Origin of the sequence: Pseudomonas segetis (genome assembly GCF_900188155.1) — a bacterium.
Classification (GTDB): domain Bacteria; phylum Pseudomonadota; class Gammaproteobacteria; order Pseudomonadales; family Pseudomonadaceae; genus Aquipseudomonas; species Aquipseudomonas segetis.
In genome coordinates this window covers 115,344-230,686 of record NZ_FZOG01000003.1, presented here as the reverse complement: position 1 = coordinate 230,686, position 115,343 = coordinate 115,344, and the positions used below count along the sequence as shown (strand labels likewise).

Here is a 115,343-nt window from a genome sequence, read left to right as displayed (position 1 = left end):
TTCGCAATCACCGCAAGATTGTAGTGATCGATGGCGAGCATGGCTTTATTGGCGGGCACAATGTCGGCGACGAATACCTTGGCAAACGACCACCGCTTTCGCCCTGGCGCGATACCCATATTGAGATCAGCGGACCGGTAGTCGCCTGCCTGCAGGAGTCCTTTGCCGAGGACTGGTTCTGGTCAACCCGGCAATTGCCACGATTGCTGCTTGCCGACGTATTCAGCAGTGACGGCGTGACGTGCAAGCTGATTACCAGCGGCCCGGCTGACGCCCAAGAAACCTGCTCGCTGATGTTTGTCGAGGCGGTGCAAGCGGCGAATGAACGCATCTGGATCACCTCGCCCTACTTTGTGCCGGACGAATCACTGGTTGCTGCGCTGCGCCTGGCCGTTATTCGCGGCGTTGATGTACGCATCCTGATTCCCTCGCGACCGGATCATCGCACCGTGTTCGCCGCCAGCAACCTCTATGCCTTCGACGCGGTTCGCGCTGGCGTCCGGGTGTTTCGCTATCAGCCCGGGTTTATTCATCAAAAAGTCATGCTGATTGACGATTTTGCCAGCGCAGTGGGCAGTGCCAACCTAGATAACCGCTCGTTCCGCCTGAATTTTGAAATCACCCTGCTGACAATCGATAAAGCCTTTGCAGCAGAAGTCGAGAAAATGCTGCTCGAAGACTTCAGCCAGAGCATCGAGATACACAACGCAGACCGCAGGCGCGTGCATCGGCTGCGGAAACTCGGCATGCGTATCGCACGCCTGCTGTCACCGATCCTGTAGCACTCGAACTCAAAGCATCCAGTCGATCGGTAATAACGACAAAAAGCCAACGGCCATGCGCACCCAGATGCTGCTTCCCGGCTCAGTGTCGTAGCTGATGTGCCCGGAAGCACTTTGCTCGACCCACTTCAGATCGCCGTTTTCAGCCAGCATGACCCGATAAGCACTCAGTGGCAGGTCCTGATCGAACGCCAACTCAATCCTCTTCGCCAGCAATGGGCTGTCGATTACAAACCCCAGCTCGGTATTGAGCTTGGCCGAGCGCGGATCAAAGTTGAACGAACCGACAAATACGCGCTGACCATCCACGGCAAAGGTCTTGGCATGCAGGCTGGAGCCACTGCTGCCGAATACTTTGTGTTTGTCCGCCTTATCGCTTACAGCGGACTGGCGGCGCATTTCGTACAGCTCAATACCTGCCTGGAGCAGGTCCTTGCGTGCCTTGGCATAGCCTGCATGCACGGCGACGACATCTGTGGACTCAAGTGCATTGGTCAGGATGCGTACCTTGACCCCGCGCCTGCTCATTTCGCTAAATGCCTCAACCCCGGCGGGCGTCGGCACGAAGTACGGCGATACCAATTCAACATGGCTGTTCGGGCGAGCAATGATTGCCCCGACCTGATAGGTCAAAAGCTGTTCGGGCGCGACCTTGCCCAGGCCTTTTGCCGGATCATCACTGACCATCCGGGTATTGGCCCAAATCAACTCGAGCTGCCCATGGAGCAACTGATTGATAAACTGCAATTTCTTGAGCGCTGCGACATATTCAGTCGCCTTGGGGCTTTGCCTTAGCCTGTTCGCCGTCGCCGCAACCTCTGCGCGTTCAGAGACGCTGGCAGCAGGCATCAAGCGATTAACCGGGTAGGCCGAACCGCTGCCCCAGTAACGATCGAAATCATCGGAGACCTGCCTGACCACAGGCCCCACTGAAAGCACATCCAGGTCGGCAAACAGCACGCCATCCGTGGCAGCAAAGTATTCATCACCGATGTTCCGCCCGCCAACAATACTGGCCATGTTGTCGGCGGTGAACGACTTGTTGTGCATCCGGCGATTGGCGCGGGAGAAGTCGGTCAGAAACCCCAGCCACTTAGCGCTACGCGAAGGGAACGGATTGAACAGGCGTACTTCAACCTTGGGGTGGCTGTCTAGCGCAGCAATCTGTGGGTCGATGCCCGATGTGCCGTTGTCATCAAGCAGCAAGCGCACCCTGACACCACGGTCAGCAGCCTCCAGCAGGGCCTGCAAAAGCAAGGTGCCGGTGGTGTCGCCACGCCAAATATAATATTGCACATCCAGGGTCTGTTGCGCCGCCTGGGCGAGCAGCGCCCGTGCGGCAAAGGCATCTCTCGGGCTGGCCAGTGGGTAAATCCCGGATATGCCCGGATTTGACTGCGTCAACGGCGTTATCGCCCTGCCCAAGCGCGTCTCTTTCGCTTCGCCAAGGGGCAATGCACTGGACAGGCTTCGCCCCTCAAGCGAGGGCAAGGCGCCACAACCGGCGAGCAGTGAAGCACAGAGGGAAAGACTCATAAGGCTTACTCGGCGTCTTGGGTTTGGGCTCATGGACTGCTTTATCGACAAAAATGAATTAATTCGGCGAGCACTGAAGCCTCTACAGTCGTTGTTGGCGCTTCACTAAATAAAAGGCCCGCCAGAGGCGAGCCTGAATACTACAACTTGAAGTGACCTAGTTGGCTTGCTGTGGTTTCAGACCACCGCAATCAGCACCGACCCAACGTGCATTGGTTTGCATGGTGCCGTGCTGTTGCTTGCCCTGATGGTTAAAGGTGCTGGTGACCGTGCTGGTAAATTGCTTGTCGTTGATGAAGCGCGTCTCTCCCTGCCCTTTAGCCTGCGGGCAGTCAAAGGTGAACGCCCAGAGCTTGTCGGAGCGATCGGTAACTGTCTGCTTACAGCCCGACTGCTCTTGCAGCGGCAACTCATCAGAGTTGACCAATGCCTCGCTCAGGCAGACCTGGACACCGCTATCGCCCAGTTGCACGCCTTGTTTGGCCAGCATTTGCTCCATCATCTGGCGTTGCTCGGACGGCAGGGTTTTGAGTTTTTCGATCATCACGTCCATCGCGGGCATCTGTTGGCCATCAACCGCCATGTTGCTGGTACTGATTTCCCACAGACCCGGCAAAATAGGTGCAGCACTGGCCAGCATCGGGGCGACGCCAAGGCCAAGTACCAGGGTTTTGATCAATCGCATGCACATAGTCTGCTCCAGAAATCAGTCGATAGTGATTCAACCAGTCTAGCCGGAGTCGATCAATTAGCCGACTCAGTTGTAACCTGCTCTCGATAAACCTCAAGCCCACGCGCTTTATAGTTGCTCAGCGCACTGGGGTGATCGAGGGTACAGGTATGCACCCACACCCGCTTAACACCTGGCCAGGACCAGGCAGACGCTAATGCGTGGCTGAGCAAGGGGCCACCAAAACCTTGGCCGAAAAAGTCCTGAGCCAAACCAAAATACAGGATTTCCACATCACCTTCGGCACTCATTTGCAGCTCGTAGTAACCGGCGATTGCACCTTTGGAGTATGCCACCCAGGTGCGGTGCTGATCGCTGTTGATCAATGCCTGCCATTGCTCATCGGTCCAGACCAGTTTATCTGTCCACAACCAGGGTTCGCCCACCAACTGGTAGAGAAAACGGTTGAGCTGAAACTGCTTGTGCTGGCACTCGATGACACTTAACTCAGCAGGCAATGGCTTGGCACGCAATTGCCCAGGGCTGAGCATCTGCAGGTAATAAGTGGTGTAGGTCAGGTCACTCACAATCAAACTCTCTACAGACTGGATTAATAAGGGTGCAGACGAACAAAACCCCCACTGGCAAAACCAAATGGGGGTTCTCTCCATCATACAACCAGTGCTTGTGGCACTGGGAGCAGGTTAACTGATTAACCCTTGCCCGCACCTTTCGAGGCGGGGGAGTCGAGCTCACAACTCCAAAGTTCCAACGCGGGCTGGGACGCTTTTGGCGGGCCGAGCCATTCACTCGCAGAGTGGCAACGCTGGTTGAAACACAGTTGGTAATCCCCAGCCTCGGGGGTTCGCCCCAAGCGCAGAGGTTGCAGGGGCGCTAGCTGGCGATGGTAGTGCCAGCTGCCCTCACGCAGTACGGCGTCATCCGGTATTTCCATACCGGCGCCAGTACCCTTTACACGCGCCTCACCAAGGACCAGGCCCTCGGCAGTGACACGATAATCCTCTTCCCAGCGGATGTGCTCGATGGTGTGTTTCCAGGCCAGGGTGAAGTCGCTGACAGGCAACTGCGCCCACACCGCTCCAGCCAGGCCCATGCACAGACCAATCAAAGCGCAGCCACCGGCTTGTTGCGCGCACGCCACAGGTGTTGGCCAAGGAAGACTGCGGCCAGTGCAAAACCAATCTCATCGCTGGCAGGGGTCGCCAGGATCAGGCTCGCACCAGCGGCAAAACCCAGTAGGCGCTCCCACCAGGACAGCTTGAAGTTGAGGAAGCCGGTAAACACCACGCCCCACAAACCAATGGCCACAGCCGCTTTGAACAAAGCATAAATAATCGCCAGCCAGTTATCGCTCTGCATCATCAGGGCTGGGTCATAGACCGCCATAAACGGCACAATGAAACCGGCGATGGCAATGCGGATCGCCCACAGGCTGATCTTCAGGCCCTTCTCTTTGGCAATTGGCGCAGCGGCAAAGCAGGCCAAGGCAACTGGTGGCGTCAGGTCCGCCATGATCCCGAAGTAGAAAACGAACATGTGCGAAACCACCAGCGGCACGCCCAGTTCGAGCAGTGCAGGCGCGGCAATCGAGCTGGTGATGATGTAGTTGGGAATGGTCGGAATCCCCATGCCCAACACCAGGCAGGTCAGCATGGTCAACAGCAGCGACAGGAACAGGTTGTCCTGACCGATCGCCAGGATGTAGCCGGCGAATGTCGAAGCCACACCGGTCAGGGAAACCACACCAATGATCACCCCAACCAATGCACAGGCAATACCCACCGGCACTGCATGACGCGCACCTTCAACCAGTGCATGCAAGCACACGGTCAAGGTTTCGCGACCACCCTTGATAAACCAGCACGTCGCAACGAGCAGTGCGACAACGCCAAATACCACGGCAATACCCATCTGGAAGAAGCCGGCGCAAAGCAGGCCCAACGCCACCCAGAAAGCGATACGCATGCCGGTTGATGACACCCGCATGATGATCGCCGAACCGAGAATCACAATCGCCGTCAGTGCCAGGCCAACCATGCCCGAATACAGCGGTGTGCGTCCGGAGAACAGCAGGTAGACCAGGATGAACAGCGGAATCAGCAAGTACCAACGCTCTTTAACCGCAGCCCAGGGGTTTGGGCATTGGTCTTTCGGCAAACCATGCAGGTTGGCACGACGAGCCTCGAGGTGAACCATCCAGAACACCGAGCCGAAATACAGGATTGCCGGAATCAACGCGGCTTTGGCCACCTCAAAGAAAGGTACGTTGATGGTCTCGGCCATGATGAATGCAACCGCACCCATCACCGGCGGCATGATCTGGCTGCCCATGCTCGACGTCGCCTCGACGCCGCCAGCAAATGCCGAGCGGTAACCGAAACGCTTCATCAGCGGAATGGTGAACTGGCCCGTAGTTACCACGTTGGCCACACCCGAGCCGGTGATGGTGCCCATCAGCGCAGACGACACCACGGATACTTTCGCCGGGCCGCCAACCTTGTGGCCAAACAGGCCCATGGCGAAATCGGTGAACAGCTTGATCATCCCTGCTTGCTCAAGGAAGGCACCAAACAGGATGAACAGGAAAATATAGGTCGCCGAGACATAGGTCGGCGTGCCGTACAGGCCTTCGGTGCCATACGCCAGTTGGTTGACCAGTTGATCCAGGTCGTAGCCGCGGTGCATCAGGTCGCCCGGCAAGTACTGGCCCAGCAGGCCATAAGCCAGAAACAGCGCACAGATAATCGGCAAGGCAATGCCCATGACGCGGCGGGCAGCCTCGAATACCAGGGCAATCAGGACCAGGCCGACCACCATGTCCATTTGCGTCAGGTCGCCGGAGCGATAGATCAGGTCAGCTTCAAACACCCACTGGTAAATCGCCGTGCCCATGCCGGCCAGACCCAGAATCCAGGCAGCAGGTTGCCATGGACGACCTTTGCCATTGATGGAGAAGCTCAGAAATACGGTAAGCAGCAGGAAGCCGACGTGAACAGCACGCAGCACCTGGCTCGACACGGGGTGAAAGGCCGCCGTGGTGATTTGAAAAATGGAAAACAGCAGCGCAACAAAAAACAGCGCTTTTGGCCACTCACCAGGATTTGCTGAAAGGCCTTGGTTGTTCTCACTCATGGCGATGACGCCCTCATTACGAAACGGTTGCGCAGAACCGCTAACAAAACCTACCGTTCCCTCGGAACACTGGTTTTATTAGCACCTCTGGTGCGCGAATATCAGAACCAATATTGATCGGGGCGCAAGCTTGTGCGCCCCGATTCACGAGGATTACAGCGCGCCGACTTCTTTGTAGTAGCGCTCCGCGCCTGGATGCAGCGGAATTGGCAGGTTCTTGGCAGCGGTTTCCAGCTTGATGTCCTTGGCCGCAGAGTGGGCATTGCCCAAGCGCTTGAGGTTCTCGAACATCAACTTGGTCATTTGATAGGCGGTTTCTTCAGAAACACCTTCATGGCTCACCAAAATGTTCGTGATGGCAACCGTTGGAACGTCAGCGTCCTGGCCATCGTAGGTACCGGCCGGGATATTGGCTGGCTGGTAGGCATCGTTACCGATTTTGGCAACCACATCAGCCGGGACCGATACAAAGTTGATTGGTAACGTGGCCGCCAGGTCACGAATAGCCGCCATGCCCAGGCCCGAGGACTGCAAGGTGGCGTCCAGCTGGCGGTTCTTGATCAGCTCAACCGACTCGGCATAAGGCAGGAATTCAACTTTGCCCATGTCTTCGTAGCTCAGGCCAGCAGCCTTGAGGATTGCCCGAGCGTTCAACTCGGTACCCGACTTTGGCGCGCCAACCGAGATGCTTTTGCCTTTCAGGTCAGCCAGGGTTTTGATGCCCGACTCTTTGTTGGCAACGATCTGGATGTAGTTCGGGTAAGTGCCGGCAATCGCCCGCAGCTTTTTCAGCGGTGCTTTAAAGCCAGCTTCTTCAACGCCGTTCCAGGCATCGGCAACAGAGTCACCCAGGGCCAGCGCCAATTCACCGCGACCGGCTTGCAGCAGGTTGAGGTTCTCAACCGACGCCTTGGTCGCCTGAACTGAGGTTTTCGAGCCTTCAATGCCGTTGCTGTAGATCTGCGACAGGCCAACACCAATCGGGTAGTACACACCGCTGGTGCCGCCCGTGAGGATGTTGATAAAGGTTGGGGCCGCCAGAACCGCAGTGCTTGCAGTCAGGGTTGCGGCAGCTGCGAACAGGCTTAAACGCTTGGTCAATCGCATGGATGAATCTCCGTCGTTGTTATGGCTTTATGCAGAGTTTTTCACTGTAGACGATGCCCGCCGGGGAGCGGCTAGCATGCGTCGGATTTTATCGGTGCGTGAAAGAAGCTTTCGCTTACACAAGACGTATAGCCCGGTGTACTGGAGGGAGTGCGCGACTGACTCGCGATCAGGGCAAGATGGCTCATGGCATACCTCTAGTCTTTCTTATTGGATTACCCGTAAGTAAACGGGTTAACAACAACCGTAGCAGATGCCGTGCCAATGCGTGAAAGCGCCGTGCCAGAAGGGTTTAGATAAACTAAAAGTCGATTATCGGCAAAAAACCGCCTAGATATAAACAGCAATAGGCGGTATTCCGCCTATTCATCATCCTGACTGCCCGCCGGACGATAACTGCCTCGCTGCAAACCATGACGCTGCATTTTTTCGTTGAGGGTGCGCCGTGGTAACTGCAGCAACTCCATCACCTGGGCAATATTGCCCTGACAGTGCAACAAGGCGTTATGCAAGCATTGTGCTTCGAAGCTTTCCATCTGCTGTGCCAGTGACTGGCTGGCAAAAGCCTCGACCGGCGCACTCAAGCCCAGTGCATGACGCTCCGCGGCGTTGATCAGCTCACGCACATTGCCTGGCCAGTCATGCCCGAGCAAGCGCGCCAACTCGGTCGCAGGCAAGGGTGACACCTCGCGACCATGGCGCTGTGCTGCCTCCTGGGCAAAGTGTTCAAACAGCAGAGGAATATCCTCGCGGCGATCACACAAAGCCGGTATCTGCAGGGTTGCAACATTGAGCCGGTAATACAAATCCTCGCGGAAGCGACCTTTGCGAACCTCATCCAGCAAATCCGGCTTAACCGCGCTGATCACCCGCAAATCCACTTGAATGCTGCGGTTTGAACCCAGGCGTTCAAGCGTTTTCTCCTGCAACACGCGCAACAACTTGACTTGCTGCGCCAACGGCAGGCTCTCGATTTCATCAAGGAACAGAGTGCCGCCGTCAGCATGCTCGATACGGCCAATACGCTTACCCTGCGCACCTGTGAATGCACCGCTTTCATGGCCGAACAGCTCGCTCTCGAACAGATTTTCTGGAATGGCAGCACAGTTGAGCGCCACAAAGGGCTTGCCCGCCCTGGCGCTGAAATCATGCAGGCAACGCGCAACCCGCTCCTTGCCACTGCCAGTCTCACCACGAATCAGGATATTCACCGAAGTACCCGCCAGTTCGAGAATCTGCCGACGCAGGTTTTCCATCGGCCGCGAGACACCCAGCAATTGGCTTTCTATCCGGTCCTTGTTGGCAAACTGTTGGCGCAATTCGCGGTTTTCACAGACCAGACGGCGTTTTTCCAATGCGCGGCGCACGCTGTCGAGCAAGCGCTCAGGAGTGAAGGGTTTCTCTATGAAGTCATAGGCGCCCCGATGCAGGGCCTGCACCGCCATGGGCACATCGCCATGGCCGGTCACCATGATCACCGGCAGATCGCGATCAAGCTCGATCAACTTTTCCAGTAGCTGCAGGCCGTCAGTGCCGGGCATACGCACATCGCTGATGATGACACCGGGAAAATCCCGATCGACCAAAGCCAGCGCCTGGGCAGCACTTGAGCAGGTTTGCACACTGAAACCGGAAAGCTCCAGCCACTGCTGCACGGCTTCACGAATAGCCACTTCATCATCAACAACCAACACCTGACTGCTCATACGACCTCCAACTAGAACGCGCGCAGTGTATCGCCATGAGCCTGACTTGGTAGTCTCGATTTGAACATTGCGGCAAAACTGTGAGCAGCGTCCTCCCCACTCCCTAGCCTTGAGGCTCAGGTGCAATTGGCAATTTCATGGTAAACACCGCACCAATCGAACTGTTAGCCGCCTCTAGCGTACCGCCCAGTTCGCGCACTATGCCGTATGACACCGCCAGTCCCAACCCCAGGCCCTGACCGACAGGCTTGGTGGTGAAGAACGGATCGAACACATGCTTTAAGTTAGCTGCGTCAATCCCTCCCCCATTGTCGGCAATTTTGAGCACGCATTGGCTCGCACAAGATTGGATAACCACATCCAGCTGCGGCGTTTCGGATCCCGTCATGGCGTCCAAAGCATTATTGAGCAAGTTGAGGAGCACTTGCTCAAGGCGAATCGCATCCCCTAAAACATGCACGTTATAATCAACTTGGCTACACAGTTGCACATTTTCGCCACGCATTCTCGGCGCTAGCAGCTGTAGCGCCTGGTCCAGAACCTCGCCCAGCGACAAACGTTCACTGAGCCCGGCCGGGCTTTTACGGGCAAAGGTTTTCAAATGGCTGGTCAGTGATGCCATACGCTCAAGCAAGCCATCAATACGCTGCAATCCCGCGTAGGCATCGGCCTGGCGACCGCTATCCAACAGCAGGCGCAAACTCCCCAGCTGCATGCGCATCGCGGTCAGCGGCTGGTTGACTTCATGGGCCATGGCCGCTGACATTTGGCCCAGGGCTGCCATCTTCGCCGCATGCACCAAACCATCCTGAGCCTCACGTAATTCTGCGGTGCGCAAACTCACTTCCTGCTCAAGGCGCTCGCGAATATTGGCTTGCAAGCGATGGTTCTTGCGCCGCTGCAGCAAAAACAGCAATAAGAACGCCAGGGTCATCCATACACCAGCGCCAGCCAAGCGATAGCTGCGCACACTGTCGACCACGCTTTGCGGCTCGATCAGCAGAAACAGGTTCCAACCTTCATCCGGCAGCTGTTGGCTTTGCCAGAGATAATCCTGTGTACCGTCCGGGCCATCCACAGTGCGCCACTGCGACTCCGGGTTAATTTGCAGTCGCAACTTGCTTGGCAGTGGCTTTAGCGCTTGTTCGGCATATTTTCGCACCTCGATCAGCTCATTTCGCGCCTTATCACTCAACTCGCTCAATGTCCTGAACCGCCATGCCGGGCGATTGCTCAAAATCACCACGTTATAGGTGTCAGCCACCAGCAAGATGCCCGATTGCTCGACCCATTCGCGTTGCAGCTCCTCAAGCTCAAGCTTGACCACCAAAACACCCAGCACTTGATCATGGTCATCGAGCACCACATGGGAGAGAAAATAACCGGGGATTCCAGTGGTAACCCCTACCGCAAAATAACGCCCGGATGATTGCTTCAAGGCATCGCGAAAATAAGGGCGGAATGCATAGTTGTTACCGACAAAACTGCTCCACTCCCGCCAGTTGCTGGCCGCCAGCGTGTCGCCCTGCGCGTTTAGCAAATAGAGCACATTGGAACCGGCGGCCCGATTAAGTTGCTCCAGGCGATGATTGAGTCCTGCGCGCAACAGCAGGTCATCCGGTGAGCTGAGCACCGCCTTGATATCGCTGTCGAGTGAAAGCACCTCGGGCACCGAACTGAATCGCTCGACCAAGGTGTGTATGGATTGGGCATACAACTGCAGTTGCCCGCGCGCTTCAACGCTACGCTCCTGCCAGACACGTTGCTGTGCATAACGCCCCGCCAGCCACATGCTTGCAAGCAGGCCGATGGCAATCAGCAGGACGGTAAACCCCACACGGTATCGAAGAAAAAGGGCAGGCATGCAGCGATCATCTCAACAAGGTTGCCCCATGTTAAGACAAACTCGCTGCTGACGCTGTATTAGCGCCAGCAGCAATTACCGCAATGAGATGATATTCAAGCGTAGATGTCAGTGCGCGACCAGGGCAGATTATGGCCGCCATCAGGCAGAGGCTTAACGGCGAGTATCTGGTGCAGGTTCATCCAGCCCTGGGCAAAACCATAGGCGCAGCCGGCCAGGTATAGGCGCCAGATACGCAGCGCTTGCTCCGGAACCATTGACGCCGCCTTGTCCAACTGCGACTCAAGTCTTTCACTCCAGAAGGTCAAGGTACGCGCGTAATGCAGGCGCAGGCTTTCAACATCAACCACTTCCAGCCCGGCATCGCTCAGTACGCCAGTCATGGTAGAGAGATGGGGCAGCTCGCCATGGGGGAAAACATACTTGCCGATAAAATCGCCAGCGCCATAGCCAACCGCACGGCCATCGGTGTGGCGAGCGGTAATACCATGGTTCATCACCAGGCCGCCCGGTTTAACAGCCCCGAATAAGCATTGACAGTACTGCGCCAGGTTGGCGTAGCCAACATGTTCAAACATACCGACACTGACTACTTTGTCGAACCGGCCATCCTGCGGCAGATCCCGGTAATCCATCAACTGCAACTCAACCTGTTGCGCCAAGCCTTGCTCGGCAACGCGCTCACGGGCCAGCTTCAGTTGCTCCGCACTCAGGGTGATGCCGTAGACCTGGGCACCAAACTCGCGAGCCGCCAGCCGTGCAAGGCCACCCCAGCCACAGCCGACATCAAGCAGCTTGTCGCCTGGTTCTAGGCGCAGCTTGCGGCACAACAGGCGTAGCTTGGCCAATTGCGCCTGCTCCAGGGACTCATCGCCTGTTGGAAAATATCCACAGGAATAGACCATCTCCGGATCTAGCCATAGCGCGTAGAACTCATTGGACAGGTCGTAGTGATAGCTTATCGCAGCAGCATCGGTCGCCTTATCATGCAGTTCATGCTCAACCGCTGCCGAGCTGTCGTCAGGTATCAGCGCTTCACTGAGCCCGACCCCGACCTTGATGATATCGCTCATCTGGCCTTCCAGCTCGACGCGGCCTTCAACATAGGCCCCGCCCAGAATGTCCAGTCGCGGCTCAGACAATTGAGTGATCAGGCTTGGGTCTTTGATCACCAGCGTAACCCGTGGCTGAGGGCCAAGATCAAGCTCTTTGCCGTCCCACAACTTCAAGCGCAGCGGCAATTGCAGGCTACGTAATACTGGCGGTATGGACTGAATCATATGAACCTCCGCTTTTTGCTGACAACAAAAAGCGTAGCTCAGCTTATTGCGAAGTGATGCTATCGACCTGATAGATAACCGGCTCGCCCATGTAACGCTGCAAAGTGCCATCAGCCAGCCATTGGCGAATCCAGGTGATGGCCTGGGCCATGGCGTTATCACCCAGGGGTACCAGGTCGGTACAGAGCTCAGCAAAACTACCGCCTTGCACTGCCATTTTGTAAAGCGCGCTGGCTTCATCAGGCCCTAGGGTGCGGTAGCGGCTGATCAGCCCAGCGCGCCAGATCAAACAGACAGACTCCTGCTCCAGCCTATGGCTGCCGGGAAACTCGGTGTCTTCCTTGATCGCGCGCCACAAGGCCATGGTGTTGTAGCGCAGGGTTTGCCATTGCACGCTTGGCAAAAACCGCGCCTGCAGATTTGGCCACTCATCAGCCTGCAAGCTGGCCAATACAGCCTCGGTCAACGGTTCGCCATCTGGCGCATCGAATGACAGGGTGAAAGCCCATTCAAAACGCGCAAGCTCAGCCAGCGGCTCAGCCTGCTCAGGTATAAGGTGAGCCTCGATAAACTCGGCAAACCGGGCACCTAGCCAGCGCAGGCTGAAGTGATCGGGCGGATAGGCATTGATATAGGCCAGCGCCAGCGCATCGAACTCTTCATCGCCCATCCAGCCATGCACCGCCTGGTAATCGCCTCGCAGGGTCTCGATCAGCCGTGCGCGATAGGCATTGTGGTAAATCGCCAAGCCCAGGTCGACATCAAGGTTCGGGCTGCCCACCAGGCTGGCTCGCAATTCGTCATTGGCGAGCGAGTCGGCGCCCAGCAAATAGGCTTCAATTTCTTGCTGCCACTGGTTCAGCCGCATAAAGGCTCCGTCTGGAGGGCTCTGGCGCCTAATTCGCGAGCTTTTTGCAGCTCGGCCATCAATTCGGAAAATGGCGGATAGTGGTCATCACGCTCAATCATTGTCGCAACCGGCCCCAGGTGCCCGATGGTGCGCTCGTACAGTTGCCAAACCGGATCACACACCGGGTGGTCGTGGGTGTCGATCACGTAGTTGCCGTAATCAGTATGTCCGGCCAAATGCAACTGACGAACTTTATCCACAGGCAGGCTGCTGATGTAGGTCCATGGGTCAAACCCATGGTTGCGCGCACTGACGTAAACATTGTTCACATCCAGCAGTAGATCGCAGCCGGTGATCTCTGTCAGGGCCGAGAGAAACGCCCACTCAGTGTATTGATCTCCGGCGCTGCGGATATAAGTCGAGGCATTCTCAAGCACCAGCGGGCGCTCGATTACATCCTGCACCTGTTGGACTCGCGCCGCTACGTACTGCAGGCTTTCATCGGTGAAAGGTAGTGGCAGCAAATCGTGCAGGTGATGGGCGTTACCGCGGCTCCAGCACAGGTGGTCGGAAATCCACTGCGGCTTGACCCGCTGTGCCAGTTGCTTGAGACGCGCGAGGTAATCGCGATCCAGTTCGTGTGGACCGCCAATAGACAGCGAGACACCATGCATCACTATTGGATAGTGCTCGGCGACCGCGTCCAGGTGATAAAGGGCTTTGCCGCCCTCGACCATGAAATTCTCAGAAATCACCTCGAACCAATCGACATCAGGTCGTTGCTCGAGAATTTCTTGATAATAGGGAATTCGCAATCCCAGGCCGTAGCCAAGACAGGCTGACTTAGCTGACATGCCAAGCTCCTTGGTTAGATCTGGTGTAATTGAACCTGTGCAATAAAATTGAAGTCGCCATCAACCGATGGCGACATTCAATTGCAAGGTGCTTATTCCTCGCCAACGCGGCCTTTGGCAGCATTGCAATCAGCCAACGACATGGCTTTGAAGCCATGACCTTTGCAGATGCCCTGGCCTTTACAGGCGTTTTCAGCGGTTTTGCAGTCATTCTGGCCTTTGCAGGCGTTAACGCCAAAGCATTGAACAGGCGAATCTTCTGCGACAGCTACAGTGCTGGCCATGGTTGCAAACATGGTTGCAGCAGTGAACGCGATAGCAGCACCGGTAGCAGCAAGTGTGGTTTTGTTAGTCATGTGCACATCCTCGGATTATGTGTAATACGCCAGTCGCACAACATTTGTTAGACGCGACGTATCACTAGAGAGAGATAGACCATATTCGTTACAACGTCATTTAAAAAAACGTCGCAAAAACCATTCCCACCTTAAGTTAGGAATCATCTGACCCGTTACAGCTTTGGGCCAGCAGCCTTGCGGTCTCCCGATTCAACCCTTGCGCCAGGACAAGGCCGCGCCGAACTTAATCGGCTAACTGAGTTCTACATAACAGGTTCAGCGCGTTGCTAAACAGATCTGTATCAAGAATGAAACACACCAAATAGATGGCGCCCACTGTTTACGCTGCTTTACGGTTTTCACCGCCTACCTGTTTCATCCGTGCAACACCTGGCGAAGCCTGAGCCAGGCTTGGCTAGGCACGGATAACCCCAATAACGCTGGCCGATGCTGTCTCATTGATGAAACACCCGGCTCCGCCCTGCCTGCCACAAACAAATCCAACTCTCTGATATTTCAGCACAAATCAATTCCGGCACGACTCCTGCGAACAGTTCGGCACAACCAACCGAAGAGTTGTCACTGCCAAGAGCTGTATAAGGAATTGATGTCATGGAACCTAGTTCAAGGTCATTCCAATCCTCACTACTGGCCATCACGCTAGTGATGCTTTCAAGCGTCTACGTTGCACCTACGTTCGCCCAAGACGGCATTATCGTATTGGGTCGCCAGGTTCAGCCGCGCCTTGCAACGCACCCCACTGATATTCCCGACCCCAATCCAACGGTGGTCAATACCAATATTTCTCGGCAAGTCGTCACCACGGTCAATGGCAGCCTGAACAACACCCAAATGGGCATGGGTGGCGAACTGGCAGACTCAGACTTCGCCAACATCACCACCGGCGCCAGCATCAATTCCATGATCATGCCCAACGGCAGCCTTCCTGGTTTCAACGCACTCGGTACAGACCAGGTCAACCATCAAGGAGCCACCAACACCGGCTCAGCCGGGCATTCAGGTGGCAATGCCGGCAGTGGCTTGGGCGGCACCATCAACAGCACCGTTCAACGCGGGCTGGCCCCACTGAATATGCTGACCGGGGGCAAGTGAGATGAAGAACCTGCCCTTGTTAATCGCACTCGCTGTTTCCAGCGCTGCACTTTCCGGCATGACGCTGGCCGAAACGCCCAACCAGGCCAATATCGCCAACAGCGCCAGTCACTACCAAGGCGTTGTTTCGGTCAACCAAGCGGCGGGAAAGTCGCAACAGCAAAGTAATGCAAGAGCCCTGGCAATTGGCAACGGCGCCAGCGCTTCGACCCAACAAATCCAACAGCTGAATATTAATAACGTCGACAGCTCTCAAGCCGCAGGCGTGGCCATTGAAGCGGGCGCATTCAGCTCTGGTAACGGTGTCCTCGGAATCAACCAATCCGCGGGGGCAGGCACACAACAGGCCAATGCAATGAGCATCAGCGTGAGTTCGGGGCCAACCAGCCTGGATGACTCGGTGCTGTCACAAAGCGTGGCCATTACCCAAATCTCGGGAACAGTTGCACCTTCCACAGGGGAGCGACGCGTAGCAACCGATGACACTGCGTTTGTCGGGAGCCGTGGAGTAGTGCAATTGAACCAGAGCGCTGGGGTCGGGAACCGCATGGGGAACAACCTCAGTATCAGGGTTAGTGATTAACCCTGAGCGCAACACAAGTGAGTAAGTCCTAAGTCCAACACAGCAAGGCAAGGAGATACACCATGAAAACTAAAATGGTAGTAATGACGCCGCTGGCACTCGCTTTGGCAGTCGCCATGGCAGCGACAACAGTACAAGCCGACCAGAAAAAATCCTGGATTCCTGAAACAGGCGCATCTGCAACTGTCGACGATACCCAGATCATCAAAGGTAACGGCGTACTGAACGAAGGCACTGAAAACGCAGCGGGCGTTGACGACGTTGGGGCGAACGCCTCGGGTAACGTCGGTATCAACGTTGTTGCAGGTACCAATAACCAACAAGCCAACGCCGCAGCACTTGCCAGTGCCGATGCAAGCTTTGTGTTCGGTACCGCCGAAGCGTCAACCACTGTGAACCAGAAGTTGACCAACAACGGCGTGATGAACTATTCCAACCCAAGCACTGCAGCGCTTACCAACTCGCTTAACGGCGCCAGTGGTAACGTCGGTGCCAACGTTGCAGCTGGTACTTATAACCAACAGAAAAACGACATGGCTGCTGCCGTGTCTGCCGGCGCGTTCTCAACCGCCAGCAGCACAGCCACTCAGTCTATTTCTGGCAACACCACCAACAATAAAGCCACCCTTGAGTATGGCTCTGCAAAAGTCACCCTGGGCATGGCCGCTGTTGGTGGCTACAAAGGCAAGTCTGACCAGATCGGCGATGTCTATCTCGACTCGTGGGAAGGCGAAGGTCACCCAGGTGGCTCCAACACTGGCCACGTAGACCTGGATAGCGATGCACAAGGCGCTCAAGACCTCAACAAAGACGGCGGCGCACTGGCCTTCAACGAAGAAGGTGTAATCGGCCTGCTCGGTGTAGTGACTGGCAATATCCCAGTTGTAGCTGGCTTCAACGCTCCAGTGGTCAACACTGCAGTGCTCAGCGGCTCACTGAACTACGTCTCGGGTAACGTCGGTGTCAACGTGGCGGCGGGTGCTGGTAACCAGCAAAGCAACTCCCTGTCGATTGCTGCTGGCTGCACCTCGTGCCCAGCTGGTGGTACCGGCGGCGGCGAATCGCTTCGCTACTAAGCTAGTCCTGGGGGCTCCGGAGGTTTCGGAGTCCCTTTCTTTTACAAGGACTGACTTATGCGCGCCCTTCTCGTTGTCCTGATGATGCTGATTTGCCCTGCATCCTACTCCGCCCAACTGGGCTTTCCGGTGCTACCGGGTGGTGCCTTGGCATTCAAGAAAGTCGAAAGCTTTCGCGAGCGGCGTTTCAGCAATCTGATCGAACAAAAGACCGATTTCAGCTGCGGTGCTGCTTCCCTGGCTACCATCCTGTATCAGGGTTATCGCTTCGATATCGACGAGCAGACTGTCATTGAAGGCATGCTGCAGCAAGCAGACCTCGACCTGGTCCGCAGCCAGGGTTTCTCCATGCTCGACATGAAGCGTTATGTCGAAGCCATTGGCTTGCGTGCCCGCGGTTACCGCATTCCTGCCGAGCAACTTGAACAAGTCAAAGTACCGGTGGTGGTGCTGCTGGATGTACGCGGCTACAAACATTTCGTGGTGCTGCAGAAAACCGAAGGCAATTGGGCCTATATCGGCGACCCGGTATTGGGTCACAAGCGCTACAAGCTCGACGAGTTTAAAGAGGGCTGGAACGGTATTGTTTTCGCAGTGATTGGCGCCGGCTATGACCGCAACAACCCACTCACTGAACCGCCACAACCCCTTACGGCACGCAACCGCCTGGATCGTTTCAGGCCGGTAAATGATGCCGAGTTGATGGAGTTCGGCTTTATACAAAGTGACTTCTTTTAATGGAGCACGACATGAAGACTCAATTGTGTGTGGCAACCATCTGCCTGGCTGCCAGCCTGCCACTCCACGCCACAGGGCTCTTTGTACCTGCTGAGCTGAGTGATCAGGAATTATCGCAACTACGGGGCCGCTATGTGCTGCCTGGAAGAATCGTTAATTTTGGTGTGACCATGGCCAGCACTTGGCAAAACGCAAGTGGCCAGGTGCTCGGTGCCAAGGTCAACATGCAAATCCAGCAGAACATGCCCAAGCCTGTGTTCAATATCACCACTTTCAATGAGGACAACAGTAATGCGGCGGCTGCAACCATTGCCGCCGGCGTGGCCAACTCACCTGCTACACCAACGACGGCGCCAACACCTGGAACGGGCCAGCTAAGCGGTGGCAACAGCCTGAACAATGTTCAGGGCGTGGTGCAAACCACGCGCTCAGCGGGTGATTTGAACACCAGCTACAACAACCTCAACATTGATGTAAGCCACGGTAATAAAGCGCCTGCGGTCATGTCCGGCTCGCAGATTGTCAACCGCGTGCAAACCAGCGATGCCGGTACGGTCAGGGTCAGTCCAATGGGCGGCGGCTTGCAACTGGCAATTGATGCCAATGGCCAGGGCGCCAGCCTGCAACAACTTGGTGCTGGCGGTGCCGTGCAACGTACCGACATATACGGCTCACGCAACACAGTCACCAATTTCGCTGCGCTCAACGTATTGCTCAAAGAAAACATGCCGACGGCGAACGGTTTGAATTGTAATTGGAACCAACTTAACAATTTGCGTCCAACAGGGCTGTAAATATCGTCTAGGCTGGATTTGTGACTGATCTGAAACGGAAGTCTTACCATGCCGAAGCACCTGTCTCTCTGCTTGGTTATGTGTGCGGCTAGCGCTGCTGCAGCCCCCAGCTTGATGGCTGCAACTGATGCCGAAGTAGACGCATTAAAACAACAACTAGAACAACTCAAACAACACTACGATGCGCAACAGAAAGCCCTGATGGTGCTTGAACAACGGCTCAAACAAGTTGAGTCGCAACCGGTTCAAAAACCATTGCTACGCCCGATTCCTCCAACCGGGCGTAGTGAGACGGTGGCCAAATCAGGGGAAGCCGGTTACGGCACCAGCCTGCAAGATGATGCCGCGCCAGCACGCAGCGTTGAGAATATCTACAACGAGGCCAGCGGCTTTTTCGGCACAGGTACCTTCAGCTTCGAAACGGGCCTGACCTACAGTCACTACGACAGTAGGCAACTGTTTCTTAACGGCTTCCTGGCCCTCGACACCATCTTTCTCGGCAACATCGGCGTCGACCAAATCAACTCTGACACCTTAACCCTCGACCTGACAGGACGCTATAACTGGCGTGACCGTTGGCAGTTCGACCTCAACGTGCCCGTGGTGTATCGCGAGACTACATTTGAGTCGGCTGGTGCAGGAGGCGCGAGCACATCGATTTCTGAAGAAACCGTCACCCGTAACCCTGAAATAGGTGATATCAGTGCCGGTATCGCCTACAAGTTCATGACGGAGACTGAAAGCCGCCCCGATGCGGTGGTGAGCCTGCGGGTCAAGGCGCCTACAGGTAAAGACCCGTACGGCATCAAGCTGCAACAGGTGCCAGGCAACGACAACCTGACCGTTCCTGAAGAACTGCCTACTGGTAATGGCGTGTGGTCAATCACCCCAGGTATATCCCTGGTCAAAACCGTTGACCCAGCCGTGCTCTTCGGCAACCTGTCCTACACCTACAACCTGGAGGAAGACTACAGCGACATCAGCTCCACCCGTGGGGTCAAACAACCCGGAACGGTGCAGCTGGGTAACTGGTTCCAATTCGGCCTGGGCATGGCCTTTGCGCTTAACGAGCGCATGAGCCTGTCGATGTCCTATTCGCAACTGCTTTCGCAAAAAAGCAAAGTCAAGGCTGAGGGTCAGAGCTTCACGTCAGTACCAAGCAGTGACGCCAATGCGGCGTACTACAACATCGGCATGACCTATGCGGTCGATGAAAACCTGAGCATCGTACCCAACCTGTCAATTGGCCTGACACCCGATGCCCCGGACTTCACCTTCAGCATCAGGTTTCCCTACTACTTCTAAACCCCTGTCGCAGACCTGAGCGGAATTTATTTCGCTCAGGTCTGCGTGCGCCTACCATTCGGTCAAACAGGCTGGATTGAGGTGGTTGTGGATATTCAGGCAATACTCTGGGGCTTACTATTTGGATCGATCGGCCTGGGCTTTTTTATCTACGGGCGCAAACACAACAGGACGATACCTTTCGTTTGCGGGCTGGGATTAATGATCTTTCCCTACTTCGTCAGCAACACCTTGCTGCTGATTGCAACGGGCTGCGTACTTATGGTCACGCCCTATTTTTTCAGGGGTTGAGCATCAGCGAATCTGATGCTTATGCAGCAAGCGGTAAAATGTCGGCCGCGAAATACCCAAGCCACGTGCCGCCTGGCTGCAATTTTCCGGGTACTTTGCCATTGCATCGCTGAGCGCCTGGATCTCGGCTCTGCGCTTATAGTCTTCCAGGGTCCCAAGCCGCTCAATCAGCACGCTGCTTTGTTCAAGGCCAAGATCCTTGGCTTCAATCTGGCGTCCCTCTGCCAATACCAAACCACGCCTCACGCGGTTCGCCAGCTCACGCACATTACCGGGCCATTTATGCTCGGTTAACTGCCTCAAGGCATCTTCACTGAAGCGCTTTGCCCGTCGACCTGTTTCGGCGCTGTACAAACTGGCGAAATAATTCGCCAGCATCGGTATGTCCGCCACCCGTTCATGCAGGGCGGCGGTATGCACCTGCAGCACATTGAGGCGGTAATACAGGTCTTCACGGAAGCTGCCATTCTTGATCGCGGCCTCCAGATCAATATGGGTGGCGGCCAGGACTCGCACATCAACCGATATCGGCTGGCTCCCGCCCACACGCTCTATCTGTTTCTCTTGCAAGAAACGCAGCAGGTTTGCTTGCAGCTCAAGGGGTAGATCGCCAATCTCATCAAGGAACAAGGTGCCACCGTCTGCCGACTCGATCCGGCCGATTTTGCGCTGGTGCGCACCGGTGAATGCCCCTTTCTCGTGGCCAAACAGCTCCGACTGGATAAGGTGTTCGGGAATTGCCCCGCAATTGATCGCTATAAACGGCTTACCTGCTCGACTCGAGCGCCGATGCAGGGTTCTTGCGACGAGCTCTTTACCTGTGCCGCTTTCACCACGAATCAGCACCGGAGAATGCGTCGGCGCCAACTTGGCCAATAGCTTGCGCAAATCACGGATGGGCGCACTCTGCCCAAGCAACTCATTTTCATGATCGTCAATAACGCCGCTTTTGCGACCACGCAACCTTGCCATGCCGTAGGCCCGACCCAAGGTCACATGCACCCGAGACACATCAAACGGCAGGGTGTGGTAGTCAAAAAACCACTCGCCGACAAACTCACCCAACGCATTAGCCGACGACAACAAATCAGGACTGAGCACAGCAATCCACTCGGTGCCGCTACGGCTTAGCAACTGCTTGATTGCGGCTGGGCGACGCAAGTGCATTTCATTGAGCCGGATCAAACCGACATCGCAGTCGCGCTCCTCCGCATGCTCAAGCATGCAGCCTTCCACGGTCCATCCTGCTTCTCGCAGACCCGGTAACAGCGAGCGACAATCATCACATGGGTCTACTACCAGGAGGCGCCGCAATGTACTCGTATCATTAAGCATACCTTTCCTTGGCGCCAAATAATTAACGTTTTTAATCAAAGGCTTAGGCGCGATTACAGTTACCCTAGCAATACTTTAGATAACGACTTGGAACAATTCATACTAAGGCGCTAACGCTAAATAACTAGCCGTTCAAAACAAGCGGATCTGGAGATTAACCGGGCGAAATAACTGCATTTTTTGTGACGCAGTTCCGCAACCGGTGAACCATATGCACACCTCGTCTAACGCAGGCAAAAGGTTCACTATGTGACATTGCCTAAAGCATCTATTGAGCAGCTGTCACTTCAGAGGCTGAAACCCTGTCAAAACAGCCGGTCCTCTACACAACAGGCTGTTGTACTTAGGCCAGCAGCGCCCTCGCTAGGTTTGTAGATGATCCGGAATGCGGCGACAGATAGTCCCACTTATAGGCGCTTGGACTAGGCGCATGTACTCTTGGGCCCAAGCCTTTAAGATAGCTCACATAATTCTTATGTCGGACCCACGAGCCGAGCAGCACTCAGAGCACAGACAATGTTGGAATCGGAACTAAAAGCCTTCTACATGGTTGCCCAATTGGGCAGCGTCACGCTTGCAGCCAAGCGGCTGGGCTTGAGCCAGCCGACAGTCACCAACCAGATCCGCCAACTCGAAAGCCATTTTGCTGTCGAGCTTTTTTATCGCGGCGGCCGGCGTCTGACTCTGAGTGAAACAGGAACACGTTTACTACCGCTGATCAAACCGATGATCAGCCATAGTTTGAACGTCGAGTTTTTCCTGAGTAACGCCGGCAGCAATGCGGGGCGTCTACGCATTGGAGCCACAGCGCCGTATTACATCCTAGACCTGCTCAAGGCATACCGCGAAACCCACAGTGGTCACATCAGCCTGGAATTGGGCAACTCGCAGCAAATGATGGATGCGCTTGATGAATACCGGGTTGATCTGGTGACCTCATCTCAGCAATTGACCGACTCGCGGCTTTTTTGCATGCGCCTGGGCCAAGATCCGCTGGTGCTGATTGTGCATCGCCGGCATCCCCTAGCTAACCAGGGTCGTATTCCACTGAGTGCAATTGAAGGTCATTGCGTGTTGATGCGTGAGCATGGCTCGCACACCCGCCAGCTGACCGAGGACATGCTCACTCGCGCCCAAATCAAACTTGAGAATGTGATAGAAATTGGCAGCCGTGAGGCCATTCGCGAAGCCGTATTGCGTAATATCGGCGTGAGTATTATTGCTAGGCACGAAGTGCCGGACAGTCAGGAACTTCGCATAGTGACTATCCAGCAATCAACGCTCCTTGATGAGTTCATCTATTGCCTCAAGGAGCGGCGCGGCGCACGACTCATCGACAACTTCCTGCAGGTTGCACAAACCCATTTCGGTTAAGCGGCCAACTTGATCAGTACAATACCGACAGTCACCGTTATTGCCGCAATCAACCTACGTTTGCCGAACGGCTCTTTGAACAACAGCGTGGCAATCACCGCGCCAATGATCACGCTGCTTTCTCGCAGTGCGGCGATCTTTGCCACGTTATCCAATGTCATAGCCCATAAAACCAATGCGTAAGCAGCGCTGTATGTCAGCCCGCCAAATATTGATATTGGCCAATATTCACGGAGGTGTTTGCGCAACGCCGAGCGCCGGGACACCGCGGCAAACAGAGGAATAGGCACGCTCAGCAGTAGCGTGAAGTACACCAAATAAGACAGAACGCCCGTTGCGCTACGCACGCCGTAAGCATCAATCACCGTATACAAGGCCACACAAACACCTGCGGCCAAGGCATAGCAAGGCGCACGCCATTGGCGAGTCACATGCAGGAGGCTGAGCACCCCCAGCGACAGAATCACAACCCCCAATATTCCCAATGCAGGTAATGACTCACCCAGCCACAATGCTGCAAAAATCACCACCAGCAAAGGTGGTAAACCGCGAGTCAGCGGATACACCTGGCCGAAATCCCCAAAGTGATATGCATTGATCAGGAAGTAGCGATAGAACAGATTGACCGTAACGGACAACCCGATCAGCCCCCATACAGATAGCGATGGCACCGCAACAAAGGGAGCGGCGATAAGGGCAACAACAAAGGCCACAACATCGACCATCGCCATCGCTGACAATCGATCGTTGCTGGACTTGACCACCGCATTCCAACTGGCGTGCATAAATGCCGAAATCAGCACAAGAAGTGTGGCCAAGTTGATATCGGACATAGATGAGCTCTCTATAAGAAGAGCCCAAGCTTGCCAATCACTAAGCTATCAGTCCAATCGGTTATAAAGCAGCGCCCTATCAATCTGACTGATTGTTGAAGCGGCGGCCTGAATTGACCTCGGCTGGCTGGCGAACGGCGTTTTCATTGCCATTAGGTCAATATTCCTATGGAGTCATAGTCATTTTTGCCCAGCACTCCTTAACCTCAAAAGCTACACAAATCGATCCTATCTACTTGTTTTAAATAGAACTTATTAATGACGCAAGCAAATGCAACCCCTGCATTATGGTCATGATGTTGGTTCTTTTTTAGTTTTGTGTTTGTCAGTTCAACTCGTCGTGATACACCAGATCCAAGCGACTGCAACTGCGTAAGACGCCGCCAGAGTATCTACGCCCGCTCTATTCCTATCTGCCAAAACCGATTTTCATTAGTCGTTTACAGCGATTTCACCGATTAGTTTCGGTAGCTGGCACTGCATAGGGATACATCATGGCCTCATCGTTCAGTCAGATTTCGACCATACCGCTCTCTATCCATAACATCGGCAAGTCCTTTGGTAAACAAAGTGTGCTTAGCGATGTTTCACTCGATGTTAATGCCGGCGAACTGGTATGCCTGCTCGGTCCTTCCGGATGTGGGAAAACCACCCTGCTGCGCATAATTGCGGGCCTGGAGAAACAAGACAGCGGTCGTCTGATGATGGGCCCACGTGATATCTCACGCGCTCATCCACAAGATCGCGACTACGGCATTTTGTTTCAGTCTTATGCCTTGTTTCCCAACCTGACCGTTGCCCAAAATATCAGCTATGGCCTGAGCACACGCAACCTGTTGCGCTCTGAAATGCGCGAGCGGACCGAGCAAATGCTCGAGCTGGTTGGGCTCAGCGCAATCGCCAACAAATACCCAGGCCAACTATCCGGAGGACAACAGCAGCGCGTGGGCCTGGCACGCGCGCTAGCACCCTCGCCGTCATTGCTCTTGCTTGACGAGCCAATGTCCGCACTGGATGCCAAAGTCCGTGAGCACTTGCGTCACGAATTGCGCAGTCTGCAAAAGAATCTGGGAATCACAACCGTAATGGTCACCCATGACCAAGATGAGGCAATGGTCATGGCCGACAGAATTGCCTTAATGAACCAGGGACGGATTGAACAATTCGATACCCCGGAAAATATATATCGCAATCCGGCCACCCCCTTTGTCGCCAACTTTATCGGCCAAGCCAATTGGCTCGACTATCAGAGTACGAGTCAGGGCAAAGCCCATCTTGGACCACTTTCACTGAGCCTGGACAATATCCCTGATGGTGGCCCGGGCCGACTCTTTTGCAGACCCGAAGCGTTGCGCGTCGACAATCTTCCACAGGCCAGCAACAGCATCGCCGCGCAAATTGTTGACAAGCTGTTTCTAGGCAATCGCTATCGCCTGACAGTCGCACTGGAACAACTCGAGGACCAGCACCTTGTTGCAGAAATAAGCACAGATCTGACCGCCATGCCCCTTAATACCGGCCGCATATGGCTAACGCTGCCATCTCACAGCTTACAAGCTTTTCCGGGAGCAGCGGCATGACCAGTGTGCAGCACATTCAAGCTGAGCCGGCACAGCGCAAAGCACTATTGAAAACGGCCAGCGCACAACAACTCGACTTCTTGTTTACCCGTGGCGTGAAGGCGCTAATGGTCTCATTTGTGGTGATCGGCCTCGCATTACCGCTGATCGCCATGCTGGGCAAAGTTTTCGATGTGGAGGGCGGCCTGAACGGGGTATGGCAAATGCTCACCAGTTCGCGCTTTATGTGGCTGGTTGGTAATAGCGTCAAGGTTTCACTCAGCACCGTTGCCTTGGTGGTCCCCACTGCCTACGTGTTTGCCTACGCCCTGCAACGTAGCTGGATACCAGGTAAAAGCCTGCTACGAGGTATTGCCTTACTACCGCTGATGGCGCCCTCCATGTTGTCGGCAATCGCCTTGATCTACCTCTTTGGCAATCAAGGCTTGCTGAAAGCCTGGTTCCCAGATGGAATCTACGGGTTTTCGGGCATTGTGTTGGGTCAGGTATTTTACAACTTCCCTATGGCCTTGATGATTCTGATCTCCGCATTGGGTATGGCCGATGCCCGCCTTTATGACGCCTCGGTCAGCATGGGTGCCAATCACTGGAAAACCTTCCTCAATGTGACATGGCCTGGCACGCGTTACGCAGTCTTTGCTTCCAGCTGCCTGGTCTTTACCCAAACCATCACCAACTTTGGCATTCCCGTTGTGATCGGCGGCGACTATCAGGTCCTCGCGATGGAAGCTTACAAGTCGGTGGTCGGCCAGCAAAAATTCTCCGAGGGCGCTCTGATTGGCAGCATTCTGTTAGTCCCTGCCTTGATCAGTTTTGCAGTTGATCTGTGGATGCGGAAATTACGCGGCAGCCAAGTCAGCAGCCAGGCACCCACCTATGTGGCGCCCAGCAATCGTCTACGTGACAGCATCTTGTTGTTGGCTGCTGCAGCGGTTGCCATCGCACTTCTGAGTCTGGTCGTCATGGCCGTTGCAGCCTCGCTGATCAACTTCTGGCCGTATGATTTGTCATTCTCGCTGCGTCACTACGACTTTGAATCTTCTGGTGGTGTTGGCTGGCTGGCTTATCGCAACAGCTTATTGCTGGCGAGCCTGACCGCTGTGGTCGGCACGCCGGTGATTTTCACCTGCGCCTACCTGATGGAGAAAACCAGCAGCGGTTGGCTCGACGGTCTTTTGCGCTTGCTGTGCATGTTGCCTATGGCTGTACCCGGACTGGTCATGGGCCTGGGTTACGTGTTTTTCTTCAACAGCCCCAGCAACCCTCTAAATGGCATGTATGGCGGCATAGGATTGATGGTCGTCTGTTGCATCATGCGCTTCCTCACCCCGGCACAAATGACTGCCACCACGGCGTTGCGCCAGCTGAATGAAGAGATTGAGGCCGCTTCACTTTCTTTGAAAGTACCACTGCTCACCACTTACCGGCGCGTCACTCTGCCTATCTGCCTACCGGCATTGCTTGAAGTATTCCGCTATCTGTTCGTCTCATCCATGACGTCAGTATCCGCACTTATTTTCCTCTATAGCCCGGATACGATTCTAGCCGCGGTGGCCGTGCTCAATCTCGATGACTCAGGAAACATCGGCGCTAGTGCCGCCCTGTCTTCCCTGATTCTTCTGACCTCAGCAGCAATCTCGCTGATGCTTTATGGGCTCTCACGCGGCCTGCTCAGGCATACCCAGCTCTGGCGTGCTTGAACCACCTTTTTCCTGATATCACTCACCCACTGTAAGAGGCTTACCATGATTAAAACTTGGAATACACTCACGGCTGCAGTTCTTGGTTTAGGCATTACAAGTAGCGCCTTTGCCACCGAGCTGACCGTCTATACCGCCATGGAAAATGAACAGCTTGCAGGTTACAAAAAAGCCTTTGAAACTCAAAACCCGGACATTGAGATCAAATGGGTGCGCGACTCTACTGGGATTATCACGGCCAAACTCCTCGCCGAAAAAGATAACCCGCGAGCAGATGTCATCTGGGGGTTGTATGCCTCAAGCGTAGCCTTGCTTGGCAAGGAAGGAATGCTCGAAGCTTATGCCCCCAAGGGCGTTGAAAAGCTAGATGCCAAATTCCGTGATCCACAAAATCCACCGTTATGGGTGGGCAATGGTGTTGAGGCCACTGCGGTCTGTGTAAATACCGTGGAAGCCAAGAAGCAGAACCTGCCGATCCCTACCAGCTGGGAAGACCTGACCAATCCGGTTTATCAAGGCAAAATCGTAATGCCCAACCCTGCCTCGTCCGGCACTGGCTATTCAGCCGTCAATGCCTGGCTGCAAATCATGGGTGAGAACAAAGCTTGGACATTCATGGACAAGCTTCACACCAACATCGGCCAATACACCCACTCAGGTTCAAAACCCTGCACACAGGCTGCAATGGGTGAATACCCTATAGGTATCTCACTGGATTTTCGTGCTATTACACTTAAACGGCAAGGCGCCCCGCTGGACATCGTGCTGCCGAAGGAAGGCCTGGGGCTGGATATCAACTCAGTTGCACTGATCAAGGGCAGTAAAAAACTCGAAGCAGCAAAAAAGCTCGAAGACTTTGCCATCAGCGAAAAAGCATTTCTGCTCTATCAACCTAACGCGGCGGCATTGGCGCGGCCTGAGTTCAATGTCAAATTGGCAGAGATGCCAGACGCCTATTACGATCGTTTGATCTCTGTGGACTTCAACAAAGCCGGTAGCCAGCGTGCCAAAGTACTGGAGAAGTGGCGTGAGCGTTATGACGGTAAGTCAGAGCCAAAAAACTAACGGTCATCAGGTTGCAAGCGGCAGTTCATGGTGCACCGCCGCTTGCATTCAAGCCCCCTGTTTAGTGTTGGCCAACTCCATAAAAGCCTCAACCAGTCGCGATTGACTACGCCGCTCCAGGCAGCCGATCATGTGCTGATTGGTCAAACCATCGCCAACAATTGTCACCACCCCTAAACGCGGATCATGGCTGTACTCGGCCGACGAAACGATGCCTATGCCCAAATCTTCCGCTACCGCCTCAGATACTGCTTCGCGGCTGTCCAACTCCAGCAAAACCCGCGGCTTAACGCCTGAATGCTCACATGCCCGATTAAATGTACGCCGGGTAACTGAATCCGGCTCACGCAGTACCATGATCTGTTGATCCAGCTGTTCAATGCCAATTCGCTTCCCTACCCACTGGTGCGCGATAGGGACGAGCGCGCATATCTGTGAAACGCACATGGCTTGCAGGCGCAGTTCTTTGCGCGGTTCAACATCGGTCATCACAGCAACATCGACGTGTTCACAGAGCAATGCCGCAAGTGTTTCCTGCGCGTTGCCCAAGCGCAAATTAACCACTACACCTGGATAAAGTGCGCGCAAACTTGCAATCAGCGGCATAACCAAGTGTGGCCCATCGGCAGCTACCTCTAGTCGTCCTGTGAGTAGCTGCTGGTTCGCTTCAAGCAGGTTTTGCGCTTCTTCCACCAAACTGAACATTGCCCGGGTAATGGTTGCCAGTTGACCGCCCTCATGGGTCAACTCGACACGCTTCGCCGTGCGCCTCAATAACTTGATCTGGTAATGCTCCTCGAGCATTTTGATATGGCCAGTGACAGCTGGTTGACTTATATGCAGCCGTATCGCAGCGCGGGTAAAACTGCCCTCTCGAGCGACAGCATCAAAAGCGCGGAGTTGAAACAGGTTCATGGTTATCGCTCTGCCTTATACATAGACCCAAAATTGAAATTTAGGTGATGCTATGTTGAAGGCAAAAACTATACCTCACTAAACAACTGCTAATGCTCAGAGTGGTGCGGCCAACCTTTTATTCACCTGTTACGGAGTTTGCGAGCCGTGGTGTCAAATGAACCACTCAGAGATTTCAACTGTTTAAGCCGTTAACGCCATCTGCCCCGGCAACCATGGCTGCCGGGGCTAGAGGTTAGAAGAACCCGAGCGGGTTTATGTCATAGCTGATCAGCAGGTTCTTTGTCTGCTGGTAGTGGTCGAGCATCATCTTGTGGGTCTCACGGCCGACGCCCGACTTCTTGTAGCCACCGAAGGCAGCGTGCGCCGGATACAGGTGATAACAGTTGGTCCACACCCGCCCCGCCTTGATCCCACGGCCCATTCGGTATGCGCGGTTTATATCCCGGGTCCAGACACCTGCTCCCAGGCCAAACTCGGTATCGTTAGCGATCGCCAAGGCTTCGGCTTCGTCCTTGAAGGTAGTCACACCCACTACAGGTCCGAATATTTCCTCTTGGAATACACGCATCGAGTTACTGCCTTTGAGCAAGGTCGGCTGAATGTAATAGCCGCTAGCCAGGTCGCCATCAAGGCATTCAACCGCGCCGCCGGTCAGCAACTCGGCGCCCTCCTGCTGAGCAATCTCCAAATAGCTGAGAATCTTGTCGTATTGCTGCTCCGAAGCCTGCGCACCGACCATGGTGTCAGTGTCCAGCGGATTGCCGCGCTTGATCTGTTTGATCTTCTTCATGACTTCGGCCATGAACGCCGGGTAGATCGATTCCTGCACCAGCGCCCGCGAAGGGCATGTACAGACTTCGCCCTGGTTGAAGAACGCCAGCACCAGCCCTTCGGCAGCCTTTTCGATAAAGGCGGGCTCAGCATTCATAATGTCTTCAAAGAAGATATTCGGCGACTTGCCGCCCAGCTCCACAGTCGAGGGAATAATGTTTTCTGCGGCGCATTTAAGGATGTGCGAACCCACCGGGGTAGAACCCGTGAATGCAACCTTGGCGATGCGCTTGCTGGTGGCCAGCGCCTCTCCGGCTTCGCGACCAAAGCCCTGCACAATATTCAGCACGCCAGCCGGCAGCAGGTCGCCAATCAGCTCAGCGAAAAGGGTAATGGAAAGCGGCGTCTGCTCGGCGGGCTTGAGTACCACGCAGTTACCCGCGGCCAGGGCCGGCGCAAGCTTCCAGGCCGCCATAAGTAGCGGGAAGTTCCATGGGATGATCTGCCCAACCACACCCAAGGGTTCGTGGAAATGATACGCCGCCGTATGCTCATCTATCTCAGCGGCACTGCCTTCTTGGGCGCGAATGCAACCAGCGTAGTAACGAAAATGATCGGCGGCTAACGGCACGTCGGCGTTTAATGTTTCGCGCACGGCTTTGCCGTTGTCCCACGTCTCGGCCACGGCCAATTGTTCCAGATTGGCTTCGATGCGGTCGGCAATTTTAAGCAGAATCAACGAGCGCGCCTGAACCGAAGTCTTGCCCCAGGCATCGGCAGCCCCATGGGCCGCATCGAGGGCCCGCTCGATATCTGCGATGGCGGAACGGGGAAACTCACCGATCACCGAGGCATCGACCGGGCTGGTGTTGGTGAAGTAGGTGCCGTTGATTGGGGCGACAAACTCGCCACCAATAAAATTGCCATAACGTGGTTTAAGATTAATAACAGCACCTGGCGTACCGGGTTTGGCGTAAATCATGGGCATGGCCTCTCATATCGATAGAGCGCTGGACAGAGCAACAAAACAGGCTGCCAGAGCGCTCGATCAGCCGCTCTGGCCTGGTTCAGGATCAAGAGCCCTGAGGGGTTTCACCGCGCTTGAGGCGAGCGTTTATCTCCTCGATCACCGCCGGCAGATCATTGATGGTGTCGATCATGTAGTGCGGACGCGAACCTTCGAACATCGAGGCGATACGCGCGCGTTCCTGCTTGAGCTTTGCTTCTGGCAGGTTCTTGAACTCGTCGTACGTCAGGCCCAAAGCATTGCCCGAGCAGGTCAGCGCGACGGTCCACATCCCTGCGCTGCGGCCTTCGAGAATGCCCGGCCAGGTGTCGTCAACCTTTACGCAGGCTGCGACATCACTGATGCCCAAGGCGATGACATTGGCCAGCGACTGTGCTGGATAAGGTCGGCCATTTGGCACTTCATCGGTGGCAACCACATGGTCGGCAACATAGCCATTACGCTCGGCCAGCTGCACGACCTTCTCCATGACCACTTCAGGATATCCAGAGCAGGAACCGATCTTCAAACCCTTATTGCGCAGGCCAGTAATGGTCTCCAATGCGCCAGGAATCAGCGCCGAGTGCACGGCGATTTTTTCGATCTGCAGCGGCATGAAGCGCTCGTAAATGGCGGTGACATCATCGTCCGTTGGCGTACGGCCAAACGCAGCACAGTAGCGCTCGGCGATTTGCGGTTCATTGCAAAGGGTACGGATGTGATCCCACTTGCCCATACCCATCGGTCCGCGAGCTTCAGCGAGGGAAACCTCCACGCCGAACTCGGCAAAGGCTTCAACGAAGATCTGCGTGGGGGCGAAGGAACCAAAGTCGACAACTGTGCCGGCCCAGTCGAGGATGATGGCTTGCAATTGGCTAGGGTTTTCATAGTTCATGTGGATGACTCCAGTAATGGCCTACAAAAGGCCAGTGAATAATTGGCTATTAAGGTTCAGGCCTTGACAGGGGTACTGCTGATGTCGCGATTTGGAATAAATGGATCGGGGCTCACTCTGCCCTGCGGACGGCTGTTCCAGAACGGCAGCATGATTAGGACTGCGAACACGGCAGAGCCACTGAAGCAGAGGAACACGGTCTCGGTATCGAAGTAGCCAGGCAGTAGCCCGCCGAGCACTGCGCCTACCGAACCACAACCGTTGACGAAACCTGCAGCAGTTCCAGCAGTTTCCTTACCGAAATCAATCGCAGCAGCGCCACTGATCATTGAGTCCGGTCCGTACAAAGTCAGGCCCATCATGAACAGCAGTGCAACCACCACCAATACGCTACCAGTGGCCATGGCTGGCACGAACAGAATCAAACAGGCCGTCAGCGCTATCAGGCTGATAACACAAGCAGGAAAGCGGCGAGCACCAAAGAACTTGTCAGAAAGCAGGCCAATCAGAATAGGCCCTGCCAGACCGGCGACCTCGAAGGCGCTCGGTACAATAGCCGAGGCAACTTTGCCGATCTCGGGCATGCGCTCGTATACCATCACTGGCCCCCACAAGAGAATGGCGTACCGCGCGGGCTTGAGCATGAAATAAGCCAGGCCAAGCACCAGCACGGTGCGGTTCTTGATGATGGTTTTCAGGCAGGAAACAAAGCTGGGATGGGCCTGTACTGCAGCCTCATCGGTTTCACCCAGAGGCTCGGCGGGAGGTAGGCCGACGTCTTGCGGCCTGTTGCGTTGAAAGATGAAAAACAGCAAGGCGACAATCGCAACCACTGCGGCAGTGGAAATAAATGCGGCGCGCCAGTTACCGTAGACTTCATACGCCATCCAGCCGGCAAAGGGCGAAGCCACCAGGCCGCCAAAGGCGTAACAGGTACACCACCATCCAAGCACACGACCGCGCTCTTGGGTGGAGAAGAAACTACCAATATTCTTACAGAGGCCGGACCAACCAGTGGACTGCGCCAAACCCTGAACAAGCATGCAGGTGGCGAAAATGGGGAGCGTGGCGAAGGTGCCCATGATGGCTGCGGCCAAGGCGGAGATGATCAGTCCACCCAGTACAACCACGCGTGGCCCGAAGCGGTCTGCAAGGATACCCCAGGTAAACTGGCCAACAGCATAGGCTCCCAAGTAGAGAGCATCGAGGTTAGCCATAACCGCTTTTTCCATCAGCAAATCTGGATCATCACCGATACCCAATTTGGCTACAGAAAAGGCCTTGCGAGTAAAATAGAATGCAGCATAAGCAAGCCAGGTAATGGCGAAAATCTGTAAACGCCAGCGACGCCGACTGGAGGGATTGCCACTCGCTGATGCATAAGGTGAAGTGTTCATGCGGTATTCCTCTGGAAGATGCTAGCAGTCAAATTGGCTGCCGTTTTTTGTTGTTTTAAGTGCACTTCTTGTCCGTTACGATGAACGGATTTCAGATGAATCGAGCCCACACTCTTACCGTTCGGCGCCATTAGCTCTTGGAGCAAACGACGCTTTACAGATGGAGATGAACTCTTACAGCGCGCCCCTGGAGACGCTTGTTACTCAGGCAAACATCATCATGTGTTAGACGACTGATCTACACCCATGACATCCAATGCATCAGCGATTGCACGTAGCAACTGCAGGACAATGCGCTCGTCGATCTGGCCGATGCAGCCGATGCGAAAACTCTCGGCAATCGTCAGTTTTCCGGGGTAGATCACGAACTGACGGGCTTTGAGTTCATCGTAAAAACGCTTGAACTCGAAATTCGGGTGCTCAGGGCTGAAGAATGTAATGATGATTGGGGACAACCATTGATCTTCGAGCAGCGTTTTAAATCCTAGCGCACGCATTCCCGCAACCAAGGTGTTGCGATTATTCGTATAGCGCGCCTCACGACCCGCAACCCCGCCCTCTTGTTGGTGCTGTTCAAGCGCTTTACGAAATGCAACTACGCTGTGGGTTGGGGGAGTGAAGCGCCATTGTCCGGTGCGCTCCATGTACTGCCATTGCTCAAACAGATCGAGGCTCAGTGAGTGAGCCCGACCCTTTGATTGCTCCAGTAGGGTGCGGCGGATGATGACGAAACCAAAGCCGGGAATACCTTCGATACACTTGTTAGCGGAGGAAACCATGACATCAAATGGGATCTGATCGACCGTCAAAGGCACCGCACCAAATGAGCTCATTGCATCGACAATCAACCCCTTGCCGCGCGACTTGATCACTTCGGCAAGTTCTTTGAGAGGGTTGAGAATTCCGGAACTGGTTTCGCAATGCACCAGAAATACGTCTGTAATCTCTGGATCAGCGTCGAGCATCTCGGCCACTTTTTCCGGCTCTGGAGGCAAATAGTCGCCCATATCTAGATCAACATGCGCACGCCCCAGGTAGTCGAGTATCTGTCCGGCGCGCTTTCCATAAGCACCGTTCATCAACACCAATGCCTTACCATCTCGTGCAATAGCGGTGGCCATTGCGGCCTCCACCGCAAATGTCCCGCTGCCTTGCAAGGGGACACAGCAATAACTGTCATCGCTGATACCGGCCATAACCAGCAAGCCTTGGCGAATTTCGGCAGTCACCTGATTGAAATCACCATCCCAGGAGCCCCAGTCTCGCAACATGGCTTGCTTGGTCGCCAACGAAGTGGTCAACGGGCCTGGCGTGAGCAGAAAAGGCTCGCCCAGTGCCGGGGCGGTAATTGCAGGTCGGTTTGGGAGGAACTCTGCTTTGCTCATAATCGTCTCCAGCGTTTCGGTTTGCGACGTTCTGCCGCGATGGAGAGATAAAAACAATTTGCCATGAATAAATAAAATCGATTAATAATATTTTAGAAATATCTAAAACTTATAACTGGTGAATCACTATGGCTGTCTCCAATGCTCAGTTGCGTGCATTTCATGCGGTTGCCTTGACCGGAAGTTTTACCCGGGCAGCACAAAAGCTGTTTCTCAGCCAGCCGGCAGTGTCTGATCAGGTACGCAAGCTTGAAGAGCATTTTGAGATATTGCTATTTCATCGAAACAAACGCTCGGTGCACCTGACCGAATTGGGTGAACAGCTGTTGGGCATCACGCAACGCCTATATACCGTGGCTGATGAAGCTCAGGAGTTACTGTCTAACTCAAGTGTTCTGCAAACGGGAAGTCTCACGCTCGCCGTCGACTCACCGGTACATGGACTGCCATTTATTGCTCGATTCAATCAGCGTTATCCAGGTATTCGCGTGCGTCTGGTAACGGGTAATACCGATGAAGTGCTGAGTCGTTTGTTCGCCTACAAGGCGGATGTCGGAATCGTCGGGCGCCCCGTAGAAGATGAGCGTTTATTACGCGTGGAGTTAAGTACTGCGCCCTTGGTGGCATTTGTTGCACCAGACCATCCATGGAGCAGTCGCCAGTGCATCCACTTGGAAGACCTGCATGAAGTGCCAATGGTTTTGCGTGAACAAGGCTCCATGACTCGGCAATACATAGCAGACGAGATGCGCAGTGCGGGTCACACGCTACGCACTGCAATTGAGGTAGAGGGCCGGGAAGCAGTATTTGAAACCGTCGCCGCAGGTTTGGGTGTAGGAATAGTCTCTGCGGCAGAACTTGGTTCAAGTCGAAGCCTGCATGTTTTGCCGATTGTAGACAGCCAGCAATACATGACAGAAACCCTTGTGTGCCTCAAGGAACAGGGCTCGCGACGAATAATCGAAACCTTCCTGAATATCGTACGAGAGTCCTCAGCAAAGGACACGAGCGGGGTCTAGCGGTGCTTGATGCGCTTTGGCAAGCCTATTTCAAAACCAGCAAGTCTCAAGACGCAAGTACAGCAATTGGCAACACATGAAGGCGAGTTTATCTATTGGCTAACCCTGGAGCGAACAAGCCAGGGATTGTGGACAACTCAAGTTATCCACAATCCCTAGTTAAGATGGAAAAGCTCTGAGAGCTTCAATCTTTTCCAACCACAGCCGTCACTCGACAGTGACGGACTTGGCCAGGTTGCGGGGCTGGTCTACATCTGTGCCCTTGAGCACGGCGACGTAGTACGACAGCAGTTGCAGCGGGATGGTGTAGAGAATCGGCGCAAGTGCGTCGTGGATATGCGGCATGTTGACCACGTGGGTGCCTTCGCCATTGCTCATACCGGCTTTTTCATCGGCAAATACAATCAACTCGCCACCGCGCGCGCGCACTTCCTGCAGGTTGGACTTTAGCTTTTCCAACAGCTCGTTATTCGGTGCGACCGTGACCACAGGCATATCCGCGTCAACCAAGGCCAATGGACCGTGCTTGAGCTCGCCTGCAGGGTAGGCTTCGGCGTGGATGTATGAAATCTCCTTGAGTTTCAAGGCGCCTTCCATCGCGACCGGATACTGCGCGCCGCGGCCCAGGAACAGGGTGTGGTGCTTCTCGGAAAAGTGCTCGGAAACCTTTTCAACCACGGCGTCCATTGCCAATGCCTCACCCAGGCGGGTTGGCAGGCGACGCAGCTCGGCAACCAATTCTGCCTCAAGCTGTGGATCAAGCGTGCCTCGCACACGGCCCATGGCCAGGGTCAGTAACATCAGCGCGACCAACTGCGTGGTGAAGGCCTTGGTTGAAGCCACACCAATTTCCGGGCCGGCCAGGGTCAACAAGGTCAGGTCGGACTCACGAACCAGCGAGCTGATACCGACGTTACAAATCGCCAGGCTGGCCAGGTAGCCGCCTTGCTCAGGAGTGAGATCCTTGGCATTGCGCAGCGCCGCCAGGGTGTCGGCGGTTTCACCAGACTGCGAAATACTGACAAACAAGGTGTCTGGCTGGACCACAACCTTGCGGTAGCGGAACTCGCTGGCCACTTCGATCTGGCACGGAATACCGGCCAGTTCTTCGAGCCAGTAACGTGCAACCATACCCGCGTGATAGCTGGTGCCACAGGCAACAATCTGGATATTTTTAACCTTGGCGAAAATATCCGCTGCTTGTGGGCCAAACGCCTGCACCAGGACGTGATCATCGGCCAAGCGGCCTTCCAGGGTGCGTTGAACCACGGATGGCTGTTCGTGGATTTCCTTGAGCATAAAGTGGCGGTATTCACCTTTGTCAGCCGCTTCCGCACCTTCGTGGTATTGCACCTGTTCGCGCTTCACCGCCTTGCCGTCAATATCCCAGATCTGCACTTCATCACGGCAAATCTGCGCAATATCACCTTCTTCCAGGTACATGAAACGGTCAGTCACCTGACGCAGGGCCAGTTGGTCGGATGCCAGGAAGTTCTCGCCAAGTCCCAGGCCAATCACCAACGGGCTGCCACTACGGGCCGCGACAATACGGTCAGGCTGCTTGGCGCTGATGACCGCCAGGCCATAAGCACCGTGCAGTTGCTTGACCGCCACTTTCAGCGCGGCGGTGAGGTCTGGTTCACTCTTCAGGGTGTGGTCGAGCAGGTGGACTATCACTTCTGTATCGGTGTCGGAGCTGAAGCTGTAGCCCAAGCTCTTGAGCTGATCACGTAGCGCATCGTGGTTTTCAATGATGCCGTTGTGCACAACCGCCAGTTGATGCCCGGAGAAGTGAGGGTGCGCATTGCGCTCACTCGGTGCACCATGGGTTGCCCAGCGCGTGTGAGCGATACCCACCCGTCCTGGAAGCGGCTCGGCCTTGAGCGCGGCTTCGAGTTCGCTGACCTTGCCAACCCGGCGACGGCGATCCAGCTCGCCCGCCTCGTTGAGCAGGGCGACACCGGCGCTGTCGTACCCGCGATATTCAAGGCGCTTGAGGCCCTCGACCAGTACAGCGGTGATATTGCGTTCAGCTACCGCTCCGACGATTCCACACATAATTGGCTCCTTAAGACTCTATGCTTGCGCAGATCAACTTGACTCCGCGCGACTGCAATTGGGTTCGAGCGTCTTGGTCCAGGCGCTCATCGGTTATCAGGGTATGTACACGTGCCCAAGGCAATTCGAGATTGGGGATCTTGCGACCGATCTTGTCGCTCTCAACCATCACAATCACTTCACGGGCAACTTCGGCCATGACTTGGCTCAAGCCCAGCAATTCATTGAATGTTGTCGTGCCTCGCGCCAAATCAATACCGTCCGCGCCAATAAACAGCTGGTCGAAATCGTATGAACGCAGCACCTGTTCGGCAACCTGGCCCTGGAAAGACTCCGAATGCGGGTCCCAGGTGCCGCCCGTCATCAACAGCACAGGTTCGTCTTCCAACTCGCGCAGGGCATTGGCAACGTTGAGCGAATTGGTCATGACCACCAAGCCGGGCTTGCGCCCCAGTTCAGGGATCATCGCCGCAGTGGTGGTGCCGCTGTCGATGATGATCCGCGCATGCTCGCGAATGCAGCTGACCCCAGCACGGGCAATGGCCAGCTTATAGCTCGATATGGGTTGGCTGACGTCGACCATCAGCTCTTGCGGCAATTGCACCGCTCCGCCATAGCGCCGCAGCAGCAGGCCGTTTTTCTCAAGCGCGGCCAGGTCCTTGCGGATGGTGACTTCAGAGGTCGAAAAGCGCTTCGCCAGCTCGTCCACACTGACTTCGCCCTGCTCGGTAAGCAAGGCAAGTATTGAATGGCGACGTTGGGGGGTGTTGCGTTTCGACATGCTTTAAGTTTCGATTCGAAAGTTAATTGCGCAAATCAAAACCTAACGAAGCTTTAAGGTCAAGTAAAACAGTAAAAAGGCCGCCAAATGGCAGCCTTTTCAAAGTTATCAACAGCTCAAACGAAAGATAGCCGTTAACAGCACTATTTCTTGGTTGGACGCTTCCAGCCTTCGATGTTGCGCTGTTTACCACGTCCCACAGCCAGGTTATCCACAGGCACGTCGCTGGTGACAACCGAGCCGGCTCCTGTGGTAACCCGGTCGCCCAGGTTCAGTGGCGCAACCAGTGAGGTGTTCGAGCCGACAAATACATCTTCACCCATGACAGTGCGATGTTTGTTCACGCCGTCATAGTTGCAAGTGATGGTGCCAGCACCAATGTTAGTCCGCGCACCGATTTCAGCGTCGCCCAGGTAGCTCAAATGGCCAGCCTTGGCGCCTTCGCCGAGCACAGCATTCTTCAGCTCTACAAAGTTACCCACATGCGCCTTGGCGCCCAGTACAGCACCTGGACGCAAACGTGCGAACGGTCCGCAATCGGCTCCCTCACCCACTTCAGCGCCTTCAAGATGGCTGTTGGCTTTGACTATTGCGCCTTTGCGCAGCGTGCTGTTCTTGATGATGCAATTGGCACCAATCTCGACGTTGTCTTCAATCAGCACTTTGCCTTCGAGTATGACGTTTATGTCGATCATCACATCACGACCAACAGTGACTTCACCGCGCTGGTCAAAGCGGGCCGGGTCACGCAGAGTCACGCCTTGCGCCATCAACGCACGCGCCGCACGCAGTTGGTAGTGACGCTCAAGTTCGGCCAGTTGACGGCGGTCATTGGCGCCCTGCACTTCCATGGCATCCAACGGCTGTTCGGTCGCAACCACCAGACCGTCCGCTACAGCCATGGCTATCACGTCAGTCAGGTAATATTCGCCCTGGGCGTTGCTGTTCGACAGGCGCCCCAGCCAGTCACCGAGCTTGGTCGCTGGCACCGCAAGAATGCCGGTGTTGCCTTCGTTGATCAGGCGCTGCGCTTCGCTGGCATCCTTATGCTCGACTATGGCTTCGACCTGTCCTGCGGCGGTACGCACGATCCGGCCATAGCCGGTCGGGTCATCCAGGGTGACAGTCAGCAAACCGAGCTGCTGGTCGTTAACCTTTTGCAGCAGGCGCTCAAGTGTGCTTTTTTCGATCAGCGGGACATCGCCATATAGAATCAACACCCGATCGCTGGTCAACGCAGACAATGCCTGGGCAACTGCGTGACCTGTTCCCAGTTGCTCGGCTTGCATCACGAAATTCAGATCATCGGCAGCCAGGCGTTCGCGCACGGCATCGGCACCATGGCCAATCACCACATGGATGCCTTGTGGCTTGAGTTCGCGAGCGATGTCGATGACATGACCGAGCATCGACTTGCCGGCAACCGGGTGCAGCACCTTGGGCAAGGCTGAACGCATGCGTGTGCCCTGACCTGCTGCAAGAATGACGATATCAAGTGACATAACGAAAGCTACCATTGGTTAAAGACGGAATTCCTTTCCATACACTGCATTGCGCAGTTTTTTGGCGCAGCAAAGAAAAAGGGTAGCCTAGGCTACCCTTTTACTTAGCTGCAAAAAAGTCTGACTGCCGTGATTAGCCGCCGAACTTCTTACGCAATTGCTGGACGGTACGCAGCTGAGCTGCAGCCTCGGCCAGTCGAGCAGCAGCAGAGCCGTAATCGAACTCGGCGCCTTGCTCGTTCAACGCTTTCTCAGCAGCCTTGACGGCTTCCTGAGCAGACGCTTCGTCAAGATCGGCAGCACGTTGCACGGTGTCGGCCAGGACCTTCACCATGTTTGGCTGCACTTCAAGGAAGCCACCAGAGATGTAGAACACCTCGGTTTCGCCGCCTTGCTTGATCAAACGGATTGGACCCGGCTTCAGGTCAGTCAGCAAAGGCGCGTGGCCTGGAGTGATACCGATATCACCCAAGTTACCGTGCGCAATTACCATCTCGACCAGTCCGGAAAACATCTCCGCTTCTGCGCTGACGATATCGCAATGGACTGTCATAGCCATAACCTTGCCTCAGATCACAAGCTGTGGATAAGTATTATCCACAGCCTGATGCGCCTGTTGCCAGGCGCATAGGGTGATTACAGTTTCTTCGCTTTCTCGACCGCTTCTTCAATGCTGCCGACCATGTAGAACGCTTGCTCTGGCAAGTGATCGTAGTCGCCCTTGAGGATGCCGCCAAAGCCTGCAATGGTGTCTTTCAGGGAAACGTATTTGCCTGGAGAACCGGTGAAGACCTCGGCCACGAAGAATGGCTGAGACAGGAAACGCTGAATCTTACGAGCACGGGATACCAACTGCTTATCGGCTTCGGACAATTCGTCCATACCCAGAATGGCAATGATGTCCTTCAGCTCTTTGTAACGCTGCAGTACGTACTGAACGCCACGTGCGGTGTCGTAGTGCTCCTGACCAATCACCTGCGGATCGAGCTGGCGAGAGGTGGAGTCCAACGGATCCACAGCTGGGTAGATACCCAGGGAAGCGATGTCACGGGACAATACGACAGTTGCGTCCAAGTGGGCGAAGGTGGTCGCCGGGGACGGGTCGGTCAAGTCATCCGCAGGTACGTATACGGCCTGGATCGAAGTAATCGAACCGGTCTTGGTCGAAGTAATACGCTCTTGCAGAACGCCCATCTCTTCGGCCAGGGTCGGCTGATAACCTACTGCCGACGGCATACGGCCGAGCAGTGCGGATACTTCAGTACCGGCCAGGGTGTAACGGTAGATGTTGTCCACGAAGAACAGAACATCACGGCCTTCATCACGGAACTTCTCAGCCATGGTCAGACCGGTCAACGCTACGCGCAGACGGTTACCTGGTGGCTCGTTCATCTGACCGTAGACCAGGGCTACCTTGTCGAGAACGTTGGAATCCTTCATCTCGTGGTAGAAGTCGTTACCCTCACGAGTACGCTCACCCACACCGGCGAACACGGAATAACCGCTGTGCTCGATGGCGATGTTACGGATCAGTTCCATCATGTTTACGGTTTTACCTACACCGGCACCACCGAACAGACCAACCTTACCGCCTTTGGCAAACGGGCAGATCAGGTCGATAACCTTGATGCCTGTTTCCAGCAGTTCGTTGCTGCCCGCTTGTTCAGCGTAAGTTGGCGCAGGACGGTGAATGCCCCAACGCTCTTCTTCGCCAATCGGGCCAGCTTCGTCGATTGGGTTGCCCAATACGTCCATGATACGGCCAAGGGTCTTAACCCCAACCGGTACCTGGATGTTGGTGCCTGTGCTGTCGACGTCCAGGCCACGTTTCAGGCCTTCGGTCGAACCCATTGCAATTGTACGAACCACGCCGTCGCCCAGCTGCTGCTGAACTTCGAGGGTGGTTTCAGCGCCGACTACTTTCAACGCTTCATAAACACTCGGCACATGATCACGCGGGAATTCCACGTCGATAACGGCGCCGATGATTTGAACGATACGTCCGCTACTCATCTTTGGTTCCTCTGAATATTTGAACCGTTCTTAAACCGCGGCAGCGCCGCCGACGATTTCCGAAATCTCTTGGGTAATTGCTGCCTGACGCGCCTTGTTATAGATCAGCTGTAGATCGCCAATCAAATCACCGGCGTTGTCGGTGGCGTTCTTCATTGCAATCATCCGTGCAGCTTGTTCAGCCGCGTTGTTCTCAACCACTGCCTGGTACACCTGCGACTCCACGTAACGCACCATCAAGCCTTCGAGAAGCTCTTTGGCGTCGGGTTCGTACAGGTAGTCCCAGTGATGCTTGAGCTCTTGATCCGGAGTCGCCACCAATGGAATCAACTGCTCCACTGTCGGCTGTTGCGTCATGGTGTTGATGAACTTGTTCGAGACCACGGACAAACGATCGATACGACCTTCGAGGTACGCATCGAGCATTACCTTGACGCTACCAATCAGATCATTGATCGATGGTTCTTCGCCCAGGTGGCTGATCGCAGCAACAACATTGCCACCAAAGTTACGGAAAAACGCCGCACCTTTGCTACCAATGACGCAAAGATCAATCTCTACGCCTTGCTCGCGATTGCTCGCCATGTCTTTGACCAGAGCCTTGAACAGGTTGGTGTTCAGACCACCACACAGACCACGGTCACTGCTTACCACTACATAACCTACACGCTTTGTTTCGCGCTCGATCATGAACGGGTGGCGGTATTCCGGGTTGGCGTTGGCCAGATGACCAATTACCTGGCGGATACGCTCCGCGTAGGGACGGCTAGACGCCATGCGCATTTGTGCTCTGCGCATTTTGCTTACCGCCACCTTCTCCATGGCGCTGGTGATCTTCTGCGTGCTTTTGATGCTCGCAATCTTGCTGCGAATCTCTTTTGCGCCTGCCATTTGACACCTATCAGGTTAGCAAGCGAGGGCCGTAAAGCCCTCGCTGCGGCTTACCAGGTTTGGGTGGCTTTGAACTTCTCGATACCGGCTTTGAAGCCAGCGTCGATTTCGTCGTTGAAGTCACCCTTCACGTTAATCTTCGCCAACAAGTCAGCGTGATCACGGTTGAAGTAAGCAATCAGGGCTTGCTCGAATGCGCCAATCTTGGCCACTTCGACATCCCGCAGGAAACCACGCTCAGCTGCGTACAGCGACAGCGCCATGTCTGCGATAGACATTGGTGCATATTGCTTCTGCTTCATCAGCTCAGTAACGCGCTCACCATGCTCGAGTTGCTTACGAGTAGCCTCGTCCAGGTCAGATGCGAACTGGGCGAATGCCGCCAATTCACGGTACTGAGCCAGAGCGGTACGGATACCACCGGAAAGCTTCTTGATGATCTTGGTTTGAGCCGCGCCACCTACACGGGATACCGAGATACCAGCGTTGACCGCTGGACGGATACCGGAGTTGAACATCGAGGTCTCAAGGAAGATCTGACCGTCAGTGATCGAAATCACGTTGGTTGGTACGAACGCAGAAACGTCGCCAGCCTGGGTTTCAATGATTGGCAGCGCGGTCAAGGAACCGGTTTTGCCAGTCACAGCACCATTGGTGAACTTCTCGACGTACTCTTCGGATACGCGCGATGCACGCTCCAGCAGACGGCTGTGGAGATAGAACACGTCGCCTGGGTATGCTTCACGGCCTGGTGGACGGCGCAGCAACAGGGAAATCTGACGATAAGCCACTGCTTGCTTGGACAGATCGTCATAAACGATCAGCGCGTCTTCACCACGGTCACGGAAGTATTCACCCATGGTGCAACCGGAGTAGGCAGAAATGTACTGCAGCGCTGGGGATTCAGAAGCCGAAGCCGCCACCACGATGGTGTTGGCCAGGGCGCCGTTTTCTTCCAGCTTGCGCACCACGTTGGCGATGGTCGATTGCTTCTGACCGATTGCCACGTATACACACTTAATGCCGCTGTCTTTCTGGTTGATGATGGCGTCGACTGCCAAAGCAGTCTTACCGATCTGACGGTCACCAATGATCAGCTCACGCTGGCCACGGCCTACCGGGATCATGGCATCGACTGACTTGTAGCCAGTCTGTACCGGCTGATCAACCGACTTACGCCAGATCACGCCCGGTGCAACCTTTTCAACAGCGTCGGTAGCGACGTTGTTCAGCGGGCCTTTACCGTCGATTGGATTACCCAATGCGTCAACAACACGACCCAGCAGCTCCGGACCAACCGGAACTTCGAGGATACGGCCGGTGCACTTCGCGCTCATGCCTTCTGCGAGCGTGGTGTATGCACCCAGTACGACTGCACCTACGGAGTCTTGCTCCAGGTTCAGTGCCATACCGTAGACGCCACCCGGGAACTCGATCATTTCGCCGTACATAGCATCGGCGAGACCGTGAATACGCACGATACCGTCGGATACGCTGACGATAGTGCCTTCGTTACGGGCTTGGGAAGAGACGTCGAGTTTCTCGATACGTCCCTTGATGATTTCACTTATTTCGGAAGGATTGAGTTGCTGCATAGCTCTGCTGCCCCTTCAAACTCAAGATTTCAATGCTTCGGCCAGCTTCGCGATTTTGCCGCGAACTGAGCCATCGATAACCAGGTCGCCGGCGCGAATGATGACACCACCTATAAGGTTGGCATCCTCCGCGGCGTGCAGACGCACTTCTCGACCGAGCCGTGCACTGAGAACCTTGGCGAGTTTGTCTTGCTGTTCATCGTTCAACGCAAAAGCACTGGTGACATCAACGTCAATCGACTTTTCCTGCTCTGCTTTATACAGCTCGAACAGGGCAACGATTTCCGGCAACAAAGCCAGGCGATCGTTTTCAGCCAATACGTGGATGAAATTGCCTACTTGGGCGTCAAACTTGTCACCACACACTTCAATAAAAGTGGTGGCCTTGTCTTTACTCGTCAAACGCGGGGCCTTGAGCACGCGCTGGATGGTATCGTCTTCAGATACCGCAGCAGCCAGGCCGAGCATGGCTGACCAATTGGCCAGTTGCTGATGAGCCTGGGCGTACTCGAAGGCAGCCTTAGCGTAAGGTCGGGCCAACGTGGTCAATTCTGCCATGATCGCGCCCTCGCTTAAATTTCCGCTGCCAGTTTAGAAACCAGCTCCGCGTGCGCGTTTTGGTCGATTGAAACGCCCAAGATCTTCTCGGCACCGCCGACAGCCAGAGCACCCACTTGGGCACGCAGCGCGTCTTTGACACTGTTGATTTCTTGTTCGATCTCAGCCTGAGCCTGAGCCTTCACACGGTCAGCTTCAACGCGAGCCTGTTCACGGGCCTCGTCGACAATCTGGGTACCGCGTTTCTTGGCTTGCTCAATAATTTCTGCTGCCTGTGTTTTAGCTTCGCGCAGTTGCTGACCCGCTTTTTCTTGGGCCAACTCCAAATCACGAGCTGCACGGTTGGCAGCGTCCAGACCTTCTGCGATCTTCTTTTGACGTTCTTGCAGAGCAGTGATGACCGGAGGCCATACGTACTTCATGCAGAACATCACGAAGATGAAGAAGGCAACGGCCTGGCCAATCAGGGTTGCATTAATGTTCACGCCAACACCTCGCTCGTTCGTTGTCTATCACACCGTATCACTCGAATAAACGAGTGATTAGCCTGCGATTTGACCAACGAAAGGGTTCGCGAAGGTGAAGAACAGTGCGATACCAACACCGATCATGGTCACGGCGTCGAGAAGACCGGCGACGATGAACATTTTCACTTGCAGCATAGGAACCATTTCTGGTTGACGCGCAGCGCCTTCCAGGAACTTGCCGCCCAGCAGGCCGAAACCAATGGCAGTACCAAGGGCGCCCAGGCCGATTAGCAGAGCAACAGCGATCGCAGTTAAACCAACTACAGTTTCCATTTTTCCTCCCGACTTTTATGTCGTATTGGTTAAGTGTTTCTAAGGTTAAGCGGTAAAGCTAAATCGTTTGTCCAGCATGCCCTCACGGGCGTCCACCGACAGCGTTGCGCCCCGCTTTCAAACGGAGCGCATAGCTATTAGTGGTTGTCTTCGTGAGCCATCGACAGGTAGACGATGGTCAGCATCATGAAGATGAACGCTTGCAACGTGATGATCAGAATGTGGAACACGGCCCACGCCCAGCTCAGGGCTACGCCCAGGGTGCTAAGCAAGAACATGCCACTGCCGAACATCACGGCAATCAGGATAAAGATCAGTTCGCCGGCATACATGTTACCGAACAGACGCAGTGCCAGAGAGATTGGCTTGGCGACAAGGGTCACGAACTCAAGCAGGAAGTTCACCGGAATCAACAGCGCCTGAACCAGGATGTTCTTGCTGCCGAATGGGTGCAGGGTCAGTTCGCCAATGAAGCCGCCGATACCCTTGACCTTGATGCTGTAGAAAATGATCAATGCAAACACCGACAGGGCCATGCCCAGTGTCGCGTTTGGATCGGTGGTAGGTACCACACGGAAGAACATGTGCTCGTCACCCGCGATTTTCTGCGCCAGAACAGGCAGGAAATCCACAGGAACCAAGTCCATCAGGTTCATCAGGAAGATCCAGACGAAGATGGTCAAGGCCAAAGGTGCGATCAGCATGTTGCGGCCATGGAAGGTGTCTTTGACACTGCTGTCGACGAACTCGATCAGTACTTCAACGAAGTTCTGCAAGCCGCTAGGCTGGCCGCTGGTAGCACGCTTTGCTGCCATGCGGAAAATTAGAATGAAAACCAGACCAAGAACCACGGACCAACCCAGGGTATCCACGTGGAATGCCCAGAAGCCCATTTCTTTAGCTTGTTCTGCTGTGTGAGCGAAACCCCAGTCACCAGAAGGCAGTTTCCCGAAAGTCAGGTTCTGCAAGTGGTGCTGGATATAGCCCGAAGCGGTTTGTTCTGCCATGTTTGCCTCAAACGCCCTAAGGTCTCAAAAATCTTGTTCTCGTAAGCAGGGGTGCAAACCAGTTGACCAGTTGGGTCAGAAGGAAAACGCCGAAGACCGCCAGCGCATCCAATGGCTTCACACCTGCAAACGTCAGTGCAAACAGCACTGCCGTTAGAATTAATTTGCCCGCTTCACCGGCATAAAAAGACCGGACTATGGCTTGAGCAGCCCTGGCACCGGAAAACCGGAACGCCTTATGGGCAAAATACACATTCGGCAGCCATGCAATCAGGCCGCCGCACAATCCGGAATACCCGGAGACGCTACCCCGCCACTGCCAAAGAACCGCAGCCGCGATCAATACAACGATCAGTTGGACTACAAGCACCGGGAATACCGGTAGGCGATGGAATGGCAGGCGATTCGGCGTGCGAACTTCCATCATTGCTTTCCTGAAATCTGACGTTTTTCGTCAACCGCCAATCCAATAGAACTTGGCATAGTTTGTGCCGTCGAAATGCGCGCAGAGTATAGGGGCGCATGCGCCCCCATTCAACTGTCAGGTAGTGATTTCCGACTAGTGCTACATGTTCAATTGTTTCAGCGAATGTGAGCGAGCACACCTTGCAGCTCATCGAGCGAGCTGTAACGGATCACCAATTGGCCTTTGCCCTTCTGGCCATGCTTGATTTGCACCGGAGAGCCTAGACGCTCAGCGAGGCGCTGTTCAAGGCGACTGATATCAGGATCAACCTTGGCTACCGCTTTAGGCTCTTCTTTGTGGCTTAACCACTGGCGAACCAGGGCTTCGGTCTGACGTACGGTCAGGCCACGTGCGACAACATGTCGCGCCCCTTCAACCTGTTGCTCGGCCGGTAAACCCAGCAATGCACGGGCATGGCCCATCTCCAGGTCGCCATGGGAAAGCAATGTCTTGATCTCTTCAGGCAAGGCAATCAAGCGCAGCAAGTTGGTAATGGTCACCCGTGACTTACCCACAGCCTCGGCCACTTGTTGCTGGGTCAGTTGGAACTCTTGCTGCAAGCGCTGCAGAGCCATGGCCTCCTCAATCGGATTGAGGTCTTCACGCTGGATGTTCTCGATCAACGCCATGGCGATGGCAGCTTCATCGGCCAGTTCACGGACCATTGCCGGAATGGTATCGAGACCTGCTTGCTGGCTGGCGCGCCAGCGACGCTCACCAGCCACGATTTCAAAACGCCCCTGGTCGACCGGACGCACCACGATAGGTTGCATGACCCCGTGCGACTTGATCGATTGAGCAAGTTCTTCAAGGGCCGCAGGATCCATATCGCGCCGTGGCTGGTATTTGCCACGCTGGACCAGGTCAAGCGGCAGGTATTGCAGTTCGCTGCTATCAACCTTTGCTGCTTCTTCCTGCAATGCGTCGACGCTGGTGCCACCCAGCAACGCATCCAAGCCTCGTCCTAGCCCTCGTTTCTTGGCGGCCATGCAGAAATTCCTTATGCAGTAACAGTTCGGGCGCGTGAGCGCTGGCGGCGAACCAATTCACCGGCCAGTGCCAAATAAGCGATGGCACCCCGCGATTGCTTGTCATAGACCAACGCAGGCATGCCGTAGCTAGGTGCTTCGGCTAAACGCACATTGCGCGGGATTACAGTTTGGTAAAGCAGGTCGCCAAAATGTTCCTTGAGTTGCGCGGAAACATCGTTGGTCAGGCTGATGCGCGGGTCATACATGGTGCGCAGCAGGCCTTCTATTTTCAGTGAAGGATTGAGTAGCTTGGCGATGCGCTGAATGCTGTTAACCAGATCACTCAGGCCCTCGAGCGCATAGTACTCGCACTGCATCGGAATGATCACGCCATCGGAGGCGACCAAAGCGTTGACCGTAAGCATCGACAGCGACGGCGGGCAATCAATCAGGATGTAATCGTAATTTTCGCGGATCGGCGCCAATGCGTTGAGCAGGCGACTTTCCTTCATTTGCATTTCCAGCAAGCCAACTTCAGCCGCCGTCAGGTCACGGTTGGCCGGCAGCAGTTGATAACCGCCATGCTCCGAGAACTGCATGGCCTGGCCCAGATCGCTTTCGCCGATCAATACATCGTAGATCGAGTGTTCCAGCGCATGCTTGTCGACGCCGCTACCCATGGTTGCGTTGCCCTGCGGGTCCAGGTCGATCAACAGCACACGGCGCTTGGTTGCGACCAGTGAGGCAGCCAGGTTGACGCAGGTGGTGGTCTTGCCCACGCCGCCTTTCTGGTTAGCTATTGCGAATACTTTTGCCATGCTGCGTTCCCCTTAGACCGAGCGACGCAGTATCAACAGATGTCGCTGGCCTTGGCAACCGGGAACCTTGAGAACCTGCGTTTTGACCAGCGTAAAATCGTCCGGCAATTCCTGCAGCTCATCATCTGGATGCACGCCTTTCATGGCCAGCCATTGGGTGTCGCCATCGCCGAGGTGACGGGTCCAGTTGGAAAAGTCCTTGAGCGAGCTAAATGCCCGCGAACTGATTCCACTGAACGGTTGATCGGGGGTAAACCCTTCTACCCGACTGTGGATAACTTGCAGGTTGGCCAGCTTGAGCTCCAGTTTTACCTGGGTCAAAAAGCGGGTTTTCTTGCCGTTGGAGTCCAGCAGGGTAAATTGCTTGCCGGGAAACAGGATAGCCAGTGGTATACCGGGCATGCCGCCGCCACTGCCAACATCCAGCCAGTTATCCCCAGCATCGTTGACGTAGGGCGCAACGCTCAGGCTATCAAGCAGGTGGCGCGAAACCATTTCATCAGGATTGCGCACAGCGGTCAGGTTGTAGGCTTTATTCCACTTGACCAGCAACGCCATGTACGCCATGAGCTGCGCTTGCTGCTCGGGGGATATCTCTACACCTAGCTCAATGGCACCTTGAGCCAAATCTGCGGCGTGACTTTCAGTCACCAAGGAGGTTCCCATCAAGCGCTCTGCTCCAACTGCTTACCCGCTCCACGTTTTTTGAGATGAATCATCAACAGCGAAATCGCAGCTGGCGTAACCCCAGGAATGCGCGACGCCTGGCCAAGGGTTTCAGGCCGCGAGTCGCCCAGCTTGTGCTGAATCTCTTTTGACAGGCCCGAAATGGTCGAATAGTCGATATCCACAGGCAGCTTGATGTCTTCGCTGGCACGCAGGCGGGCGATTTCATCTTGCTGGCGGTCAATGTAGCCGGCGTACTTGGTCTTGATTTCGACCTGCTCCGCTACTTGTGGATCCAGCACAGCGCCGCCCGTGGCCTCGATCAACCCGAGGTAATCGATCTCAGGCCGCGATAACAGGTTGAGCAGGTTGTATTCATGGGCCAGCGGCGTGCCGAAACGCTGGGAAATGGCATCGCCATCAGCAGTGTTTGGTCGAACCCAGGTGCTTTTCAAGCGCTGTTCTTCCTGGGCGATGGCCTCGCGCTTGGTTTCAAATGCCGCCCAGCGCTGGTCATCGACCAGCCCGAGTTCGCGGCCTTTTTCAGTCAGGCGCAAGTCGGCGTTGTCTTCACGCAGGATCAGGCGGTACTCGGCCCGCGAAGTGAACATGCGGTAAGGCTCTTGGGTACCAAGGGTGATCAGGTCGTCGACCAATACGCCGATATAGGCTTCATCACGACGCGGACACCAGGCGTCTTTGCCCTGGGCACGCAGCGCAGCATTGGCACCGGCGAGCAGGCCCTGGGTGCCGGCTTCTTCATAACCGGTGGTGCCATTGATCTGGCCGGCAAAGAACAAACCACCAATCACCTTGGTTTCCAGGCTGTACTTCAAATCACGCGGGTCGAAATAATCGTACTCGATGGCATAACCAGGACGCACGATGTGCGCGTTTTCCATGCCGACAATCGAGCGGACGATCTGGATTTGCACGTCGAACGGCAAAGAGGTGGATATACCGTTGGGATAGAGCTCATGGGTGTTCAGGCCTTCGGGCTCGATAAACACCTGGTGGCTTTGCTTGTCGGCAAAGCGGTGAATCTTGTCTTCGATAGACGGGCAATAGCGCGGACCAACCCCTTCGATCACCCCGGAATACATCGGCGAGCGATCAAGGTTGGCGGCAATGATTTCGTGAGTTCGAGCATTGGTATGGGTAATCCAGCAGCTCACTTGCTGCGGATGCTGCTCTTTTGAACCGAGGAACGACATCACTGGAATCGGTGTATCGCCCGGTTGCTCGGTCATCATCGAAAAATCTACCGAGCGACCGTCAATTCGTGGCGGTGTGCCAGTTTTCAAGCGTCCCACGCGCAATGGTAACTCGCGCAGACGATGAGCCAGGGCAATCGAAGGTGGATCACCGGCACGGCCACCCGAGTAATTTTGCAGACCTATGTGGATAAGTCCGCCCAGGAAGGTTCCGGTGGTCAGTACCACCGAGTCTGCGAGAAAGCGCAAACCCATCTGGGTAACAACCCCTTTGACTTCATCATTCTCGACGATCAGGTCATCGGCGGCTTGCTGGAATAACCATAGATTGTCCTGGTTTTCCAGGGTTTCGCGAATAGCTGCCTTGTACAGCACGCGATCGGCTTGTGCGCGGGTGGCGCGTACTGCCGGGCCTTTACGGCTGTTCAGAACACGAAACTGGATACCTGCCTTGTCAGTGGCGGTCGCCATGGCGCCGCCGAGTGCGTCGATTTCCTTGACCAAATGGCTTTTACCAATCCCACCAATTGCTGGGTTGCAGCTCATTTGACCGAGGGTTTCCACGTTATGGGTCAGCAGCAGGGTTTTGACACCCATGCGTGCAGCTGCCAACGCAGCTTCGGTTCCGGCATGACCGCCGCCGATAACGATCACCTGAAAACGGGAAGGGAAATCCACCACGCACCTCGTGTTTGTTCTGAAATGGGGGGCTTTTGATACGAGCACTGACACTGCGTCAGGCACAGAAAAGCTAGCTAGCCGATAAGTATAGGCAGTTAGCTGTGGCTAAAGAAGCCTTTTGCACAAAAAACAGCCAATTGGTCAGTGCTTTTGCTTGAGGTCCAGGGCTGTACAAGTCGAGCGGTCAATAAAAATTAAAAAGAAAGAATTTTTAAAGATCTTTATTTTTATGTTTATAAAGTAGCACGCTGCTTTCTGTGGATAGATTGATACAGCCCAATAAATACCTACTGTACAGCGATGTATGGTTCTGTGTGGAGCCTGCACTGAAACTGTCAGATAACCGTCATCAAGCTGTGGATTAAACAGGTGGTTATCCACAGACCGGTTTATCCTCACTTTTATCACCGGGTTATGGACTGGGCTCAGGTGGGGTTTTCCACAGGGTTTATGCACAGCGTGTTTTTCTGTGGATCGAAGCCCGAAAGCCGCACCAGGCAAGATTTCTACTGCGGAATAAGCCAACTGTTGAGGTAAAAACCGCCGCAGATCAACAACACAAATAAGCAGGCTGCCAATAACATGGGCTTGAACCCTGCTTGCTTGATGACGCGCCACTGGGTTTGACTACCCAGCGCTGCCATCGCCATTGCCAGGGTCAACTGGCTAAGCAGTTGCAAGCTGTGAATAACTTGGACGGGTAATGCTGCCCAGCTATTGATGCAGGCTGCAGCGATAAAACCCAGGACAAACCAGGGGACGGTAATTTTTGCTTTGCTTTGGCCGGGATTTGCCTCATCCCTAAATACCAATGTGCTCAGGATCAGAATGAAAGGAGCCAGCAGCATTACCCTGATCAGCTTGACCACAACCGCCGATTGCAACGCCTCACCGCCCACAGAATCCCCTGCTGCAACGGCTTGAGCGACTTCATGTATGGTGCTGCCGATGTAGATACCGAAGTTGTGCTCGGTCATGCCGCTGATATGAAAGACCAGTGGATAAATAAACATGGCCAGGGTGCCGAACAGCACCACGGTCGCCACTGCAATGGTCACGTATTGCTGTTTGGCCTTGAGTACCGGCTCACTGGCCAGCACGGCTGCGGCGCCACATATGGCACTGCCTGCCGAGATCAGCACAGCCAGGTCCCGGGGCAAGCCAAAAAGCCTTATCCCCAACCAGGTACCGAGGATCAAGATGCTGCTGGTAACGGTGATATCCAGTACCACTGCTTGCCAGCCAACCTGCACTATCTGTTGAAAACTCAGGCTGATGCCAAACAGGATGATGCCAGTGCGCAGCAAACGTTGTTGGCAGAACCTTGTGAATAACTTTTCACGCGCGCTCGGTTCAGCCAGGTTGAAATGTCCATAAATGGCGCCGAGCACGATCGCCAGCGGCAATGCGCTCAAGCCCAATTGACTGATTGCGGGGATTTGCGCGAGCAGCAGTGCGCTTATTGCGATAACTGGCAGTGCGATCAGAGTGCGCATGGGATTCACATTTATCCATAACAATTGCTATGGACGACATACTCAGGCATGGGTAATGTTAATAAAAACGCATTATTCTTATCCTGTGCATAAGTAAAACCGAACAATGAGCGTCAGCCTGAGACAACTTAAGATCTTTGAAGCCACTGCCCGCCTGGGGCGATTGACGGCTGCCGCCGATGATCAAGCCATAAGCCAGTCGGCTGCCAGCCAAGCGCTGCGAGAGCTTGAGTCCGGGCTTGGTTACCCGCTGTTTCACCGCGTGGGCCGTGAACTGCTGATAACCGATGCCGGTCGTGCGGCATTGCCTAAAGTCGGCTTGATATTGCAGACCCTGGATAATCTTATTCACAGCCCTGGCGATGCAATCAGTGGCACCTTGCGTATCGCCGCCAGCCTGACCATCGCCAGTTATCTGCTGCCCAAGCTGCTCAGCAGCTTTATCCACAACCACGAGCAGGTTGATCCTGATGTACGCATCAGTAATACCGAGGAGGTGATAAGCGCTGTTGAAAAAGGCCAGGTACATTTGGGCTTGATCGAAGGTCCGGCACTGCACAGCCAGCTGTGTATAACACCATGGTGCGAAGACCAATTGCAGGTGTTTTGCCGTCCGGACCACCCATTGGCGGCTGTGGGTAAGTTGACGGCGGAACAGATTTGCGAGCAACGCTGGGTGTTACGCGAGCCGGGTTCAGGCACCCGCGCGGTATTCGATGCTGCGGTCCAGCAGGTCTCCGGCCAGGTAAAGCTGGCCCTGGCGTTGAATCGTCAGGAGGCGATCAAGCAATCGGTCAAGGCCGGGCTGGGTATTGGCTGTTTGTCGGGTTTGTCGATTGCCGAGCAAGTGGCGGCCGGCGACTTGGTTATCCTGCAAACCCCGCTAGAACTGCGTCGGCGCTTCTCATTGATCACCCAACCACTGCATGAGAGCAATGCCTTGGCCCAGGCATTTATCGCTCATCTGCAGAAAGCCCCGCTTGCTGTGGATAACTAATCTGCAAAGGTCACTTACCGATACAAAAGCTTGAAAAGATCCGCCCGAGCAGGTCATCGGAACTAAACGCTCCGGTAATTTCCCCCAGGGCCTGTTGGGCATGGCGCAAATCTTCTGCAAGCAGCTCACCTGCGCCTGCGAGCGTCAGCTGTGCATAACCATGATCGAGATGGGCCTGGGCCTGATGAAGTGCGTCCAGGTGCCTGCGCCGGGCGCTGAAGCTGCTTTCGGAGGTCTGTTGATAACCCATGCAGGCTTTCAGGTGCTCGCGCAGTAAATCCAGACCCTCTGTGGATTTTGCCGACAAGCTTATCGTCACATGGCCGTCGTCACTGACCTCAAGGGATACCGAATCCTTGCTCAGGTCCGCCTTGTTACGAATCAGGGTCACTTTTGCCGGATCCGGACGCAGATCGAGAAACTCCGGCCACAGCATGAAGGGATCTGCGGCTTCTGGCGCAGTCGAATCAACCACCAGCAATATGCGGTCGGCTTCAGAAATAGCTTTTAACGCTCGTTCAACGCCGATCTTTTCCACATGGTCTTCGGTATCACGCAGGCCGGCGGTATCCACCACGTGCAGTGGCATGCCGTCGATGTGGATATGTTCACGCAGCACGTCACGCGTGGTGCCGGCAATCTCGGTGACAATTGCCGCCTCACGCCCGGCCAGGGCATTGAGCAAACTGGATTTGCCCGCATTGGGCCGTCCGGCAATTACAACCGTCATGCCATCGCGCAGCAGTGCGCCCTGACCCGCTTCACGCAGCACGTTGAGTAATTCTGCGCGCACCTCCTCAAGCAGGCTCAATACATGGCCGTCGGCAAGGAAATCGATTTCCTCTTCCGGAAAGTCGATAGCTGCTTCAACGTAGATACGCAGGCTGATCAGGCGTTCGGTCAAACTGTGTACGCGCCGTGAGAACTCGCCCTGCAGCGAGCGCAATGCATTGCGCGCAGCTTGTTCGGAGCTGGCTTCAATCAAGTCGGCGATAGCTTCGGCCTGGGCCAGGTCGAGTTTGTCATTGAGGAACGCACGCTCGCTGAACTCACCAGGTCGCGCCAGGCGCGCGCCAAGTTGTACACAGCGACGCAGCAACAGATCGAGAACCACCGGACCGCCATGCCCTTGTAGTTCCAGCACATCTTCCCCGGTGAAGGAATTGGGCCCGGGGAAATACAAGGCCAGGCCTTCGTCGAGCACGGTATCGGCTTCGCTGTAGAAAGGCCCGTAGTGCGCGTATCGGGGTTTCAATTCACGCTGGCAAAATGCATGCGCCATCGCTCCCGCCAGGGGGCCGGACACCCGAACAATGCCGACGCCGCCGCGCCCCTGTGCGGTGGCGACTGCTGCGATGGTTTCACCCGCTACTTGCATGCTTCTCTCCGAAATCTTATCCACAGGCGACATAGCAAAACGCCCCTAAAGAGGGGCGTTTTGTTTACAGCTTAGCCAATTGCGCGTGGCTATTTGGCTTCAGCTGCTTTGGTTGCGGCTTCAATCTTGCGTGTAATGTACCACTGCTGTGCGATCGACAAGCAGTTGTTCACAACCCAGTACATGACCAGACCAGCAGGGAACCACAAGAAGAAGAAGGTGAAGATGATTGGCATCATTTTCATTACCTTGGCTTGCATCGGGTCCGGCGGTGTTGGGTTCAGCTGCTGCTGGATGAACATCGAAGCGCCCATGATGATCGGCAGAATAAAGAACGGGTCTTTAATCGACAGGTCAGTGATCCAGAACATCCAAGGGGCCTGGCGCATTTCCACGCTTTCCAGAAGTACCCAGTAGAGCGCCAGGAACACCGGCATCTGTACCAGAATAGGCAAGCAACCACCCAAGGGGTTGATCTTCTCTTTCTTGTACAGCTCCATCATGCCCTGAGACATTTTCTGGCGATCGTCACCAAACTGTTCTTTCAGAGCGGCCATTTTCGGTGCCACTGCACGCATGCGTGCCATCGACTTGTAGCTGGCAGCCGACAGAGGGAAGAAAATCAGCTTGATGATGCAGGTCAGGACAATAATCGACCAGCCCCAGTTGCCCAGGATGCTGTGGATATGTTGCAGCAACCAGAAGATGGGTTGAGCGATAAACCACAGAATGCCGTAGTCGACAGTCAGTTCCAGACCTGGCGAGAGGCTGCCGAGGTACTTCTGGATTTTCGGGCCCGCATACAGGGTGGCACCGATTTCACCTGTGCTGCCGGCAGCAACGCTAACAGCTGGGCTGGTGTAACCGATGATGTAGTTGCCTTGGCTGTCCTTGCGCGTCTGAATAACGTTGTTTTCGTTCTGATCAGGCACCCATGCAGTTACGAAATAGTGCTGCAGCCAGGCAATCCAGCCACCGTTGACGGTTTCCTTGACGGGCTTCTTGTCGATGTCCTTCATCGACACTTTCTGATAAGTCGAATCAGGCGTCGACATCGCAGCACCCAGATAGGTGGCAGTGCTGGTCGCAGTGGTCTTCGATGGGTCGTCGCTGTTGTCGCGCTTGAGCTGGGCAAACATGTTGCCGCTCCAGGCTGCACCGCTCTGGTTGTCGATCAGGTATTTGACATCGACCTTATAGGACGACGGATCGATACAACCTGGCTTCTTGAGCATTTGCTCCTTGGCTGAACACTCAGGGTTCAAGCCACGCTTGAAGGTGTAGCGCTTGATGTAATTGACTCCGCCCTCGCTGAGGGTCAGGTCAACCACCAACTGGTCCTGGCCATCGGCCAGTTCGTAGCTCTTCTGCGCACTGCTCCACAATGCACGACCGCTGGATTTATCCGGAGCGTTGCTGCCAATCAGGCCACTTTGCGCAAGATAAGTACGCTCGTTGCCATTGTCGAACAGCTGGAAAGGCACGTCTGGACGATCCTGGCGACGTGGATACTGAGGCAAGGTCAGTTGCACAACATCACCGCCACGAGGATCGATCGCCAGATTAAGCACATCAGTCTTGACCCGAATCAGATCATTGCTCTTGGCAATCTGAGTGGTGTCAGGCTTGAGTTGCTCGGTATTGGCGACAGCCGGGATATCACCGGCGCTGCTGTTTTCAGCAACAGGCGTATCGGGCAGGTCGGCGGAGCTGTTGGAAGTTACTGTCGTATTCTGAGTCGGGTAGTCAGCTTGGCCGTAGTCCTGGTTCCACTGAAGAACCATCATATAGGACACGACTGCCAGGGCGACGATCAGGATCGAGCGTTTGATATCCATGATTATTCGGCCATCGAAGAGGTACGGGATTTATTCGCAGGGGGAACCGGATCGTAGCCGCCGGGATTCCATGGGTGGCAGCGACCTAACCGACGCAGGGTCAGCCAGCCGCCACGTATGACGCCATGACTTTCAATGGCTTCATACGCGTAGCAAGAGCAGCTTGGATAAAAGCGACAATGACTCGCCATCAGTGGGCTGATGGCGTAACGGTAAAACTGGATTGGAGCTAGAGCCAGCTTACGCATTCGGTTTGTCACTCACCCCAGAAGGGACGGCTACTTCAGGGCTGGTTTTGCTGCGGGCAAGACGTTTCCAGAGTTTGTTGAATTGCTGGGCAAGTTCAACATTCTCTAAATCGCCCAGGCCTTTACGCGCCACAATCACGATATCCCAACCGGTCAGGTTGTCCTGACTCTGGCGGAAGGTTTCGCGAATCTGGCGTTTAAGGCGATTGCGTTCAACTGAGAGCTTTACGCTCTTTTTGCCGATCACCAGGCCCAAGCGGGGATGATCTAGGTCGTTGTTGCGCGCAAGCAGCAGGACATTTCTACCCGGAACTTTACCGCTAGGGGAGTCGAAGACTGCCTTGAATTGCCGGGGAGTTAGCAAACGCTTATCCCGGCTGAAGCCTCGACTCACCACAAGACAGAAAAATTAAACGGCGAGACGAGCACGGCCCTTGGCGCGGCGACGCGACAGGACAGCACGGCCGTTCTTGGTAGCCATGCGAGCACGGAAGCCATGGGTGCGAGCGCGTTTGATGGTGCTTGGTTGGAAAGTGCGTTTCATGGTGTGTTACCTGGTTGATCGACAACGGGCCGGAATGGCCCCCGTTTTAAGAGACCGGCGATTGTAGAGAAACCCGAGGGATAGGTCAATTTCCAACCAGCATGTCTTTCACATCTATTTGCCTGAATATAAATAGAGAGAAGAGATTATTTAAAGATCTTTAGATGTGTTTGTAACAACTATGTCCCCTAATCGCTGTGTATAAGTGGCTGGGGGCCTTTGCTGGCGAAGCTTTCAGCGGATCACAACGTTGTCCACAAGCCGTGCTGCAACTGTGTGGATGCCGCGAATAAGCTGAGGATGAAAGCGGGTTTTATCCACAGGACGGGTTGTCGATAGTTTCTGCCCAGGCTTATCCCAAGAGCTGGATCTAGGTTATCCACAGGGTTTTTCCGTTCTGGCCTGAAGCCCATTTTTTTCATTAAGACATTGATTTTATATAGCCACTGGCATTTTTACGTGTGGATAACTCAGCGCCTCAAGGCTACAATAGCGGCTGATTTTGCCTCACCGCCTTTCGATCTTAGGGGATGTCAGTGTCTGTGGAACTTTGGCAGCAGTGCGTAGAACTTCTACGTGATGAACTGCCTGCTCAGCAATTCAACACCTGGATTCGTCCATTGCAGGTCGAAGCCGAAGGCGACGAACTTCGTGTGTACGCGCCTAACCGTTTTGTACTCGACTGGGTCAACGACAAATACGTGACTCGCCTGCTTGAATTGCTTTCTGAGCGTTCCGAGGGGCTGGTGCCTGCGCTTTCCTTATTAATAGGCAGCAAGCGTAGCTCCAAGCCGCGGGCGGTCACCGTGCCCACACCTTCGCCTGCCTCCGTGGCTCCGGTGGCGGCCGAGACTCCTGTCCAGGTGGTGGAAGAACCGCAGCCGGCGCCGCAGGTTAATCCTGAGCGCTCGCGTTTCGATGGTTCAGCCAATACAGCGCCGGCCGCACAACCGCCCCGCACCGAGCGTGCTGTACAGGTCGAGGGCGCGCTCAAGCACACCAGTTACCTGAACCGCACATTCACCTTCGATAATTTCGTTGAAGGTAAATCCAACCAGCTTGCGCGCGCTGCCGCTTGGCAAGTGGCCGATAACCCCAAGCATGGCTATAACCCGCTGTTTTTGTATGGCGGCGTTGGCCTGGGTAAAACCCACCTTATGCATGCTGTGGGTAACCACCTGTTGCAAAAGAATCCCAATGCCAAGGTTGTGTACCTGCATTCCGAGCGTTTTGTCGCTGACATGGTCAAGGCCCTGCAGCTCAATGCAATCAACGAATTCAAGCGTTTCTACCGTTCGGTTGATGCGTTGTTGATCGACGACATTCAGTTTTTTGCCAAGAAAGAGCGCTCTCAAGAAGAATTCTTCCATACTTTCAATGCCTTACTGGAAGGTGGCCAGCAGGTCATCCTAACCAGTGACCGCTATCCGAAAGAAATCGAGGGTCTGGAAGAGCGTTTGAAATCACGCTTCGGCTGGGGCCTGACGGTGGCTGTCGAGCCGCCGGAGCTGGAAACCCGTGTTGCGATCTTGATGAAAAAGGCCGATCAGGCCAAAGTAGATTTGCCCCACGATGCGGCCTTCTTTATTGCCCAGCGTATTCGCTCCAACGTGCGCGAGCTTGAGGGTGCGCTCAAGCGTGTAATAGCCCACTCGCACTTTATGGGCCGTGACATTACGATTGAGCTTATTCGTGAGTCGTTGAAAGACCTGCTTGCCCTGCAAGACAAGCTGGTCAGTATTGATAATATTCAGCGTACGGCTGCCGAGTACTACAAGATCAAAATTTCTGATCTGTTGTCCAAGCGTCGTTCACGCTCGATTGCGCGACCAAGGCAGGTGGCCATGGCTTTGTCGAAGGAGCTGACCAACCACAGCCTGCCGGAAATCGGTGACGCCTTTGGCGGTCGCGATCACACCACGGTGTTGCACGCATGCCGTAAGATTGCTGAACTTAGGGAATCCGACGCGGATATCCGCGAGGACTACAAAAACCTGTTGCGCACACTGACAACTTAATACGCAACTCCACAAGGCAAGGGACTAGACCATGCATTTCACAATTCAACGCGAAGCCCTGTTGAAACCTCTGCAACTGGTCGCAGGCGTCGTGGAACGACGCCAGACCTTGCCGGTTCTGTCGAACGTGCTGTTAGTAGTTGAAGGCCAACAGCTGTCGCTGACCGGTACAGATCTCGAAGTTGAGCTGGTTGGCCGGGTAACACTTGAAGATGCTGCCGAGCCCGGTGAAATCACCGTGCCAGCGCGTAAGTTGATGGATATTTGCAAAAGCTTACCGAGCGATGCCTTGATCGACATTCGTGTTGATGAGCAAAAGCTTCTGGTCAAGGCCGGGCGCAGCCGTTTCAGCCTGTCTACATTGCCAGCAAACGATTTCCCTACCGTCGAAGAAGGTCCAGGCTCCCTGACTTTCGACCTGGTTCAAAGCAAGTTGCGCCGCCTGATCGAGCGCACCAGCTTTGCCATGGCGCAGCAGGACGTTCGTTACTACCTCAATGGCATGTTGCTTGAGGTGCAAACCGGCATTTTGCGCGCTGTCGCAACTGATGGTCACCGTCTGGCCATGTGCTCGATGCAGGCTCAAATCGACAACGTTGAACGTCACCAGGTGATTGTTCCGCGCAAAGGTATTCTCGAGCTGGCACGACTACTGACTGAGCAGGACGGCACTGTTGCCATCGTTCTGGGTCAACACCATATTCGTGCGACCACTGGTGAGTTCACCTTTACCTCGAAGCTGGTTGACGGCAAGTTCCCTGACTACGAGCGCGTATTGCCTCGTGGGGGCGACAAGGTTGTTGTTGCTGATCGTCAGGGTCTGCGCGAAGCCTTCAGCCGCACCGCTATTTTGTCCAATGAGAAGTACCGTGGCATTCGCCTGCAACTGGCTGCTGGTTTGCTGAAAATCCAGGCAAACAACCCTGAGCAGGAAGAAGCTGAAGAAGAAACCGCAGTTGATTACGACGGCAGTGCATTGGAAATTGGCTTTAACGTCAGTTACCTGCTCGATGTGTTGGGCGTGATGACAACCGATCAGGTACGCCTGATCCTGTCTGATTCCAACAGCAGCGCACTGGTCCAAGAGGCCGACAACGACGACTCTGCCTACGTCGTTATGCCGATGCGCTTGTAATTCATTAATGTCCCTAAGCCGCGTCAATGTCACCGCGGTGCGCAATCTGCACCCGGTGACACTTTCCCCCTCCCCGCGTATCAATATTCTCCACGGCGCCAATGGCAGCGGTAAAACCAGCCTGCTAGAAGCTATTCATCTGCTGGGCCTGGCTCGATCTTTTCGTAGCACACGTTTACTTCCTGTCATTCAATACGATCAACCCACCTGCACTGTTTTCGGACAGGTTCAGTTGGCCGATGGCCGCCAAACAAACCTGGGGGTTTCACGTCAGCGCCAGGGTGACTTCAAGATTCGTATCGATGGAGAGAATGCGCGCAGCGCCGCTCAACTTGCAGATGCACTGCCCTTGCAGTTGATTAATCCAGATAGTTTTCGTTTGCTTGAAGGTGCTCCAAAAATACGCCGGCAGTTTCTGGATTGGGGAGTGTTCCACGTGGAACCTCGTTTTCTGCCTGCTTGGCAGCGCCTGCAGAAGGCGTTAAGGCAGCGGAACTCATGGCTGCGACATGGTACACTTGACGCCGCGTCACAAGCGGCCTGGGACCGTGAACTGTGCCTGGCGAGTGATGAAATTGATGGCTACAGACGTGCCTACATACAGGCGCTCAAACCTGTGTTTGAACAGACGCTGAGTGAATTGGTTGAGCTTGAAGGTTTGGCGCTCAGTTATTACCGCGGATGGGATAAAGACCGGCCGCTGGTAGATGTATTGGCATCTACCCTGCTCCGTGATCAACAAATCGGTCACACACAAGCAGGGCCGCAACGTGCTGATTTGCGCTTGCGATTAAATGGACACAATGCTGCCGATATTCTTTCACGGGGGCAGCAGAAACTAGTTGTTTGTGCTTTGCGTATTGCGCAGGGCCATTTGGTTGATCAAGCAAAGCGTGGTCAGTGTATCTATCTGGTGGATGACTTACCGTCAGAACTGGATGAGCATCACCGACGTGCACTTTGTAAGTTATTAGATGATTTGAACTGCCAGGTTTTTATTACCTGTGTAGACCATGAATTGTTGCGGGAAGGCTGGCGCACGGATACGCCAGTTGCCATGTTCCACGTGGAACATGGCAGTATCACCCAGACCCACGACCACCAGGAGTGAAGGCATGAGCGAAAACCAAACGTACGACTCCAATAACATCAAGGTTTTGAAAGGCCTGGATGCCGTGCGCAAACGACCTGGTATGTACATCGGTGATACCGACGATGGCAGCGGCTTGCACCACATGGTGTTCGAGGTGGTCGATAACTCGATCGACGAAGCATTGGCAGGTCATTGCAGCGAAATCACCATCATTATTCACCCTGATGAATCCATCACCGTGCGTGACAACGGCCGTGGTATCCCGGTCGATATTCACAAGGAAGAAGGTGTTTCGGCTGCTGAAGTCATCATGACCGTGTTGCACGCCGGCGGTAAGTTCGACGACAACAGCTACAAGGTTTCCGGTGGTTTGCACGGTGTAGGTGTTTCGGTTGTGAATGCGTTGTCCAAAGAATTGGTCATGACCATTCGCCGTGCGGGCAAGGTATGGGAACAAACCTATGTTCATGGTGTGCCGCAGGCTCCGATTGCGGCTGTAGGTGATACCGATACAAGCGGCACCCAGATTCACTTCAAGCCATCTGAAGAGACCTTTGCCAATATTCACTTTAGCTGGGACATCCTGGCCAAGCGTCTTCGCGAGCTGTCATTCCTGAACTCGGGCGTTGGCATCATGCTCAAGGACGAACGCACCGCCAAGGAAGAACTGTTCAAGTATGAAGGTGGCTTGCGTGCCTTCGTTGAATACCTGAACCACAATAAAACCGCGGTCAACCAGGTTTTCCACTTCACCGTACAGCGTGATGACGGTGTAGGCGTTGAAGTTGCCCTGCAGTGGAACGATAGCTTCAACGAGAACCTGCTGTGCTTCACCAACAATATTCCACAGCGCGACGGTGGTACTCACCTCGCGGGCTTCCGCTCTGCCCTGACCCGCAACCTCAATGCCTATATTGAGCAGGAAGGCCTGGCCAAGAAGCACAAGATCTCAACCACTGGCGATGATGCCCGTGAAGGCCTGACGGCGATTATTTCGGTCAAGGTACCTGATCCTAAATTCAGTTCGCAGACCAAAGACAAATTGGTTTCTTCTGAGGTCAAGACCGCAGTTGAGCAAGAGATGGGTAAATACTTCTCTGACTTCCTGCTGGAAAACCCGAATGAAGCCAAGGCTGTAGTCGGCAAGATGATCGATGCCGCCCGTGCCCGTGAAGCCGCACGCAAAGCCCGTGAAATGACGCGCCGCAAAGGTGCCCTGGACATTGCAGGCTTGCCTGGAAAACTGGCCGACTGCCAAGAGAAAGATCCAGCACTTTCCGAACTGTACATAGTGGAAGGGGACTCCGCGGGCGGTTCTGCCAAGCAGGGCCGTAACCGCAAGACCCAGGCGATCCTGCCGCTCAAAGGTAAGATCCTCAACGTCGAAAAAGCACGTTTCGACAAGATGATTTCTTCCCAGGAAGTCGGCACGCTGATCACCGCCCTCGGCTGTGGTATTGGTCGTGAGGAATACAACATCGACAAGCTGCGCTACCACAACATCATCATCATGACCGATGCTGACGTCGACGGTTCGCACATCCGCACCCTGCTCCTGACCTTCTTCTTCCGCCAACTGCCGGAACTGGTCGAACGCGGCTACATCTACATTGCCCAGCCGCCGCTGTACAAGGTCAAGAAAGGCAAGCAAGAGCAGTACATCAAGGACGACGAGGCCATGGAAGAGTACATGACCCAGTCGGCCCTTGAAGATGCCAGTTTGCACGTTAACGAGAACGCCCCAGGCCTCTCTGGAGAGTCGCTGGAGCGCTTGGTCAACGATTACCGCCTGGTGATGAAGACCCTGAAGCGTTTGTCGCGCCTGTACCCTCAGGAGCTGACTGAGCACTTTGTCTACCTGCCGGGCGTCAGCCTTGAGCAGCTGGCAAACAAAGCCTTGATGGAGAACTGGCTGGCCTTGTTCGAGGCGCGTTTGAAGGTCACCGAAAAATCCGGCCTGGTCTACAAAACACGCTTGCACGAAGACACCGAGCGTCATCTGTGGGTGCCAGAAGTTGAACTGATCTCGCACGGTAATTCGAGCTATATCATCTTCAACCGCGACTTCTTCGGCAGTAACGATTACAAGACCGTTACCAGCCTGGGCGATCAACTCAACAGCCTGTTGGAAGAAGGTGCCTACGTACAGCGTGGTGAGCGTAAGAAGCCGGTAGCGACTTTCAAGGAAGCGCTTAACTGGTTGATGACCGAAAGCACCAAGCGCCATAGCGTCCAGCGCTACAAAGGTCTCGGTGAAATGAACCCGGACCAACTCTGGGAAACCACCATGGACCCAGAAGTACGCCGCATGCTTAAAGTGCGTATCGAAGACGCCATCGCCGCCGATCAGATCTTCAACACCCTGATGGGTGACGAAGTAGAACCGCGCCGTGACTTCATCGAAACAAACGCCTTGGCGGTGTCTAACCTGGACGTTTGATGGTTGACGCAAGGGAGCGATTAGTCGTTATCTAATAAAAACCCCGGCCTAGTGCCGGGGTTTTTCTTTGTATATCAGGCTATTAGCTAGCGAAAGAAGCCCAATACAGGGTTGGTATGTAGTGAAGCTACAGACGAAAGCCGAAATAATCTCGTTTAGGCTGTGTCTGGATCTGGGAGATTCTGAGAGTTGGACAGAGCAATGCAATTCACACCGATCAAGATAGCATCGTCCATCGCAGGACGATGGGACTCGCTTGCGGCTTTTTTAAAACATAGTGCATGCCGATGTGCCTTGTAGTGGTCAACTAATTACGGACACCTCGATAGATGCATTTCCTCCTATCGAGGTGTCCGGGAAAATAGACCACAACACTTGCATACTCAGGGAAGGGTTTTAAATCGAAGGGTGTGCTTCTGCCATGAGAAGGCCAGCTTCATGCCCACCAATAACGTACAAAGTGAAAGAATACCGGAGCCGCGAAGCAGACCGAGTCAAGCCGGTCCAGCATGCCGCCGTGCCCCTCGATCATGTGGCCCCAGTCTTTTATCCCCCGATCCCGCTTGATCGCGGACATCACCACGCCACCAGCAAAGCCGAGCAGGCAGACAAGTAACGCCATCAAGGCAGCCTGCCAGTAGAGAAACGGCGTGATCCAGCTCAAGCAAGTACCTACAAGCGTTGCCAACGCCACGCCGCCAACAAAGCCCTCGATTGTTTTCGATGGTGACAGGTTTGGCGCGATCTTGTGTTTACCAAACAACTTGCCGCAAACGTACTGCAGAACATCCGACATTTGCACCACGATGACCAGCCAGGCGATAAGCAACAAGTTGCGTCCTGCGTACCCGGGAATGTCCAGGGTCAGTAGCGCGGGTACGCTGGAGATGCAATAAACCGCCAGGGTCAGGCCCCATTGCACCTTGGTTGTGCGTTCGAGAAAGCGAGTGCTATCGCCGCCCAGGGACGACAGGATGGGCAGCAGCAAAAATAGGTAAACCGGGATGAAAATACTGAACAGCTCGTACCAGCCAATCGCGATCAACAGGTATTGCATGGGCAGTGCGAAATAGAAGGCTGCCACCAATGCCGGGTAGTCACTCCGCCGGGTGGGCGTGAGGGTGATGAACTCCCGCAAGGCGCAGAATGAGACCAAATAGAACAAAACGATGACCCCGATATTGCCAAACATAAAGGCAATACCTATCACCACGACCATTACCCACCAGGCATTGATACGTGCATTTAGGTTGTCGATTACAGGGCTCGGCTGGTTGCCAGAGCGCCACTTGAGCAACCAGCCTATGCAACTGGCAACCAGTAGAACAATGCCGATACCTGCAAAGACCAAATAGGTGTTGTTATCCATCTCAAGCCTCCTTTGGCGCGAGGGCGAGCAAGGCATCACTTGAGCGTTGCAGGAAATGTTGTTTCGTCTCAGCCTCCATGACTTCGAGTGGTGCGCCAAAACTCAAGGTACAGAGCAGCGGTAGTGGCAATACCCTGCCTTTGGGCATCACCCGGTTGAGATTGCTAATCCAGACCGGAACCAGCTCGATCTCTGGATGGGCTTTGTGCAGATGAAACAGGCCGCTTTTGAAAGGCAGCAGGCCCTCTTCCAGGTTGCGTGTACCTTCTGGAAAGAAGATTAGCGAGTCACCTTGCGCCAAGGCCTGGTCGATGGCCTGTAGTGGGTCGTCCTGTCGGCCCGCTTGCCGATCCACCAATACTCCATTGAATATATTTTTAATCACATAGCGGCGCACTTTGCTGCTGAGCCAATAGTCGGCGCCGGCAACCGGTCGCGTGCGCTTGCGCAGGTGCGCTGGCAGGGATGCCCACAACAATACAAAGTCACCGTGGCTGCTGTGGTTGGCAAAGTACAGGCGCTGCACAGGCTGGGCTGTTGTACCCAGCCATAGGGCACGTGCCCCGGTGAGAATTCGGGCTGCGGAGGTGATGCAAAAGGCGAGTGCGCGGGCAAGCATTAGAAGTCCTTTTCAGCCGAGATGATCAATGCGTGAGCAGCCAGGGCAAGCTGACGATAGTCAGTAACGCTAGTGCGCATTGCCCGATTAGGCAAAGCCCCTGGTTGCGTAACAGCCGCAACGCACCTTTGCTGCGGTCCGTCCAAGTGCGTGGAATAGTGGCGGATTGTTGCAAGCCCAGCTCTTCAAGTGCTTGATCTAGCTCAGCAGTGCGTTCGGTTAACTGCCCAATCTGTTGGCTCATGTGGCTAAACAGTTCGGCGTCGACTTCGACTCGCGCAGCCCAGTATTTTTCAAGCAGTCCCAGCGTAATGAGCGCGGCACAGAGCATCGCTTGAGCAACACTGGTTGGAAATCCGAGTAGAGGCGCCAGGCCCAGCAGCAATGCAACCAGGCTCAATGCTGTGGATAAGCGGTCAAGCAGGCGGCCTCGGCGCAACAGTACTGCGCACAGGTACAGCGAGCCGCTAGTAGGCATTGTCGAGACCTCGGTTGCCGGCTGTTTCAGGTAGTTGCAGCATCATTTCAATGGCAAGCAATTGCGGTTGTTGCAGCACAACTTGAGGGCGTGCCTGGCGGATCAGGGCCAATGCCGCATCTGTGCTGCTGCAGCGCTTGCTGTAGAGCAACCAAGCCGCTAGTGCTGTGGCACTGCGTGAATAACCCAATGCGCAGCAAACCAGAACCTTATCTGGGTAAGTCTTTCGCAGTGACTCGATTGCTTTGGCCGCTTGCAGACAAGTGCTGGCATCGGGAGCGGTTAAATCCAGTACCGGTAGCGCACGATACCCTGGTGTCTTGACGCTTATGGGCAGCTCGGCACATAAATCAACAATTGCGCTGAAGCCAGCCTGCTGTTGCTGGCTTGGGATTCGCCCGAGGTAAACCCCGTCAATCACCTCATCGGCTTGTGGGTGCTTGCGGGTCCAGGCCCGCGAGTTTAGCCAGGCGCCCAACAGATAAGGCCCGTACAGCCAGGATACTGCCCAGCTCAGTTGCCCGTTAGCCTGCTTTTGAAAACCCTGCGCGCCGAAAGCCGCATAGTTGAGTGCGACCAATGCCAGTGATAATGCTGGCCAGAGTAGCCACAACCAGGCGCCACCGAGCTTGGTTGCAAGCGCCAGCAGCATAAGGCTGGCGAGCAAGTATTTGAGTGCCAGGCTCCAGCGCTTGGGCTCTGTTGTCAGGCGCCATAGCCGCAAGGGGCCAGGCCCGTTTTCAGGCCACAACCAGACACACAGCCAACCCGCCAGGACGCCAGTAGGCAGGTCGATAAAGTGATGTTGCCAAGTGGTCAAAACCGATAGGCCGATCAATGCAAACCAGCCATGCAGCAACCAGCGCCAAGCGCCAGTCGTATGTCTGGCGAAGCATACCCAGAGCACGATCAGCAAGGTGATGTGCAGGGATGGAGCCTGGTTATAGGGTTTGTCGAAGCCCATCAGTATGTCGAACAGGGTGCCGAAAGTACCAGACAACTCGGGGCGGGTGACGGTGAATTGCAACGGCCAGACCAGAAAGCCAAGGATACAAATGAACTGCGCGCTGAGCAGGCGCAGGCCATGCCGATCCATCTCTGCACGGTCACGGGGCAACAGAAACGATAAGCCATACAGCAGGTCGATCGACCAGTAGGGCACAATGCTCCAAGGCCAGAGCGGGATATGTTTCTCCCAGGCAAAGACCATGGTGCCGATGTCGTCACGCTGCGCAGTGTAGTTATTGGCGAAGTTGTAGCTGATGAAAAACAGCGGTGCCAAAAGCAGTAGCCACATCACCCCGCGCTTCCAGAGTATGCCACCCTGCTTTGCTGGCGCGGCGCCCATCAGTCAATACGCTGAGCGATGGATACGGTAAAAATGCCCCACTCATCGATACGTTGGCTGACTTTGCGAAACCCTGCAGCAGCCACCAGTTGATCCATTTCCGCCTGGCTGCGGCGGCGCATGACCCAAGCCTGCCCATTGCGATGGCTGGTCAGCGCGCGGGCGATAAGCTCCAGCTGTGGATGCCAGGGTTGGCCGGTATAGATCAAATAACCGCCCTGCTCCACCGCCGCGGCCAGGCCAGCCAGGGAATCGGCGATCATGCTGTTGCTGCCGAACAGTTCATACAGGCCAGAGACCACGGCAAGCGTTGGCCTTGGGCTCAAGCTGGCCAAGTCATCACGATCAAAGGCATCACCCTTTACGAACTGGGCGATGTGCTCAAGACCTTTTTGCTTGATCAGCGCAGAACCGTCTCGCACGTTAATGTCGCTGTAGTCGCGCAACAGGATCGATTCAGGCTTGTCCGTCGCGTGCTCTATGGCTTCGAGGATATAGCGGCCATGCCCGGCGGCAATATCGACAATACGCACTTCGCTCGATTGCTCGCGAAGTTTTTTGATCGCCAGGTTCAGCAGCTCTTCGACATGCACTTTGCGTTGCCGAATGCCGCGCCAGCCTATGGAGTTGAGGTAATGCTTGTCGATCATTCGGCCGATAGCCGAGGTGCCGGCCGGGGTATTTCGATACACGTAATCAAGCGTGCTGCCTGAGTCGAACCCGGTTTCAAAGCCCAGTTTGACCCCGTTCGACATGCGGCTGCCCAGCTTCATGCTGGCACGGGTCGCACGCCAGTAACGGCCAGCCAGTGAGTTCTGTGGCAGTGGCGCCGCCAGGGTTTCCGACTCGGCGCAACTTGCACCGATAAGGTCTGCCGCCAGCAATGACGGGCGACTCATGGGCTGGCTGAAGGTTTGCCGGATAAAGCGGCGGATGCGTCCTAGCGCCTGTTCACGGTCTTTTTCCCCCAGGGTGTCGTGAAAGAATCCGGGCAGGATGTGCTGTTCTTTTTGCACGCTGCCAAGGCGCTCATAAAACTGCTGTTGCGGCTTGCGATGCACCACAAAATCAGCGCCGGAAATCAGCACCTGGGTTGGAATCTGGATCGCCTGGGCATCAGCCACTACCCGCTCGGCGGCTTCATACAGGCCAAGCAGCATGTTTACTGAAATGGCGCGGGTGATCAGTGGGTCGCTGTCGAACGATTCAATACGCTGTGGGTCGTGGCTGAGGTACTTGGCCTTGACGTAGCTATTGACGAAGAAGTTGCCACGCAGCGCTTTGATCAACTTCAGGCCGGGCCGGGCAAAAGGTACATAGAGTTTGACCTTGAACGCTGGAGACGCCAGCACAAGCGAGCGAATGTTTGGGGCATAGTCGTGGGCCCAGGTCGCGACGACGACGGCCCCGACACTTTGCGCTATAACGCTGATGTCCTGCTCAGCGATGGCATGGGTGGCTGTGATGTGCTCGATGAAGCTTTGCACGTCGCGCACACTGCAGCCGAAGCTTGGGCTATCGCCACGAGCACCCGGTGAAAGACCGTGGCCGCGCGCATCCCAGGCAAAGAAGTCAAACTCCTCCAGGCCTAGTTCGTCCACCAGGTGAGCCATGCGCCCACCGTGCTCGTGGCCGCGATGGAACAACACGATCGCCTGCCTTGGCTGGCTGCTGCCTGTCCGGTTAGCGGCCCAGTGGCGGTAGAACAACTCAACCCCGTCATGGGTTTTGAAACGACCTTCCTTGAGTTCATGCATCGCTACTTCCCTGCCGTTGTGCTGGCTTCATCGCCAGTGATTGGGGCAACTTCAGCAAGCCCTCGACGTACTCGATTGTAGGTGGTGTAGACCAGCAGTCCAGTGATCAGTATCAACAACAGATTGATCCACACAGCCGAGAGCAGTCCGCAGGCGACACCTGTAGCCATAACGCCAAATGCAAAGGCTCTGTCACTCTTGCCCATAGGACCGTCGTAGCGGCGTGAGGCGCCGACCATTGGGCCCATTACGCCCGCGAACTCGCTGATCACCGCAAGCAACACCACTGCTATTACCAGCGCGCTATTGACCCCGGCCAGCAAGGCAAAAGGCAAGAACAGGGTGCTGTCCGCAATCAGGTCGCAGAGCTCGTTGAGATAGGCACCGAGCCGTGATTTTTGGTTGAACTCGCGGGCGAGCATGCCATCGATGGCATTGAGCGCCATGCGCACGATCATCCACAGCGCCAGCAAGATAAACAGCCAGTTGTGTTCAACACAGAGTGCCAGCAATGCACCCAGCAGCAGGGAAACAACCCCAGCGGCAAGCGTGACTTGATTGGCCGTGACACCGCGCTGGTACAGCCGCGTAACCAGCGGGCGCAATAGCGCTTGAAAGCGGGGTTTAAGCTGATAGATCGATATCATGGGGCACAAGTCCTTCCTGGTCTTGGGTAAATCATTAAAGGCGCTTCTGGAAAACCACTGCGTCCGCTACGGCAGCCCATGTTTGAGACTGTTGCTCCCGTTGCTCGTTGCGCCTTGTTCTATCGCCGTTTGTTACCTTTTCCAGAGAAGCATGCATCCTTGCCGGGCAGGGCTTACCGGGCTTGCTCTAGCGGGCTGGCCGAGGGTTCATCCTTCAGGCAACCAATATCACGTTGCGCCTGGCTGACCCATGCAAAGGCACGGTCGTTTAGTTCGGCGATGGCGCGCGGGCCCGTGCCTTCAGCATGCATTGGCGCACCAATGATTACCTGGATGGTGCCCGGCTTCTTGCCCCAGCCCTCTTTTGGCCAGTATTTGCCGGCATCGTGGGCGATCGGCAGTACCGGCAAGTTGGCATTGACCGCAAGGGATGCGCCGCCGCGTGAGAACTTGCCTATTTGCCCGGTAGGCATGCGTGTGCCTTCGGGAAATACCAGCACCCAGCAGCCGAGCTCCAGGCGCTCGTGCCCCTGTTTTGCAAGCTGCTTGAGCGCCGCCTTGGGATTGCTGCGATCAATGGCGATGGGCTTGAGCATGGCCATTGCCCAGCCGAAAAAGGGTACATACAACAGCTCGCGCTTGAGCACTTGGCTCAGGGGTTCAAACAGGGCTGAAAGAAAGAAGGTTTCCCAGGTGCTTTGGTGTTTGGAAAGAATCACACAAGGCGTATCCGGGATGTTCTCCAGGCCTTTGACTTCATATTTGATGCCAACCATGGTGCTGGTCAGCCATACGGCAAAGCGGCACCAGTTCTGGTTGACGAAGCGGTAGCGTGCGCGAAACGACAAAAACGGCACGATAAAAAAACTCAGGGTGCACCAGAGAAACGAGCTGGTCGCCAGCAGGATGTAGAAGAAGAAAATGTTGATAGCCCGCAGTTTCGACATAAGTGCATGTACCGTCGCGGGCAAGCCGCGCTTTATTGATTAAGTAAGTATCCAGCAACTGCTGCCAGATCATCGAATATCAAGGTATTGGCTGGCAATCCTTTGGCCAGTGTGCGCTCGCCTTTGCCGGTTTTTACCAAAACTGGCTGACATTCGACGGTTGTGGCCGCCTGCAGGTCACCACTGCTGTCCCCCACAAACCATACACCCTTCAGGTCTACCCCATAATGCGCGGCGATGCTGTGGAGCATGCCTGGTTTTGGCTTGCGGCAAGCGCAGCCTTCATCCGGGCCATGTGGACAATACATGATCAAGCCGATTTCACCGCCCTGCTCGGCCACCAGCTGGCGCATGCGCTGGTGCATGGCTTCGAGTTCGGCCAGGCCGTAGTAGCCGCGACCGATGCCGGATTGATTGGTGGCGATGGCGATGGTCCAGCCGGCCTTGGACAAGTCGGCAATCGCCGTGATCGAACTGGGGATGGGAATCCATTCTTCAACGGATTTGATGTAGGCGTCGGAGTCGTGATTAATCACCCCGTCGCGGTCGAGAATCAGTAGCTTCATGGCGCATCTCAAAAGTCAGTAAAGCTTAACCGCGCGGGCTGCCAGGCAGCAGCGCCGCACGGTTAACCTGCGTCAGCTCAGGACCGAGATGTCCGCAACACCGAGGAACAAGCCACGCAGCTTCGCCAGCAAGGCATAGCGGTTGGCGCGCACATTCGGGTCTTCAGCGTTGACCAGTACGGTCTCGAAAAAGCTGTCGACCGGTGTGCGCAGCGAGGCCAGCTTGGCTAGCGCTTCGTTGTACATCCGTGCTTGCGCCAGGGGTTGTACCGCTTGCTCTGCCTGTTGGATCGCGGCGTTGAGGGCGAACTCGCTTGGGGTATCAAAGTAATGCGCAGCGATGCTGGTGGCGATCTTGCCATCAGCCTTGCCGAGCAGGTTCGAAACCCGCTTGTTGGCCGCCGCCAGCGCTTCGGCTTCAGGCAGTTTGCGGAATGCCTGCACTGCTTGTACGCGCTGGTCGAAGTCGAGCGGCGAGACCGGGTTTACTGCGCGAACAGCCTGGTAAACCGCTACGTCGACGCCTTGGTCCTCGTAGCGCGCACGCAGGCGGTCGAAGATGAACTCCTGCACTTGCGCGGTGAGACCGGCTGCCTTGATTTTGCTGCCGAATTGCTTGATGGCAAACTCAACCGCATCGGTCACGTCCAGCTCAAGCCCTTTCTCGATCAGGATGCGCAGCACGCCCAATGCCGCACGGCGCAGCGCATAGGGATCCTTGCTGCCGGTTGGCAGCATGCCGATACCAAAGATACCGACCAGGGTGTCGAGCTTGTCAGCCAGGGCAACAGCAGCGCCTGTCAGGGTGCTTGGCAGTTCAGCGCCAGCGCCGCGGGGCATGTACTGTTCGTTCAGCGCCAGGGCAACGTCTTCGGGCTCGCCGTCATGCATGGCGTAGTAATAGCCAGCGATGCCCTGCATTTCCGGGAATTCGCCCACCATTTCACTGGCCAGGTCGCATTTCGAGAGTAAGCCCGCACGGCCAGCGCGGGTGGCATCGCCGCCAATCTTCTCGGCGATATAAGCCGCCAGTGCCGACACGCGCTGGGCTTTGTCGTAGACCGAGCCCAACTGTGCCTGGAACACCACGTTGGCCAAACGCTGGTTGAAGGTTTCGAGTTTTTGCTTCTTGTCCTGCTTGAAGAAGAACTCGGCATCGGTCAGGCGCGGACGAACAACCTTCTCGTTGCCCGAGATGATTTGCGCCGGATCTTTGCTCTCAACGTTGGCCACGGTGATAAAGCGCGGCAGCAACTTGCCTTCGGCGTCGAGCAGGCAGAAGTACTTCTGGTTGTCCTGCATGGTCGTGATCAGCGCTTCTTGCGGCACCTCGAGGAAGCGCTCTTCAAAGGAGCACACCAGCGGTACTGGCCACTCAACCAGCGCACTGACCTCATCAAGCAATGCAGGAGGCACTATTGCCGTACCCTGTTGCTCAGTCGCCAGTTGTTCAATGCGCTTGCTGATTTGTTCGCGACGCTCGGCAAAGTCAGCAATGACATAGGCCTTGCGCAGGTCTTCGGCATAGTTGGCCGGTGCAGTGATGGTCACTTCAGTGTTGTGGTGGAAGCGATGGCCACGGGAGACTCGACCGGCGGTCTGGGCGAGTATCTCGCAATCAAGCACCGTGTCGCCAAACAGCATCACCAGCCACTGGCTTGGCCGCACGAATTCGGTACGACGCGCGCCCCAGCGCATGCGCTTGGGAATCGGCAGGTCGTTGAGCGCGGTTTCGACCATCTCTGGTAATAGTTGTGCGGCCTTTTTGCCGACGATGGTCTGGCTGAAACGCAGCTTTGGACCACTGGCGTCGATTTCGGACAGGTCCACGCAGCACTTGTTGGCGAAACCCAGAGCCGCCTGGGTCGGGTTGCCATCAGCGTCGAACGCCGCTTTGACCGGTGGGCCGTCGAGGTTCATCACTCGATCGGGCTGCTCGGTGTCGAGCTGCTCGACCAGCACCGCCAGGCGACGTGGCGCGGCGTAGTAACGGGCCTTGGCGTAGTTGAGTCCAGCGGCCTTGAGGCCTTTTTCAATCCCGGACAAGAACGACTCACCCAGGGTTTTCAGGGCTTTTGGCGGCAGTTCTTCAGTGCCCAGTTCTACCAGAAAGTCTTGTGCACTCATTCTGCAGCCTCCAGCTTAGCCAATACTTCATCACGCAGTTCAGGGGTGGCGAGCGGGAAGCCGAGCTTGGCCCGAGCTTGCAGGTAGCTTTGCGCAACGTTGCGAGCCAGGGTACGCACACGCAGGATGTATTGCTGGCGCGCGGTAACCGAGATCGCTCGGCGCGCATCCAGCAAGTTGAAGGTGTGCGAAGCCTTGAGCACCATTTCATAGGTTGGCAGCGGCAACTCTAGTTCGATCAGGCGATTGGCTTCAGACTCATAGAAGTCGAACAGCTCAAACAGCTTGTCGACGTTGGCATGCTCGAAGTTGTAGGTCGATTGCTCGACTTCGTTCTGGTGGAACACATCGCCATAGGTGACCTTGCCGAACGGGCCGTCGGCCCACACCAGGTCATACACCGAGTCAACGCCCTGGATGTACATGGCCAGGCGCTCAAGGCCGTAGGTGATTTCGCCCGTCACCGGGTAGCACTCGATGCCACCGACTTGCTGGAAGTAGGTGAACTGGGTGACTTCCATGCCGTTGAGCCAGATTTCCCAACCCAGGCCCCAGGCGCCAAGCGTCGGCGATTCCCAGTTGTCCTCAACGAAGCGAATATCGTGCACCAGTGGGTCGATACCTATGGCTTGCAGCGACCCCAGGTACAACTCCTGGAAGTTTTCCGGGTTTGGCTTCAGCACGACCTGGAACTGGTAGTAATGTTGCAGGCGGTTGGGGTTCTCGCCGTAGCGGCCATCAGCCGGACGACGGCTGGGCTGCACATAGGCCGCGTTCCAGGTCTCTGGACCGATGGAGCGCAAGAATGTAGCGGTGTGGAAAGTGCCAGCACCGACTTCCATATCATAGGGCTGCAGCACAACACAGCCTTGCTCAGCCCAGTATTTTTGCAGGGCGAGAATCAAATCTTGGAAGGTGCGCACGGCAGGCGTAGTCTGGCTCACGAAAAATTCACCTGTTTTGGCTGCGACAGAAAGAGCGGGAGTATACCGCAAACCGCGTGGCCTAGACCTGCTAGGGATTGCCTTATGACTCGTTGTTTCTGGTGTTCTGAAGATCCGCTGTACATGGCTTACCACGATGAAGAATGGGGTGTGCCCCTAACTGACCCCGATAAACTCTTCGAGTTGCTGTTGCTTGAGGGTTTTCAGGCGGGTTTGTCGTGGATCACAGTGCTCAAGAAGCGCGAACGCTATCGCCAGGTGCTGCACGGCTTTGATGTAAGGCGCCTGGCCAGGCTGAGCGATGATGAAATCGAAGCGCTGATGCAGGACCCGGGCATTGTGCGCAACCGTCTCAAGCTCAAGGCGGTTCGGCAAAATGCCCTCGCCTGGCTCAAGCTTGATGACCCGGTCAAATACTTGTGGTCCTTTGTCGATGGTCAGCCTGTGATCAACCATTTCAGCGAGCGCGCCCAGGTTCCGGCCATCACGCCGCAAGCCGAGGCCATGAGCAAAGCCCTGAAAAAAGCCGGTTTCAACTTTGTTGGGCCAACCATCTGCTACGCCTTTATGCAGGCCAGCGGCATGGTGATGGATCACACCACGGACTGCTTTCGTTACGCGCAGCTTGCCAAAGCGTGAGCGGCAAGTAAGCGTGCGCGGGCGCAGAGCGGTACAATAGGCTTTTTGATCCTGGGGGAGTGGCCTGTGGAGAAGTTCAAAGGTGCACTGGTTGTAGGCTTTCTGCGCCTGTTTGCGCTGCTGCCGTGGCGCGCAGTGCAGGCAACCGGTGCCGCTATCGGCTGGTTGATGTACAAGCTGCCCAATGGCTCGCGTGAGGTTGCCAGCACCAACCTGAGGAAGTGTTTCCCGGAGCTTGATGAGGCCGGGCATCAGAAGTTACTGGCCCAAACCCTGCGGGGCATCAGTCAAACCCTGACCGAAAGTGCCTGCGCATGGATCTGGCCAGCGCAGAAGTCGCTCGGTTTGATCCGTGAAGTCGAAGGCCTTGAGGTCCTAGAACAGGCCCTCGCCTCGGGCAAGGGCGTGGTGGGCATCACCAGCCACCTGGGTAACTGGGAAGTGCTCAACCACTTCTATTGCTCGCAGTGCAAGCCGATCATTTTCTACCGTCCGCCCAAGCTCAAGGCAGTGGACGACCTGCTGCAGAAGCAGCGCGTGCAAATGGGTAACCGGGTCGCCGCCTCGACCAAAGAAGGCATCCTCAGTGTGATCAAAGAGGTGCGCAAGGGCGGTTCGGTGGGAATTCCTGCAGACCCCGAGCCCAGTCTTTCCAGCGGTGTATTCGTACCCTTTCTAGGCACTGTGGCGCTGACCAGCAAGTTTGTGCCCAGCATGCTCACTGGCGGCAAGGCGGTTGGTGTTTTCCTGCATGCGTTGCGCCTGGAAGACGGCAGCGGCTATAAGGTCATTCTCGAAGCCGCACCGGAAGCCATGTACAGCGAGGATATTGCCGAGGGTGTAGCCGCCATGAGCGAAGTCATTGGTCGTTATGTCCGCGCCTACCCAAGCCAGTACATGTGGACCATGAAACGTTTCAAGAAGCGCCCAGAGGGCGAAGCCAAGTGGTACTGATGTAGTTACGCCTGAGGCTGTCTTCAGGCTATCGAGTCGTTAATCAGAGGATCGCCGTAGCCATGTCGAACAACCGCCAGCACCCGCGAACAACGATGAAGTGCATGATCAAGATCAGCCACCCGGACTTTGCTGATGTTATCGCCCAGACCCGAGACCTGTCCGACGGTGGCGTCTATGTGAAGCATGAAGCGCTGCGCTCGCTGAAACTGGGTGATGTGGTGACAGGCCAGGTGCAGGGCATGCCAATCGAAGCGCCAATCTTGCAGATGGTGGTAACCCGTGTCGACGCCGAGGGTGTGGGTTTGCGTTTCGTCACTGAATGACCAATTGTCAGTAAAGTGCTTAAAACCTATCTTGTGAGTCAGGTATTCGCTAAAGTGCCGCGCGTCGCATAGGCGCGGCATTATCGAAATGGGTTCCCTCACCCCATAAAACTTAAAAAGGCTCACATGCAAAGCACTCTGACAACGATCCGCCGACCCGCTTTGGTGGCGCTGATCGCGTTTCATATCCTGATTATCATCGCCAGCAACTACCTGGTGCAGTTGCCTATTACCCTTTTCGGCTGGCACACCACCTGGGGCGCGTTTAGCTTTCCGTTTATCTTCCTGGCCACTGACCTGACCGTGCGTTTGCTGGGCAAGGCTCCGGCGCGGAAGGTCATTGCGCGGGTGATGTTGCCAGCGTTGCTGGCTTCCTATGTGGTCTCGGTGCTGTATCAGGACGGTGTGTTTTCAGGCTTTGCGGCGCTGCAGGAGTTCAACCTATTCGTTGGCCGCATCGCGCTGGCGAGTTTTTGCGCCTATGTGCTGGGTCAGTTACTGGATATCCAGGTGTTCGACCGCATGCGCCGTCTGCGTCAGTGGTGGGTTGCACCGACAGCCTCGACCATCCTGGGCAATCTGCTCGATACCTTTGTGTTCTTCTCCATCGCCTTCTGGCAAAGCAGCGATCCGTTCATGGCCGAGCATTGGGTCGAGATCGCCAGCGTCGACTACGCCATCAAGCTGACCGTGAGCCTGGTCTTGTTTGTACCGCTATACGGTGTATTGCTCGGTGCAATTGCGCGCCTGCTCCAAGGGCGGGCAGTTCCTGCGGCTTAAACCCGGCAAATAAAAAGTCCCGGTTCGAGCTAGGGCTCGCCGGGCCTTTTTATTGCGCATTGGCCGATAACGCCAACTGTTGGGGTTCAGGCTTGACTGTTGAGCTTATCCAGCTTGCGTAGAAAAACGGTCATTTCCTTCTCCGCTTGTTTGTCGCCATGGGCCTGGGCTGCGGCTATGCCCTGCTCCCACGCCTTGCGTGCCGCGCCTGGCTGAGCATCGTCGAGCAGCGCCTTGCCAAGCAGTTTCCAGGCGGCTGAATACTTGGGATCGAGCTCGACGCAGCGTTGCAAGTGCTCGGCCGCGAGCGCCGGGTTACCAGCATCAAGATAAGCCTTGCCCAGGCCAAAGCGCAGCAATGAGTTATCCACACCCTTGGCCAGCATTTTTTCCAGTGACTCAAGCATCAGCCTGCTCTCTAAAAGAAGGTCAAGCCGACCTGGAACAGGCTCTCGGCATCACGGATGTATTTCTTGTCGACCAAAAACAGAATTACATGGTCGCCACTCTGGATCATGGTGTTGTCATGGGCGATCAGCACTTCCTCATCGCGAATAACCGCGCCAATCGTGGTGCCCGGCGGCAGGCTGATTTTGCCGATCTCGCGCCCGACCACCTTGCTCGACTTGGCATCGCCGTGGGCAATCATCTCGATCGCCTCGGCCGCGCCCCGGCGCAGCGAGTGCACGCTTTCGATATCGCCCCGGCGCACGTGGGTGAGCAAGGTGCCGATGGTTGCCAACTGCGGGCTGATGGCGATATCGATATCCCCGCCCTGGACCAAGTCGACATAGGCCGGGTTGTTGATGATGGTCATCACCTTGCGCGCGCCCATGCGCTTGGCCAGCAAGGACGACATGATGTTGGCTTCGTCGTCGTTGGTCAGGGCGAGGAAGATGTCTGCATCGTTGATGTTTTCTTCGACCAGCAAATCACGGTCCGAGGCGCTGCCCTGCAACACTATGGTGCTGTCCAGGGTTTCCGAGAGGTAGCGGCAGCGCGCCGGGTTCATCTCGATGATCTTCACCTGGTAGCGACTTTCGATGGCTTCCGCCAGGCGCTCGCCAATATGGCCACCACCGGCAATGACAATCTTCTTGTAGCTGTCTTCCAGGCGGCGCATCTCGCTCATTACCGCACGGATATGCGCCTTGGCGGCGATGAAGAATACTTCGTCGTCAGCCTCGATGACCGTATCGCCCTTGGGCATGATCGGCCGGTTACGGCGGAAGATGGCGGCAACGCGGGTATCGACATTGGGCATATGTTCGCGCAGTTGGCGTAGCTGCTGGCCCACCAGCGGGCCGCCGTAATAGGCTTTGACCGCAACCAGCTGGGCCTTGCCTTCGGCGAAGTCGATAACCTGCAGTGCGCCCGGATACTCGATCAGGCGCTTGATGTAGTTGGTCACGACCTGTTCGGGGCTGATGAGCACGTCGACCGGAATGGCTTCGTTGTCGAACAGGCCGCTGCGGGTCAGGTAGGCCGCTTCGCGCACGCGAGCGATCTTGGTCGGCGTATGGAACAGGGTGTAGGCGACCTGGCAGGCGATCATGTTGATCTCGTCGCTGTTGGTCACGGCAACCAGCATGTCGGCATCGTCGGCGCCAGCCTGGCGCAAGACGGTTGGGAACGAGCCGCGACCCTGTACGGTGCGGATATCCAGGCGGTCGCCTAGATCACGCAAGCGGTCGCCGTCGGTGTCGACCACGGTGATGTCATTGGCTTCGCTGGCCAGGTGTTCGGCCAGCGTGCCGCCAACTTGCCCGGCACCAAGAATGATGATTTTCATCCGATTCCTTCCTCAGCCGCGGGGTGTCGCGGCGATCTTGATCAGCTTGGCATAGTAAAAACCGTCATGACCATCTTCTTGTGCAAGCAATTGGCGGCCATGGGGCTGGTGCAGGCCAAAAGGCCCGGCAATGTCGAGTTCACGTGCGCCTGGGGTGCGGGCCAGAAACGCTTCTATCACTTGGCTATTTTCTGTCGGCAAGGTCGAGCATGTGGCGTATAGCATGATGCCGCCAACGGCCAGCGTTGGCCACAAGGCATCGAGCAACTCGCCCTGTAATTGTGCCAAGGCCGGAATATCCTCGGCCTGGCGGGCAATCTTGATATCGGGGTGGCGGCGAATCACGCCGGTCGCCGAACAGGGTGCATCGAGCAGGATCCGCTGGAAGGGCTGGCCATCCCACCAGTTATCCACAGCCCGGCCATCAGCGGCAATCAATTCGGCATCCAGCTTCAGACGCGCCAGGTTCTCGCGCACCCGCACCAGCCGCTTGGGTTCCAGGTCGATGGCCACCACGCCTGCCAGCCCAGGTTCGACTTCGAGGATGTGGCAGGTTTTGCCGCCTGGTGCGCAGCAGGCGTCGAGTACGCGCTGGCCCGGGGCTAGTTCAAGCAGGTCTGCGGCCAGTTGCGCGGCTTCATCCTGCACGCTCACCCGGCCTTCGGCGAAGCCGGGCAGCGTGGTCACGTCGCAGGCTTGGGCCAGGCGGATGCCATCGGGGCTGAAGGCGCATGCCATGCACTCGATGCCGGCGGCTTGCAGCTCTTGCAAGTAGGCATCTCGGCTGCCGTGGCGACGATTAACTCGCAAAATCAACGGTGGATGGGCGTTATTGGCGGCGCAGATGGCTTCCCAATGCTCGGGCCAGAAAGCCTTGAGGGATTTTTGCAGCCAGCGCGGATGGGCGGTGCGCACCATGGGGTCGCGCTCCATCTCGGCCAGCAGTGGTTCGGCCTCGCGCTGGGCGCGGCGCAATACGGCGTTGAGCAGGCCCTTGGCCCAGGGTTTCTTCAGTTTTTCAGCGCAGCCGACGGTCTCGCCCAATGCGGCGTGCGGCGGAATCCGGGTGTAGAGCAGTTGATACAGGCCGACCAGGAGCAAGGCTTCGACGTCTCTGTCCGCCGCCTTGAACGGCTTTTGCAGAAGCTTTTCGGCCAGTGCCGACAACCTTGGCTGCCAGCGAGCGGTGCCGAAGGCCAGATCCTGGGTGAGGCCACGATCCCGGGGCTCGACTTTATCCAGTTGCGGCGGCAGGCTGCTGGCCAATGAAGCCTTGCCAGACAGTACTGCGCTTAAGGCCTTGGCGGCGGCGAGGCGTGGGTTCATCAAACCAGTACCGCGCCGACGGTGAAGTATTCACGACGGCTGTTGTAGAGGTCGGCGAAGTTGAGTGCCTTGCCGCCCGGCAGTTGCAGGCGAGTGAGTAGCAGCGCACCGCTGCCACAAGCGACGCTCAGGCCATGCTTGCTTGCGTCGAGAATCATCCCAGGCGCGCCTTGTCCTGCGCAACATTCGGCGCCGAGCACCTTTATTGGCGCCTCATTGAGCGTGCTGTGGCAGATCGGCGTCGGGTTGAATGCGCGAATCAGGCGTTGCAGCTCATCAGCCGGGCGCGTCCAGTCGATACGTGCCTGCTCCTTATTGAGCTTGTGGGCGTAGGTGGCCAGGCTGTCATCTTGAATCTCGCCAACCAGCGAACCCGCAGCCAGACCATCAACGGCTTCAATGACCGCGTCGGCGCCTAGGCGCGCCAGGCGGTCATGCAGGCTGCCGCCGGTGTCTTCGGCGCTAATCGGGGTGCTGACCTTGAGCAGCATGGGGCCGGTATCGAGCCCTGCTTCCATTTGCATCACGGTGACGCCGGACTCGGCATCGCCCGCCTCGATCGCCCGTTGGATCGGAGCCGCGCCGCGCCAGCGCGGCAGCAAGGAGGCATGGCTGTTGATACAGCCCAGGCGGGGGGTGTCGAGTACTGCTTGTGGCAGGATCAGGCCGTAGGCCACCACCACCATCAGATCGGCGTTGAGTGCTGCCAGTTGGGCTTGGGCGTCGCTGTCGCGCAGAGTTTGCGGCTGATAAACCGGTATTTCATGTTGCAGGGCGAGTTGCTTTACCGGGCTCGGCATCAGCTTTTGTCCACGGCCGGAAGGTCGATCCGGCTGGGTGTAGACCGCGATAACCTGGTGGTTGGTGCCAAGCAGGGCCTTTAGGTGCTCGGCGGCGAATTCCGGGGTGCCGGCAAAAATGATGCGTAAAGAATCGGTCATGGGGTCTCGCTAAACTCAGGTACAGGGCTTGCCGCCCTCGCCTGCTGCAAATAAAAAGGCTTGCCGCAGCAAGCCTTTGTAAGCCATCGATCAAGCTTGCTGACGGTGTTGCTTTTCAAGCTTCTTTTTAATCCGGTCACGTTTGAGCGTAGACAGGTAATCGACAAACAGCTTGCCATTGAGGTGATCGCACTCGTGCTGGATGCATACGGCGAGCAGGCCTTCGGCGATTAGCTCGTAGGGTTTGCCGTCGCGATCAAGTGCTTTGACCTTAACTTTCTGTGGGCGATCGATGTTTTCGTAAAAACCGGGAACAGACAGGCAACCTTCCTGATACTGGTCCATTTCTTCGGTCAGCGACTCGAACTCCGGATTGATGAAAACCCGGGGTTCAGAGCGATCTTCAGACAGGTCCATAACCACCAAACGCTTATGGACATTGACCTGCGTGGCAGCAAGCCCGATGCCCGGCGCTTCGTACATGGTTTCGAACATGTCGTCGATCAGTTGACGCAAATCGTCATCGACCACATCCACTGGCTTAGCAATGGTGCGTAAACGTGGATCGGGAAATTCGAGGATGTTTAAAATCGCCATATGCGTTGTGTGATGCACTTGTGGAATAAAGTCAAAATCCGCTGCTAAGATGATGCGCAGCTTGGAAAAGCAGCTTCACGCCGCATTTCTATTGGGGTTACGTTGTGGCGCTAGGGCGCTTCACAGAAGACACATAATAAAGGGATTCACCGCATGAGGAAATCACTACTCGCTTTGCTGCTACTTGCAGCTGGCGGTTTGGCCCAGGCAGATGTGCAACTTAAGGACGGTCATCCGGATCGTTACACAGTGGTCAAGGGCGATACTCTATGGGATATCTCCGGTAGATTCCTGCGTGAACCCTGGAAGTGGCCAGAGATCTGGCACGCCAACCCACAGGTTGAAAACCCGCACCTGATCTACCCTGGCGATACGCTGAGCCTGGTGTATGTCGATGGCCAGCCACGCCTGGTGCTGAATCGCGGCGCGTCGCGTGGCACCATCAAGCTGTCGCCAAAAGTGCGCAGCACGCCGATGGCAGAGGCCATCCCGACTATTCCGCTCGAGGCGATCAACAGTTTCTTGCTGTACAACCGCATTGTCGATGATCCAAAGGATTTCGAGCGTGCCCCCTATATCGTCGCCGGTGACGCCGAGCGGGTTGTCAGCGGTGCGGGCGATCGCATCTACGCCCGTGGCAAGTTCAGCACCACGACCCCGAACTATGGGATTTTCCGTCAGGGCAAGAGCTACTTCGACCCCGAAACCAAAGAGTTCCTGGGTATCAATGCCGACGACATCGGTGGCGGTGAGATTGTTGCCGAGGAAGGTGATATCGGTACCATGGAGCTGCGTCGCAGCACCCAGGAAGTGCGCAACGGCGACCGTCTGTTCGTCAACGAAGAGCGTGCGATCAACTCGACATTCATGCCCAGCGAGCCTGCGGGTGAAGTCAAGGGCCTGATCATCGACGTGCCGCGCGGTGTCAACCAGATTGGCCAGTTTGATGTGGTGACCATCAACAAGGGCGCGCGCGACGGACTGGTTGTCGGCAACGTGCTGGCGGTATACAAGACGGGTGAAACCGTACGCGACCGCATTACCGGAGAGTCGGTGAAGATCCCGGACGAGCGCGCAGGCCTGATGATGGTGTTCCGCACCTATAACAAGCTCAGCTATGGCTTGATCCTGCATGCCAGCCGCAACCTGGCGGTGCTCGACAAAGTGCGTAACCCCTAACCTCTAAAAGCCCAGCAAATGCTGGGCTTTTAGCCATAGGCTGCACTGCAACGGGCCTATGGCGCGACCGATCAAGGATGATCAGCATGTCGCAATATTCCAGCAAAACCGCTGCACCTTCCCCTGCCGAGATAGAAGCTCGGATCCGTTTGCATTGCCTGCCTGAACTCGGGCCAAGGCGATTTAAAAAGCTCATCGACGCCTTCGATTCGGCCTCCTCTGCGCTCAGTGCGCCCGCTTCTGCCTGGCGCTCGCTCGGGTTGCCCACTGCCTGTAGCGACGCCCGGCGCAGCCACGAGGTGCGCGAGCAAGCCAATGGGACCCTGCGTTGGCTGGAAGCGCCTGAGAATCAAGTGTTGATGTGGGATTCGCACGACTATCCGGCGCTGCTGGCTGAACTTGGCGATGCACCGCCGTTGTTGTTTATCCGTGGTGATGCCACTTTGCTTGAGCGACCGCAGCTGGCCATGGTCGGCAGTCGGCGTGCTTCAAAGCCGGGCCTTGATACTGCGCACAACTTTGCCAAGCATCTGGCGGCGGGTGGCTTTGTGATCACCAGCGGCCTGGCCCTCGGCATTGATGGCGCGGCGCATCAAGGGGCCCTGGACGTCCAGGGCAAGACGGTTGCGGTGCTCGGGACAGGTTTACAACACATGTACCCCGCCCGGCATCGTCCACTGGCGGCAGATATCATCGCCAAGGGGGGCGCCCTGGTTTCCGAACTGCCCTTGAGCAGCCCGCCGCATGCGAGCAACTTCCCCAGGCGAAACCGGATCATCAGTGGCTTGTCGCTGGGCGTGCTGGTGGTCGAGGCCAGTCCTTCGAGTGGCTCGCTTATTACCGCGCGGCTGGCCGCTGAGCAAGGCCGTGAAGTCTATGCGATTCCTGGTTCGATTCATCATCCGGGCGCACGGGGCTGTCATCAGTTGATTCGCGAGGGTGCGACACTGGTCGAGAGCATCGAGCATATTCTCGAAGCGTTGCGCGGCTGGCAACATGGCCCGGCAACTGTTGAGCCCCCTACCCCAGCCAGTCATCCCTTGTTCGAGCTGTTGTTGGCTGCGCCGCAAAGCAGCGAGGCGTTGGCGCTTAGCAGCGGTTTGCCCTTGAGTGAAGTGTTGGCGGCATTGACCGAGCTTGAGCTGGATGGTCGGGTTAGCTGCGAAGCCGGACGCTGGTATGCCTGCCCGCGCTCTTAGCCGTTTCTGAAAAAACCTTGGAAAATTGAGGGCTTGCTTGGTCAATTGTTATTCGGCTTAGATACACTGCGCAGCAGGGTTCAACGGAGCACGAATGATGGTCAATAGCTGGCAAGTACGGCAAGCCGCGCGGGTGGTGATGCAAGGGGGCGTGATTGCCTATCCGACCGAAGCAGTCTGGGGACTGGGTTGCGACCCCTGGGATGAGTTGGCGGTCGAGCGCTTGCTGGCGCTGAAAAACCGGCCGATGAACAAAGGCCTGATTCTGGTTGCGGACACTATTCGCCAGTTTGATTTTCTGATTGAAGACCTGCCGGACATCTGGCAAGACCGCCTGGCCAGCATGTGGCCGGGGCCTACAACCTGGCTGGTTCCGCATCAGGACCGTTTGCCGCAGTGGATCACAGGCCAGCACAACAGCGTTGCCCTGCGGGTCAGCGATCATCCGCTGGTGCGTGAGCTATGCGCCCTCACCGGCCCGTTGGTATCGACTTCCGCCAACCCCGCGGGTCGTCCTGCGGCGCGCAGTCGCTTGCGGATCGAGCAGTACTTTCCGGGCCAGCTCGACAAGGTCTTGAACGGTGCCTTGGGTGGCCGCAAGAACCCAAGCCTGATTCGCGACCTGATCAGTGGCGACGTGGTGCGGCCTTCATGACTGGACGCCACTCACCTCGGTAAGTGAGTGGCACCCGGCTTATGGCAACAGAATCGTCGAGCCAGTGGTCTGGCGAGCGCTCAGAGCAATTTGCGCCTGGGCCGCTTCAGCCAGCGGGTAGCGCTGGTTGATCTCGACATCCAGCTTGCCGCTGCTGATCATGCCGAACAGTTCGTCGGCCATGGCCTGCAGGCGCTCAGGGGTGTCGGCGTAGCTGGCCAGGGTTGGTCGGGTGACGTACAGGGCGCCTTTTTGCGCCAGAATTCCCAGGTTCACGCCGCTGACCGCCCCAGAGGCGTTGCCAAAGCTGACCAGCAGGCCACGCGGCGCTACGCAGTCCAGCGACGTTGCCCAGGTGTCCTTGCCGACCCCGTCGTACACCACCGGGCATTTTTTACCATCAGTCAGTTCAAGCACGCGTTCGGCAACATTTTCATGGCTGTAGTTGATGGTTGCCCAGGCACCCTGCTGCATGGCGCGCTCGGCTTTTTCAGCGGTGCTAACCGTACCGATAAGCTTGACGCCGAGGGCTTTGGCCCACTGGCAGGCGAATGAGCCAACACCGCCCGCAGCGGCATGAAAGAGCACGGTTTCGCCGCCTTTCAATTCAAAGGTCTGGCGCAGCAGGTATTGCACGGTGAGGCCCTTGAGCATGACGGCTGCGGCTTGTTCGAAGCTGATGCTGTCTGGCAGCTTCACCAGTTTGCTGGCGGGCAATACATGCAACTGGCTGTACGCACCCAGTGGGCCGGTGGCGTATGCGACGCGGTCGCCTACCTGGAATTGAGTGACGCCAGCCCCCACGGCTTCAACAACGCCAGCGCCTTCAGTGCCCAAGCTCGACGGCAATGCAGGTGGCTGATACAGGCCGCTGCGAAAGTAAGTGTCGATAAAGTTAAGGCCAATGGCTTGGTTCTGCACACGAACTTCACCGGCTCCAGGCGCTGCGGGCTGGTGGTCAACGAACTCAAGTACTTCAGGGCCGCCGTGGCTGCTAAATTGGATTCGCTTGGACATTGCAGGCTCCATCTCAGGATAAGTTAGTTGCCTAATGATGCACGCAGCAGCCTGTTTTGGCACCCATTGCCGGGCATCTATCGTCGAATTGACTCGTGTCGACTGCGATCACCGGGGTGCAAATGGTATGCTGTGCGCCGATTTCGTCGCATAACTCAAGCCGTGCGGCTTAACCTGCTTTCCAAGGTGGTAGCGTGAGTGATCGTACTGAGGCTGTAAAAGCCTATTTGCTGGACCTGCAAGACCGTATTTGTGCAGCCTTGCAGGCCGAAGATGGTAGCAGTCAATTCATCGAAGACGCCTGGCAGCGACCTGCTGGTGGCGGTGGTCGCACGCGGGTCATCGAGAACGGCGGGCTGATCGAGAAAGGCGGGGTCAATTTTTCTCACGTATTCGGCACTGGTCTACCACCTTCTGCCAGTGCGCATCGGCCTGAGCTGGCCGGTCGCGGTTTCGAGGCCATGGGCGTGTCGCTGGTGATTCATCCAACCAACCCTCATGTGCCGACTTCACACGCGAACGTACGGTTTTTCATCGCCGAGAAAGAGGGTGAAGAAGCCGTCTGGTGGTTTGGCGGCGGCTTTGACCTGACCCCTTATTACGCCAATGAAGAAGACTGTGTGCATTGGCATCGTGTTGCGCAAAAAGCGTGCGAGCCATTCGGCGCCGACGTCTATCCACGCTACAAAGAGTGGTGCGATCGCTACTTCCACATCAAGCACCGCAATGAGCCGCGCGGGATTGGCGGCCTGTTCTTCGATGACTTGAACGAATGGGACTTCGACACCAGCTTTGCTTTTTTGCGCGCCATTGGCGATGCCTATCTCGAGGCTTACCTGCCCATCGTCCAGCGCCGCAAGGCCATGGCGTACACCGAGCAACAGCGCGAATTCCAGGCTTTCCGTCGCGGACGCTATGTGGAGTTCAACCTGGTTTATGACCGAGGCACCCTGTTCGGCTTGCAGTCGGGCGGGCGCACCGAGTCGATCCTGATGTCACTGCCGCCCCATGTGCGTTGGGGCTATGACTGGAAAGCCGAGCCGGGCACTGAAGAGGCGCGGTTGACCGAGTACTACCTGACGGACCGAGACTGGCTGGCCAAGGTTTGAATATTATCGCTCGGGGACCTATTGCCGGGTTGTTGGCAGCGCTAGCGTTGCTGACCGGGTGCTCGACGGCACCCCCAAAAGACCAGAGCAACCTGTGCAATATCTACCGTGAGTACCCGGACTGGTACGAAGACTCACTGGACATGCAAAACGCCTACGGCACGCCGATGAACGTGGCGATGGCGATCATCAAGCAAGAAAGCAGCTTCGTCGAAGACGCCTTGCCGCCTCGGGCTTATTTGCTGTGGGTCATTCCCTGGGGCCGGGTCAGCTCGGCATATGGTTATGCACAGGCCCAGGACCCGGTTTGGGGCGAGTACAAAGACCAGACCGGCATCGGCGGCTCGCGAGATGATTTTGAAGATGCAATCATGTTTGTCGGCTGGTATACCAACGGCACGCAGCGCACCCTGGGTGTGTCCAAGTGGGATGCATACAATCAGTACCTGGCTTATCACGAAGGGCGCGGCGGCTACAGCCGGGGGACCTATCGCAGTAAACCCTGGCTGATGCAGGTTGCTCGCAAGGTCGAGCAGCAAGCGAAGAACTATGGCTGGCAACTGAAGCAGTGCCGGAACGAATTGGAGAGCAACCGCAGCTGGTGGTAAGGCCTGCTGCGTCATTGCCAGAAGTTAACAGCGGGGACCCCAACATGGACCGTTACGGCGTATTCGGTAATCCAATCGGCCACAGCAAGTCGCCCTTGATCCACCGCTTATTTGCTGAGCAAACCAATCAACAGCTGAGCTATGAAGCCCTGCTGACGCCGCTTGATGGCTTCAGTGACTTCGCTCGGGACTTCTTCACCGAAGGCAAGGGTGCCAATGTTACCGTGCCCTTCAAGGAGCAGGCCTTCGCCCTGGCGGACAGCTTGTCTGCACGAGCGCAGCGGGCAGGTGCGGTCAATACCTTGAAAAAGCTCCTGGACGGCACGCTGGTCGGTGACAACACCGATGGTGCAGGGCTGGTGCGCGATCTCCAGATCAATGCCGGGTTCTTTCTACGCGGCAAGCGCATTTTGATATTGGGGGCGGGCGGCGCTGTCAGAGGCATCATCGAGCCCTTTATGGCCGAGCAGCCAGGCAGCGTGGTGATTGCCAACCGTACGGTTGAAAAGGCCGAGCAACTGGCCCGGCAATTCGCAGATCTGGGCCCTATCGCAGCCTCCGGCTTTGACTGGATTGATGCGCCGGTAGACCTGATTGTCAACGGTACTTCGGCAAGCCTGGCTGGCGATGTCCCGCCGATTGCCAGCAGCTTGATCAAGCTTGGGCACACCCTGTGCTACGACATGATGTACAGCAATGAACCCACGGCGTTTAATCGTTGGGCGGCCGAGCAAGGCGCTGCGCGCACCATTGATGGCCTGGGCATGCTGGTTGAGCAGGCCGCCGAGGCGTTCTTCATCTGGCGTGGCGTGCGTCCGGCAACGGCAGCGGTGCTGGCTGAGCTACGGCGCTTGCTGGCCACATAGAGGCCTGGTCAATCCTCGAAAATAACAGGGCATTGCTCCGCGCCCTGTAGCTTCTGGATTTCCTCGATCACCTGTGGCCGCGCCCGGCGCAGGATCAAGCTGCGCTTTTGCCCGCGCAGGCGCCGTGCTTCTTGATGAAGCATCTCAATTCCGGCGTAATCAATGAAGTTGACGTGGTGCGCGTCGATAATCACCCGTTCGCCACGGCTGCGCTGGATGATCTGCTGCAAGTAGTGGCAGGCACCAAAAAATATCGAGCCTTCGACCCGCAACAACTCTTCATCGCCGTCCTGCCAAAACTTCACTCGCGGTTGCGAGGTGCGTTTGAGGTAGAAGAACAGCGAAGCCAGGACACCGGCGTAGATTGCCGTTTGCAACTCCATTACCAGTGTCGCGGTCAGGGTTAGCAGCATCACCAGGAATTCCGAACGGCTCACCCGGTACAGTGCCTTGACCCCGGCAATGTCCAGTAATCCCCAGCAGATCAGCAGGATGCCCGCCGCCATGCACGGCAGTGGGATGTGCTCGATCAACTGGGCGCCGAACAAGGCAAACAGTGCCACCAGAATGGCCGAGAAAACCCCAGCCAGTGGCGAGCGTGCGCCCGCTTGAAGGTTGAGTGCAGAGCGGGTGAACGAGCCGGCCGACAGCGAGCCGGAAAACCATGGACCGATGATGTTGGATAAGCCCTGGGCGCGAACCTCCTGGTTGGCATCGAGGAACTGTTGCGACTTGGTCGCCAGCGAACGGGCGATCGACAGACTGGTCACAAGTCCGAGCATGCCGCACGCAATGGCGGCCGGCAGCAATTGCAGTACGTTTTCCAGATCGAAATCGAGCCATACCAGTGGCGGTAGCTTGCCCTCGAATGGGCTGACCAGTGTGACATGACCGAGCAGCTGCGGCAGGGCGGCTACCGCCAGGCTGCCCGCCACCAGGCTGATCAACAAGGCTGGAGAACGTGGCCAGAGCTGCTTGCACAGCAAGCTGACGGCCAGAGTAAATGTCGCCAGCCCTATGGAGCGCCAGTCGCTCTCGCCCAGGTGCTGGCTGATATTGACCACTGTGCTCAGTGCGGTTTTCTGACTGGGGATATCGATGCCGAGCAAGTTTGGCAGTTGTCCCAAGGCAATCACTACGGCCGCGCCAAGGGTAAAACCCAGCACCACCGAGTGTGAGACGAAGTTGACCAGGGCTCCAAAGCGCATCAGCCCCAGCAGCCACTGGAACAGCCCGGCGATAAAACTGAGAAGCAGGATAAGTGCAACAAAGTCATCGCTGCCGGGCTTGGCCAACGGGCTGACGCTGGTGAACAAAACAATGGAAATGGCTGCTGTTGGCCCGCAGATCAGGTGCCAGGAAGAGCCCCAGAGCGAGGCAATGATCACCGGCACGATCGCCGCGTACAGGCCGTACTCGGGTGGCAGCCCGGCGATCAGCGCGTAGGCGATCGATTGTGGCAATGCCAGGATTGCTCCGGTCAAGCCGACCAGTGCGTCGTTGCCCAGGGTCTTGCGGCTGGTGGTCGGTAGCCAGCGCAGGAATGGCAACAGGCTTTGTAGGCTAGGTCGACGCATTAGCGAAGGGTAACGTTTGAGTTGCGATGCATGGGATGCAGAGCCCTAAACAACTTAACAATAGGCATCAGTATGGCGTATTCCGCCTCGGCTATTTCAATGAGTGCCAGGTTGTGTGGATAAATCTACTGCTGGTATCTGAATTCATTCGCCGCCAGCTGGTGGGCTCTGACCAAGCCCGCCAGCCCGCGATGGGTTTATAGCTTGGCTTGAACCGCTTCAAGACCGTCGCCGCCGTCGAGGGTCTTGACCCCTTCAAGCCAGCCTTTGACCACCTCTGGATTGGCGCTCATCCAGGCCTTGACGGCTTCGCTGTTGCTCGCCTGCTTGCTCAGCACCTTATCCATCACCGAGTTTTCCATCTCCTGGGTGAAGCTGAGGTTGCTCAGCAGTTTGCCCACATTCGGGCACTGTTGTGCATACCCTTTGCGGGCGAGGGTGTTCACACTGCCGGTTTCACCAAAGTAGGCTTCGCCGCCCTTGAGGTACTTCATGTCGTACTGCACATTCATCGGATGTGGTGTCCAGCCGAGGAATACCACGAACTGGTCGCGCTTTATTGCCCGGCCGACCTGAACCAGCATGGCTTGTTCGCTGGACTCAACCAGCTTCCAGTCCTTGAGGTTGAAGTCGTTTGTTTCAATCATCTTGCGGATCGACTCATTTCCCGGTGAGCCGGAGGCGATGCCGTAGAGCTTATGGTCGAACTTGTCGGCAAACTTGTTCAGGTCGGCAAAGGTCTTGACCCCAGCCTCGTAGGCATAGGTCGGTACTGCGAGGGTGTATTCAGTGCCGGTCAGGTTTTGCTTGAGATTGTCGACCTTGCCGCTGGCGACAAACTTGTCGTAGTTGCTTTGCTGGGCCGGCATCCAGTTGCCCATGAACACATCGACCTGTCCTTTTTGCAAGCCGGCGAAAATGATTGGCACCGCCAGCGTCTGGGTTTGGCTTTGGTAGCCCAGGCTGTCGAGGATGAAACTGGTGACGCCATTGGTAACGGCAATGTCACTCCAGCCTGGATCACCTAGCTTGACCGTACCGCAGCTTGCGTCTTCGGCCTGGGCACCTATGCTGGCAGCCAGTAACAGGCTACCTGCAACGAGGGGTGTGAGTGTGTTCATGCCTTCTCCTTATTTGTAGTTTTCCTGCCTCGGCATTTAGCTGACGGCAGTCAGTGATGGCAGTTCAATTTGATTGATAAAAATCCTCGGGTTATCAAGCGTCCACCTGAGGATAGCGTGCACGCCGCTCAAGGTCGTCGAGGTCGATGTGGTTGCGCATGTACTGCTGGCTGGCATCGACCATTGGCTGGTGATCCCAGCTCTTGAGTGTGCCTTGGCCAAGGGCCTGGGCTACGAAGCGGCGACGGCGTTGGCTGGCCAGTGTCGCCTTGTGGATCGCGGGAATATCCCATTGGTCCCAGGCTTGCTGGAGCAAGCTGGCGAGTACGGTTTGGTGATCGGCCGAGTTGGCGAGATTCTCGCGTTCTTGGGGATCATTGCGCACATCGAACAGCATCAGTGGGTCGACCTCCGAGAAGATCAGCTTGTAGTCGCCGCGGCGAACCATCATCAGTGGGCTGTTGCTGCCTTCAGCCATGTATTCGCCCAATACCTGGTCGTGACCTGAGCCGGTTTCCAGATGCGGGAGCAGGGAACGCCCATCAAGCGCCAGGTCTGGATCAACCTTGCCGCCTGCAAGTTCAACGAAGGTCGGCAGCAAATCCATGGTCGATACCGATTGGCTGATGCGCCTCGCCGCAAAACGCTTGGGCGCATGTACCAGCATGGGTACGCGGGCAGACATTTCATACCACTGCATCTTGTACCAGAGGCCGCGCTCGCCAAGCATATCGCCATGATCACCTGAGAAAACGATGATGGTGTCATCGTCCAGGCCACAGTCCTTCAGGGTTTTCAGCAGCTTGCCAATGTTGTTGTCGATATAGCTGCATGCGCCGTAATAGGCGCGGCGGGCATCCTTGATCTTGTCTTCGGGCATCGGCTTATCCCACAGGTCGATGACTTTCATCACTCGCTTGGCGTGTGGGTCTTGCTGGTCTTGCTCGATGAAGTGTTCGGGCAAGTCGATATCGACACCTTCATACATATCCCAAAACTCCCGGGTGATGGTGTAGGGGTCGTGGGGATGGGTCATGGATACGGTCAGGCAGAACGGTTGGTCAGCGCCCGTACGTACATGGTCATAAAGGTACTGCTGGGCCTTGAACACCACTTCTTCATCGAAGTCCAGCTGGTTGCTGCGCACGCATGGCCCGGCTTGCAGTACCGAAGACATGTTGTGGTACCAACTCAAGCGCTCTTCGGGCGCATCCCAGTTGACTGCCCAGCCGTAGTCCGCTGGGTAAATGTCGCTGGTCAGGCGCTGCTCATAGCCATGCAGCTGGTCCGGGCCACAGAAGTGCATCTTGCCCGACAAGGCCGTGTGATAGCCGAGCAAACGCAAGTAGTGCGCGTAGGTTGGTACATCCGCGGGCAAGTCTGCGGCGTTATCGTAGGCGCCGATTTTGCTCGGTAACTGGCCGCTGACCAAGGTGAAGCGCGATGGCGCGCACAGCGGGCTGTTGCAATAGGCGGAATCGAAAACCACGGCTGATTCGGCCAGGCGCATCAGGTTTGGCATCTTGATCTGCGACTTGCCATTGTGCAGCGGCAAGATAGGTGCGGCCATCTGGTCGGCCATGATGAAGAGGATGTTGGGTCGTTTCATGGCAGGCCTGTATTCCATATAAAAAATTTATGCGACAGTGCGGTATCTATAATCAAGTCAACGAAAACTGGGGTAAACCCATATCAAACACATAGCTTGGATAACTTCAGCTTATGTATGGACACTTCAATGACCTGTCCCTTGATGTGCTGCGAGTCTTTGAGTCCGCCGCTCGCCAACTGAGTTTCACCGCCGCCGCCTTTGAACTGGGCACAAGCCAGCCAGCGATCAGCCAGCAGATCAAGCGTCTTGAGCAACGTCTTCATACCCGGCTTTTTGACCGGGTTTATCGGGGCATCGTTTTGACCGAGGCGGGCGAGCAGCTGCTGAGCTATGTCCAGGACGGCCTGGGCACGCTCGATGCAGGGTTGCGAGCGGTCACCGCGCAGCAACAACACGAGGTGCTCCAGGTGGCGACTGATTTTGCCTTCGCGGCGTATTGGTTGATGCCTCGGCTCAAGCGCTTCAACCAGCTGTACCCCGAGGTGGATGTCAGCCTGCTGACTGGCGAGCGGGATCTTGGAGCCCTATCGGCTGAAATTGATGTGGCGATTGCCTTTGGTGATGGTCGGGTCAAGAACGGCCAGTCGCAGCTGCTGTTCGCCGAAGAGGTCTACCCGGTATGCAGCGCGCAGTTACTCAAGGACCATGCGCAGCCTGTGGCGCCGGCGCTGTTGGCACAACTGCCATTGTTGCATTTACGCCCAGAAAGTCGTGCCAGCTGGTATGACTGGCAAGGCTTGTTCAACGCGCTAGGTATTGCCGAGGCGCCGAGCCCAGGCAGTTTGCGTTTCGACAATTACACCTTGTTGATCCAGGCTGCGATAGCCGGCCAGGGTGTGGCAATCGGCTGGCGCTATCTGGTCGATGAGTTGCTGGAGCAGGGGTTATTGTGCCGTGCTTGTGAGGGCCAGGCGCGCTCAGGGTTGGGTTATTACCTGGTGCTGCCCGAGCGCAAGCGCCGACAACGTATCACCCAACAGTTCGTCGATTGGCTGCAAGGTGAGCTGGCAGGGACTTGAACCCGTTATTTTGTGTGCTTTGCAGACGAAAGGTATGAACATCATCGGGGCTGGGGGCTCCAAGAACCCAGGATGATTTCCGTATACTTGAGGCCCCTCTGAAGCATGCCGCAGACAGCGTAGGTGCAAGGTGTAACACGCAACAGCCAGAGGCCGCCGTCAGCGCGGTTGTGTTCGATTTATCGGTTGTTCATGCGCCTTTGATCGATGTTGTCGGTCCCTTGAGGCCGTACTAAAGTAAGTTCAACTTAACGAAGCCGCTTTCCAGCGTTAGGCAACATCACCTGCGAGGTGATTCAGAGGTTTTCCATGTGCTTGAACGCAGGGTTCAGGCTCTTTCCATTTTGCTCGGTGAGCTTCTCTTGAAAATTCGTCATTCGATAGTCAGTTTGTTGCTGGTTTGCAGCAGCGTAGTAGCTACATCAAATGTGCAGGCCGCGACTAAAGCCACTGCTCGTCAAGAACTTGCGGCGGGTAGTGCGTTGTTGGTCGATCTGAATACCAACAAGGTGCTTTATTCGAGTAACCCCAATATGGTGTTGCCCATCGCCTCGGTGACCAAGCTGATGACTGCCGTGGTTACCCTGGACGCCAAGTTACCGATGGACGAGATGCTCGACATCAATATTGCCGACACCCAGGAAATGCGCGGGGTATTCTCCCGGGTCCGGGTTGGCAGCGAGATCAGCCGTCGCAACATGTTACTGCTGGCGCTGATGTCATCTGAAAACCGCGCTGCGGCGAGCCTCGCCCATCATTATCCGGGTGGCCAGACTGCATTTATAGCCGCAATGAATGCCAAGGCACGGTCGCTGGGCATGAGAAATACCCATTATGTTGAGCCGACCGGCCTGTCGCCGCATAACGTTTCGACCGCGACCGACCTGGTATTACTGCTCAAGGCCACGCGCAATTATCCGTTGCTCGGCGAGCTCAGTACCTCTGACGATAAAACCGTGGCTTTCCGCAAACCCAACTACAGCCTGGGTTTTCGCAATACCAACGGTTTGGTGCGCAAGCCAAACTGGAGTGTCCAGTTGACTAAAACGGGCTACACCGACGAGGCTGGCCATTGTCTGGTGATGCGCACGGTGATGAATAAGCGCCCGGTGGCCTTTGTGGTACTTGATGCATTCGGCAAGTACACCCATATGGCCGATGCGAATCGCTTGAAAAAATGGATGGAAACCGGCGCCATAACCCCGGTTCCGCCAGCGGCTATTGCCTATCGCCAGCAAAAGCAGGCTCAGCGCCAGATGCAAGCGCAGCGCTGATAATCACGTCGAGTCGAGGGCGCTCCTGGAGGGCGCCTGTCCCGCCTGGATGGCCTTCCCCAGGCCATCCAATCCGACAGAATCCCCTGAAAAACCACAGCGCTTGGTTTGGCTGCTGTTGCGCCTTGTCCTATCTTCGTTCACTCCCTTTTCCAGAGGTTCGTTATCCGGAGTGAGTGCAATAACCAATGCCGGTTTAAATTAGATATGTCGAGTATATGCAGAATGCTTGTATTTGAGATGGGTGAATTCGGTTAAATATTATATGACGCAGGTCAATAGTCTATTTATTATGTTCACTGCATGGGCAGGGTCATATTAGACTCTTGCGTGCTTAGTTGATTGTTTTCAACTAATTAGAAGTCTGTTAGTGCTTCTTGTAGTTCTGCCTGACAGGAGATTCGTTTAAAAAGGGAGTGTTTACAATGAATCTACCGACCTGTTTAACCTTTGTCTGTGGCATAGCAAGTGTGCTTCCAAGCGCCGTTCTGGCGCAATCGCTACCCGCTGACGAGAAGACCTCTGCGGCCCAGTTACCGGGTAGCGGGCCTGAGGATAGCGACTCAACCAAACCCCAGGGCAGCGAGACTGCCGGGTCGGACGCTGCGGAGTTGGAAAAGCTGGCCAAGGCGACAGCCAATCCATTGGGCGCCGCCTGGATGTTGTGGTTTCAGAATGACTACACCCATATGGACGGCGACAACGACGCATTACCCAGCAATGGGCGCTGGGCTAACTCGACAAAATTCCAGCCGGTCATGTCATTTCCATTTGACGTGGGTGACGACGAATGGAACCTGATTGTACGTCCGGTGGTGCAATACCAGTCATCACCTCTCGATGATAGCTTCGGAGACGCTCTACAGGGGCGTGCCGGGGACATTCCAACGGATAAGCTGCTAAGCCATAATTATCCCTATAACGGTCGTACAACTGGCTTTGGCGATACAGGCTTGCTGACTTTGACAGGGCCAGCGCGCGACGACGGGTTGGTCTGGGGCGTGGGTGTCACCCAGCTATTCCCAACCGCTGAAGAGGATGTTCTGGGACAGGGTAAATACCAGGCGGGACCGGCGGTGCTGCTTGCCTCGCTTGCGCCAAACCCGGGAGGCTGGAACGTGGGAGTGCTGGCCCAGCATTGGTGGTCCTACGCCGGTGATGATGACCGTGAAGATACCAGCCAGTCGGACATCCAGTATTTTTTGAATTACCGCCTCAGCGGCACCGAGTTGGTTGGCATGACGCCAAACGTCAGAGTTAACTGGAAAGCGGACAGCGGCGAGAAAGTTAATTTCCCAATTGGCCTGGGTTACTCCAATGTCATTAAAATTAATAAACTGCCGGTGCGTTTTGCCGTGGAAATGCAATACAGCGTGGTCAAGGGTGACGAATACGATGCGGACTGGAACTTGAGATTCATGTTTATTCCCGTTATTGCCAACCCATTTAAAAGTTATTGATTGTTCATCTGGGCACTGGGCGTTGAATTAAAGCCCAGGGTTTTCGGAGATAAATAAAAAGGCCAGTCCGATCAGTCGGGCTGGCCTTTTTGGTGGGCGCGCGGGCTGTTACACCAGAGCGGGTTGCGGCTCTGGCTCGCGTCGGCGCCGCTGCAGCCAGACCACCAAGGCAAACAGCAACAGCCCTGGAATCCACATCAGCTCTTTCTGCCAGTTCGCGGTCGGAGCACGTACCATCAGGATTTGCTGGTCGAACTCCAGGCCGGCGTCTGCCGCAGGGCTGCCGAAGGTGACATTGTCGATCAGCACCTTGTCGCCATCCATGTAGGTCTGCAGGCCCAGCTTGGCCAGGCGCTCATCGCCGGTTGCGCCCTCCGGCACTGGCAGCAGGATGGAGAATTCACGGGGATCACCCACCGCATCTTCACCGCGGATACGCATGCGCAGCTTGCTGCCGGCTTCAACATTGCCCAATGCTTGGGAGAACTCGGCCGGAGCAATGTTGCGATAGGGGTCATGCACGATGTCCATCCAGAAGCCGGGACGGAACAGGGTGAATGCCACGAGCAGCAACAGAATGCTTTCGTACCAGCGACTCTTGACCAGGAAGTAGCCCTGGGTGCCTGCCGCAAATATCAACATGGCCCCGGTTGCGACAATGAAGATCAGCACGCCGTGCCAGAAATCCACGTTTATCAGCAGCAGGTCAGTGTTGAAGATGAACAGGAACGGCAGCGCTGCGGTTCTGAGGCTGTAGTAGAACGCCGTGATACCGGTCTTGATCGGGTCGCCCTTTGACACGGCGGCCGCAGCGAACGAAGCCAGGCCGACAGGGGGGGTTACGTCAGCCATGATGCCGAAGTAGAAGACGAACAAGTGCACAGCCACCAGCGGCACGATCAAGCCGTTTTGCTGGCCGAGGGTTACCACCACTGGGGCAAGCAGGCTTGAAACCACGATGTAGTTGGCGGTGGTCGGCAAACCCATTCCGAGGATCAGGCTGAAAACGGCAGTCAACACAAGCATCAGCAACAGGTTGCCCATCGACAGCAGCTCAACCAGGTCGGCCAGGACCAGGCCAACCCCGGTTTGCGAGACCGCGCCGACGATGATGCCCGCGGCGGCAGTGGCAATGCCAATACCAATCATATTGCGTGCACCTGCAATCAGGCCTTCGCGCAGGTCGATAACGCCATCCATGAAAGTGCCATGCTCATGCGTGCCATCGGTGCGCAACCAGCTCAGCAGCGGACGTTGCGTCAGCAGGATGATGGTCAGCATTACGCTGCCCCAGAATGCCGACAAGCCGGGTGACAGGCGCTCGATCATCAGGCACCAGACCAGCACAACGACCGGCAGCAGGAAGTGCAAGCCGCTGAGCAGCACTGCACGGGTTTTCGGCAGTGACTCCAACGGCGCATCAGGGTCTTCCGGTGGCAGCGGTGCAACGCTTGCGGCAATCTTCAGCAGTCCCAGGTAGACGACCGCCAGCAGTACCCCAATACCGGGCAGGGCATACTCACCCAGCGCAGGCTTGAGCCAGCCAAGGCCGTAATAGACCGCCAGCGAAATACCGGAAATCAAGGCAACCCCGAAAGCAAAGCCGGTAATGCGGCGTAGCCAGGGCTTGGGCACGTGGCCGCCAATCGGCTGCAGGCCAAGCTTCAAGGATTCGAGGTGGACGATGTAGAGCAGGGCAATGTAGGAAATCGCTGCAGGCAGGAATGCGTGCTTGATGATCTCGACATAGGACATGCCGATGTATTCAACCATCAGGAATGCGGCCGCGCCCATGACCGGCGGCATGATCTGGCCATTAACCGATGACGCCACTTCAACCGCACCAGCTTTCTCCGCGGAAAAACCGGTGCGCTTCATCATCGGAATGGTAAAGGTACCGGTGGTGACTACGTTGGCGATCGAGGAGCCGGAAATCATGCCGGTCAGGCCCGATGCCACAACCGCCGCTTTCGCTGGGCCGCCGCGCAGGTGGCCAAGCATGCTGAATGCCAGCTGGATGAAATAGTGACCAGCACCGGCACGCTCAAGCAGGGCGCCAAACAATACAAACAGGAATACAAAGCTGGTGGATACCCCCAGGGCGATACCAAATACGCCTTCGGTGGTGATCCACTGGTGGTTGGCCATTGCGGTGAAACTCACGCCGCGATGCGCCAGCAAGCCCGGCATATAAGGCCCGGCCAGACTGTAGATAAGGAACAGCAGGGCGATAATTGCCAGTGGCGGGCCAAGGGCACGACGCGTGGCTTCGAGCAGCAACGGAATACCGACGCATGCCGTTACCAGGTCGGCGGTGGTCAGGCTGCCGGGGCGTTGCGCCAATTGCTGATAGAAAATAAATAGATAGGCCGCACTGGCCGCTGCTACCAGCCCCAGGGCAATATCGATTGCCGGGACATAGTCACGCGGAGACTTTTTAAAGGCCGGATACGCCAGAAACGCCAGGAGCAAGGCAAACGCCAGGTGAATGGCCCGGGTTTCAGTATCGTTAAGCACCCCAAAACCGAAAATGAACGGCAGCGGTGATGCAATCCAGAGCTGAAACAGCGACCACAGCAGAGCCAAGCCTGTGATTACTGTCGCCATCGCTCCGATTGGCAAGCGCGCACCAACGTCCTGGGCAATCAGTTCTTCAGTGGATAGTTGTTTTTCATCCATGGAGTGGAACCTGCATTCAAGAATTCATTAAACAGCAAAGCCCGCAGCCATCGGCTAGCGGGCTTGCTTCACGTAAGGCTAGTCCAGTTGTGTGCTCTTCACGAATGAGCACACAAGCGACCGATTACATCCAGCCGCGTTCTTTGTAGTAGCGGATAGCGCCTTCGTGCAGAGGGGCTGTCAGGCCGACTTTGATCATGTCTTGCTCTTTCAGGTCGGCAAATGCAGGGTGCAGACGCTTGAAACGATCAATGTTGTCGAATACCGACTTGACCAACTGGTAGACCACTTCCGGATCCGCTTTAGCGGTGGTCGAAAGAACGGCTTTACCACCGATGGACTGGGTTGGGGCATCGCTGCCTTTGTACATCCCGCCTGGGATTTCAGCCTTGGTGTAGTAGGTTTTTTCAGCCAGCAGCTTGTCGATGTCCGGGCCAGAAACTGGAACCAGTACCGCGTCGGTGGTGGTGGTTGCTTCTTGGATCGCACCGTTTGGATGGCCCACGAAGTAGGTCATTGCATCGATGTTGTTGTCGCCCAGGGCAGAAGCCTGCTCAGCTGGTTTGAGCTCGGCTGCCAGCGAGAATGCCGACTTGTCCCAGCCTTTGACGCGCATGATTTCTTCGAGGGTGTCGCGCTGACCGGAACCAGGGTTACCGATATTGACGCGTTTGCCCTTGAGGTCATCAACGGTTTTGATGTTGGCGTCACGACGCGCGAGGATGGTGAAAACCTCGCTTTGCAGGGAGAACACTGCGCGGATGTCATCCATTGCGCCTTCAGCCTCAAATGGCGGCAGGCCCTTGAGTGCTTTGAACTGGTGGTCGGACTGCATGATACCGAAGCTGAACTCGCCGCTGCGCAGGCCATTGACGTTAGCTACGCCACCGCCGCTGGCCGGTGCGTTGCACTTGATGCCATGGTCGGCATTGCCCCGGTTTACAAAGCGGCAAATCGACTGACCCGCCACGTAATAGACACCCGTCTGGCCACCCGTGCCGATGGTGATGAATTTTTCTTCGGCCTGCGCTGCGCCACTCAGAGTAATGCCTGCGAGTGCAGCCGACAGAACCCATGCTAAGGATTTGCCTTTCATGGGGAGTTCTCCTTTCTTGGTTATTGTGATCCCTCTGATGCCTTTTGAGCATAGCGGAAGGATGAAAGTTTAACCGTTCTAGAGCGTCGTGCACGGCACATTTCGTTTTTGCGCCATTTTGGAGCGAACGTCCAACAAAATGGCTGACTGCCAGCCTGGTCGATGTCATTGTGATTTGCACTATCGTAAAGCGGCTGCATTGGGCAAAATCCCCGGCATGCAAAAATCCTCGCTTAGCCATCCACATGCCTCCGTCAGCGCCAGTATTACCTTGGCGGTGCTGCATGCCGCCACTCGCCTTGGGCTAAGTCGTGAGGCCCTGCTGCTTGACTGTGGCCTGACGGAGACGCAACTGCTGGACCCGGATGCCCGTGTGCCTTTTACGGTTCAGGAGCATCTTTGGCAGCTGCTTGGCAGTCGCTTGCACCTGACCGAGCCCGGGCTGGCAATTGGGGTCAACCTGGCGCCTGGGCCATTCAGCGTGCTTGGCTATCTGTTGCAAAGCAGCCAAACGCTCGATGATGCGCTGAAGGCCGGCATGCGCTACCAACGCCTGGTCGGTGAAGGTGGTGAGATTCATGTACAGGAGTTGGCCGAGGGCCTGCAGATACAATATCGCCCCCTGCACCCTGGCCAGCCCGCTACGCGGACACGCGTGATGGCGCTGATGGCGTGCTGGGTGCAGATGTTCGATCCGCTACTGGATGATTTTTACCTGATCAGCGCGCAGTTTGCCCACGGGCAGCCTGACGACCTCGACCCTTACCGCAAGATCTTCGCCTGCGACTTGCAGTTTGATTGCGCCGAGTATGCGATTGTCTTGCCCCATCAATTGCGCAATGCCTGCCTGATTCAGGCCAATCAGCCACTACAGGCTCTGCTGCGCCAGCATGCCGAAGCACTGCTGGCACGCTTGCCAGGCACAGGTATCAGTACTCGCGTAGTGGCGCTGCTGGGTGAGCAGTTGGCCCATGGCGAACCGCACCGCGGTGAACTGGCCCGCGCCTTGAACCTCAGCGAGCGCACGTTGCAACGGCGGTTGGCCGATGAAGGCTGTAGCTACCAGCAACTGCTCAACGACACCCGCAGGCAGCTTGCCGAAAGGCACCTGAGCAGCGGCAAGCTGCCGGCTGCCGAGATCGCGTTGCTACTGGGCTACTCCGAGCCCAGCGTGTTTTTCCGGGCGTTCCGCCAATGGACCGGCTTGACCCCCGGTGAATACAGGGCGCGGGTCAGTCGCCAGGGCGAAACATCAAGCTAGGCGCCTTGGCATCTCGACCCTTGCACGCGCAGAGCAAGGGTTTCAGGGGCTATTTGTGCCGATTCCCTGAGCCTTGATAAAGGCCAGAAATGCTTCACGGCTGGTGTAGCGTGGGGTGTAGCCAAAGATTTGTTTCAGGCGGGTGTTTGCCAGCACCGGGCGGTAACGCAGAAAGTCCAGTTGCTCGGGGCCGTACTGGCTGAGCCCCAGTGGCTTGAGAATGTGCAGCGCGCTTTTGATCAGTAAGGCGGGTAATGCGCGATAGGGCTTGCCCAGCAGGCCGGCGATATCGCGGAGGGTCAAGGCCCCGTCACCGGCCAGGTTGAAAATCCCTTCAACCTGTTTTTCCAGACCCTGGCAGATGATGTTGATCACATCCTGGTCCCAGATGAATACAAACCGGCTGTTGCTCCCCCGTACGCCAAGAATAGATCCCTTGGTGAACAGGTCGGTGATCTGATTGTTCACCTGCTTGCCGAGTATTGTTCCCGCCCTGAGCACAAGCTGCTTGAGTTGTGGATTCTTCAGGCGTGCCTGCGCCAGCATCATTTCGACTTCGCGCTTGTGTTTGGCATAGGCGAAGAGGTCATGGCCGCGAAGGGGCTGGTCTTCGTCTATCCATTCGGCGTTTTCCTGCGAATAGCCATAGGCCGCGCCCGAACTGGTGACAATCAGTTGCTCGACTGATTCGCTGACCGCCGCATCAATAATGGTCCGTGTACCACCAACATCAATGGCTCTCAATTGTTCATCGCTCATTCCGCGGGGCGGCGTCACCACCGATGCAAGGTGCACGATCGCCTGGGGTTTCCAGGCGCTGATACAAACTTTGACCTCTCGCGACTTACTGATGTCCAACTGCACGAGCTCGACATTCATTCCCAACCCATTGCGGCTTTGTGGGCGAATATCTGCTGCGATGAGCGTCCAGTCCGGATGTTGAACCGAGAGCTGGCTCAACAGCTGCTGACCAATAAAACCAGCAGAGCCGGTGATTAGAACGCGCATTACAGTCTCCAAGGATCCACAATTATGCTTCACCGCTACAGCCATAAATGGCGGCAGAAAGTGTCTCTGAGCGCTACAGACTAGTCATAGCCTGCAGTGCTGGCAGTGACCAATTGAGCCAGCACAAGTGGCCAATCGCGACGTGAGCATTAAGCAGGTATGCTGATGTTGAGCTTGTAAGGGGGGCTTCATGGCGAGAAGGTTTTTATTCAGTTTGGTCGCGGGCTTCTGGCTGTTGACCAGCAACAGTGCCAGCGCCGAGGACTATCTCCAGGCCGAGGGCTATGCGCTGGAAAATGGTCTGCAGTTGCTGCTCAAGCCTACCGCTGAGCATCAGCATGTCTCCATTCGCTTGATTGTCAGTGTTGGCTTTGACAATTTCTCCTGTGCCGACAAGGAGCTGCCGCACTTGTTGGAGCACATGCTTTTCAGCGGTATCGACCAGCACGACGAAATTGATCTTGAAGCGCGCATGCAGGCGCTGGGTGGCGAGTGGAATGCCTACACCCGTGACACCGACACTACATTCGTTATAGAGGCGCCCGCTAAAAACCAGCGCGCGGTACTTGACCTGCTTCTGGCAACCCTGACCCAAAGCCAGTTCACCGAGAAGAAGCTTGAGGCTGCAAAAAAGGTCATCGAGCACGAGAATGGTGGTCATTACTCGGATTTGCAGCGCCTGATCGACCAGCAAAACCTCAGTCGCGAAGCCAACCAACAACTGGCTGTCGAGCTTGGTTTGGCTTGCGTCGAGAAGAATAACGTCAACCATCTCAGCCTGGCGCAAGTCGAGCAGCTGCAAAGTGACTGGTATGCGCCCAACAATATGACCCTGATTGTGGTTGGCGGGCTTGACCCGCGCTTACCTGCCTATCTAGACCGCCAATACGGCGCCATCCCGGCGCACGATCTACCGCAAGCCATCGAGCTGCCACAAGTCAGCCGCGAGGCACAGCCGCGCCGCGAGCTGATAACCCGCTTGGTCGGCGAGAACGCCAGCTTGCACTGGATCTTTCCGGAACCCTGGGTTGGCGACAATGACTACGAAGTCTGGGAATTGCTCAGCGATTATATCGACTGGAAACTCTATGAAACGCTGCGTATAGAGCGCAACCTCAGTTATGGCCCCAGTTCTGAGCGCAATGTTTTCGGCAGCACCAGTTTTTTCAGCCTCAATGGCACGCTCGAGCGTGGCGACCTTGATGCAGCGCTAAGTGCGCTGCACGAATTGGTCGATGGCTTAAAGCGAGACGGCCTGGATGAAAAAACCTTCTTGCGCTTGCAGGCCGCTGCGGTGGCCAAGCAGCAATGGGGCGTACAGGGCAACAGTGCAATCGCTGACTATTATTGGGGGTCGCTCGCCGACTACGACAATGGTCGTTTCGCTGATCCAGCCAAGCGCCTGGCAAAGGTCAGCTTCAAGCAAGCCAATACGGCCTTGCAGCAACTGCTTGAGCAGCCGGGATATATTCGGATCGAGAAGCCCTTGCTCACAGCAAATGGTCTTTATTTCGGCCTCGCTGCAATGGCCGGCTTGTTTCTATTGGCGTTCTTCGTCGGACGTTTGAGCAAGGGCTCAAGTTAGGCTGGCACATTGCAATTGATCAGCCAAACTGATTAACGCAGCAACAGGGATTGCGAGCGCTATGCAAGTGGCATGCAGCTCAGTATCCTGCGCGGCCAATCAACGTCTGAATGGAGTCAGGCATCTTTGAGGCGGCCAATGGCCTCACGATTTCTGCCTATGTGATCCTCCAATGCTAGCCTGGACCAATCGCCTCACCCCACTCATCGCCTTGGCCCAGCGCCATCCCGGCATCATCGCGCTTTTTGGCTTCTGTTCAGGGGTGGCCAGCTTCTTTTTAGTCAAGCGTCAGGCTGAGCTGGCTCAAGTTCTGGCGCTGGTCATGCTGATCAGCTGGTTGTGGCTGGTGCTGGAAAACCTTTTGCGCGAGCAGATTGCCAAATGGTTTGGCTTTGTTGTCCCGCAGCCATTGCTGCGCTATGCGACCCAGATGATTCACCAGGAAAGCCTGTTCTTCGTGCTGCCATTCTTCTGGATCACAACGACCTGGAACAGCGGCCAGATGTTATTTAGCGGCTTGCTGACCCTTGCGGCACTGGTGTCTATCATTGACCCGCTGTATTACAAGTGGCTGGCTGGGCGGCGCTGGCTGTACCTGATTTATCACACCATGACCCTATTCGCATTGCTGCTGACGGCGCTGCCCATTGTGTTCAAGCTGACCACCGAGGAAAGCTACGAGCTGTCGCTGGCGATTGCGGCCGTGCTGTCTTTGCCGAGCATGATGGGTATCATCACTTTCCAGCGCTGGTGGCGCGGCTTGTTGCTTATAGGTGCAACGCTGCTGTTGGCTGGGGCTGGTTGGTTGGCCCGGGTTTGGGTGCCACCAGCCACCTTGTGGCTTAATGAAGTGGCGGTCACGACTCAGTTTGATAACCAGCAGCGCGCTCCAGGCAAGAGTTTGTCCCAGCTGAGCGTTGCCCAGTTGCAAAGCCAGGGTTTGTTCGCCTACACCGCAATCAATGCGCCGCGAGGCCTCAATGAGCGGATTTATCACGCCTGGCGACACAATGGTGGTGAAGTCGAGCGCATTGCGCTGGATATTCATGGTGGTCGAGAAAAGGGCTATCGGGCCTGGACACACAAGCAGAATTTCCCGAAAGACCCTACTGGCAAATGGCAGATCCAGGTACTGACCGAGGCCGGACAGATGATTGGCGTGCTGCGCTTTGAGGTCACGCCTTGAGTTATGCAGGTTCAGATTCGGTAAATACCAACCTGTTGCCGAACGGGTCGTGAATGGTCATGTCCCGCGAGCCCCAAGGCATGGTCTCGATGCCAGGGCGGGCATTGGCATAGTTTTTCGCCAGCAGTTGTTGCTGGTAGGCATCCAGCTCCGACGTCTCGATACGAAGTGCCGCGCCCGGGCAGCAGTCGCCATGATGCTCGGAAATATGCAGCAGGCAACCATCTTTCGACACCTGCATATACAGCGGCAGATCCTCGCTGAAGCGGTGTTCGAAATCGAGCTTGAAGCCCAGAAAGTCGAGGTAAAAAGCCTTGGCTTTGACTTCGTCAAAGCTGCGCAAAATGGGTATCGCCTGCTGCATCTTCATTTTCGACTCCAGATGATCAACCAAAGAACCAATAGCACACGCTTATAGCGGCGACGACACCGGCGAACTCGGCCAGCAAGGCACAGCCAATGGCATGGCGCACCCGTTGGATACCCACTGCGCCGAAGTATACAGCCACCACGTAGAAGGTCGTCTCGGTGCTGCCCTGAATGGTCGCGGCAACCAGGGCAGGGAAGCTGTCGACACCCTGGCTTTGCATGGTTTCAATCAGCATTGCCCGCGCTGCGCTGCCGGAAAAGGGTTTGACCATCGCCGTGGGTAGTGCCTCGACAAAACGCGTGTCCCAGCCTGCATAAGTCAATAGCCAGCGGATGCCGTCAAGGCCCATGTCCAAGGCCCCGGAGGCGCGCAACACGCCGACTGCACATAGCATCGCCACCAGATACGGCAGCAGGCTCTTGGCGACATCGAAGCCTTCCTTGGCGCCTTCGACAAACTCTTCGTACACCGCCACTTTCTTGTAGGCGCCCAACAGCAAAAACAGCAGGACCACGCCAAACAGGGTGAGGTTACCGACCAGTGATGATAATGCCGCCAGCGCGGTCGCCGTCATGCCGCCAAGCATCGCCATGAATGCACCGAGCAACAGGGCTGCTGGCAATAGATAAGCCAGCACCACCGGGTCCCAGACCCGCAAGCGTTGCATCACTGCAACCGAAAGCAGGCCGACCAGGCTTGAGGCGCTGGTGGCCAGCAGAATGGGCAGGAAAACCAAGGTGGGATCGGGGGCGCCTTGCTGGGCGCGATAGACAAAGATAGTGACCGGCAGCAAGGTCAACGAGGATGCATTGAGTACCAGGAACAGGATCTGCGCGTTGCTGGCCACGGTCTTGCTTGGGTTGAGCTCTTGCAACGCACGCATGGCCTTGAGGCCGATTGGTGTCGCGGCATTATCCAGGCCCAGGCCGTTGGCGGCGAAGTTCATGGTGATAAGGCCCAGGGCAGGGTGGCCGCGGGGCACTTCTGGCATCAGCCGAGCAAACAGTGGCCCGAGCATGCGTGCCAGGGCGTCGACCAGCCCGGCTTTTTCAGCGATGCGCAACATGCCCAGCCACAGGGTCAGGGTGCCGAACAGCACGATCATCACTTCGACCGACAGCTTGGCCATTGCAAACAGGCTTTCGACCATCGCCGCGAATACCGCCGGGTCGTCACCAATCAGCCAGCGCGACAAACCAGCGACAGCAGCCACGATAAAAAAACTTAGCCACAGGCCATTGAGCATGCTTGGTCTCCCTTGTTCAGTGCGCGAATGATAGCGCGCCTTTGGGACGACCGGGTCAGCATGTGCACAGGTGCGGGGATGTGAGGCTGGGATTTACCGCAGGCCTGCTGGCGCTGTGACCAGCGCCTTGGCCTGCAACAGGTGTGCGGATTCAGTACCAGTTTGGATCTTTCTTGAGTTGCTCTTGCAGCATCTCCTTGATCCCTTCGTCTGGTTCGCCAAGCCATTGCTGGGTGGCGTATTTGCTCGGCGCTTTGCCCTGGGGCAGTGCCTCTGGAAGCTGCACGTAGAGCGCATAGGCGCTGTCCTTGTCCCAGCTGAAGGCGACATAGAGGCGTTGGTTGAAGCAGTTTTGTGCTTCACATATTTCGCCAACCAGGAACTTGTCACCATCTTCTTCAAGCGCTTTCATCGGCGGCGCTACACCGTCGAGGTTCATGATCCACTCGGGCAAACGCTCCTGGTCTTCAACCAGGTCCTGCCAGGTTTCCTGATATTGCGGATCAGTCTTGAGCAACTCGTTGAGGTGAAACTCGGTGTCAGTATCAGCGGCCAAGGCCGCTGCACTGCCGCCAAACATCAAGGCGGCAGTGAGCGTCTTGAGAAGGTTCATAGTGGCTCCTTTATGCATGTGTTTATCCTCGGTGCCTGACCCTGAAGGTCAGCCCCGTGGACGACGGCCCATGATGAAGGACACTACGAACAATACCAGGAACACCAGGAATAGGATCTTGGCGATACCTGTTGCGGTGCCTGCGATACCACCGAAGCCCAACACTGCAGCGACAATGGCGATGATCAGAAATGTAATAGCCCAGCTTAACATGGCGTTTCTCCTTGGTTTTAATGGGTGTAGCGGTGCATCAGTTGTTCCTGGCTTAAGACATTGCACGGCGTGTGCCAGTCTTAATGAAAAATAAAATCCAACAAAAACAATGACTTAAAAATAAAAGGTATAGCTTGAAACGTGCATCCTGCATGGTTTGCCTTTTGTCTCAGGCATTTTGCACGGTCTGCCTGACTTAAAAGCGGAGCGTCCTTGCTCCCCCATCACACACTTACACTCACTGCATGGACTGCTTGAGATTGCGCATGCGGTCATGGCATGCACGTACTTTTGGCATCTCTACAGCCAGCAAAGCTTTTACATCTGGCTCCGCATCTTCCAGGGCATCCTCGAAGGCATGCAGGATGCGGTCTTCGGCTTCTTCGAGCTGGGAGACGTAGGTTGCCTCTTCATCGCTCGACAGCGTGGCGCGCGCATCGGCGTACACCTCACGCATCTTGCCGATCATGGTGCCGCCAGATGCGGGCGTCTTATCGTTGGCGGCGACTTTGACTGCCAGCGCCTCGATGATTTGCGTTTTTACGGTTGAAAGATCACGGAACATGGTCTGCAAACGGACATCTTTCACTTCGGTGATCGCGTGGTCGTAAAAGCGCTTGCCGTCACGGGTAACTTCGATCAGTTCGTTCAGTTGTGCTGTTTTACTGCTCATGGTGTATCTCCTTCCATTTAGCGGCTGGCCGGGGTTGGCCAGCGCCTAAAAATCAAACGGGGCTGAAGCCTGGATCAGCTTTCGATGCGCAGGGCGTCGGCATCAACGCCGCGTACGCCACGAATGTCGCGAGCGGTTTCAACCGCAAGGCTCTTGGCTGCGCTGCTTAATACGGTGCCACTCAATTTGACGAAGCCATCATTGGTCTCGACCTGGATCGCAAACGCATCAAGGTTGCGGGTGTAGACAAAGCTCGACTTGACCTTGCTGGTAATCCAAGCATCGCTGATGGCGGCGCTGGCATCGTTAGCGGCGTTTTGCGCTTGAGTTGCCGTGCTGTCGGCCTGGCTGATGCTCAAGTGGTTGAACACCTCGCGCACCCCTTCGGTGTTGGCTGCCAGGCGTCCAGCCAGCTCCTTGGCAGCAGGGGTCTGTGCATTACCGGTGAGCGTGACAGCGCCTTCTTCGGTCTTGACGCTGATATCCAGGCCTTCGGTGTTGGTGTTCCAGAGCAACTTGGATTTCACCGTGGCGGTGATGCCTGCATCGTCCAGGCGACTGGCCAAGGCTTGTGAGTCCTTGCCACCAGCCTTTACCTCGCTGTCGATCTTGAGCTGGTTATCAACCTTGTTGATGCCTTCGATACTCAGTGCAACCTGCTCGGCCAGATCACGCTCCACGCTGCTTTCAACGGTGCCGGTCAGGGTTGCCGTGCCGTTTTCAACATCGTTGTCGATTTTGAATGGGTTGAGGTGGCGGTTGAGCGCCATTGCGGTCCAGATCGAGCCTTCCTGACGTGCTTCGCTCAACTGCTGGCTCACATCTGTTTCTGCGGCACTGGCAGCCAATGGGGTCAGGGCAAATATGCCAACCGAAGCCGTTGCCAGTACTAAAGTCTTCAACCTGTGCATCTGTACCTCCATGCGGTTCAAGCAATCCGCGTCAAGCGGTTCATGGAAGTGTTATCGCAAGCCTTATGCCAGGTTTTTGATAAATATTTTTTCTTTATAAAACAGTTAGTTAGATTATAAGAAGACAGGATGCCAGCATGCAGCCTGCAAGATACAGTCATACTGGTCGTGCAACTTGCATGATTTCCCGTTGACTAACTTATGCACACATTGGATCGGAGCCTTAAATGGACGCAGTAGAACCGAAAAGCGGTCGTATTTTGCTAGTTGATGATGAGTCTGCAATCCTGCGTACCTTCCGTTATTGCCTCGAGGATGAAGGCTATAACGTGGCCACAGCCAACAGCGCTGCACAGGCCGAGGCCTTGTTGCAAAGGCAAGTGTTCGATGTGTGTTTTCTCGACCTGCGCCTGGGTGACGACAATGGCCTGGATGTGCTGGCCATGATGCGTATACAGGCGCCATGGATGCGAGTGGTGATAGTCACCGCGCACTCGGCGATTGATACCGCCGTGGACTCGATGCAGGCCGGCGCTGCGGATTACCTGGTCAAGCCTTGCAGCCCCGAGCAGTTGCGTGTCGCTGCGGCTAAACAGCTGGAAGCCCGGCAAATGGCGGCACGCCTTGAAACTCTTGAGGGCCAGGTGCGCCAGCGTAAAAACGATATCGACTCCAGCAGCCCTTCGATGATGGCTGTGTTGGAAACCGCGCGCCAGGTCGCTGTAACCGATGCCAACATCCTGATTCTGGGCGAGTCGGGCACCGGTAAAGGTGAGTTGGCGCGGGCTATTCACAGCTGGAGCCGGCGGGCTAAAAAGAACTCGGTGACGATCAACTGCCCGTCACTGACCGCGGAACTGATGGAGAGCGAACTCTTTGGCCACACCAAAGGGGCGTTTACCGGCGCCAGCGAGAGCACCCTGGGCCGGGTCAGCCAGGCTGATGGCGGTACCTTGTTTCTCGACGAGATCGGCGACTTCCCACTGAGCCTGCAACCTAAACTCTTGCGCTTTATCCAGGACAAGGAATACGAGCGTGTAGGTGACCCGGTGACGCGCCAGGCTGATGTGCGGATTGTCGCGGCCACCAACCTTGATCTTGACGAAATGGTCCGTGAAGGCCGCTTCCGTGAAGACTTGCTCTACCGCCTCAACGTCATCACCTTGAAACTGCCCGCCCTGCGCGAGCGTACCGAAGATGTGCTGACCCTGGCCGACCGCTTTCTGGCTCGCTTCGTCAACGAGTACGCTCGCCCCGCCCGTGGTTTCAGTGATGAGGCACTAGCGGTGCTGGCCAACTATCCTTGGCCCGGCAACATTCGCGAGTTGCGCAACGTGATTGAGCGCGCGAGCATTATTTGCCAGGAGGAGCGGGTCCAGGTGATTCACCTTGGTTTGACCGAAAGCACCAATAGCCAGGTGCCGCGTGTCGGTGGCGCCATGAGCCTCGAGGAGCTGGAAAAAAGTCATATCGCGGCGGTGATGGCCAGCAGCGAAACCCTTGATCAGGCCGCGAAGTCTCTGGGTATTGATGCTTCAACCTTGTATCGCAAACGCAAACAGTACGATTTATGAAACTGCGCACGCGGTTGTTCGTCAGTGGTAGTGCGCTGCTGACAGTGGCGTTGATCGGCTTGATTCTGGGGATGGTCAGCGTCTGGCAGATCACCCGGGTCCAAAACCAGGCGATGAATCGCAACCTCGACATTATTGATGCGACCATCGGCTTTCGCCAGGAGATGGGCACGCAGGTGATCTTGCTGCTGGAAGACGAGCTTGACCCCCTGGCGATCAAGGAATCGGATATTCGTTTTCGCAGTTGGCTGGCCAAGGCCAGGCGCAACAGCATGGATGAACAAGATCGCCAGGCGATCACTGAAATTGCCCGTGCCTATGCGTTGTTTGGCGAGATGCTCGATTCGCCGGCCAATGTGCGTCGCAACCTGCTGCACAACGATAAGTTTACCCGCGCCCTGCAAAGCCTTCGCGACCACATCAACGCGGTGCAGCTGCGCTACGTTGCCGAGGTACAAAGCGCACAGCAAGACTCAAGGGAGCGCGCCACTGTAGTCACCGCCTTGCTTGGGTTGATTGGGCTGGCATTGCTGGTGATCGGCTTTATTACCGCGCACAGCATTGCCAGGCGGGTTGCCCAGCCCATTGAGTCACTGGCCAGCGCCGCGGACCAGATTGGCCAGGGTGATCTGCAGATTTCCCTGCCCCAGTCTCCGGTTGCCGAGCTGGCTGCGTTGAGCCGCCGCTTTGGCCTGATGGCCGATTCCTTGCGTCAGTTCAAGAACAGTAATGTTGCCGCCTTGATGGCTGAGCAGCAGCGCTTGCAGGCCGTACTCGACAGTATCGATGATGGCTTGCTGATGTTTGATCGCAGCGGTTTGCTTGAGCACTTCAATCCGGTTGCGGGTCGCCAGCTTGACTGGACCGAAGAGCATATTGGCGAGAGTCTCGATCAAGCCCTGGGAAAACAGGGGCTCGACGAACAGATTCAGCGTGTTCTGCAAGGTAAAACGCTGCGCTCCGCGCTGGATGACTTACAGATAATCGCCCATGGCGAAGAGCGCTTGCTGAGCTATAGCCTGACCCCCGTAAGCCAGGAGCAAGGCGGTATTCTCGGCGCCGTGATGGTGCTGCGCGATGTCACCAAGCAACGGGTATTCGAACGCGTGCGCAGTGATTTCGTATTGCGTGCCTCCCATGAGCTGCGCACACCGGTAACCGGCATGCACATGGCGTTTGCCTTGCTTCAGGAGCGCCTGAAATTCGACCCGCAATCGCGCGAAGCAGACCTGACGCGAACCGTCGACGAGCAGATGCAGCGGTTGGTTGACTTGATCGCCGACCTGTTGAATTTCTCTCGCTATCAAAGCGGTGTGCAAAAGCTCGAACTTGCGCCTTGCAACCTTGCCGACCTGGTTAACCAAACCGAGCAGCGCTTTGCTGGCGAAGCCGCTGAAAAAGGCATCAACCTGCGCTGCGAAGCCGAAGACGGCCTTCCTGAAGTACCGCTGGACCGGGCACAGATGGACCGAGTGCTCGACAACCTGATGGTCAACGCATTGCGCCATACCGCATCTGGCGGCGAGATCCTGTTGAATGTGCAGATTGAGCAGCAGACTTTGATTATCTGTGTCCAGGATGACGGCGATGGCGTGCTGTTCAGCCAGCAGTCACGGATATTCGAGCCTTTTGTGCAGGTCGGCAAGCGCAAGGGGGGCGTTGGCTTGGGGTTGGCGCTGTGTAAAGAGATCGTGCAACTTCATGGCGGCCACATCAGCCTTGAATCGAAACCGGGTGAGGGCGCGCTGTTCTGCATCAATTTGCCGATTCATGCCCTGGATGAGTGATCCACAAAAAAATGCCGAATACCTGTCGGGGTATTCGGCATCCAGGAAAATTGAGTCGCCCTGGGTTCAAGCCCCATGGCCAATTTCTGCTCAGCGCAGCACCGGGTCGAACTTGATTCGCCGGCCAAGTGCCAGCGCCACGGTTGAAGCACAGAACGACAGCGCAAACGTGCACTTCAGTACGGCGCTGCTTTGGTCGCCGTGAAACACATCCGTCAGTAACACAGCGCCGCTCAAAACAGTCAGAATCAGTAATCCCAATGCAGTCTTTGACATAACTTCACTCCTGCGATGCACCTTGCTTGGTACGCACTCACAAACATTGCGCCTGCCTTGCATGTGGTTTCACAGCCCATGCCGGCGCTCTATGGTTTCTATAAGACTCGGTTCAGAACACCCAGCGCTGATTGGCATTGGGCATCAGTTCGACCTGCGATGGGTTCAGCCGTTGGTGCCCATCGGCTGCGGGCAAAAATGCCGCAGTGCGTGCCGCTGAGTTGGCCAATGGCTGGTGTTGAAAGGTCGGCACTGAGCGTGCCTTGACTTGTGCGTGGGTGTTCGCGCCGGTATCGATGCCGGGTGCGGTTGATGCAACTGCGCCGCTGATTACAACTGCCGCGGCACTTAGCAGGTTCAGTACAGTTTTCATCGAAGTCGCACCCTTAGCAATATTTTAATGATGCAGGGTACTTTGCAGGCTGCGTGCCAAATTTTTTGTTAGATAAATACCTTATAAATCAATAGCTTACATATTTAATTCGACAAGATTCAATTGCAGTCTGCACGATTGCCTATCGCCAGCATTGCAAAATGCACGACCGGCCTTATGCCGAGCTATCACTGGGCGAAGCGCTGGTTTCAAGTGGCAAGGCAACGGTAAAGGTCGAGCCTTGACCCTGCGCGCTTTCAACCTTGATCCGGCCTTGATGGGCAGTGACTATCTGCTCGGTGATAAACAACCCCAGCCCCAGCCCCTGGGCCGACTGGTTGGCGTTCACACGTTCAAATTGCTCGAAGATTCGCTGCTGGTCCTGCTCGGAAATACCCACCCCGTGGTCCTGGACCTGCAGGTACGCAAGCTGGTTATCTGCCAGGACACGCACGCTGATCGGCTGTTTGGCGCCATAGCGCATGGCGTTGGTCAGCAGGTTGATCATCACCTGCTCAACGCGAAATGCATCCCAGCAGCCAACGACTCCGGTGGCGATTTCAGTGCTGAGCGTGCAGCCGGACTCAGCCAGCTGGGCACTGTAGCGCTCCAGTACCTGTTCGGCTAAAACCCCAAGATCGACCTCGCCAGGTCGAATTGACAATTTGCCGGTGCGGATTCGTGAAACGTCGAGAATATCTTCGATCAGGCGGATAAGGCTGGTGATCTGGCGTTCATCACGGCTGTTCATTGCTTTCAGGCGCTCAGGGGTGAAGGCCTGCATATTGCCGTTCTCAAGGTGCATTTTGCGCAATTGAGTGTCGAGAATCAGGCCGTTAAGCGGGGTGCGCAGTTCATGGGAAACGATGGACATAAAGTCATCGCGCATGCGCACGGCCAGCTTCAACTCTTCTTGGGTGCTGCGTAGCTCATTGAGCAGGGTTTCTTGCTCGCGGCGGCTTTGTTCCAGCGCCTTGACCTGAATATTGATGGCCTGGCGCTGGCGATCCAGGTCGGCAAACACCGCAACCTTGCTGGTTACAGCCTGGACATCCAATGGTTTCTGCAGGAAGTCCACAGCGCCGGTCTCGTAGCCTTTGAAGGCATAGTTCA

The 115,343-nt window shown here is 56.0% G+C and carries 107 protein-coding genes (2 of these 107 cut by a window edge); 35 read left to right on the top strand and 72 right to left on the bottom strand.

Annotated elements, in window-relative coordinates:
- Positions 1-782 carry the 3' portion of a cardiolipin synthase gene (cls, locus tag CHB79_RS12320; protein WP_089360359.1) on the top strand. 658 nt of this gene lie to the left of the window's left edge, so 782 of the gene's 1,440 nt are visible here — the last part of the coding sequence; its start codon lies beyond the left edge, outside the window; it ends in the stop codon at positions 780-782.
- 9 nt (positions 783-791) lie between these two features.
- Here cls and CHB79_RS12315 read toward each other — a convergent pair whose 3' ends face one another.
- The 12 genes from CHB79_RS12315 to bufA2 all read right to left on the bottom strand — a co-directional run bounded on the left by CHB79_RS12315 (position 792) and on the right by bufA2 (position 14,158).
- Positions 792-2,351: a phospholipase D family protein gene (locus CHB79_RS12315; protein ID WP_141133424.1), complete on the bottom strand. Its 1,560-nt coding sequence runs from the start codon at positions 2,349-2,351 to the stop codon at positions 792-794.
- Between the two features lie 124 nt (positions 2,352-2,475).
- Positions 2,476-3,009 carry a DUF3617 domain-containing protein gene (locus CHB79_RS12310; RefSeq protein WP_089360132.1) on the bottom strand — a complete coding sequence of 178 codons (534 nt, stop codon included), beginning with the start codon at positions 3,007-3,009 and terminating at the stop codon, positions 2,476-2,478.
- A gap of 53 nt (positions 3,010-3,062) precedes the next feature.
- The gene (locus CHB79_RS12305; RefSeq protein WP_089360131.1) at positions 3,063-3,575 is read right to left on the bottom strand and encodes a GNAT family N-acetyltransferase; all 513 of its coding nucleotides are present in this window, start codon (positions 3,573-3,575) and stop codon (positions 3,063-3,065) included.
- A gap of 125 nt (positions 3,576-3,700) precedes the next feature.
- Positions 3,701-4,117 carry a DUF1850 domain-containing protein gene (locus tag CHB79_RS12300; RefSeq protein WP_029529562.1) on the bottom strand — a complete coding sequence of 139 codons (417 nt, stop codon included), beginning with the start codon at positions 4,115-4,117 and terminating at the stop codon, positions 3,701-3,703.
- Positions 4,114-6,141: a TRAP transporter permease gene (locus tag CHB79_RS12295; protein WP_089360130.1), complete on the bottom strand. Its 2,028-nt coding sequence runs from the start codon at positions 6,139-6,141 to the stop codon at positions 4,114-4,116. The genes CHB79_RS12300 and CHB79_RS12295 overlap by 4 nt, the downstream gene beginning before the upstream one ends.
- A 153-nt stretch (positions 6,142-6,294) precedes the next feature.
- Positions 6,295-7,248 carry a TAXI family TRAP transporter solute-binding subunit gene (locus CHB79_RS12290; RefSeq protein WP_010487801.1) on the bottom strand — a complete coding sequence of 318 codons (954 nt, stop codon included), beginning with the start codon at positions 7,246-7,248 and terminating at the stop codon, positions 6,295-6,297.
- Positions 7,249-7,610: 362 nt separating this feature from the next.
- Positions 7,611-8,954, bottom strand: coding sequence for a sigma-54-dependent transcriptional regulator (locus CHB79_RS12285; protein ID WP_089360129.1), 1,344 nt, complete (start codon positions 8,952-8,954; stop codon positions 7,611-7,613).
- A 103-nt stretch (positions 8,955-9,057) separates the two neighbouring features.
- Positions 9,058-10,818, bottom strand: coding sequence for a sensor histidine kinase (locus tag CHB79_RS12280; protein ID WP_089360128.1), 1,761 nt, complete (start codon positions 10,816-10,818; stop codon positions 9,058-9,060).
- 95 nt (positions 10,819-10,913) lie between these two features.
- Entirely contained in the window at positions 10,914-12,098 is a 1,185-nt protein-coding gene (cfaB, locus tag CHB79_RS12275) for a C17 cyclopropane fatty acid synthase CfaB (RefSeq protein WP_089360127.1), read from the bottom strand.
- Between the two features lie 43 nt (positions 12,099-12,141).
- Complete coding sequence (locus CHB79_RS12270; RefSeq protein WP_089360126.1) at positions 12,142-12,966, bottom strand: HvfC/BufC N-terminal domain-containing protein; 825 nt, start codon at positions 12,964-12,966, stop codon at positions 12,142-12,144.
- A complete protein-coding gene (gene bufB / locus CHB79_RS12265; RefSeq protein ID WP_089360125.1) occupies positions 12,957-13,802 on the bottom strand; it encodes an MNIO family bufferin maturase in 846 nt (281 codons plus the stop codon). The genes CHB79_RS12270 and bufB overlap by 10 nt, the downstream gene beginning before the upstream one ends.
- A gap of 92 nt (positions 13,803-13,894) precedes the next feature.
- Positions 13,895-14,158, bottom strand: coding sequence for a BufA2 family periplasmic bufferin-type metallophore (gene bufA2 / locus CHB79_RS12260; RefSeq protein ID WP_010487809.1), 264 nt, complete (start codon positions 14,156-14,158; stop codon positions 13,895-13,897).
- A 594-nt stretch (positions 14,159-14,752) separates the two neighbouring features.
- Between bufA2 and CHB79_RS12255 the strand changes: the two genes are divergently transcribed.
- The 6 genes from CHB79_RS12255 to CHB79_RS12230 all read left to right on the top strand — a co-directional run bounded on the left by CHB79_RS12255 (position 14,753) and on the right by CHB79_RS12230 (position 19,749).
- Entirely contained in the window at positions 14,753-15,253 is a 501-nt protein-coding gene (locus CHB79_RS12255) for a hypothetical protein (protein ID WP_089360124.1), read from the top strand.
- A 1-nt stretch (position 15,254) separates the two neighbouring features.
- Positions 15,255-15,836, top strand: coding sequence for an adhesin (locus CHB79_RS12250; protein ID WP_089360123.1), 582 nt, complete (start codon positions 15,255-15,257; stop codon positions 15,834-15,836).
- A 62-nt stretch (positions 15,837-15,898) separates the two neighbouring features.
- Positions 15,899-16,912 carry a hypothetical protein gene (locus CHB79_RS12245; RefSeq protein ID WP_089360122.1) on the top strand — a complete coding sequence of 338 codons (1,014 nt, stop codon included), beginning with the start codon at positions 15,899-15,901 and terminating at the stop codon, positions 16,910-16,912.
- A gap of 57 nt (positions 16,913-16,969) precedes the next feature.
- A complete protein-coding gene (locus tag CHB79_RS12240; protein ID WP_010487817.1) occupies positions 16,970-17,650 on the top strand; it encodes a C39 family peptidase in 681 nt (226 codons plus the stop codon).
- An 11-nt stretch (positions 17,651-17,661) separates the two neighbouring features.
- Positions 17,662-18,444 carry a hypothetical protein gene (locus CHB79_RS12235; RefSeq protein WP_089360357.1) on the top strand — a complete coding sequence of 261 codons (783 nt, stop codon included), beginning with the start codon at positions 17,662-17,664 and terminating at the stop codon, positions 18,442-18,444.
- Positions 18,445-18,492: 48 nt separating this feature from the next.
- Positions 18,493-19,749, top strand: a complete 1,257-nt coding sequence (locus tag CHB79_RS12230) for a transporter (RefSeq protein ID WP_089360121.1) — start codon at positions 18,493-18,495, stop codon at positions 19,747-19,749.
- Positions 19,750-20,043: 294 nt separating this feature from the next.
- On the opposite strand, the gene CHB79_RS12220 is transcribed toward CHB79_RS12230, so the two are convergent.
- Entirely contained in the window at positions 20,044-21,375 is a 1,332-nt protein-coding gene (locus CHB79_RS12220) for a sigma-54 dependent transcriptional regulator (RefSeq protein WP_089360119.1), read from the bottom strand.
- 516 nt (positions 21,376-21,891) lie between these two features.
- Here CHB79_RS12220 and CHB79_RS12215 point away from each other — a divergent pair.
- Positions 21,892-22,749 carry a LysR substrate-binding domain-containing protein gene (locus CHB79_RS12215; RefSeq protein WP_089360118.1) on the top strand — a complete coding sequence of 286 codons (858 nt, stop codon included), beginning with the start codon at positions 21,892-21,894 and terminating at the stop codon, positions 22,747-22,749.
- On the opposite strand, the gene CHB79_RS12210 is transcribed toward CHB79_RS12215, so the two are convergent.
- Positions 22,746-23,582, bottom strand: a complete 837-nt coding sequence (locus CHB79_RS12210) for an EamA family transporter (protein ID WP_089360117.1) — start codon at positions 23,580-23,582, stop codon at positions 22,746-22,748. The genes CHB79_RS12215 and CHB79_RS12210 overlap by 4 nt on opposite strands.
- Before the next feature lie 494 nt (positions 23,583-24,076).
- On the opposite strand from CHB79_RS12210, the gene CHB79_RS12205 reads away from it, so the two are divergent.
- From CHB79_RS12205 to CHB79_RS12195, 3 genes are read left to right on the top strand one after another with little or no spacing between them, the layout of a single operon-like run.
- Positions 24,077-25,162, top strand: coding sequence for a putative 2-aminoethylphosphonate ABC transporter ATP-binding protein (locus tag CHB79_RS12205; protein WP_089360116.1), 1,086 nt, complete (start codon positions 24,077-24,079; stop codon positions 25,160-25,162).
- Positions 25,159-26,862, top strand: coding sequence for a putative 2-aminoethylphosphonate ABC transporter permease subunit (locus CHB79_RS12200; RefSeq protein WP_089360115.1), 1,704 nt, complete (start codon positions 25,159-25,161; stop codon positions 26,860-26,862). Before CHB79_RS12205 ends, CHB79_RS12200 begins: the two co-directional genes overlap by 4 nt.
- A 45-nt stretch (positions 26,863-26,907) precedes the next feature.
- Positions 26,908-27,927, top strand: a complete 1,020-nt coding sequence (locus CHB79_RS12195; RefSeq protein WP_089360114.1) for a putative 2-aminoethylphosphonate ABC transporter substrate-binding protein — start codon at positions 26,908-26,910, stop codon at positions 27,925-27,927.
- Between the two features lie 48 nt (positions 27,928-27,975).
- Here the strand turns inward: CHB79_RS12195 and CHB79_RS12190 are convergent, their stop codons facing one another.
- The 5 genes from CHB79_RS12190 to CHB79_RS12170 form a co-directional block, all read right to left on the bottom strand.
- Positions 27,976-28,842: a LysR substrate-binding domain-containing protein gene (locus CHB79_RS12190; protein ID WP_089360113.1), complete on the bottom strand. Its 867-nt coding sequence runs from the start codon at positions 28,840-28,842 to the stop codon at positions 27,976-27,978.
- Positions 28,843-29,077: 235 nt separating this feature from the next.
- Complete coding sequence (gene exaC / locus CHB79_RS12185) at positions 29,078-30,598, bottom strand: acetaldehyde dehydrogenase ExaC (RefSeq protein ID WP_089360356.1); 1,521 nt, start codon at positions 30,596-30,598, stop codon at positions 29,078-29,080.
- Between the two features lie 91 nt (positions 30,599-30,689).
- Positions 30,690-31,517, bottom strand: coding sequence for a phosphonoacetaldehyde hydrolase (gene phnX, locus CHB79_RS12180; RefSeq protein WP_089360112.1), 828 nt, complete (start codon positions 31,515-31,517; stop codon positions 30,690-30,692).
- A gap of 56 nt (positions 31,518-31,573) precedes the next feature.
- Positions 31,574-32,914: an MFS transporter gene (locus CHB79_RS12175; protein WP_089360111.1), complete on the bottom strand. Its 1,341-nt coding sequence runs from the start codon at positions 32,912-32,914 to the stop codon at positions 31,574-31,576.
- A 218-nt stretch (positions 32,915-33,132) separates the two neighbouring features.
- On the bottom strand, positions 33,133-34,299 hold the full coding sequence (locus CHB79_RS12170) for a 2-aminoethylphosphonate--pyruvate transaminase (RefSeq protein ID WP_089360110.1): 1,167 nt from the start codon (positions 34,297-34,299) through the stop codon (positions 33,133-33,135).
- Positions 34,300-34,427: 128 nt separating this feature from the next.
- Between CHB79_RS12170 and CHB79_RS12165 the strand changes: the two genes are divergently transcribed.
- A complete protein-coding gene (locus CHB79_RS12165; RefSeq protein WP_089360109.1) occupies positions 34,428-35,318 on the top strand; it encodes a LysR substrate-binding domain-containing protein in 891 nt (296 codons plus the stop codon).
- Between the two features lie 207 nt (positions 35,319-35,525).
- Here CHB79_RS12165 and glmS read toward each other — a convergent pair whose 3' ends face one another.
- The 17 genes from glmS to CHB79_RS12080 all read right to left on the bottom strand — a co-directional run bounded on the left by glmS (position 35,526) and on the right by CHB79_RS12080 (position 52,835).
- Complete coding sequence (glmS, locus tag CHB79_RS12160; protein WP_089360108.1) at positions 35,526-37,376, bottom strand: glutamine--fructose-6-phosphate transaminase (isomerizing); 1,851 nt, start codon at positions 37,374-37,376, stop codon at positions 35,526-35,528.
- Positions 37,377-37,386: 10 nt separating this feature from the next.
- Positions 37,387-38,157, bottom strand: a complete 771-nt coding sequence (locus CHB79_RS12155) for a DeoR/GlpR family DNA-binding transcription regulator (protein WP_089360107.1) — start codon at positions 38,155-38,157, stop codon at positions 37,387-37,389.
- Positions 38,158-38,300: 143 nt separating this feature from the next.
- A complete protein-coding gene (glmU, locus tag CHB79_RS12150; protein WP_089360106.1) occupies positions 38,301-39,659 on the bottom strand; it encodes a bifunctional UDP-N-acetylglucosamine diphosphorylase/glucosamine-1-phosphate N-acetyltransferase GlmU in 1,359 nt (452 codons plus the stop codon).
- Positions 39,660-39,792: 133 nt separating this feature from the next.
- Positions 39,793-40,218: a F0F1 ATP synthase subunit epsilon gene (locus tag CHB79_RS12145; protein ID WP_010487835.1), complete on the bottom strand. Its 426-nt coding sequence runs from the start codon at positions 40,216-40,218 to the stop codon at positions 39,793-39,795.
- A gap of 77 nt (positions 40,219-40,295) precedes the next feature.
- On the bottom strand, positions 40,296-41,672 hold the full coding sequence (gene atpD, locus CHB79_RS12140; RefSeq protein WP_089360105.1) for a F0F1 ATP synthase subunit beta: 1,377 nt from the start codon (positions 41,670-41,672) through the stop codon (positions 40,296-40,298).
- A gap of 30 nt (positions 41,673-41,702) precedes the next feature.
- A complete protein-coding gene (atpG, locus tag CHB79_RS12135; RefSeq protein ID WP_010487840.1) occupies positions 41,703-42,563 on the bottom strand; it encodes a F0F1 ATP synthase subunit gamma in 861 nt (286 codons plus the stop codon).
- Between the two features lie 50 nt (positions 42,564-42,613).
- Positions 42,614-44,158 carry a F0F1 ATP synthase subunit alpha gene (gene atpA, locus CHB79_RS12130; protein WP_089360104.1) on the bottom strand — a complete coding sequence of 515 codons (1,545 nt, stop codon included), beginning with the start codon at positions 44,156-44,158 and terminating at the stop codon, positions 42,614-42,616.
- Positions 44,159-44,179: 21 nt separating this feature from the next.
- On the bottom strand, positions 44,180-44,716 hold the full coding sequence (locus CHB79_RS12125; RefSeq protein ID WP_010487843.1) for a F0F1 ATP synthase subunit delta: 537 nt from the start codon (positions 44,714-44,716) through the stop codon (positions 44,180-44,182).
- A 14-nt stretch (positions 44,717-44,730) separates the two neighbouring features.
- Positions 44,731-45,201 (bottom strand): F0F1 ATP synthase subunit B, encoded by a 471-nt coding sequence (locus CHB79_RS12120; protein WP_010487844.1) that lies wholly within the window; start codon positions 45,199-45,201, stop codon positions 44,731-44,733.
- Between the two features lie 57 nt (positions 45,202-45,258).
- A complete protein-coding gene (gene atpE, locus CHB79_RS12115; RefSeq protein ID WP_003097235.1) occupies positions 45,259-45,516 on the bottom strand; it encodes a F0F1 ATP synthase subunit C in 258 nt (85 codons plus the stop codon).
- Between the two features lie 137 nt (positions 45,517-45,653).
- Positions 45,654-46,523, bottom strand: coding sequence for a F0F1 ATP synthase subunit A (gene atpB, locus CHB79_RS12110; protein WP_010487878.1), 870 nt, complete (start codon positions 46,521-46,523; stop codon positions 45,654-45,656).
- 16 nt (positions 46,524-46,539) lie between these two features.
- Entirely contained in the window at positions 46,540-46,947 is a 408-nt protein-coding gene (locus CHB79_RS12105) for a F0F1 ATP synthase subunit I (RefSeq protein ID WP_089360103.1), read from the bottom strand.
- Between the two features lie 158 nt (positions 46,948-47,105).
- Entirely contained in the window at positions 47,106-47,978 is an 873-nt protein-coding gene (locus CHB79_RS12100; RefSeq protein ID WP_010487881.1) for a ParB/RepB/Spo0J family partition protein, read from the bottom strand.
- Between the two features lie 11 nt (positions 47,979-47,989).
- Complete coding sequence (locus tag CHB79_RS12095; protein ID WP_010487884.1) at positions 47,990-48,778, bottom strand: ParA family protein; 789 nt, start codon at positions 48,776-48,778, stop codon at positions 47,990-47,992.
- Positions 48,779-48,790: 12 nt separating this feature from the next.
- Positions 48,791-49,444, bottom strand: a complete 654-nt coding sequence (gene rsmG, locus CHB79_RS12090; protein WP_089360102.1) for a 16S rRNA (guanine(527)-N(7))-methyltransferase RsmG — start codon at positions 49,442-49,444, stop codon at positions 48,791-48,793.
- Positions 49,444-51,336 (bottom strand): tRNA uridine-5-carboxymethylaminomethyl(34) synthesis enzyme MnmG, encoded by a 1,893-nt coding sequence (gene mnmG / locus CHB79_RS12085; RefSeq protein WP_089360101.1) that lies wholly within the window; start codon positions 51,334-51,336, stop codon positions 49,444-49,446. Before mnmG ends, rsmG begins: the two co-directional genes overlap by 1 nt.
- 509 nt (positions 51,337-51,845) lie before the next feature.
- Positions 51,846-52,835 carry a YeiH family protein gene (locus CHB79_RS12080; RefSeq protein WP_089360100.1) on the bottom strand — a complete coding sequence of 330 codons (990 nt, stop codon included), beginning with the start codon at positions 52,833-52,835 and terminating at the stop codon, positions 51,846-51,848.
- A gap of 106 nt (positions 52,836-52,941) precedes the next feature.
- On the opposite strand from CHB79_RS12080, the gene CHB79_RS12075 reads away from it, so the two are divergent.
- Entirely contained in the window at positions 52,942-53,832 is an 891-nt protein-coding gene (locus CHB79_RS12075; protein ID WP_089360099.1) for a LysR family transcriptional regulator, read from the top strand.
- Between the two features lie 10 nt (positions 53,833-53,842).
- On the opposite strand, the gene mnmE is transcribed toward CHB79_RS12075, so the two are convergent.
- From mnmE to rpmH, 5 genes are all read right to left on the bottom strand, one after another.
- Positions 53,843-55,210, bottom strand: a complete 1,368-nt coding sequence (gene mnmE / locus CHB79_RS12070; RefSeq protein WP_089360098.1) for a tRNA uridine-5-carboxymethylaminomethyl(34) synthesis GTPase MnmE — start codon at positions 55,208-55,210, stop codon at positions 53,843-53,845.
- Between the two features lie 89 nt (positions 55,211-55,299).
- Positions 55,300-57,048, bottom strand: a complete 1,749-nt coding sequence (gene yidC / locus CHB79_RS12065) for a membrane protein insertase YidC (RefSeq protein ID WP_089360097.1) — start codon at positions 57,046-57,048, stop codon at positions 55,300-55,302.
- 2 nt (positions 57,049-57,050) lie between these two features.
- Positions 57,051-57,296 (bottom strand): membrane protein insertion efficiency factor YidD, encoded by a 246-nt coding sequence (gene yidD / locus CHB79_RS12060; protein WP_010487901.1) that lies wholly within the window; start codon positions 57,294-57,296, stop codon positions 57,051-57,053.
- Positions 57,289-57,690, bottom strand: a complete 402-nt coding sequence (rnpA, locus tag CHB79_RS12055) for a ribonuclease P protein component (RefSeq protein WP_089360355.1) — start codon at positions 57,688-57,690, stop codon at positions 57,289-57,291. Before rnpA ends, yidD begins: the two co-directional genes overlap by 8 nt.
- 15 nt (positions 57,691-57,705) lie before the next feature.
- A complete protein-coding gene (gene rpmH / locus CHB79_RS12050; protein WP_003213577.1) occupies positions 57,706-57,840 on the bottom strand; it encodes a 50S ribosomal protein L34 in 135 nt (44 codons plus the stop codon).
- Between the two features lie 536 nt (positions 57,841-58,376).
- Here rpmH and dnaA point away from each other — a divergent pair.
- The 4 genes from dnaA to gyrB are packed head-to-tail and all read left to right on the top strand — an operon-like array spanning position 58,377 to position 64,526.
- Positions 58,377-59,858 (top strand): chromosomal replication initiator protein DnaA, encoded by a 1,482-nt coding sequence (gene dnaA / locus CHB79_RS12045; RefSeq protein WP_089360096.1) that lies wholly within the window; start codon positions 58,377-58,379, stop codon positions 59,856-59,858.
- Between the two features lie 31 nt (positions 59,859-59,889).
- A complete protein-coding gene (gene dnaN / locus CHB79_RS12040; RefSeq protein WP_010487904.1) occupies positions 59,890-60,993 on the top strand; it encodes a DNA polymerase III subunit beta in 1,104 nt (367 codons plus the stop codon).
- Between the two features lie 7 nt (positions 60,994-61,000).
- A complete protein-coding gene (recF, locus tag CHB79_RS12035; RefSeq protein WP_010487906.1) occupies positions 61,001-62,104 on the top strand; it encodes a DNA replication/repair protein RecF in 1,104 nt (367 codons plus the stop codon).
- Between the two features lie 4 nt (positions 62,105-62,108).
- Positions 62,109-64,526, top strand: a complete 2,418-nt coding sequence (gene gyrB / locus CHB79_RS12030; RefSeq protein WP_089360095.1) for a DNA topoisomerase (ATP-hydrolyzing) subunit B — start codon at positions 62,109-62,111, stop codon at positions 64,524-64,526.
- A 436-nt stretch (positions 64,527-64,962) separates the two neighbouring features.
- Here the strand turns inward: gyrB and CHB79_RS12025 are convergent, their stop codons facing one another.
- The 10 genes from CHB79_RS12025 to glyQ form a co-directional block, all read right to left on the bottom strand.
- Entirely contained in the window at positions 64,963-65,895 is a 933-nt protein-coding gene (locus tag CHB79_RS12025) for a phosphatidate cytidylyltransferase (protein ID WP_089360094.1), read from the bottom strand.
- A 1-nt stretch (position 65,896) separates the two neighbouring features.
- A complete protein-coding gene (locus CHB79_RS12020) occupies positions 65,897-66,514 on the bottom strand; it encodes a lysophospholipid acyltransferase family protein (protein WP_089360093.1) in 618 nt (205 codons plus the stop codon).
- A gap of 25 nt (positions 66,515-66,539) precedes the next feature.
- The gene (locus CHB79_RS12015; protein WP_089360092.1) at positions 66,540-66,992 is read right to left on the bottom strand and encodes a hypothetical protein; all 453 of its coding nucleotides are present in this window, start codon (positions 66,990-66,992) and stop codon (positions 66,540-66,542) included.
- The gene (locus CHB79_RS12010; RefSeq protein WP_245851459.1) at positions 66,982-68,289 is read right to left on the bottom strand and encodes a phosphatase PAP2/dual specificity phosphatase family protein; all 1,308 of its coding nucleotides are present in this window, start codon (positions 68,287-68,289) and stop codon (positions 66,982-66,984) included. The genes CHB79_RS12015 and CHB79_RS12010 overlap by 11 nt, the downstream gene beginning before the upstream one ends.
- A gap of 50 nt (positions 68,290-68,339) precedes the next feature.
- Entirely contained in the window at positions 68,340-70,097 is a 1,758-nt protein-coding gene (locus tag CHB79_RS12005) for a bifunctional alpha/beta hydrolase/class I SAM-dependent methyltransferase (RefSeq protein ID WP_089360090.1), read from the bottom strand.
- Between the two features lie 2 nt (positions 70,098-70,099).
- Entirely contained in the window at positions 70,100-70,744 is a 645-nt protein-coding gene (locus CHB79_RS12000; protein WP_089360089.1) for a CDP-alcohol phosphatidyltransferase family protein, read from the bottom strand.
- Between the two features lie 173 nt (positions 70,745-70,917).
- Positions 70,918-71,691 (bottom strand): lysophospholipid acyltransferase family protein, encoded by a 774-nt coding sequence (locus CHB79_RS11995; protein ID WP_010487917.1) that lies wholly within the window; start codon positions 71,689-71,691, stop codon positions 70,918-70,920.
- A 32-nt stretch (positions 71,692-71,723) separates the two neighbouring features.
- Positions 71,724-72,257, bottom strand: a complete 534-nt coding sequence (gene gmhB, locus CHB79_RS11990) for a D-glycero-beta-D-manno-heptose 1,7-bisphosphate 7-phosphatase (protein ID WP_089360088.1) — start codon at positions 72,255-72,257, stop codon at positions 71,724-71,726.
- A 72-nt stretch (positions 72,258-72,329) separates the two neighbouring features.
- Positions 72,330-74,384, bottom strand: coding sequence for a glycine--tRNA ligase subunit beta (gene glyS, locus CHB79_RS11985; RefSeq protein ID WP_089360087.1), 2,055 nt, complete (start codon positions 74,382-74,384; stop codon positions 72,330-72,332).
- On the bottom strand, positions 74,381-75,328 hold the full coding sequence (gene glyQ / locus CHB79_RS11980) for a glycine--tRNA ligase subunit alpha (RefSeq protein ID WP_010487922.1): 948 nt from the start codon (positions 75,326-75,328) through the stop codon (positions 74,381-74,383). The genes glyS and glyQ overlap by 4 nt, the downstream gene beginning before the upstream one ends.
- Before the next feature lie 84 nt (positions 75,329-75,412).
- Here glyQ and CHB79_RS11975 point away from each other — a divergent pair, with 84 nt between their 5' ends.
- From CHB79_RS11975 to CHB79_RS11960, 4 genes are all read left to right on the top strand, one after another.
- Positions 75,413-75,967, top strand: coding sequence for a DNA-3-methyladenine glycosylase I (locus CHB79_RS11975; protein WP_089360086.1), 555 nt, complete (start codon positions 75,413-75,415; stop codon positions 75,965-75,967).
- 66 nt (positions 75,968-76,033) lie between these two features.
- Positions 76,034-76,921, top strand: coding sequence for a lysophospholipid acyltransferase (locus tag CHB79_RS11970; RefSeq protein ID WP_089360085.1), 888 nt, complete (start codon positions 76,034-76,036; stop codon positions 76,919-76,921).
- Positions 76,922-76,983: 62 nt separating this feature from the next.
- Positions 76,984-77,247: a PilZ domain-containing protein gene (locus CHB79_RS11965; RefSeq protein ID WP_010487929.1), complete on the top strand. Its 264-nt coding sequence runs from the start codon at positions 76,984-76,986 to the stop codon at positions 77,245-77,247.
- Positions 77,248-77,373: 126 nt separating this feature from the next.
- A complete protein-coding gene (locus CHB79_RS11960) occupies positions 77,374-78,027 on the top strand; it encodes a 7-cyano-7-deazaguanine/7-aminomethyl-7-deazaguanine transporter (protein ID WP_089360084.1) in 654 nt (217 codons plus the stop codon).
- Between the two features lie 86 nt (positions 78,028-78,113).
- On the opposite strand, the gene CHB79_RS11955 is transcribed toward CHB79_RS11960, so the two are convergent.
- The 5 genes from CHB79_RS11955 to def form a co-directional block, all read right to left on the bottom strand.
- A complete protein-coding gene (locus tag CHB79_RS11955) occupies positions 78,114-78,437 on the bottom strand; it encodes a tetratricopeptide repeat protein (RefSeq protein WP_425439601.1) in 324 nt (107 codons plus the stop codon).
- An 8-nt stretch (positions 78,438-78,445) separates the two neighbouring features.
- Positions 78,446-79,819 (bottom strand): Trk system potassium transporter TrkA, encoded by a 1,374-nt coding sequence (trkA, locus tag CHB79_RS11950; RefSeq protein WP_089360083.1) that lies wholly within the window; start codon positions 79,817-79,819, stop codon positions 78,446-78,448.
- Positions 79,820-79,831: 12 nt separating this feature from the next.
- Positions 79,832-81,145 (bottom strand): 16S rRNA (cytosine(967)-C(5))-methyltransferase RsmB, encoded by a 1,314-nt coding sequence (gene rsmB, locus CHB79_RS11945; RefSeq protein ID WP_089360082.1) that lies wholly within the window; start codon positions 81,143-81,145, stop codon positions 79,832-79,834.
- Positions 81,145-82,086, bottom strand: coding sequence for a methionyl-tRNA formyltransferase (fmt, locus tag CHB79_RS11940; protein WP_089360081.1), 942 nt, complete (start codon positions 82,084-82,086; stop codon positions 81,145-81,147). The genes rsmB and fmt overlap by 1 nt, the downstream gene beginning before the upstream one ends.
- 90 nt (positions 82,087-82,176) lie before the next feature.
- On the bottom strand, positions 82,177-82,683 hold the full coding sequence (gene def / locus CHB79_RS11935) for a peptide deformylase (RefSeq protein ID WP_010487937.1): 507 nt from the start codon (positions 82,681-82,683) through the stop codon (positions 82,177-82,179).
- 153 nt (positions 82,684-82,836) lie between these two features.
- Between def and CHB79_RS11930 the strand changes: the two genes are divergently transcribed.
- The 3 genes from CHB79_RS11930 to tsaC all read left to right on the top strand — a co-directional run bounded on the left by CHB79_RS11930 (position 82,837) and on the right by tsaC (position 85,716).
- A complete protein-coding gene (locus tag CHB79_RS11930) occupies positions 82,837-83,862 on the top strand; it encodes a LysM peptidoglycan-binding domain-containing protein (protein WP_089360080.1) in 1,026 nt (341 codons plus the stop codon).
- An 86-nt stretch (positions 83,863-83,948) separates the two neighbouring features.
- Positions 83,949-85,061 (top strand): DNA-processing protein DprA, encoded by a 1,113-nt coding sequence (gene dprA, locus CHB79_RS11925; protein ID WP_089360079.1) that lies wholly within the window; start codon positions 83,949-83,951, stop codon positions 85,059-85,061.
- A gap of 97 nt (positions 85,062-85,158) precedes the next feature.
- Positions 85,159-85,716 carry an L-threonylcarbamoyladenylate synthase type 1 TsaC gene (gene tsaC / locus CHB79_RS11920; RefSeq protein ID WP_089360354.1) on the top strand — a complete coding sequence of 186 codons (558 nt, stop codon included), beginning with the start codon at positions 85,159-85,161 and terminating at the stop codon, positions 85,714-85,716.
- 39 nt (positions 85,717-85,755) lie between these two features.
- Here the strand turns inward: tsaC and CHB79_RS11915 are convergent, their stop codons facing one another.
- The gene (locus CHB79_RS11915) at positions 85,756-86,733 is read right to left on the bottom strand and encodes an NADPH:quinone reductase (protein ID WP_089360078.1); all 978 of its coding nucleotides are present in this window, start codon (positions 86,731-86,733) and stop codon (positions 85,756-85,758) included.
- Positions 86,734-86,927: 194 nt separating this feature from the next.
- Between CHB79_RS11915 and hemF the strand changes: the two genes are divergently transcribed.
- From hemF to aroE, 3 genes are read left to right on the top strand one after another with little or no spacing between them, the layout of a single operon-like run.
- On the top strand, positions 86,928-87,842 hold the full coding sequence (gene hemF, locus CHB79_RS11910) for an oxygen-dependent coproporphyrinogen oxidase (protein ID WP_089360077.1): 915 nt from the start codon (positions 86,928-86,930) through the stop codon (positions 87,840-87,842).
- A gap of 5 nt (positions 87,843-87,847) precedes the next feature.
- Entirely contained in the window at positions 87,848-88,450 is a 603-nt protein-coding gene (locus CHB79_RS11905; RefSeq protein ID WP_089360353.1) for a transglycosylase SLT domain-containing protein, read from the top strand.
- 44 nt (positions 88,451-88,494) lie between these two features.
- The gene (gene aroE / locus CHB79_RS11900; protein WP_089360076.1) at positions 88,495-89,316 is read left to right on the top strand and encodes a shikimate dehydrogenase; all 822 of its coding nucleotides are present in this window, start codon (positions 88,495-88,497) and stop codon (positions 89,314-89,316) included.
- Between the two features lie 8 nt (positions 89,317-89,324).
- On the opposite strand, the gene CHB79_RS11895 is transcribed toward aroE, so the two are convergent.
- The 3 genes from CHB79_RS11895 to betC all read right to left on the bottom strand — a co-directional run bounded on the left by CHB79_RS11895 (position 89,325) and on the right by betC (position 93,623).
- Positions 89,325-90,893 carry a SulP family inorganic anion transporter gene (locus CHB79_RS11895; protein WP_089360075.1) on the bottom strand — a complete coding sequence of 523 codons (1,569 nt, stop codon included), beginning with the start codon at positions 90,891-90,893 and terminating at the stop codon, positions 89,325-89,327.
- Positions 90,894-91,090: 197 nt separating this feature from the next.
- The gene (gene choX, locus CHB79_RS11890) at positions 91,091-92,014 is read right to left on the bottom strand and encodes a choline ABC transporter substrate-binding protein (protein WP_089360074.1); all 924 of its coding nucleotides are present in this window, start codon (positions 92,012-92,014) and stop codon (positions 91,091-91,093) included.
- A 94-nt stretch (positions 92,015-92,108) separates the two neighbouring features.
- A complete protein-coding gene (gene betC, locus CHB79_RS11885; protein WP_089360073.1) occupies positions 92,109-93,623 on the bottom strand; it encodes a choline-sulfatase in 1,515 nt (504 codons plus the stop codon).
- 113 nt (positions 93,624-93,736) lie between these two features.
- Between betC and CHB79_RS11880 the strand changes: the two genes are divergently transcribed.
- The 3 genes from CHB79_RS11880 (at position 93,737) to CHB79_RS11870 (ending at position 97,379) form a co-directional block, all read left to right on the top strand.
- Entirely contained in the window at positions 93,737-94,645 is a 909-nt protein-coding gene (locus CHB79_RS11880) for a choline sulfate utilization transcriptional regulator (RefSeq protein WP_089360072.1), read from the top strand.
- Positions 94,646-95,007: 362 nt separating this feature from the next.
- Positions 95,008-95,919, top strand: a complete 912-nt coding sequence (gene pbpG / locus CHB79_RS11875; RefSeq protein ID WP_089360352.1) for a D-alanyl-D-alanine endopeptidase — start codon at positions 95,008-95,010, stop codon at positions 95,917-95,919.
- 425 nt (positions 95,920-96,344) lie between these two features.
- Positions 96,345-97,379, top strand: a complete 1,035-nt coding sequence (locus CHB79_RS11870; protein ID WP_089360071.1) for a hypothetical protein — start codon at positions 96,345-96,347, stop codon at positions 97,377-97,379.
- 108 nt (positions 97,380-97,487) lie between these two features.
- Here CHB79_RS11870 and CHB79_RS11865 read toward each other — a convergent pair whose 3' ends face one another.
- Positions 97,488-100,058 (bottom strand): TRAP transporter permease, encoded by a 2,571-nt coding sequence (locus CHB79_RS11865; protein WP_089360070.1) that lies wholly within the window; start codon positions 100,056-100,058, stop codon positions 97,488-97,490.
- Positions 100,059-100,182: 124 nt separating this feature from the next.
- Positions 100,183-101,154, bottom strand: coding sequence for a TAXI family TRAP transporter solute-binding subunit (locus CHB79_RS11860; protein ID WP_010487973.1), 972 nt, complete (start codon positions 101,152-101,154; stop codon positions 100,183-100,185).
- 217 nt (positions 101,155-101,371) lie between these two features.
- Here CHB79_RS11860 and CHB79_RS11855 point away from each other — a divergent pair, with 217 nt between their 5' ends.
- Positions 101,372-102,415 (top strand): AraC family transcriptional regulator, encoded by a 1,044-nt coding sequence (locus CHB79_RS11855; protein WP_089360351.1) that lies wholly within the window; start codon positions 101,372-101,374, stop codon positions 102,413-102,415.
- Between the two features lie 42 nt (positions 102,416-102,457).
- Here CHB79_RS11855 and CHB79_RS11850 read toward each other — a convergent pair whose 3' ends face one another.
- Positions 102,458-103,423, bottom strand: a complete 966-nt coding sequence (locus CHB79_RS11850) for an NAD-dependent epimerase/dehydratase family protein (protein WP_089360069.1) — start codon at positions 103,421-103,423, stop codon at positions 102,458-102,460.
- 190 nt (positions 103,424-103,613) lie between these two features.
- Between CHB79_RS11850 and CHB79_RS11845 the strand changes: the two genes are divergently transcribed.
- The gene (locus CHB79_RS11845; RefSeq protein ID WP_089360068.1) at positions 103,614-105,008 is read left to right on the top strand and encodes a M16 family metallopeptidase; all 1,395 of its coding nucleotides are present in this window, start codon (positions 103,614-103,616) and stop codon (positions 105,006-105,008) included.
- Positions 105,009-105,180: 172 nt separating this feature from the next.
- Entirely contained in the window at positions 105,181-106,194 is a 1,014-nt protein-coding gene (locus tag CHB79_RS11840) for a DUF5924 family protein (RefSeq protein ID WP_089360067.1), read from the top strand.
- Position 106,195: 1 nt separating this feature from the next.
- On the opposite strand, the gene CHB79_RS11835 is transcribed toward CHB79_RS11840, so the two are convergent.
- From CHB79_RS11835 to CHB79_RS11810, 6 genes are all read right to left on the bottom strand, one after another.
- Positions 106,196-106,564: a glyoxalase superfamily protein gene (locus CHB79_RS11835; protein ID WP_010487984.1), complete on the bottom strand. Its 369-nt coding sequence runs from the start codon at positions 106,562-106,564 to the stop codon at positions 106,196-106,198.
- 16 nt (positions 106,565-106,580) lie between these two features.
- Complete coding sequence (locus CHB79_RS11830) at positions 106,581-107,810, bottom strand: nucleoside recognition domain-containing protein (RefSeq protein WP_010487985.1); 1,230 nt, start codon at positions 107,808-107,810, stop codon at positions 106,581-106,583.
- 151 nt (positions 107,811-107,961) lie between these two features.
- Complete coding sequence (locus CHB79_RS11825) at positions 107,962-108,423, bottom strand: inhibitor of vertebrate lysozyme family protein (protein ID WP_010487986.1); 462 nt, start codon at positions 108,421-108,423, stop codon at positions 107,962-107,964.
- Positions 108,424-108,471: 48 nt separating this feature from the next.
- The gene (locus CHB79_RS11820) at positions 108,472-108,636 is read right to left on the bottom strand and encodes a DUF1328 domain-containing protein (RefSeq protein WP_010487988.1); all 165 of its coding nucleotides are present in this window, start codon (positions 108,634-108,636) and stop codon (positions 108,472-108,474) included.
- A 238-nt stretch (positions 108,637-108,874) separates the two neighbouring features.
- A complete protein-coding gene (locus CHB79_RS11815) occupies positions 108,875-109,309 on the bottom strand; it encodes a PA2169 family four-helix-bundle protein (protein ID WP_010487990.1) in 435 nt (144 codons plus the stop codon).
- 74 nt (positions 109,310-109,383) lie between these two features.
- Positions 109,384-110,220: a BON domain-containing protein gene (locus CHB79_RS11810; RefSeq protein WP_010487991.1), complete on the bottom strand. Its 837-nt coding sequence runs from the start codon at positions 110,218-110,220 to the stop codon at positions 109,384-109,386.
- A gap of 227 nt (positions 110,221-110,447) precedes the next feature.
- On the opposite strand from CHB79_RS11810, the gene algB reads away from it, so the two are divergent.
- Complete coding sequence (algB, locus tag CHB79_RS11805) at positions 110,448-111,794, top strand: sigma-54-dependent response regulator transcription factor AlgB (protein ID WP_089360066.1); 1,347 nt, start codon at positions 110,448-110,450, stop codon at positions 111,792-111,794.
- Positions 111,791-113,581, top strand: coding sequence for a KinB sensor domain-containing domain (locus CHB79_RS11800; RefSeq protein WP_089360065.1), 1,791 nt, complete (start codon positions 111,791-111,793; stop codon positions 113,579-113,581). The genes algB and CHB79_RS11800 overlap by 4 nt, the downstream gene beginning before the upstream one ends.
- Before the next feature lie 90 nt (positions 113,582-113,671).
- Here CHB79_RS11800 and CHB79_RS11795 read toward each other — a convergent pair whose 3' ends face one another.
- From CHB79_RS11795 to CHB79_RS11785, 3 genes are all read right to left on the bottom strand, one after another.
- Positions 113,672-113,857: a PA3371 family protein gene (locus tag CHB79_RS11795; RefSeq protein WP_089360064.1), complete on the bottom strand. Its 186-nt coding sequence runs from the start codon at positions 113,855-113,857 to the stop codon at positions 113,672-113,674.
- Positions 113,858-113,969: 112 nt separating this feature from the next.
- Entirely contained in the window at positions 113,970-114,230 is a 261-nt protein-coding gene (locus CHB79_RS11790) for a hypothetical protein (protein ID WP_089360063.1), read from the bottom strand.
- Positions 114,231-114,405: 175 nt separating this feature from the next.
- On the bottom strand, positions 114,406-115,343 hold the 3' portion of the coding sequence (locus tag CHB79_RS11785) for a hybrid sensor histidine kinase/response regulator (RefSeq protein WP_089360062.1). Its footprint extends 277 nt past the window's final position; only the last 938 of its 1,215 coding nucleotides appear in the window; the start codon falls outside the window, past its right edge — the gene reads right to left on this strand; it ends in the stop codon at positions 114,406-114,408.

Bases quoted from the DNA above. Each gene is read 5' to 3' on its own strand.
- CHB79_RS12315 (WP_141133424.1), bottom strand. From the start codon at position 2,351: ATGAGCCCAAACCCAAGACGCCGAGTAAGCCTTATGAGTCTTTCCCTC.
- CHB79_RS12310 (WP_089360132.1), bottom strand. From the start codon at position 3,009: ATGTGCATGCGATTGATCAAAACCCTGGTACTTGGCCTTGGCGTCGCC.
- CHB79_RS12295 (WP_089360130.1), bottom strand. From the start codon at position 6,141: ATGAGTGAGAACAACCAAGGCCTTTCAGCAAATCCTGGTGAGTGGCCA.
- CHB79_RS12290 (WP_010487801.1), bottom strand. From the start codon at position 7,248: ATGCGATTGACCAAGCGTTTAAGCCTGTTCGCAGCTGCCGCAACCCTG.
- CHB79_RS12285 (WP_089360129.1), bottom strand. From the start codon at position 8,954: ATGAGCAGTCAGGTGTTGGTTGTTGATGATGAAGTGGCTATTCGTGAA.
- CHB79_RS12280 (WP_089360128.1), bottom strand. From the start codon at position 10,818: ATGCCTGCCCTTTTTCTTCGATACCGTGTGGGGTTTACCGTCCTGCTG.
- cfaB (WP_089360127.1), bottom strand. From the start codon at position 12,098: ATGATTCAGTCCATACCGCCAGTATTACGTAGCCTGCAATTGCCGCTG.
- CHB79_RS12270 (WP_089360126.1), bottom strand. From the start codon at position 12,966: ATGCGGCTGAACCAGTGGCAGCAAGAAATTGAAGCCTATTTGCTGGGC.
- bufB (WP_089360125.1), bottom strand. From the start codon at position 13,802: ATGTCAGCTAAGTCAGCCTGTCTTGGCTACGGCCTGGGATTGCGAATT.
- bufA2 (WP_010487809.1), bottom strand. From the start codon at position 14,158: ATGACTAACAAAACCACACTTGCTGCTACCGGTGCTGCTATCGCGTTC.
- CHB79_RS12255 (WP_089360124.1), top strand. From the start codon at position 14,753: ATGGAACCTAGTTCAAGGTCATTCCAATCCTCACTACTGGCCATCACG.
- CHB79_RS12250 (WP_089360123.1), top strand. From the start codon at position 15,255: ATGAAGAACCTGCCCTTGTTAATCGCACTCGCTGTTTCCAGCGCTGCA.
- CHB79_RS12245 (WP_089360122.1), top strand. From the start codon at position 15,899: ATGAAAACTAAAATGGTAGTAATGACGCCGCTGGCACTCGCTTTGGCA.
- CHB79_RS12240 (WP_010487817.1), top strand. From the start codon at position 16,970: ATGCGCGCCCTTCTCGTTGTCCTGATGATGCTGATTTGCCCTGCATCC.
- CHB79_RS12235 (WP_089360357.1), top strand. From the start codon at position 17,662: ATGAAGACTCAATTGTGTGTGGCAACCATCTGCCTGGCTGCCAGCCTG.
- CHB79_RS12230 (WP_089360121.1), top strand. From the start codon at position 18,493: ATGCCGAAGCACCTGTCTCTCTGCTTGGTTATGTGTGCGGCTAGCGCT.
- CHB79_RS12220 (WP_089360119.1), bottom strand. From the start codon at position 21,375: ATGCTTAATGATACGAGTACATTGCGGCGCCTCCTGGTAGTAGACCCA.
- CHB79_RS12215 (WP_089360118.1), top strand. From the start codon at position 21,892: ATGTTGGAATCGGAACTAAAAGCCTTCTACATGGTTGCCCAATTGGGC.
- CHB79_RS12210 (WP_089360117.1), bottom strand. From the start codon at position 23,582: ATGTCCGATATCAACTTGGCCACACTTCTTGTGCTGATTTCGGCATTT.
- CHB79_RS12205 (WP_089360116.1), top strand. From the start codon at position 24,077: ATGGCCTCATCGTTCAGTCAGATTTCGACCATACCGCTCTCTATCCAT.
- CHB79_RS12200 (WP_089360115.1), top strand. From the start codon at position 25,159: ATGACCAGTGTGCAGCACATTCAAGCTGAGCCGGCACAGCGCAAAGCA.
- CHB79_RS12195 (WP_089360114.1), top strand. From the start codon at position 26,908: ATGATTAAAACTTGGAATACACTCACGGCTGCAGTTCTTGGTTTAGGC.
- CHB79_RS12190 (WP_089360113.1), bottom strand. From the start codon at position 28,842: ATGAACCTGTTTCAACTCCGCGCTTTTGATGCTGTCGCTCGAGAGGGC.
- exaC (WP_089360356.1), bottom strand. From the start codon at position 30,598: ATGATTTACGCCAAACCCGGTACGCCAGGTGCTGTTATTAATCTTAAA.
- phnX (WP_089360112.1), bottom strand. From the start codon at position 31,517: ATGAACTATGAAAACCCTAGCCAATTGCAAGCCATCATCCTCGACTGG.
- CHB79_RS12175 (WP_089360111.1), bottom strand. From the start codon at position 32,914: ATGAACACTTCACCTTATGCATCAGCGAGTGGCAATCCCTCCAGTCGG.
- CHB79_RS12170 (WP_089360110.1), bottom strand. From the start codon at position 34,299: ATGAGCAAAGCAGAGTTCCTCCCAAACCGACCTGCAATTACCGCCCCG.
- CHB79_RS12165 (WP_089360109.1), top strand. From the start codon at position 34,428: ATGGCTGTCTCCAATGCTCAGTTGCGTGCATTTCATGCGGTTGCCTTG.
- glmS (WP_089360108.1), bottom strand. From the start codon at position 37,376: ATGTGTGGAATCGTCGGAGCGGTAGCTGAACGCAATATCACCGCTGTA.
- CHB79_RS12155 (WP_089360107.1), bottom strand. From the start codon at position 38,157: ATGTCGAAACGCAACACCCCCCAACGTCGCCATTCAATACTTGCCTTG.
- glmU (WP_089360106.1), bottom strand. From the start codon at position 39,659: ATGTCACTTGATATCGTCATTCTTGCAGCAGGTCAGGGCACACGCATG.
- CHB79_RS12145 (WP_010487835.1), bottom strand. From the start codon at position 40,218: ATGGCTATGACAGTCCATTGCGATATCGTCAGCGCAGAAGCGGAGATG.
- atpD (WP_089360105.1), bottom strand. From the start codon at position 41,672: ATGAGTAGCGGACGTATCGTTCAAATCATCGGCGCCGTTATCGACGTG.
- atpG (WP_010487840.1), bottom strand. From the start codon at position 42,563: ATGGCAGGCGCAAAAGAGATTCGCAGCAAGATTGCGAGCATCAAAAGC.
- atpA (WP_089360104.1), bottom strand. From the start codon at position 44,158: ATGCAGCAACTCAATCCTTCCGAAATAAGTGAAATCATCAAGGGACGT.
- CHB79_RS12125 (WP_010487843.1), bottom strand. From the start codon at position 44,716: ATGGCAGAATTGACCACGTTGGCCCGACCTTACGCTAAGGCTGCCTTC.
- atpE (WP_003097235.1), bottom strand. From the start codon at position 45,516: ATGGAAACTGTAGTTGGTTTAACTGCGATCGCTGTTGCTCTGCTAATC.
- atpB (WP_010487878.1), bottom strand. From the start codon at position 46,523: ATGGCAGAACAAACCGCTTCGGGCTATATCCAGCACCACTTGCAGAAC.
- CHB79_RS12105 (WP_089360103.1), bottom strand. From the start codon at position 46,947: ATGGAAGTTCGCACGCCGAATCGCCTGCCATTCCATCGCCTACCGGTA.
- CHB79_RS12100 (WP_010487881.1), bottom strand. From the start codon at position 47,978: ATGGCCGCCAAGAAACGAGGGCTAGGACGAGGCTTGGATGCGTTGCTG.
- CHB79_RS12095 (WP_010487884.1), bottom strand. From the start codon at position 48,778: ATGGCAAAAGTATTCGCAATAGCTAACCAGAAAGGCGGCGTGGGCAAG.
- rsmG (WP_089360102.1), bottom strand. From the start codon at position 49,444: ATGGGAACCTCCTTGGTGACTGAAAGTCACGCCGCAGATTTGGCTCAA.
- CHB79_RS12080 (WP_089360100.1), bottom strand. From the start codon at position 52,835: ATGCGCACTCTGATCGCACTGCCAGTTATCGCAATAAGCGCACTGCTG.
- CHB79_RS12075 (WP_089360099.1), top strand. From the start codon at position 52,942: ATGAGCGTCAGCCTGAGACAACTTAAGATCTTTGAAGCCACTGCCCGC.
- mnmE (WP_089360098.1), bottom strand. From the start codon at position 55,210: ATGCAAGTAGCGGGTGAAACCATCGCAGCAGTCGCCACCGCACAGGGG.
- yidC (WP_089360097.1), bottom strand. From the start codon at position 57,048: ATGGATATCAAACGCTCGATCCTGATCGTCGCCCTGGCAGTCGTGTCC.
- yidD (WP_010487901.1), bottom strand. From the start codon at position 57,296: ATGCGTAAGCTGGCTCTAGCTCCAATCCAGTTTTACCGTTACGCCATC.
- rpmH (WP_003213577.1), bottom strand. From the start codon at position 57,840: ATGAAACGCACTTTCCAACCAAGCACCATCAAACGCGCTCGCACCCAT.
- dnaN (WP_010487904.1), top strand. From the start codon at position 59,890: ATGCATTTCACAATTCAACGCGAAGCCCTGTTGAAACCTCTGCAACTG.
- recF (WP_010487906.1), top strand. From the start codon at position 61,001: ATGTCCCTAAGCCGCGTCAATGTCACCGCGGTGCGCAATCTGCACCCG.
- gyrB (WP_089360095.1), top strand. From the start codon at position 62,109: ATGAGCGAAAACCAAACGTACGACTCCAATAACATCAAGGTTTTGAAA.
- CHB79_RS12025 (WP_089360094.1), bottom strand. From the start codon at position 65,895: ATGGATAACAACACCTATTTGGTCTTTGCAGGTATCGGCATTGTTCTA.
- CHB79_RS12020 (WP_089360093.1), bottom strand. From the start codon at position 66,514: ATGCTTGCCCGCGCACTCGCCTTTTGCATCACCTCCGCAGCCCGAATT.
- CHB79_RS12015 (WP_089360092.1), bottom strand. From the start codon at position 66,992: ATGCCTACTAGCGGCTCGCTGTACCTGTGCGCAGTACTGTTGCGCCGA.
- CHB79_RS12010 (WP_245851459.1), bottom strand. From the start codon at position 68,289: ATGTGGCTACTGCTTTTGGCACCGCTGTTTTTCATCAGCTACAACTTC.
- CHB79_RS12005 (WP_089360090.1), bottom strand. From the start codon at position 70,097: ATGCATGAACTCAAGGAAGGTCGTTTCAAAACCCATGACGGGGTTGAG.
- CHB79_RS12000 (WP_089360089.1), bottom strand. From the start codon at position 70,744: ATGATATCGATCTATCAGCTTAAACCCCGCTTTCAAGCGCTATTGCGC.
- CHB79_RS11995 (WP_010487917.1), bottom strand. From the start codon at position 71,691: ATGTCGAAACTGCGGGCTATCAACATTTTCTTCTTCTACATCCTGCTG.
- gmhB (WP_089360088.1), bottom strand. From the start codon at position 72,257: ATGAAGCTACTGATTCTCGACCGCGACGGGGTGATTAATCACGACTCC.
- glyS (WP_089360087.1), bottom strand. From the start codon at position 74,384: ATGAGTGCACAAGACTTTCTGGTAGAACTGGGCACTGAAGAACTGCCG.
- CHB79_RS11975 (WP_089360086.1), top strand. From the start codon at position 75,413: ATGACTCGTTGTTTCTGGTGTTCTGAAGATCCGCTGTACATGGCTTAC.
- CHB79_RS11965 (WP_010487929.1), top strand. From the start codon at position 76,984: ATGTCGAACAACCGCCAGCACCCGCGAACAACGATGAAGTGCATGATC.
- CHB79_RS11960 (WP_089360084.1), top strand. From the start codon at position 77,374: ATGCAAAGCACTCTGACAACGATCCGCCGACCCGCTTTGGTGGCGCTG.
- trkA (WP_089360083.1), bottom strand. From the start codon at position 79,819: ATGAAAATCATCATTCTTGGTGCCGGGCAAGTTGGCGGCACGCTGGCC.
- rsmB (WP_089360082.1), bottom strand. From the start codon at position 81,145: ATGAACCCACGCCTCGCCGCCGCCAAGGCCTTAAGCGCAGTACTGTCT.
- fmt (WP_089360081.1), bottom strand. From the start codon at position 82,086: ATGACCGATTCTTTACGCATCATTTTTGCCGGCACCCCGGAATTCGCC.
- def (WP_010487937.1), bottom strand. From the start codon at position 82,683: ATGGCGATTTTAAACATCCTCGAATTTCCCGATCCACGTTTACGCACC.
- CHB79_RS11930 (WP_089360080.1), top strand. From the start codon at position 82,837: ATGAGGAAATCACTACTCGCTTTGCTGCTACTTGCAGCTGGCGGTTTG.
- dprA (WP_089360079.1), top strand. From the start codon at position 83,949: ATGTCGCAATATTCCAGCAAAACCGCTGCACCTTCCCCTGCCGAGATA.
- tsaC (WP_089360354.1), top strand. From the start codon at position 85,159: ATGGTCAATAGCTGGCAAGTACGGCAAGCCGCGCGGGTGGTGATGCAA.
- CHB79_RS11915 (WP_089360078.1), bottom strand. From the start codon at position 86,733: ATGTCCAAGCGAATCCAATTTAGCAGCCACGGCGGCCCTGAAGTACTT.
- aroE (WP_089360076.1), top strand. From the start codon at position 88,495: ATGGACCGTTACGGCGTATTCGGTAATCCAATCGGCCACAGCAAGTCG.
- CHB79_RS11895 (WP_089360075.1), bottom strand. From the start codon at position 90,893: ATGCGTCGACCTAGCCTACAAAGCCTGTTGCCATTCCTGCGCTGGCTA.
- choX (WP_089360074.1), bottom strand. From the start codon at position 92,014: ATGAACACACTCACACCCCTCGTTGCAGGTAGCCTGTTACTGGCTGCC.
- betC (WP_089360073.1), bottom strand. From the start codon at position 93,623: ATGAAACGACCCAACATCCTCTTCATCATGGCCGACCAGATGGCCGCA.
- CHB79_RS11880 (WP_089360072.1), top strand. From the start codon at position 93,737: ATGTATGGACACTTCAATGACCTGTCCCTTGATGTGCTGCGAGTCTTT.
- CHB79_RS11870 (WP_089360071.1), top strand. From the start codon at position 96,345: ATGAATCTACCGACCTGTTTAACCTTTGTCTGTGGCATAGCAAGTGTG.
- CHB79_RS11865 (WP_089360070.1), bottom strand. From the start codon at position 100,058: ATGGATGAAAAACAACTATCCACTGAAGAACTGATTGCCCAGGACGTT.
- CHB79_RS11860 (WP_010487973.1), bottom strand. From the start codon at position 101,154: ATGAAAGGCAAATCCTTAGCATGGGTTCTGTCGGCTGCACTCGCAGGC.
- CHB79_RS11855 (WP_089360351.1), top strand. From the start codon at position 101,372: ATGCAAAAATCCTCGCTTAGCCATCCACATGCCTCCGTCAGCGCCAGT.
- CHB79_RS11850 (WP_089360069.1), bottom strand. From the start codon at position 103,423: ATGCGCGTTCTAATCACCGGCTCTGCTGGTTTTATTGGTCAGCAGCTG.
- CHB79_RS11845 (WP_089360068.1), top strand. From the start codon at position 103,614: ATGGCGAGAAGGTTTTTATTCAGTTTGGTCGCGGGCTTCTGGCTGTTG.
- CHB79_RS11840 (WP_089360067.1), top strand. From the start codon at position 105,181: ATGCTAGCCTGGACCAATCGCCTCACCCCACTCATCGCCTTGGCCCAG.
- CHB79_RS11835 (WP_010487984.1), bottom strand. From the start codon at position 106,564: ATGAAGATGCAGCAGGCGATACCCATTTTGCGCAGCTTTGACGAAGTC.
- CHB79_RS11830 (WP_010487985.1), bottom strand. From the start codon at position 107,810: ATGCTCAATGGCCTGTGGCTAAGTTTTTTTATCGTGGCTGCTGTCGCT.
- CHB79_RS11825 (WP_010487986.1), bottom strand. From the start codon at position 108,423: ATGAACCTTCTCAAGACGCTCACTGCCGCCTTGATGTTTGGCGGCAGT.
- CHB79_RS11820 (WP_010487988.1), bottom strand. From the start codon at position 108,636: ATGTTAAGCTGGGCTATTACATTTCTGATCATCGCCATTGTCGCTGCA.
- CHB79_RS11815 (WP_010487990.1), bottom strand. From the start codon at position 109,309: ATGAGCAGTAAAACAGCACAACTGAACGAACTGATCGAAGTTACCCGT.
- CHB79_RS11810 (WP_010487991.1), bottom strand. From the start codon at position 110,220: ATGCACAGGTTGAAGACTTTAGTACTGGCAACGGCTTCGGTTGGCATA.
- algB (WP_089360066.1), top strand. From the start codon at position 110,448: ATGGACGCAGTAGAACCGAAAAGCGGTCGTATTTTGCTAGTTGATGAT.
- CHB79_RS11800 (WP_089360065.1), top strand. From the start codon at position 111,791: ATGAAACTGCGCACGCGGTTGTTCGTCAGTGGTAGTGCGCTGCTGACA.
- CHB79_RS11795 (WP_089360064.1), bottom strand. From the start codon at position 113,857: ATGTCAAAGACTGCATTGGGATTACTGATTCTGACTGTTTTGAGCGGC.
- CHB79_RS11790 (WP_089360063.1), bottom strand. From the start codon at position 114,230: ATGAAAACTGTACTGAACCTGCTAAGTGCCGCGGCAGTTGTAATCAGC.